The sequence below is a fragment of the Streptomyces sp. NPDC058335 genome, from assembly GCF_042723915.1.
Taxonomy (GTDB): Bacteria; Actinomycetota; Actinomycetes; order Streptomycetales; family Streptomycetaceae; genus Streptomyces.
This window is the reverse complement of the sequence record NZ_JBHXHX010000007.1, coordinates 122,586-235,675: the sequence shown is the minus strand read 5'-3', so window position 1 is coordinate 235,675 and position 113,090 is coordinate 122,586. Positions and strand designations below refer to the sequence as shown.

96 protein-coding genes, 1 tRNA gene and 3 pseudogenes (1 of these 100 only partly in view) are annotated in these 113,090 nt (G+C 71.4%); 46 read left to right on the top strand and 54 right to left on the bottom strand.

Annotation, left to right across the window (positions count from 1 at the left end; translation table 11 throughout):
* Positions 1 to 776: the 3' portion of a cellulose binding domain-containing protein gene (locus ACFWJX_RS15850; RefSeq protein WP_383242492.1), read on the top strand. It extends 676 nt beyond the left edge of the window; the window shows 776 of its 1,452 coding nt (coding positions 677-1,452); the start codon falls outside the window, past its left edge; it ends in the stop codon at positions 774 to 776.
* 105 nt (positions 777 to 881) lie between these two features.
* Here ACFWJX_RS15850 and ACFWJX_RS15845 read toward each other — a convergent pair whose 3' ends face one another.
* The 4 genes from ACFWJX_RS15845 to ACFWJX_RS15830 all read right to left on the bottom strand — a co-directional run bounded on the left by ACFWJX_RS15845 (position 882) and on the right by ACFWJX_RS15830 (position 6,093).
* Positions 882 to 2,318, bottom strand: coding sequence for a GH1 family beta-glucosidase (locus tag ACFWJX_RS15845; protein WP_383242489.1), 1,437 nt, complete (start codon positions 2,316 to 2,318; stop codon positions 882 to 884).
* A 505-nt stretch (positions 2,319 to 2,823) separates the two neighbouring features.
* Positions 2,824 to 3,726: a carbohydrate ABC transporter permease gene (locus tag ACFWJX_RS15840; protein WP_383242976.1), complete on the bottom strand. Its 903-nt coding sequence runs from the start codon at positions 3,724 to 3,726 to the stop codon at positions 2,824 to 2,826.
* Positions 3,727 to 3,754: 28 nt separating this feature from the next.
* Positions 3,755 to 4,759: a carbohydrate ABC transporter permease gene (locus tag ACFWJX_RS15835; protein WP_383242973.1), complete on the bottom strand. Its 1,005-nt coding sequence runs from the start codon at positions 4,757 to 4,759 to the stop codon at positions 3,755 to 3,757.
* Between the two features lie 5 nt (positions 4,760 to 4,764).
* Complete coding sequence (locus tag ACFWJX_RS15830; protein WP_383242487.1) at positions 4,765 to 6,093, bottom strand: extracellular solute-binding protein; 1,329 nt, start codon at positions 6,091 to 6,093, stop codon at positions 4,765 to 4,767.
* A gap of 337 nt (positions 6,094 to 6,430) precedes the next feature.
* Here ACFWJX_RS15830 and ACFWJX_RS15825 point away from each other — a divergent pair, with 337 nt between their 5' ends.
* Entirely contained in the window at positions 6,431 to 7,486 is a 1,056-nt protein-coding gene (locus ACFWJX_RS15825) for a LacI family DNA-binding transcriptional regulator (RefSeq protein ID WP_383242485.1), read from the top strand.
* 233 nt (positions 7,487 to 7,719) lie between these two features.
* Here the strand turns inward: ACFWJX_RS15825 and ACFWJX_RS15820 are convergent, their stop codons facing one another.
* From ACFWJX_RS15820 to ACFWJX_RS15800, 5 genes are all read right to left on the bottom strand, one after another.
* A complete protein-coding gene (locus ACFWJX_RS15820) occupies positions 7,720 to 8,220 on the bottom strand; it encodes a GNAT family N-acetyltransferase (protein WP_383242482.1) in 501 nt (166 codons plus the stop codon).
* A 71-nt stretch (positions 8,221 to 8,291) separates the two neighbouring features.
* Positions 8,292 to 8,364 (bottom strand) — tRNA-His (locus tag ACFWJX_RS15815).
* A gap of 82 nt (positions 8,365 to 8,446) precedes the next feature.
* Positions 8,447 to 9,049, bottom strand: a complete 603-nt coding sequence (gene orn / locus ACFWJX_RS15810; RefSeq protein WP_363088442.1) for an oligoribonuclease — start codon at positions 9,047 to 9,049, stop codon at positions 8,447 to 8,449.
* 265 nt (positions 9,050 to 9,314) lie between these two features.
* A complete protein-coding gene (locus ACFWJX_RS15805) occupies positions 9,315 to 10,559 on the bottom strand; it encodes a helix-turn-helix domain-containing protein (RefSeq protein WP_383242477.1) in 1,245 nt (414 codons plus the stop codon).
* Between the two features lie 377 nt (positions 10,560 to 10,936).
* Entirely contained in the window at positions 10,937 to 11,266 is a 330-nt protein-coding gene (locus ACFWJX_RS15800) for a hypothetical protein (protein WP_383242474.1), read from the bottom strand.
* A 307-nt stretch (positions 11,267 to 11,573) separates the two neighbouring features.
* On the opposite strand from ACFWJX_RS15800, the gene ACFWJX_RS15795 reads away from it, so the two are divergent.
* Both ACFWJX_RS15795 and ACFWJX_RS15790 read left to right on the top strand, forming a co-directional pair.
* Positions 11,574 to 12,101 (top strand): universal stress protein, encoded by a 528-nt coding sequence (locus tag ACFWJX_RS15795; RefSeq protein ID WP_383242471.1) that lies wholly within the window; start codon positions 11,574 to 11,576, stop codon positions 12,099 to 12,101.
* 151 nt (positions 12,102 to 12,252) lie between these two features.
* Complete coding sequence (locus tag ACFWJX_RS15790) at positions 12,253 to 12,816, top strand: GPR1/FUN34/YaaH family transporter (protein WP_383242468.1); 564 nt, start codon at positions 12,253 to 12,255, stop codon at positions 12,814 to 12,816.
* 100 nt (positions 12,817 to 12,916) lie between these two features.
* Here the strand turns inward: ACFWJX_RS15790 and glmS are convergent, their stop codons facing one another.
* Together glmS and ACFWJX_RS15780 are read right to left on the bottom strand one after the other, a co-directional pair.
* Entirely contained in the window at positions 12,917 to 14,734 is a 1,818-nt protein-coding gene (gene glmS, locus ACFWJX_RS15785; protein WP_252554772.1) for a glutamine--fructose-6-phosphate transaminase (isomerizing), read from the bottom strand.
* A gap of 47 nt (positions 14,735 to 14,781) precedes the next feature.
* The gene (locus ACFWJX_RS15780) at positions 14,782 to 15,039 is read right to left on the bottom strand and encodes a hypothetical protein (RefSeq protein WP_383242464.1); all 258 of its coding nucleotides are present in this window, start codon (positions 15,037 to 15,039) and stop codon (positions 14,782 to 14,784) included.
* Positions 15,040 to 15,225: 186 nt separating this feature from the next.
* Between ACFWJX_RS15780 and ACFWJX_RS15775 the strand changes: the two genes are divergently transcribed.
* Positions 15,226 to 16,791 (top strand): purple acid phosphatase family protein, encoded by a 1,566-nt coding sequence (locus tag ACFWJX_RS15775; RefSeq protein ID WP_383242461.1) that lies wholly within the window; start codon positions 15,226 to 15,228, stop codon positions 16,789 to 16,791.
* A gap of 32 nt (positions 16,792 to 16,823) precedes the next feature.
* Here the strand turns inward: ACFWJX_RS15775 and ACFWJX_RS15770 are convergent, their stop codons facing one another.
* The 7 genes from ACFWJX_RS15770 to ACFWJX_RS15740 all read right to left on the bottom strand — a co-directional run bounded on the left by ACFWJX_RS15770 (position 16,824) and on the right by ACFWJX_RS15740 (position 24,989).
* Positions 16,824 to 17,744, bottom strand: a complete 921-nt coding sequence (locus tag ACFWJX_RS15770; protein WP_383242458.1) for a DUF4429 domain-containing protein — start codon at positions 17,742 to 17,744, stop codon at positions 16,824 to 16,826.
* 91 nt (positions 17,745 to 17,835) lie between these two features.
* The gene (locus ACFWJX_RS15765) at positions 17,836 to 19,605 is read right to left on the bottom strand and encodes an IucA/IucC family protein (protein WP_383242456.1); all 1,770 of its coding nucleotides are present in this window, start codon (positions 19,603 to 19,605) and stop codon (positions 17,836 to 17,838) included.
* Positions 19,602 to 20,156 (bottom strand): GNAT family N-acetyltransferase, encoded by a 555-nt coding sequence (locus ACFWJX_RS15760; RefSeq protein ID WP_383242453.1) that lies wholly within the window; start codon positions 20,154 to 20,156, stop codon positions 19,602 to 19,604. Before ACFWJX_RS15760 ends, ACFWJX_RS15765 begins: the two co-directional genes overlap by 4 nt.
* Positions 20,153 to 21,436 (bottom strand): lysine N(6)-hydroxylase/L-ornithine N(5)-oxygenase family protein, encoded by a 1,284-nt coding sequence (locus ACFWJX_RS15755; RefSeq protein ID WP_383242450.1) that lies wholly within the window; start codon positions 21,434 to 21,436, stop codon positions 20,153 to 20,155. Before ACFWJX_RS15755 ends, ACFWJX_RS15760 begins: the two co-directional genes overlap by 4 nt.
* Complete coding sequence (gene desA / locus ACFWJX_RS15750) at positions 21,420 to 22,862, bottom strand: lysine decarboxylase DesA (RefSeq protein ID WP_383242446.1); 1,443 nt, start codon at positions 22,860 to 22,862, stop codon at positions 21,420 to 21,422. The genes ACFWJX_RS15755 and desA overlap by 17 nt, the downstream gene beginning before the upstream one ends.
* Positions 22,863 to 23,035: 173 nt before the next feature.
* A complete protein-coding gene (locus tag ACFWJX_RS15745; protein WP_383242443.1) occupies positions 23,036 to 23,845 on the bottom strand; it encodes a siderophore-interacting protein in 810 nt (269 codons plus the stop codon).
* Between the two features lie 94 nt (positions 23,846 to 23,939).
* Positions 23,940 to 24,989 (bottom strand): ABC transporter substrate-binding protein, encoded by a 1,050-nt coding sequence (locus ACFWJX_RS15740; RefSeq protein ID WP_383242440.1) that lies wholly within the window; start codon positions 24,987 to 24,989, stop codon positions 23,940 to 23,942.
* 324 nt (positions 24,990 to 25,313) lie between these two features.
* Here ACFWJX_RS15740 and ACFWJX_RS15735 point away from each other — a divergent pair, with 324 nt between their 5' ends.
* Together ACFWJX_RS15735 and ACFWJX_RS15730 are read left to right on the top strand one after the other, a co-directional pair.
* A complete protein-coding gene (locus tag ACFWJX_RS15735; protein WP_383242437.1) occupies positions 25,314 to 25,826 on the top strand; it encodes a DUF6232 family protein in 513 nt (170 codons plus the stop codon).
* Complete coding sequence (locus tag ACFWJX_RS15730) at positions 25,823 to 26,128, top strand: hypothetical protein (RefSeq protein WP_383242434.1); 306 nt, start codon at positions 25,823 to 25,825, stop codon at positions 26,126 to 26,128. The genes ACFWJX_RS15735 and ACFWJX_RS15730 overlap by 4 nt, the downstream gene beginning before the upstream one ends.
* 75 nt (positions 26,129 to 26,203) lie before the next feature.
* Here ACFWJX_RS15730 and ACFWJX_RS15725 read toward each other — a convergent pair whose 3' ends face one another.
* The 4 genes from ACFWJX_RS15725 to ACFWJX_RS15710 are packed head-to-tail and all read right to left on the bottom strand — an operon-like array spanning position 26,204 to position 31,924.
* Positions 26,204 to 27,364: an acyl-CoA dehydrogenase family protein gene (locus tag ACFWJX_RS15725; RefSeq protein ID WP_383242431.1), complete on the bottom strand. Its 1,161-nt coding sequence runs from the start codon at positions 27,362 to 27,364 to the stop codon at positions 26,204 to 26,206.
* Between the two features lie 5 nt (positions 27,365 to 27,369).
* A complete protein-coding gene (locus ACFWJX_RS15720; RefSeq protein WP_383242428.1) occupies positions 27,370 to 28,347 on the bottom strand; it encodes a hydroxymethylglutaryl-CoA lyase in 978 nt (325 codons plus the stop codon).
* Entirely contained in the window at positions 28,344 to 30,293 is a 1,950-nt protein-coding gene (locus ACFWJX_RS15715) for an acetyl/propionyl/methylcrotonyl-CoA carboxylase subunit alpha (protein WP_383242425.1), read from the bottom strand. The genes ACFWJX_RS15720 and ACFWJX_RS15715 overlap by 4 nt, the downstream gene beginning before the upstream one ends.
* Positions 30,294 to 30,307: 14 nt before the next feature.
* Positions 30,308 to 31,924, bottom strand: coding sequence for a carboxyl transferase domain-containing protein (locus tag ACFWJX_RS15710; protein WP_383242423.1), 1,617 nt, complete (start codon positions 31,922 to 31,924; stop codon positions 30,308 to 30,310).
* Between the two features lie 99 nt (positions 31,925 to 32,023).
* Between ACFWJX_RS15710 and ACFWJX_RS15705 the strand changes: the two genes are divergently transcribed.
* Positions 32,024 to 32,626 carry a TetR/AcrR family transcriptional regulator gene (locus ACFWJX_RS15705; protein WP_383242420.1) on the top strand — a complete coding sequence of 201 codons (603 nt, stop codon included), beginning with the start codon at positions 32,024 to 32,026 and terminating at the stop codon, positions 32,624 to 32,626.
* Between the two features lie 4 nt (positions 32,627 to 32,630).
* Here the strand turns inward: ACFWJX_RS15705 and ACFWJX_RS15700 are convergent, their stop codons facing one another.
* Entirely contained in the window at positions 32,631 to 33,269 is a 639-nt protein-coding gene (locus tag ACFWJX_RS15700; RefSeq protein WP_383242417.1) for a TetR/AcrR family transcriptional regulator, read from the bottom strand.
* Positions 33,270 to 33,968: 699 nt separating this feature from the next.
* Here ACFWJX_RS15700 and ACFWJX_RS15695 point away from each other — a divergent pair.
* The 3 genes from ACFWJX_RS15695 to ACFWJX_RS15685 are packed head-to-tail and all read left to right on the top strand — an operon-like array spanning position 33,969 to position 37,008.
* Complete coding sequence (locus ACFWJX_RS15695) at positions 33,969 to 35,126, top strand: acyl-CoA dehydrogenase family protein (protein ID WP_383242414.1); 1,158 nt, start codon at positions 33,969 to 33,971, stop codon at positions 35,124 to 35,126.
* Between the two features lie 35 nt (positions 35,127 to 35,161).
* Positions 35,162 to 36,034: an acyl-CoA thioesterase gene (locus ACFWJX_RS15690; protein WP_383242413.1), complete on the top strand. Its 873-nt coding sequence runs from the start codon at positions 35,162 to 35,164 to the stop codon at positions 36,032 to 36,034.
* Between the two features lie 5 nt (positions 36,035 to 36,039).
* The gene (locus ACFWJX_RS15685; protein ID WP_383242410.1) at positions 36,040 to 37,008 is read left to right on the top strand and encodes a cation diffusion facilitator family transporter; all 969 of its coding nucleotides are present in this window, start codon (positions 36,040 to 36,042) and stop codon (positions 37,006 to 37,008) included.
* Between the two features lie 15 nt (positions 37,009 to 37,023).
* Here ACFWJX_RS15685 and ACFWJX_RS15680 read toward each other — a convergent pair whose 3' ends face one another.
* Together ACFWJX_RS15680 and ACFWJX_RS15675 are read right to left on the bottom strand one after the other, a co-directional pair.
* Positions 37,024 to 37,812: a phosphatase gene (locus ACFWJX_RS15680; protein WP_383242407.1), complete on the bottom strand. Its 789-nt coding sequence runs from the start codon at positions 37,810 to 37,812 to the stop codon at positions 37,024 to 37,026.
* Between the two features lie 103 nt (positions 37,813 to 37,915).
* Positions 37,916 to 39,373, bottom strand: a complete 1,458-nt coding sequence (locus ACFWJX_RS15675) for a PucR family transcriptional regulator ligand-binding domain-containing protein (protein ID WP_383242404.1) — start codon at positions 39,371 to 39,373, stop codon at positions 37,916 to 37,918.
* A gap of 194 nt (positions 39,374 to 39,567) precedes the next feature.
* Between ACFWJX_RS15675 and speB the strand changes: the two genes are divergently transcribed.
* Positions 39,568 to 40,536: an agmatinase gene (speB, locus tag ACFWJX_RS15670; protein WP_073498523.1), complete on the top strand. Its 969-nt coding sequence runs from the start codon at positions 39,568 to 39,570 to the stop codon at positions 40,534 to 40,536.
* Entirely contained in the window at positions 40,533 to 42,218 is a 1,686-nt protein-coding gene (locus tag ACFWJX_RS15665) for a thiamine pyrophosphate-binding protein (protein ID WP_383242401.1), read from the top strand. The genes speB and ACFWJX_RS15665 overlap by 4 nt, the downstream gene beginning before the upstream one ends.
* Before the next feature lie 67 nt (positions 42,219 to 42,285).
* On the opposite strand, the gene ACFWJX_RS15660 is transcribed toward ACFWJX_RS15665, so the two are convergent.
* The 3 genes from ACFWJX_RS15660 to ACFWJX_RS15650 form a co-directional block, all read right to left on the bottom strand.
* A complete protein-coding gene (locus ACFWJX_RS15660) occupies positions 42,286 to 43,089 on the bottom strand; it encodes an endonuclease I family protein (protein WP_383242398.1) in 804 nt (267 codons plus the stop codon).
* A gap of 244 nt (positions 43,090 to 43,333) precedes the next feature.
* Positions 43,334 to 45,583, bottom strand: coding sequence for an ArnT family glycosyltransferase (locus tag ACFWJX_RS15655; protein WP_383242395.1), 2,250 nt, complete (start codon positions 45,581 to 45,583; stop codon positions 43,334 to 43,336).
* Between the two features lie 101 nt (positions 45,584 to 45,684).
* Positions 45,685 to 46,629: a LysR family transcriptional regulator gene (locus tag ACFWJX_RS15650; protein WP_383242392.1), complete on the bottom strand. Its 945-nt coding sequence runs from the start codon at positions 46,627 to 46,629 to the stop codon at positions 45,685 to 45,687.
* Positions 46,630 to 46,766: 137 nt separating this feature from the next.
* On the opposite strand from ACFWJX_RS15650, the gene ACFWJX_RS15645 reads away from it, so the two are divergent.
* Both ACFWJX_RS15645 and ACFWJX_RS15640 read left to right on the top strand, forming a co-directional pair.
* On the top strand, positions 46,767 to 48,062 hold the full coding sequence (locus tag ACFWJX_RS15645) for an MFS transporter (protein ID WP_383242389.1): 1,296 nt from the start codon (positions 46,767 to 46,769) through the stop codon (positions 48,060 to 48,062).
* 41 nt (positions 48,063 to 48,103) lie between these two features.
* A complete protein-coding gene (locus ACFWJX_RS15640) occupies positions 48,104 to 48,718 on the top strand; it encodes a cysteine hydrolase (RefSeq protein WP_383242386.1) in 615 nt (204 codons plus the stop codon).
* 50 nt (positions 48,719 to 48,768) lie between these two features.
* Here the strand turns inward: ACFWJX_RS15640 and ACFWJX_RS15635 are convergent, their stop codons facing one another.
* Positions 48,769 to 49,134 (bottom strand): hypothetical protein, encoded by a 366-nt coding sequence (locus ACFWJX_RS15635; protein ID WP_383242382.1) that lies wholly within the window; start codon positions 49,132 to 49,134, stop codon positions 48,769 to 48,771.
* A 91-nt stretch (positions 49,135 to 49,225) separates the two neighbouring features.
* Between ACFWJX_RS15635 and ACFWJX_RS15630 the strand changes: the two genes are divergently transcribed.
* From ACFWJX_RS15630 to ACFWJX_RS15610, 5 genes are all read left to right on the top strand, one after another.
* On the top strand, positions 49,226 to 50,080 hold the full coding sequence (locus ACFWJX_RS15630) for a serine hydrolase (RefSeq protein ID WP_383242380.1): 855 nt from the start codon (positions 49,226 to 49,228) through the stop codon (positions 50,078 to 50,080).
* Between the two features lie 92 nt (positions 50,081 to 50,172).
* Positions 50,173 to 51,216 (top strand): esterase-like activity of phytase family protein, encoded by a 1,044-nt coding sequence (locus tag ACFWJX_RS15625; RefSeq protein WP_383242377.1) that lies wholly within the window; start codon positions 50,173 to 50,175, stop codon positions 51,214 to 51,216.
* A 101-nt stretch (positions 51,217 to 51,317) separates the two neighbouring features.
* Positions 51,318 to 55,049, top strand: coding sequence for an ABC transporter ATP-binding protein (locus ACFWJX_RS15620; protein WP_383242374.1), 3,732 nt, complete (start codon positions 51,318 to 51,320; stop codon positions 55,047 to 55,049).
* 98 nt (positions 55,050 to 55,147) lie between these two features.
* Positions 55,148 to 55,537, top strand: coding sequence for a hypothetical protein (locus tag ACFWJX_RS15615; protein WP_383242371.1), 390 nt, complete (start codon positions 55,148 to 55,150; stop codon positions 55,535 to 55,537).
* Between the two features lie 135 nt (positions 55,538 to 55,672).
* On the top strand, positions 55,673 to 57,097 hold the full coding sequence (locus tag ACFWJX_RS15610; RefSeq protein WP_383242368.1) for a S28 family serine protease: 1,425 nt from the start codon (positions 55,673 to 55,675) through the stop codon (positions 57,095 to 57,097).
* A gap of 77 nt (positions 57,098 to 57,174) precedes the next feature.
* Here ACFWJX_RS15610 and ACFWJX_RS15605 read toward each other — a convergent pair whose 3' ends face one another.
* Both ACFWJX_RS15605 and sigJ read right to left on the bottom strand, forming a co-directional pair.
* Complete coding sequence (locus ACFWJX_RS15605; RefSeq protein ID WP_383242365.1) at positions 57,175 to 58,974, bottom strand: glycoside hydrolase family 3 protein; 1,800 nt, start codon at positions 58,972 to 58,974, stop codon at positions 57,175 to 57,177.
* Positions 58,975 to 59,390: 416 nt separating this feature from the next.
* Positions 59,391 to 60,317: an RNA polymerase sigma factor SigJ gene (gene sigJ / locus ACFWJX_RS15600; RefSeq protein ID WP_383242361.1), complete on the bottom strand. Its 927-nt coding sequence runs from the start codon at positions 60,315 to 60,317 to the stop codon at positions 59,391 to 59,393.
* 100 nt (positions 60,318 to 60,417) lie between these two features.
* Here sigJ and ACFWJX_RS15595 point away from each other — a divergent pair, with 100 nt between their 5' ends.
* Entirely contained in the window at positions 60,418 to 60,798 is a 381-nt protein-coding gene (locus ACFWJX_RS15595) for a hypothetical protein (RefSeq protein ID WP_383242358.1), read from the top strand.
* A 45-nt stretch (positions 60,799 to 60,843) separates the two neighbouring features.
* On the opposite strand, the pseudogene ACFWJX_RS15590 reads toward ACFWJX_RS15595, so the two are convergent.
* A pseudogene (locus tag ACFWJX_RS15590) lies at positions 60,844 to 61,116 on the bottom strand (LysR substrate-binding domain-containing protein); the annotation flags it as partial.
* 184 nt (positions 61,117 to 61,300) lie between these two features.
* On the opposite strand from ACFWJX_RS15590, the gene aroA reads away from it, so the two are divergent.
* Together aroA and ACFWJX_RS15580 are read left to right on the top strand one after the other, a co-directional pair.
* Positions 61,301 to 62,542, top strand: a complete 1,242-nt coding sequence (aroA, locus tag ACFWJX_RS15585; RefSeq protein ID WP_383242355.1) for a 3-phosphoshikimate 1-carboxyvinyltransferase — start codon at positions 61,301 to 61,303, stop codon at positions 62,540 to 62,542.
* Positions 62,539 to 63,171 carry a GNAT family N-acetyltransferase gene (locus tag ACFWJX_RS15580; RefSeq protein ID WP_383242352.1) on the top strand — a complete coding sequence of 211 codons (633 nt, stop codon included), beginning with the start codon at positions 62,539 to 62,541 and terminating at the stop codon, positions 63,169 to 63,171. The genes aroA and ACFWJX_RS15580 overlap by 4 nt, the downstream gene beginning before the upstream one ends.
* On the opposite strand, the gene ACFWJX_RS15575 is transcribed toward ACFWJX_RS15580, so the two are convergent.
* Positions 63,150 to 64,127: a LysR family transcriptional regulator gene (locus tag ACFWJX_RS15575; RefSeq protein WP_383242350.1), complete on the bottom strand. Its 978-nt coding sequence runs from the start codon at positions 64,125 to 64,127 to the stop codon at positions 63,150 to 63,152. The two genes, ACFWJX_RS15580 and ACFWJX_RS15575, sit on opposite strands and share 22 nt — an antisense overlap.
* A 50-nt stretch (positions 64,128 to 64,177) precedes the next feature.
* On the opposite strand from ACFWJX_RS15575, the gene ACFWJX_RS15570 reads away from it, so the two are divergent.
* The gene (locus ACFWJX_RS15570; protein WP_383242347.1) at positions 64,178 to 64,810 is read left to right on the top strand and encodes an RBBP9/YdeN family alpha/beta hydrolase; all 633 of its coding nucleotides are present in this window, start codon (positions 64,178 to 64,180) and stop codon (positions 64,808 to 64,810) included.
* Here the strand turns inward: ACFWJX_RS15570 and ACFWJX_RS15565 are convergent.
* The 3 genes from ACFWJX_RS15565 to ACFWJX_RS15555 all read right to left on the bottom strand — a co-directional run bounded on the left by ACFWJX_RS15565 (position 64,782) and on the right by ACFWJX_RS15555 (position 68,440).
* Positions 64,782 to 66,098 (bottom strand): MFS transporter, encoded by a 1,317-nt coding sequence (locus tag ACFWJX_RS15565; RefSeq protein ID WP_383242344.1) that lies wholly within the window; start codon positions 66,096 to 66,098, stop codon positions 64,782 to 64,784. The genes ACFWJX_RS15570 and ACFWJX_RS15565 overlap by 29 nt on opposite strands.
* 131 nt (positions 66,099 to 66,229) lie before the next feature.
* Complete coding sequence (locus ACFWJX_RS15560; protein ID WP_383242342.1) at positions 66,230 to 67,030, bottom strand: sugar phosphate isomerase/epimerase family protein; 801 nt, start codon at positions 67,028 to 67,030, stop codon at positions 66,230 to 66,232.
* 357 nt (positions 67,031 to 67,387) lie between these two features.
* Positions 67,388 to 68,440 carry a LacI family DNA-binding transcriptional regulator gene (locus ACFWJX_RS15555; RefSeq protein ID WP_383242339.1) on the bottom strand — a complete coding sequence of 351 codons (1,053 nt, stop codon included), beginning with the start codon at positions 68,438 to 68,440 and terminating at the stop codon, positions 67,388 to 67,390.
* Positions 68,441 to 68,763: 323 nt separating this feature from the next.
* On the opposite strand from ACFWJX_RS15555, the gene ACFWJX_RS15550 reads away from it, so the two are divergent.
* The 3 genes from ACFWJX_RS15550 to ACFWJX_RS15540 are packed head-to-tail and all read left to right on the top strand — an operon-like array spanning position 68,764 to position 71,896.
* Entirely contained in the window at positions 68,764 to 69,915 is a 1,152-nt protein-coding gene (locus tag ACFWJX_RS15550) for a Gfo/Idh/MocA family protein (RefSeq protein WP_383242337.1), read from the top strand.
* Entirely contained in the window at positions 69,912 to 71,066 is a 1,155-nt protein-coding gene (locus ACFWJX_RS15545) for a dihydrodipicolinate synthase family protein (protein ID WP_383242334.1), read from the top strand. The genes ACFWJX_RS15550 and ACFWJX_RS15545 overlap by 4 nt, the downstream gene beginning before the upstream one ends.
* A complete protein-coding gene (locus ACFWJX_RS15540; RefSeq protein WP_383242331.1) occupies positions 71,063 to 71,896 on the top strand; it encodes a sugar phosphate isomerase/epimerase family protein in 834 nt (277 codons plus the stop codon). Before ACFWJX_RS15545 ends, ACFWJX_RS15540 begins: the two co-directional genes overlap by 4 nt.
* A gap of 61 nt (positions 71,897 to 71,957) precedes the next feature.
* On the opposite strand, the gene ACFWJX_RS15535 is transcribed toward ACFWJX_RS15540, so the two are convergent.
* Positions 71,958 to 72,218, bottom strand: a complete 261-nt coding sequence (locus ACFWJX_RS15535) for a hypothetical protein (protein ID WP_383242328.1) — start codon at positions 72,216 to 72,218, stop codon at positions 71,958 to 71,960.
* Positions 72,215 to 72,475: a hypothetical protein gene (locus tag ACFWJX_RS15530; protein ID WP_383242325.1), complete on the bottom strand. Its 261-nt coding sequence runs from the start codon at positions 72,473 to 72,475 to the stop codon at positions 72,215 to 72,217. Before ACFWJX_RS15530 ends, ACFWJX_RS15535 begins: the two co-directional genes overlap by 4 nt.
* 78 nt (positions 72,476 to 72,553) lie before the next feature.
* Here ACFWJX_RS15530 and ACFWJX_RS15525 point away from each other — a divergent pair, with 78 nt between their 5' ends.
* Positions 72,554 to 72,811: a GntR family transcriptional regulator gene (locus ACFWJX_RS15525; protein WP_383242322.1), complete on the top strand. Its 258-nt coding sequence runs from the start codon at positions 72,554 to 72,556 to the stop codon at positions 72,809 to 72,811.
* 70 nt (positions 72,812 to 72,881) lie between these two features.
* Here the strand turns inward: ACFWJX_RS15525 and ACFWJX_RS15520 are convergent, their stop codons facing one another.
* From ACFWJX_RS15520 to ACFWJX_RS15495, 6 genes are all read right to left on the bottom strand, one after another.
* Positions 72,882 to 74,090, bottom strand: coding sequence for a hypothetical protein (locus ACFWJX_RS15520; protein WP_383242319.1), 1,209 nt, complete (start codon positions 74,088 to 74,090; stop codon positions 72,882 to 72,884).
* A gap of 364 nt (positions 74,091 to 74,454) precedes the next feature.
* Positions 74,455 to 74,844, bottom strand: coding sequence for a D-ribose pyranase (gene rbsD / locus ACFWJX_RS15515; protein ID WP_383242316.1), 390 nt, complete (start codon positions 74,842 to 74,844; stop codon positions 74,455 to 74,457).
* Positions 74,841 to 75,743 (bottom strand): ribokinase, encoded by a 903-nt coding sequence (locus ACFWJX_RS15510; protein ID WP_383242314.1) that lies wholly within the window; start codon positions 75,741 to 75,743, stop codon positions 74,841 to 74,843. Before ACFWJX_RS15510 ends, rbsD begins: the two co-directional genes overlap by 4 nt.
* A 112-nt stretch (positions 75,744 to 75,855) precedes the next feature.
* Positions 75,856 to 77,811 carry a substrate-binding domain-containing protein gene (locus ACFWJX_RS15505; protein WP_383242311.1) on the bottom strand — a complete coding sequence of 652 codons (1,956 nt, stop codon included), beginning with the start codon at positions 77,809 to 77,811 and terminating at the stop codon, positions 75,856 to 75,858.
* Entirely contained in the window at positions 77,801 to 79,360 is a 1,560-nt protein-coding gene (locus ACFWJX_RS15500) for a sugar ABC transporter ATP-binding protein (protein WP_383242308.1), read from the bottom strand. The genes ACFWJX_RS15505 and ACFWJX_RS15500 overlap by 11 nt, the downstream gene beginning before the upstream one ends.
* Positions 79,357 to 80,427: a LacI family DNA-binding transcriptional regulator gene (locus tag ACFWJX_RS15495; RefSeq protein ID WP_383242305.1), complete on the bottom strand. Its 1,071-nt coding sequence runs from the start codon at positions 80,425 to 80,427 to the stop codon at positions 79,357 to 79,359. The genes ACFWJX_RS15500 and ACFWJX_RS15495 overlap by 4 nt, the downstream gene beginning before the upstream one ends.
* Positions 80,428 to 80,649: 222 nt before the next feature.
* On the opposite strand from ACFWJX_RS15495, the gene ACFWJX_RS15490 reads away from it, so the two are divergent.
* The 3 genes from ACFWJX_RS15490 (at position 80,650) to ACFWJX_RS15480 (ending at position 84,803) form a co-directional block, all read left to right on the top strand.
* A complete protein-coding gene (locus ACFWJX_RS15490) occupies positions 80,650 to 81,015 on the top strand; it encodes a hypothetical protein (protein WP_383242302.1) in 366 nt (121 codons plus the stop codon).
* 42 nt (positions 81,016 to 81,057) lie between these two features.
* Positions 81,058 to 83,316, top strand: coding sequence for an ATP-dependent RecD-like DNA helicase (locus ACFWJX_RS15485; RefSeq protein ID WP_383242300.1), 2,259 nt, complete (start codon positions 81,058 to 81,060; stop codon positions 83,314 to 83,316).
* Positions 83,317 to 83,513: 197 nt separating this feature from the next.
* Complete coding sequence (locus ACFWJX_RS15480) at positions 83,514 to 84,803, top strand: citrate synthase (RefSeq protein ID WP_383242297.1); 1,290 nt, start codon at positions 83,514 to 83,516, stop codon at positions 84,801 to 84,803.
* Positions 84,804 to 85,706: 903 nt separating this feature from the next.
* Here the strand turns inward: ACFWJX_RS15480 and ACFWJX_RS15475 are convergent.
* The 3 genes and pseudogenes from ACFWJX_RS15475 to ACFWJX_RS15465 all read right to left on the bottom strand — a co-directional run.
* Positions 85,707 to 87,962 carry a heavy metal translocating P-type ATPase gene (locus ACFWJX_RS15475; protein WP_383242295.1) on the bottom strand — a complete coding sequence of 752 codons (2,256 nt, stop codon included), beginning with the start codon at positions 87,960 to 87,962 and terminating at the stop codon, positions 85,707 to 85,709.
* A 93-nt stretch (positions 87,963 to 88,055) separates the two neighbouring features.
* The gene (locus ACFWJX_RS15470; RefSeq protein WP_383242292.1) at positions 88,056 to 88,295 is read right to left on the bottom strand and encodes a heavy-metal-associated domain-containing protein; all 240 of its coding nucleotides are present in this window, start codon (positions 88,293 to 88,295) and stop codon (positions 88,056 to 88,058) included.
* A 100-nt stretch (positions 88,296 to 88,395) separates the two neighbouring features.
* Positions 88,396 to 88,633, bottom strand: a pseudogene (locus tag ACFWJX_RS15465) (TetR/AcrR family transcriptional regulator); the annotation flags it as partial.
* On the opposite strand from ACFWJX_RS15465, the pseudogene ACFWJX_RS15460 reads away from it, so the two are divergent.
* Positions 88,625 to 88,825: pseudogene (locus ACFWJX_RS15460) on the top strand (MMPL family transporter); the annotation flags it as partial. The pseudogenes ACFWJX_RS15465 and ACFWJX_RS15460 sit on opposite strands and share 9 nt — an antisense overlap.
* A 91-nt stretch (positions 88,826 to 88,916) precedes the next feature.
* Positions 88,917 to 89,960, top strand: a complete 1,044-nt coding sequence (locus ACFWJX_RS15455) for a zinc-dependent alcohol dehydrogenase family protein (RefSeq protein ID WP_383242289.1) — start codon at positions 88,917 to 88,919, stop codon at positions 89,958 to 89,960.
* On the opposite strand, the gene ACFWJX_RS15450 is transcribed toward ACFWJX_RS15455, so the two are convergent.
* From ACFWJX_RS15450 to ACFWJX_RS15440, 3 genes are all read right to left on the bottom strand, one after another.
* Entirely contained in the window at positions 89,941 to 90,513 is a 573-nt protein-coding gene (locus ACFWJX_RS15450; protein ID WP_383242287.1) for a GNAT family N-acetyltransferase, read from the bottom strand. The genes ACFWJX_RS15455 and ACFWJX_RS15450 overlap by 20 nt on opposite strands.
* A 58-nt stretch (positions 90,514 to 90,571) precedes the next feature.
* Positions 90,572 to 90,772: a helix-turn-helix transcriptional regulator gene (locus ACFWJX_RS15445; RefSeq protein ID WP_383242285.1), complete on the bottom strand. Its 201-nt coding sequence runs from the start codon at positions 90,770 to 90,772 to the stop codon at positions 90,572 to 90,574.
* Positions 90,773 to 91,010: 238 nt separating this feature from the next.
* Positions 91,011 to 91,928 carry a sugar phosphate isomerase/epimerase family protein gene (locus tag ACFWJX_RS15440; protein WP_383242282.1) on the bottom strand — a complete coding sequence of 306 codons (918 nt, stop codon included), beginning with the start codon at positions 91,926 to 91,928 and terminating at the stop codon, positions 91,011 to 91,013.
* Between the two features lie 125 nt (positions 91,929 to 92,053).
* On the opposite strand from ACFWJX_RS15440, the gene iolC reads away from it, so the two are divergent.
* From iolC to mmsA, 5 genes are all read left to right on the top strand, one after another.
* On the top strand, positions 92,054 to 93,004 hold the full coding sequence (gene iolC / locus ACFWJX_RS15435) for a 5-dehydro-2-deoxygluconokinase (protein WP_383242279.1): 951 nt from the start codon (positions 92,054 to 92,056) through the stop codon (positions 93,002 to 93,004).
* 11 nt (positions 93,005 to 93,015) lie between these two features.
* Positions 93,016 to 93,960 (top strand): deoxyribose-phosphate aldolase, encoded by a 945-nt coding sequence (locus ACFWJX_RS15430; protein WP_383242276.1) that lies wholly within the window; start codon positions 93,016 to 93,018, stop codon positions 93,958 to 93,960.
* A gap of 97 nt (positions 93,961 to 94,057) precedes the next feature.
* Positions 94,058 to 94,879 (top strand): 5-deoxy-glucuronate isomerase, encoded by an 822-nt coding sequence (gene iolB, locus ACFWJX_RS15425; protein WP_383242274.1) that lies wholly within the window; start codon positions 94,058 to 94,060, stop codon positions 94,877 to 94,879.
* On the top strand, positions 94,876 to 96,753 hold the full coding sequence (gene iolD / locus ACFWJX_RS15420; RefSeq protein WP_383242271.1) for a 3D-(3,5/4)-trihydroxycyclohexane-1,2-dione acylhydrolase (decyclizing): 1,878 nt from the start codon (positions 94,876 to 94,878) through the stop codon (positions 96,751 to 96,753). The genes iolB and iolD overlap by 4 nt, the downstream gene beginning before the upstream one ends.
* Positions 96,754 to 96,767: 14 nt before the next feature.
* Entirely contained in the window at positions 96,768 to 98,270 is a 1,503-nt protein-coding gene (gene mmsA, locus ACFWJX_RS15415) for a CoA-acylating methylmalonate-semialdehyde dehydrogenase (protein WP_383242268.1), read from the top strand.
* Between the two features lie 59 nt (positions 98,271 to 98,329).
* Here the strand turns inward: mmsA and ACFWJX_RS15410 are convergent, their stop codons facing one another.
* Positions 98,330 to 99,181: a hypothetical protein gene (locus ACFWJX_RS15410; RefSeq protein ID WP_383242265.1), complete on the bottom strand. Its 852-nt coding sequence runs from the start codon at positions 99,179 to 99,181 to the stop codon at positions 98,330 to 98,332.
* A 334-nt stretch (positions 99,182 to 99,515) separates the two neighbouring features.
* On the opposite strand from ACFWJX_RS15410, the gene ACFWJX_RS15405 reads away from it, so the two are divergent.
* From ACFWJX_RS15405 to ACFWJX_RS15390, 4 genes are all read left to right on the top strand, one after another.
* On the top strand, positions 99,516 to 100,928 hold the full coding sequence (locus ACFWJX_RS15405) for an APC family permease (protein ID WP_383242262.1): 1,413 nt from the start codon (positions 99,516 to 99,518) through the stop codon (positions 100,926 to 100,928).
* Positions 100,929 to 101,039: 111 nt separating this feature from the next.
* Complete coding sequence (locus tag ACFWJX_RS15400; RefSeq protein WP_383242259.1) at positions 101,040 to 103,670, top strand: alpha/beta fold hydrolase; 2,631 nt, start codon at positions 101,040 to 101,042, stop codon at positions 103,668 to 103,670.
* Complete coding sequence (locus tag ACFWJX_RS15395; protein ID WP_383242256.1) at positions 103,667 to 104,560, top strand: ABC transporter permease; 894 nt, start codon at positions 103,667 to 103,669, stop codon at positions 104,558 to 104,560. The genes ACFWJX_RS15400 and ACFWJX_RS15395 overlap by 4 nt, the downstream gene beginning before the upstream one ends.
* A gap of 147 nt (positions 104,561 to 104,707) precedes the next feature.
* A complete protein-coding gene (locus ACFWJX_RS15390; protein WP_383242253.1) occupies positions 104,708 to 106,237 on the top strand; it encodes a von Willebrand factor type A domain-containing protein in 1,530 nt (509 codons plus the stop codon).
* Positions 106,238 to 106,348: 111 nt separating this feature from the next.
* Here ACFWJX_RS15390 and ACFWJX_RS15385 read toward each other — a convergent pair whose 3' ends face one another.
* Positions 106,349 to 106,741 (bottom strand): rodlin, encoded by a 393-nt coding sequence (locus ACFWJX_RS15385; RefSeq protein ID WP_383242251.1) that lies wholly within the window; start codon positions 106,739 to 106,741, stop codon positions 106,349 to 106,351.
* Between the two features lie 232 nt (positions 106,742 to 106,973).
* On the opposite strand from ACFWJX_RS15385, the gene ACFWJX_RS15380 reads away from it, so the two are divergent.
* From ACFWJX_RS15380 to ACFWJX_RS15370, 3 genes are all read left to right on the top strand, one after another.
* Positions 106,974 to 107,363, top strand: a complete 390-nt coding sequence (locus tag ACFWJX_RS15380) for a rodlin (RefSeq protein WP_355908432.1) — start codon at positions 106,974 to 106,976, stop codon at positions 107,361 to 107,363.
* A 281-nt stretch (positions 107,364 to 107,644) separates the two neighbouring features.
* Entirely contained in the window at positions 107,645 to 107,872 is a 228-nt protein-coding gene (locus tag ACFWJX_RS15375; protein ID WP_383242248.1) for a chaplin, read from the top strand.
* A 130-nt stretch (positions 107,873 to 108,002) separates the two neighbouring features.
* Complete coding sequence (locus ACFWJX_RS15370) at positions 108,003 to 108,854, top strand: chaplin (RefSeq protein WP_383242970.1); 852 nt, start codon at positions 108,003 to 108,005, stop codon at positions 108,852 to 108,854.
* A 50-nt stretch (positions 108,855 to 108,904) separates the two neighbouring features.
* Here the strand turns inward: ACFWJX_RS15370 and ACFWJX_RS15365 are convergent, their stop codons facing one another.
* Together ACFWJX_RS15365 and ACFWJX_RS15360 are read right to left on the bottom strand one after the other, a co-directional pair.
* Positions 108,905 to 110,161: an NAD(P)-binding domain-containing protein gene (locus ACFWJX_RS15365; protein WP_383242245.1), complete on the bottom strand. Its 1,257-nt coding sequence runs from the start codon at positions 110,159 to 110,161 to the stop codon at positions 108,905 to 108,907.
* Positions 110,161 to 111,483, bottom strand: a complete 1,323-nt coding sequence (locus ACFWJX_RS15360) for an ATP-grasp domain-containing protein (RefSeq protein WP_383242243.1) — start codon at positions 111,481 to 111,483, stop codon at positions 110,161 to 110,163. The genes ACFWJX_RS15365 and ACFWJX_RS15360 overlap by 1 nt, the downstream gene beginning before the upstream one ends.
* Before the next feature lie 160 nt (positions 111,484 to 111,643).
* Between ACFWJX_RS15360 and ACFWJX_RS15355 the strand changes: the two genes are divergently transcribed.
* Entirely contained in the window at positions 111,644 to 112,963 is a 1,320-nt protein-coding gene (locus ACFWJX_RS15355) for a glycoside hydrolase family 26 protein (RefSeq protein ID WP_383242241.1), read from the top strand.
* Positions 112,964 to 113,090 lie beyond the last annotated feature (127 nt).

The following is a 113,090-nucleotide window of genomic DNA, read 5'->3' as shown; positions in this document are numbered from 1 at the left end:
GAGGCGGCTGCACACCCAAGTGGGGCGGCGTCACCGACCTCGCGAGCGACGGCGTGGCCGCCCAGATCGGCGCCCTGCGCGCCCAGGGCGGTGACGTCCGCGTCTCCTTCGGCGGCGCGGCCGGCTCCGAACTCGGCACCACCTGCGCCTCGGCCGACGCGCTGGCCGCCGCCTACGGCAAGGTCGTGGACGCCTACCGGCTCACCAAGGTCGACTTCGACGTCGAGGGCGGCGCACTGCCGAACACGGCCGCCAACACCCGCCGCGCCCAGGCCATCGCCACGCTCCAGCGGCAGCACCCCGGCCTCGACGTCTCCTTCACCCTCCCCGTCATGCCCGAGGGCCTCACCCAGGACGGCGTGAACCTGCTCGCCGACGCCAAGGCCAACGGAGTGCGGATCACCACCGTGAACATCATGGCGATGGACTACGGCCCCGCGTACAGCGGCGACATGGGCACCTACGCCGAGCAGGCGGCCACCGCCACCCAGGCCCAGGTCAAGAGCGTGCTGGGGCTCTCCGACACCGCCGCATGGAAGACCGTCGCCGTCACCCCGATGATCGGCGTGAACGACGTCGCCTCCGAGATCTTCAAGGTCGAGGACGCCACCCAGCTGGCCGCCTTCGCCGAGGCCAAGGGACTCGGCTGGCTCTCCATGTGGTCCGCGACCCGCGACAAGCAGTGCCCGTCCCCGAAGAACACCGCGGACGCGACGTGCAGCTCGATCACCCAGGCCCCGAACGCCTTCACGAAGGCGTTCGCCGCCGGCCGCTGACCACCGCCTCCCCCCACAGGCGGGGCGCGGCACGCCCCCACGGCGTGCCGCGCCCCTTCCCCTGTTCCCCCGTTCTCCCGGGATCCCCACCCCGGGGGTCTTCGGTCAGGCGGTCTCGAGCGCCGGGAGGGTTCCCGTGCGGGCCGCCCGGCTGTACCAGAGGGCGCTCGACTTCGGGGTGCGCGCGAGGGTCGCGTAGTCCACGTACACCGCGCCGAACCGCTTCTCGTAGCCGTACGCCCACTCGAAGTTGTCCAACAGCGACCACAGGTAGTAGCCGCGGACGTCCGCGCCCTCCGCGATGGCGCGGCGCACGGCCCGGAGGTGGCCGTGCAGGTAGGCGATCCGCTCCGGGTCGTGGACGCGGCCGTCCGAGTCGGGCTTGTCGTCGTAGGCCGCGCCGTTCTCCGTGATGTACAGCGGCAGGCCCGGGGCCTCCTTCGTGTACCGCATGATCAGGTCGTGCAGGCCCGTCGGGTCGATCGTCCAGCCCATCTCGGTGCGCTCGCCCGGCGTCTGGTGGAAGGCGACGTCCTCCGCGCCCGGCCAGGGGGAGTGGTCGCTGCTGCCGTGGCCGTCCGCCCGCGGCGCCGACGGGTCGGCGTCCGCCGCCGAGACCAGCGTGGGCGTGTAGTAGTTCAGGCCCAGCGCGTCCAACGGCTGGTGGATGGCGCGCAGATCGCCGTCGAGGACGTACGACCAGTCGGTGACCTTCGAGGTCGCGGTGAGGAGCGTCTCGGGGTACGCGCCGCGCAGGATCGGGCCGTGGAAGACGCCGTTCGCCAGGTCGTCGATCTTGCGGACCGCCGCGAGGTCCCCCGGGGTCTGTGAAAGCGGCCTGACCACCGAGGAGTTGAGGCTGATCGCCACCGAGTTGCGGGTCGGCATCACCGACCGCAGGGCCGTGGTGCCCAGGCCGTGCGCCAGGTTGAGGTGGTGCGCGGCCTTCAGCGACGCGGCCGGGTCGGTGCGGCCGGGGGCGTGCACTCCGGAGCTGTACCCCAGGAAGGCGCTGCACCACGGCTCGTTGAGCGTGATCCACTGCTCCACGCGGTCGCCGAGGGCCTCGCCGACGATCTGCGCGTACTCGGCGAACCGGTAAGCGGTGTCCCGCTCCGGCCAGCCGCCCGCGTCCTCCAGCTCCTGCGGGAGGTCCCAGTGGTAGAGGGTGACGGCAGGCTTGATGCCCTTCGCCAGCAGCTCGTCGACCAGCCGGCGGTAGAAGTCCAGGCCCACCTGGACCGCCGGGCCGCGGCCGGTCGGCTGGACCCGCGACCAGGAGATGGAGAAGCGGTACGCGGTCAGGCCCAGCTCGGCCATCAGCGCGACGTCGTCGCGGTAGCGGTGGTAGTGGTCGACAGCGATGTCACCGGTCTCACCACCGGCGGTCTTGCCGGGCGTATGGCTGAAGGTGTCCCAGATGGAGGGGGTACGGCCGTCCTCCCGCACCGCCCCCTCGATCTGGTACGCGGATGTCGCCGCGCCCCAGAGGAAGGCGGGAGGAAAGGTCACAGGGTTGGCCGACTGTGCGGACTCAGGCATGGAAGCGCTCCCATGAGTGGTCGTCGAGGTCGTCGAGACCGACGAAGGATGGGGGGAAGAAATGCGGAGGAACCGGGGCGGCGGTGACCCGGCCCTCGTCGGACGCGGTATCGGCGGGGGTGTCACCCCCGCACGGACACTGAGCCGGACGGGGTTGTCAGCCCTGCGCGGACGCCGGGCCGGGGGGGTGTCGCTCCCGCGGATCGTGGACCCACGGGGTCTCAGCCCCGCCCGGAGGTGGTGACCGGCGGGGTGTGGGTCCCGCGCGGAGGTGGTGACCGGCGGGGTGTGGGTCCCGCACGGAGGTTGCGGCTGGCGGGGTTGTCGGTCCCGCACGGACGTCGAGGCCGACGGAGGTCTCAGCCCCGCGCGGACCTGCGACCGGCGAGGGTCTCAGCCCCGCGCGGACCTGCGACCGGCGAGGGTCTCACCCCCGCGCGGCCGCCGACCGGCGAAGGTCTCGCAAAGCCGACACCCCCGCCCGTCACCTCTGCCAAGGGCCGCATCAGCCCTTCACCGCGCCCTGCATGATGCCGCCCACGATCTGCTTGCCGAAGATCGCGAAGACCAGCAGCAGCGGCAGTGTGCCCAGCAGGGCGCCCGCCATGATCAGGGACTGGTCGGGGGTGTACCCGCGGCCGAGGCCCGCGACCGCGACCTGCACGGTCGGGTTGCCGGTCTGGCTGAGCACCAGGAACGGCCACAGGAAGTCGTTCCACGTCTGCACGAACATCAGCATGCCGAGCACCGCCATCGCGGGGCGCGCCGCGGGGAACACCACGTGCCACACCACGCGCCAACTGCTCGCGCCGTCCACCCGTGCCGCCTCGATGATCTCGTCCGGCAGCGCCTGGATCAGGTACTGCCGCATGAAGAACACACCGAACGCGCTGACCAGCGAGGGCAGGATCACCGCCTGCAGCTGGTCGGTCCACTCCAGCTTGGCGACCATCATGTACAGCGGGATCACGCTGAGCTGCGGCGGCACCATCATCGTGCCGATCACGATCAGCATCATCGCGCCCCGGCCACGGAACTTCAGCTTGGCGAAGGCGAACCCGGCGATCGTCGACAGGAACACCACGGTCGCCGCCGAGGTGCCCGCCACGATCGTCGTGTTGAAGAAGGCCTCGCCGAGGTTGGCGTCGTTCCAGGCGATGTCCAGGTTGTCCAGAAGGTTCCCGCCGAACCAGAACGGCGGCGGTGTCTGCGCCAGCCGGTTGTTGTCGCGGGAGGCGGCGATCGCCGTCCACACCAGCGGGAACAGCGAGCCGATGGTGAACAGGGCCAGGATCACGTACGCGATCGGCCCCGCGTGCATCTGCCCGCCGGCCCGCGCCGATTTGGGCCGCCGTATACGGCCGGACTTCTTCACGGTCGTATCCGGCGGAGATGAGGGCGGTGTCATGGAAGTCGTCGTCGTCACGGCCGTACTCCTAACTACTGGCGCGCAGCCGGCGCGAGATGACGTAGTTGACGATGCCGACCACGATCAGGATCAGGAACATGGTCCAGGCGATCGCGGAGGCACGGCCCAGGTGCTGGTTGACCCAGCCCTGCTCGTACAGGTACAGGCCCAGGGTCTGGAACTGGTGCTCGGAACCGCCCGACGCCCCCTTGTTGGCGTCGAACAGCAGCGGCTCGCCGAACACCTGGGTCGCGCCGATCGTCGAGACGACGACGGTGAACAGGATGGTCGGGCGCAGCGACGGCAGCGTCACGTGGATGAACTGCTTCCAGCGGCTCGCGCCGTCCAGCGCCGCGGACTCGTACAGGTCCTGCGGGATCGCCTGCATCGCCGCCAGATAGATCAGCGCGTTGTAGCCGGTCCAGCGCCAGATGACGATCGTGGAGACCGCGAACTGCGAGGGCCACTTGTCGCTCTGCCAGTCGACCGGACCGATCCCGACGAAGTCCAGCGCCCAGTTGATCATGCCGTAGTCGCGCCCGAACAGCAGCACGAAGACGAGCGAGGCGGCCGCGATGGACGTCGCGTAGGGGGCGAGCATCGCGACCCGGTAGAAGGTCGAGGCGCGCAGCTTGTAGTTGAGGATGTGGGCGAGGCCCATCGCCATCAGCAGCTGCGGCACCGTCGAGATGATGCCGATCGTCAGCGTGTTCTTCGCCGCGTTCCAGAAGAAGTCGTCGTCGAAGATCCGCGTGTAGTTGCGCAGCCCCACCCACTCCATGTCGGTGGGTGCGGTCATCTCCACCTGGTGCAGCGAGGCCCAGCCGGTGTAGATCAGCGGGAACAGACCGAACGCCAGGAACAGCAGGAAGAACGGTGAGACGAAGGCGTACGGGCTCCAGCGCATGTCCCGCTGCCAGCGGCGGGAGAGCCGGGCCCGACGCCGTTCCGCCCCCGTGGGGTCGGCGGGCGGTCGGCCCGGGGCCGCGCCCCCCTCCTTGGTGGGGGGCGCGGCGGTGTCGTGGGTGGCCATACGGGTCACTTGTCCAGGTTGTTGTCGATGGTCTTGGTCGCCGTGTTCCAGGCCTCCTCCGGCGACTTGCCCTTCGTCACCAGGATCACGCCGTTGTCCGTCAGACCCTGCTGGATGATCTGGTCCTTCGGGCCGATCACCTGGACCGGGGCGGCCTTGGCGGCCTCGGCGAAGATGGTGCCGATGTTGAGGTCACCGGTCATCTCGTTCTTGGCGCCGGTCACCTCGGGCATGGTGTACGCGCTCGGCGTGCTCGGGAAGGAGCCCTGCACCTTGAACAGCTTGGCCTGCTGCTCGGGCGCGGTCAGCCAGGCGACCAGCTTCTCGGCTTCCTTCACGTTCTTGCCGCTGGAGGGCACGGCCAGGAAGGAGCCGCCCCAGTTGCCGGACTTCGGAGCGACCGCGACGGCCCACTTGCCGAGGGACTCCGGCTTCGACTTGCCCTTGAGGGTGCCGAGCATCCACGGCGGGCAGGCCACCGTCGCGAACTTGCTGTTCGCGATCGTGGTGTCCCAGGCCGGCTGGAACTGCGTCTGCGCCTGTACGAGGCCCTGCTCGGCGGCCTTCGCGGTCAGGTCGAAAGCCGCCTTGACGGCCGGGTTCGACTTGTAGATGACCTCGCCTGAGGAGTCGTAGAACTTCTCCTCCTCACTGCTGAGGACGGCGTTCAGCAGGCCGCCGGGGGAGTCCATGAAGAAGGTGCCCTTGGGCGCCTTCTTCTTGTACTGCTCACCGACCGAGATGAACTTGTTCCAGTCGCCCGCCCACAGCTTGCCGACCTCCGTCGGGTCGGTCGGCAGACCGGCCTGCTGGAAGAGGTCCGTGCGGTAGCAGAGGGCCATCGGGCCGACGTCGGTGCCGAGACCGATGGTCTTGCTGTCCTTGGTCGTGGCCTGTGACCACTTCCAGTCCAGCCAGTTGCTCTTGTTCACGCCCGAAACCTTGGACATGTCCTGGAGCTTCGCGCTCTGGGTGGCGACGACCTCGGCGATGTTGGCGACCTCGACGGCCTGCACGTCCTGGAGACCACTGTTGGTGGTGAGGTGGTTGACGAGCGCGGGGTAGTAGTTCTCGTTGCGCTCGATCACGTTCTCGGCGATCTTGATGTTCGGGTTGAGCTTCTCGTACTCGGCGTAGAGACCGGCTTCCTTGAAGCCCATCGTGCCGAAAAGTCCCATGGTGATCGTGGTCTTGCCCTTGCCGCCGTCGGACGACGAACCGTCGGACGCCTTGTCACCGCCGTCGTCGGCACAGCCGGCCAGCAGCCCGGCGCCCATGGTGGCGACGGTCGCCAGGACTACCACCCGACGGGAGCTTCGGGTACGTGCTCGCATTACGTCCTCCTGTTGCCCTGACGTGCCGACCCCCCGGCCAACTGCGTTGTTGGGCCCGTTAGTTTCCAGCTGCGGCTCGGGCGGGGAACGTGCGGGTTGTGTATGTGTCAGGTACCGTGGGAGCGCTCCCACAGGTGATGAGTTGAAGAGTCGTCGGTTCGGGCGAGGGTGTCAAGGGCGGGGGCACGGAGAGATGCGTTCAGTTATCCGGCTGTTAGCTAACTCGCCGCGACGGCGCTTTTCGGCCGGGGGCGGCCACCCCTGGAGCGGTGGGGCGAGCGGTCAGGACTGTTAGATTCCAGGCCAGTGCGACGATGACGGCGGGAAGGCGGGGCCCATGGCAAGCCACGGTACGCGGGGACGGAGCGGTGGCCGGCCGACCCTCGAAGAGGTGGCGGCACGCGCCGGTGTGGGCCGGGGCACGGTCTCCCGCGTGATCAACGGTTCGCCCCGGGTCAGTGACGCCACCCGCGCCGCCGTCGAGGCCGCGGTCGCCGAGCTGGGCTACGTCCCGAACACCGCGGCCCGCGCCCTCGCCGCCAACCGCACGAACGCGATCGCCCTCGTGGTGCCCGAGCCGGAGACCCGCTTCTTCGCCGAGCCGTACTTCTCCGACATCCTGCGCGGAGTGGGCGCGGAACTCGCCGACACGGAGATGCAGCTGCTGCTGATCTTCGCGGGCAGCGACCGGGAGCGTCAGCGGCTCGCCCAGTACCTGGCCGCCCACCGCGTGGACGGCGTCCTCCTCGTCTCCGTGCACGCCGACGACCCGCTGCCCGACCTCATCGCCCAGCTGGAGATCCCGGCCGTGATCAGCGGCCCCCGCTCCGCCGCGGAGACGCTCCCGTCCGTCGACTCCGACAACTACGGCGGCGCCCGCTCGGCCGTCGAGCACCTGCTGGCTCGCGGCTGCCGGCGCATCGCCCACATCACCGGCCGCCTCGACGTGTACGGCGCCCAGCGGCGCGTCGACGGCTACCGCGACGCCCTGCTCGCCGCGGGCCACGAGGTGGACGAACTCCTCATCGTGCAGGGTGACTTCACCGAGGAGGGCGGTCAGCGGGCGATGCGTGAGCTGCTGGCCCGCAGCCCCGCCCTGGACGCGGTGTTCGCGGGCTCCGACGTCATGGCGGCCGGCGCCCGCCAGACGCTGCGCGACGCGGGCCGCCGCATCCCGGACGACGTGGCCCTGGTCGGCTACGACGACTCGGCGATAGCCCGCCACATGGACCCGCCGCTGACCAGCGTGCGCCAGCCCATCGAGGAGATGGGGCGCCGCATGCTCGACCTGCTCCTCACGGAGATCGCGGACAGCCGCCCGGCGGTGTCACGGGGCCTGGAGCGGCGCCAGGTGGTCCTGGCCACGGAACTGATGACACGGGCGTCGGCCTAGCCCTGTCGTCACATTCCCGTCCGCCTCGCGGCGCCATGCACGCGCATGCTCCCCCACTGACTCAGGGCGTGGGAGCTGCCCCATCCGCCGCACCGGGCACAGACCCACGTACAACCAGTACGAAGGCCTGAGCCCGGCACTCCCCCAGCGCCCGGCCGGGGGACCCCCGGAGCAAGCCCCTGACGCCGCGAGGCCCGCCCTCCGGGCGCACGGCGGGAATGTGACGACAGGCCCTAGCCGGTCACCAGCCGCCACCGCACCTCGCCGTCCTGCTGCTGCCCGGTCGGTGCGAGCCCCGCCGCGGCGGCGACCGCGGCCGAGGCGTGGTGCTCGGGGTGGATGTGCGCGACGACCGTACGGACGCCCTGCTCGCGCAGCCCCCCGACCAGCGTCCGGGCGGCCTCCGTGGCGAGGCCGCGCCCCTGCCACGGTGTCCCCACCACCCAGGCGATCTCCGCGAGACGGCCCTCCTCGGCGAGGGTGGCCTGGACGGTGCCGACGAGACGACCGGTCTCCCGCAGCCTCAGCACCCAGTTCCACCAGGTCCGGTCCGGTTCGGGGGAGCCGGCGACGAGCCGCTCGTAGCGTGCGCGCAGGGCTTCCGGAGTGCTGGGGGAGCCGCCGATGTAGGTGTGCAGGGCCGGGTCGGACAGGACGGCGGCCATCTCCCGCGCATGGTCCGCGCGGAGGGGGACGAGGCCGAGCCGGTCGGAGACGAGGGGCTCGGGCTGCACGGTCGACGCCCTCCTGGGAGGAAACGAATCAGCCGGTGACCTTCTGAGAAGGTCACCGGCTGATTACTCAGGGTGAGTGACGGGACTTGAACCCGCGGCATCCTGGACCACAACCAGGTGCTCTACCAGCTGAGCTACACCCACCATGCCCGGCAGTCGACTTTGTGGTCTCCCTACCGGCCGAGAAAAAGTGTACAGGGTCCGAAGGGGTGCTCGCGCACGCCTTTTATCCGGCGGGCAGGACGTGCTTCGCGGCGATCGCCTTCGCGGTGTCGGAGTCCGGTCCGGGCTGCGGTACGAAGACGGCCTCGCGGTAGTAGCGCAGCTCCGCGATGGACTCGCGGATGTCGGCGAGGGCGCGGTGGTTGCCGTTCTTCTCCGGGCTGTTGAAGTACGCCCGCGGGTACCAGCGCCGGGCCAGCTCCTTGACGGAGGACACGTCGACGATGCGGTAGTGGAGGTAGCTCTCCAGCGTCGGCATGTCCCGCACCAGGAAGCCGCGGTCGGTGCCGACGGAGTTCCCGCACAGCGGGGCCTTGCCGGGCTCCTTCACGTGCTCGCGGATGTAGGCGAGGACCCGCTCCTCGGCGTCGGCCAGGGTCGTGCCGCCCGCCAGTTCGTCGAGCAGCCCGGAGGCGGTGTGCATCTGACGCACCACTTCCGGCATCGTCTCCAGGGCCGCGTCCGGCGGCCGTACGACGATGTCCACACCGTCGCCGAGGATGTTCAGCTCGGAGTCGGTGACGAGGGCGGCAACCTCGATGAGCGCGTCGTCGGACAGCGAGAGGCCGGTCATCTCGCAGTCGATCCACACCATGCGATCGTTCATGCGACCACCCTAAGGGTGACGTGCCTTGATCCGTTCCCCCGCGGCATGGTGGAGGAGCTGAGGGCTGCGGCCCTCCAGCCCTCCCGGCCTGTGCCCACCCACCACCCGACTCCGTGGGAGAAAAGGCGACGGCCGGTTATCTCGGCCCGTCCGCCGATCCAGGACGAGGCCGTTCAGGCCGAAGCGGGCTCTGGGGGCGCAGTCCCCGGGGTCGGGACGGGAAGGGGCGGCGGGGCGAAGAACTCGCTCACCGCCGCCCCATTCCTCACATCCCGCCGCGCTGTCCCGGCAACCCGCCCCGAGACCCCGCATACGCGTCCATCACACTCGCAGGTGCCGAGGCGGAACTCACCGCCCCCGTCCCCGCGGTCCGCCGGATCTGCGGCGGCACCCCCGCGGCCTCGGAGTGCAAGGCGGCAGACGCCCCGCCGGCACCCCCCGCCGCGACGGCGGCAGCCGCCTCACTCTCCGCCGGAGGCACCCGTTCGCTCTGCGGCCGCCGCGCCCGGTAGGCCGCCCGGTAGGCGGCCGGTGAAGACCCGAGCTGTCGCCGGAAGTGCCCGCGCAGCGCGACGGGCGAGCGGAACCCGCACCGTCCCGCGACCTCGTCGACGGAGTAGTCCGACGTCTCCAGCAGCCGCTGTGCCTGAAGCACCCGCTGGGTGATCAGCCATTGCAGCGGCGCGCTGCCGGTCAGCGACCGGAATCGACGGTCGAACGTCCGCCGGCTCATGTAGGCGCGGGCGGCCAGCGTCTCCACGTCGAACTGTTCGTGGAGATGTTCCAGCGCCCAGGCGACGACCTCCGCGAGGGGGTCGGCGCCGATCTCCTCCGGTAAAGACCGGTCGAGGTAGCGCTCCTGGCCGCCTGTCCGGCGCGGTGGGACCACGAGTCGGCGGGCCAGCGCACCGGCCGCCTCGTTTCCGTGGTCCGTCCGCACGATGTGGAGACAGAGATCGATTCCGGCCGCTGTCCCGGCCGACGTCAGCACATCGCCGTCGTCGACGAACAGCTCGCGTGGATCGACGTGCACCGACGGATAGCGCTTGGCCAGCGTCGGTGCGTACATCCAGTGTGTCGTGGCCGGCCGGCCGTCCAGCAGACCTGCGGCGGCCAGCACGAACGCGCCGGTGCACAGGCCCACGATGCGGGCGCCCTCCTCGTGCGCTCGGCGCAGTGCGTCGAGCGCGTCCGCCGGTGGCGGGGAGGTGATCGAGCGCCAGGCCGGTACGACGACCGTGCCTGCCCTCGATATCGCCTCCAGGCCATGTGGCGCGGTGAGTTCCAGGCCCCCTGTGGTCCGCAGCGGGCCGTCCTCGCCCGCGCATACCAACAGTCGGTAGCGAGGCACGCCGGCGTCCTGGCGGTCAATCCCGAACACCGACAGCGGAATGGAACTCTCGAAGATGGGGCCGCCGCTGAACAGCAGCACCGCGACGATCTCCTTGCGGCGTCGCCCGGAAAGTTTCCGGGCCGCGGCTTCCGGCGCGGCAGTGGAGTCGTGGCTCATCCTGCTAAGCCCCCCTCGGTGGTCGCGGCTCCTCGGTTGTGTCGCTCCTGCACGTTTCCCCTCGGTCCTGCACGAGTCCCCCGCCGTAGACAGTCAAGATCGAATCTACTGTGTCGCGTGATGCCGGAGTGGCCAGTTCGTCACCCGGCACATTGTCGACATGGCAACTTGGCGTGAAGCATTCGATCACGAAGCGTTGCACTCGTGGGCCGTGCGGGGAAGTGCGCCTCGTCGCAGTGGCCAATCCACGTAGGGTGCGCAGCCCCCCTGAGGGCCTTTCCATGCAGGTCGAACGGGGGAAGGGGGGTGGTTGCGGCAAGGGATGCGCGGTATCCGGAAGTTGGCTGAAAAGATACGGGCGTGTGCGTGAAAACCGGTCAACCGACCGGTGTGCTTCGGTCATTGTGACGACCGCCACGGTGCGACCCCGTTCCGGTGCGGTGACGGCGTCCCCGGTGGGGCGTGTGCGGCGGGTGCTCCTCGTCGAGGAGCCGGGCCGCGCACTGCTCGGAGCGGCGCAGCAGTAGCCGGCAGGCGGCGGTGACGGCGGCCAGGCCGACGGCCGTGCCGGCGGTTCCGGCCAGGGAGGTGCCGTACCAGAGGAGAACCACCGGGACGAGGACACAGCTGAAGGCCGCCCAGCGGATCAGCTCCGTCGTCCTGTCGTCGCCTGCGTGGGCCTCGGGGGTCGGGCGGGATGAGGGCATGGGGGGCGGGCTCCTCCCTGGGGGGTGGTTCGGGGGGTTCAACGCCCGTTCGACCGGTCGGTCACTCATCGGATGAGGGGCGGGTAAGTGAATGCTGTGCGAACCGCCTGTACGGGGCAGCAACCATTGCGTTACCGGCGGCCCCTCGTGCATGCTCCCTGGAACCCCGACGGACCGTGGGCGGGACTGGGCCCTGGAGGCGTGGCGCCGTACCCTTGGGGGTATGGGGTTGGGAAGATGATTCCCGGACACGCTCCGCCGCTCACGCTCGTCCCACCCGTACAAGGATCGATACGCCGAGACAGCCATGGCCGGTCACGAATTCTTCGAACCAGCGGACCGCAAGCGGCCGGTCGCCGATCAGACGGCGGCCGACCCCCTGGCGGCGGAAGAGGCACGCCCCTCCTGTGATCCCGCTTTCAAGCACGGCGTCGTCGTCGGCTTCGACGGATCGACGTCCAGCGAGCGGGCCCTGGCGTACGCCGTCGGCATGGCTCACCGCTCCCGCGCGGGCCTGATCATCGTCCATGTGGCCAACCGGCTGCCCACCACGGTGTGGGCGGGCTGTGAGCCCCCGGTCTTCGTGGACGTGCCGGACCACCGCACCGAGGTGCTCGGTCTGGAGCTGGCCTGCGCCGAGTATCTGGCCGAGGTGCCCTGGATCCTGGTCGAGCGCGGCGGCGACATCTGCCACGAACTCGAAGAGGTGGGGCGGGAGTACGCGGCGGACGCGATCGTCGTCGGTTCGACGCACGGCCTCGTCGGGCGGATCTTCGGGTCGGTCGCGGGGCGGCTCGCCAAGCGGGCGAAGCGGCCCGTCGTCGTCATTCCGTAACTCGCCCTCCGCCCAGGTGGGATGAGTCCCGGGTGACCCCAACTCCCTTGTGCCCAGCGGGAAACTACTCGTGCGTACAGGTGGTTTGTGCCCTTGTGAAGGGAATAACCCCTGCAGCGCACAAGCGCGCACGCATGAAGGGAGCCCCGCCGTGGACAACGACGTCTCTGCGGGAAGCAGCACCACTGTCGTCGGCCGACTCGCCATCGGTGTCACCCTGTTGGCCGTCGGCCTCGGGTACACCGGCCTCATCGACGGCGTCACGGCGGCCGACGCCGTGCCGATCGCCCGGTACGTGGGCGGGGTCGCCCTCTTCCTCGCCGGTCTGATGGCCTTCCGTGACCGTGACACCGTCTCGGGTACGGCCTTCTCGGCGGTCGGCGCCCTCTGGTTCACCTGGGCCGTCTCGGCCGGCGCCCAGGTCTCCGCGAACGCCGCCGGCCTGTTCCTGCTGCTCTTCGCCCTGGTCGCGCTGACCCTCACGGTCACCGCCGCCGACCAGCTCGCCAAGGGCACCTACGGGCTGTTCCTCGTCTCCCTGGTCCTGCTCGCCGTAGCGGCCTTCGCCGAGAACGACGGTCTCGCCAAGGCCGGCGGCTGGTTCGCCGTCGCGGCGGGAGCGGTCGCCTGGTACGCCGCGACGGCCGCCCTCGCGCACTGGCCCACGGCGATTCCGCGACGGGCTGCCCGCCCCGGGGTGACGGCCACGGGCTGATTCGGCAGCCGCGCCGGGGAGTTGGGCGTCCCCGGCGAACAGAGCGGACCCCCCGGTGGATGGTGGCATCACCGGGGGGTCCGTTGTGTCGGGAGGGCGGCTACTCGACCGTCACCGACTTCGCCAGGTTCCGCGGCTTGTCGATGTCGCGGCCCAGGGACTTGGCCGTGTAGTAGGCGAGGAGCTGGAGGGGGATGCCCATGAGGATGGGGTCGAGTTCGTCCTCGTTCTTGGGGACGATGATCGTCTGGTCGGCCTTCTCCTGGTCCTGGTGGGCCACCGCGAGGATCCGGCCGCTGCGGGCCTTGATCTCCTCCAGGGCGGCGCGGTTCTTCTCCAGCAGGTCGTCGTCGGGGACGATCGCGACCGTCGGCAGGGCGGGCTCGATCAGGGCGAGCGGGCCGTGCTTCAGCTCGGACGCCGGGTAGGCCTCGGCGTGGATGTAGGAGACCTCCTTGAGCTTCAGGGAGGCCTCACGGGCGACCGGGTAGCCCCGGACGCGGCCGATGAAGAGCATGGAGCGGGCCTCGGCGAACTGCTCGGCCAGCTTCTTGATCTCCTCCTCGCCCTTCATGATCTCGGCGATCTGGGCGGGCAGCCGGCGCAGACCCTCGATGATCCGCTTGCCGTCGCGCACCGACAGGTCGCGGGTCCGGCCCAGGTGCAGCGCGAGCAGCGCGAAGGCGACCGTGGTGTTGGTGAAGCACTTGGTGGAGACGACGCAGACCTCCGGGCCGGCGTGCACGTAGATGCCGCCGTCGGCCTCGCGGGCGATGGCCGAGCCGACCACGTTGACGACGCCGAGGACCCGCGCGCCCTTGCGCTTCAGCTCCTGGACGGCGGCCAGCACGTCGTACGTCTCACCGGACTGGGAGACGGCGATGTACAGGGTGTCGGGGTCGACGACCGCGTTGCGGTAGCGGAACTCGGAGGCGGGCTCGGCGTCCGCGGGGATGCGGGCCAGCTCCTCGATCATCTGGGCGCCGATCATGCCCGCGTGGTACGAGGTGCCGCAGCCGAGGATCTTCACGCGGCGGATCTGGCGCGCCTCGCGGGCGTCCAGGTTGAGGCCGCCGAGGTGCACGGTGGAGAAGCGGTCGTCGATGCGGCCGCGCAGCACGCGGTCCACGGCGTCGGCCTGCTCGTGGATCTCCTTGTGCATATAGGTGTCGTGGCCGCCCATGTCGTAGGAGGCGGCCTCCCACTCCACGGTGGTGGGCTCGGCCGTGGTGCGGGTGCCCTCGGTGGTGTAGGTGCGGAAGTCGTCGGCCTTGAGGGTGGCCATCTCGCCGTCGTCGAGGGTGACGATCTGGCGGGTGTGGGTGACCAGGGCGGCGATGTCCGAGGCGACGAACATCTCCTTCTCGCCGATGCCGAGGACGACCGGGGAGCCGTTGCGGGCGACGACGATCCGGTCGTTGAAGTCGGCGTGCATGACGGCGATGCCGTAGGTGCCCTCGATGACGCGGAGCGCCTCGCGGACCTTGTCCTCGAGCTTCTCGGCCTGGGAGCGGGCGACGAGGTGGACGAGGACCTCGGTGTCGGTCTCGGAGAGGAACTCGACGCCGTCCGCCTCCAGCTTGCGGCGCAGGTCGGAGGCGTTGTCGATGATGCCGTTGTGCACGACGGCGACCTTGAGGTCGGCCGACATGTGCGGGTGGGCGTTCACGTCGGAGGGGGCGCCGTGGGTGGCCCAGCGGGTGTGGGCGATACCGGTCGTGCCCTTGAAGCGGGCCGGGACCTTGGCCTCCAGGTCGCGGACGCGACCCTTGGCCTTGACCATCCGCAGGCCGGCCGTCTTCGGGGAGGTGACGACGATGCCCGCGGAGTCGTAGCCGCGGTACTCCAGGCGCTGGAGGCCCTCCAGGAGCAGGGGCGCGACGTCACGCTTCCCGATGTATCCGACGATTCCGCACATATGTAGGCAATCCCTCTGTAGTTCTCGGCTGGTCCGGGGCCGGTCGCTCAGCCGTAGACCATGCGGCGCAGCTGACGGAGCGTCGGCTCCGGCGGTGCCACCGCCCGGTATTTCAGGTCCGCCGCGATCCGTTCGAAGATCTCCGCGTTGACCAGGCCCTGGGCCTGGAGCTCGCGGTGGCGGCGACGGACGTACTCCTCGGTCGTCTCGTCGAAGTAGGCGAGAACGTCCTGGATCACCCGGAGGGCTTCACCCCGGTTGAGGGGGGTGGAGCGCGTCAGATGATCAACGAGTTCGTCGTGCACCCGGTAGATCCTGGGGTACCGGCGAGAGTTTCGCAAGAATCTTGCCCGATTCCGGGCAGGGGCCTGTTAGGGATCTTTGGGGGAACGTTGAACCTCTCATGAGTGCCTGTTCGTGAAACGTCCATGCCGCCGCCCGCGGTTCGTCGCCCGGGGGGACGAGTTTCAGGCGCCATGGACATTCCTCGCATGGGCGTACCCGAGCAGCTGGCCGAGCGCATGAGCATGGCCGAGCAGCACGAGTACCTGCGCACCAAGTTCTCCCGCCGCACGATGATCAGAGGCGGCGCAGTCACCCTCGGCGCCGTCACCGGCGGCGCCTTCGTCACCGGCCCCACCGCACAGGCCGCGCCCCGCGCCCGGCAGACGGCCCCCCGCGCCGAGAAGGTCGACGGCGCCCTCGTCGCGCCCTTCGGCCGCCACCTCGCCTACGGCACCGACGCCCGCACCGAGATGACCATCTCCTGGCAGGTCCCGGTCGCCGTGGACGAGCCGTTCGTCCGCATCGGCGTCCACCCCTGGGACCTCTCCCACAAGATCCGGGCCGAGGTCCGTACGCTCCACACCCCCGCCGGGATCGGCGCGAGCGGCGACCACACCCAGTACTACGTCCACGCCCAGCTGGCCCGTCTCAAGCCCGGCCGTACGTACTACTACGGCGTCGGGCACGCCGGTTTCGACCCGGCCGCCCCGCATCTGCTCGGCACCCTCGGCACCTTCACGACCGCCCCCGCGAAGAAGGAGCCGTTCACCTTCACCGCCTTCGGCGACCAGGGCGTCAGCTACCACGGTCTCGCCAACGACGCCCTGATCCTCGGCCAGAACCCGGCCTTCCACCTGCACGCGGGCGACATCGCCTACGCCGACCCGTCCGGCGCCGGAAAGACCGCCGACACCGGTTTCGACGCCCGTACCTGGGACCAGTTCCTCGTCCAGACCGAGTCGGTCGCCAAGCAGGTCCCGTGGATGGTGTCGTACGGCAACCACGACATGGAGGCCTGGTACTCGCCCAACGGCTACGGCGGCGAGGAGGCCCGCTGGGTCCTCCCGGACAACGGCCCCGACGCCGGTCACCTCCCCGGCGTCTACTCCTTCGTGCACGGCAACACGGCCGTCATCTCGCTCGACGCCAACGACGTCTCCTTCGAGATCCCGGCCAACCTCGGCATCTCCGGCGGCACCCAGACCAGGTGGCTGGAGGGCCGGCTGAAGGAGTACCGGGCCGACCAGGACATCGACTTCGTCGTGGTGTTCTTCCACCACTGCGCCTACTGCACCTCCACCGCCCACGCCTCCGAGGGCGGCGTACGCCAGGAGTGGGTGCCGCTGTTCGAGAAGTACACCGTCGACCTGGTGATCAACGGCCACAACCACGTCTACGAGCGCACCGACGTCCTCAAGGGCGACCGGGTCGCCAAGAAGCTGCCGATCGGCGGCACCGCCTACCCCGAGACCGACGGCGTCGTCTACGTCACCGCGGGCGCGGCCGGGCGCAGCCTGTACGCCTTCTCGGCCGACCAGTCCTACGAGGGCCACGAGAAGGACCTCGAGTCCGTCCCCTCCTACGTCGTCCGGAAGGACGGCAAGCAGAACGAGACGGTCGCCTGGTCGCGCGTGCGCTACCTCGACTACTCCTTCCTGCGCGTGGACGTCACCCCCGCCGCCAGGGGCCGGTACGCCACGCTGACCGTGCGCGGCATCGCCGAGACCGGCGAGCGGATCGACCACTTCACGGTGGCGCGCCGGGCCAAGTAGCTCCCCCCGGCGGGCGGTCCTCGCCGCGCTTCTCACAAGCGCTTGAGGACCGCCTGCTTGGCCAGCGCGAACTCCTCCTCCGTGAGCACCCCGTCGCGGCGCAGCTCGCCCAGCTCCCGCAGCCGCCGCAGCAGCGCGTCATGGCTGTCCTCGGCGGGCGCGGCGGACGTGGCGGGCGCGGGGGAGCCGTCGGGCGCGGCGGCGACCGCCCGTGGCGCGTCCGCGGGCGGCCGTACGGCGTCCTCGGGGGCCGCGGCCGGGTGCGGGAGCCTGGCCTGTACGGCGGCCGCGACCAGGGCCATCAGCGGGTCCTTCTTGAAGCCCCACAGCTCCACGGCGTTCGGGTCGTACTTCGCCGGGGTCTTCACCGGCACGCCCCGGACGGTGAAGCGCAGATGGCCGTTCTCCAGACCGGCCGACGGATACCACTCCGCGGCGGTGATCTCGCCCAGGGGCAGTGTGCGGGCGCCGCCGGCGGCCTTGGCGTCCTCCGTCTTCCAGTTCCACTCCAGGCGCACCCGCTCGCCGTCGAAGTTCGCGGTGCCGTCCCCGGCGGACACCGACAGGGGCACGGACGGGCCCGGCAGCAGATAGGCGTCCACCGGGCCGGCGGGGACCTGGTCCAGCAGCAGCGCGTTGCGCACCTCGTCGACGACGTACTCGGCGACGCCGTAGCGGTCGGGCTCCACCACCAGTTGGTAGGGGTCGTGGGGTTCGGTGAGCCGGCCGCCGGTGGCGTGCAGCAGGGGGCAGGCGCCGTCCCGCAGGCGCAGTCTGAGCCGCCCCGACTTCTTGCCCTGCTCGAACGAGACGCCCGCCAACGCCCGTAGCGGCACGACGAGTTCACCCAGGGTCCTGCGGAGCAGACCGACGTTCTTGTCCCGTCCCGGCGTCAGCCGCAGGGCATCCCCGTCGAAGACCCAGGTGCCGTCCTTCTGGATGATTTCCGCCATGGGGGGATTGTTCCATCACCTGTTCGCCCCGGGCGGGGGGTGACGACGGACGCCCCCGAGGACCGTACTCGGGGGCGTCCGCCTGTCGGGGTCAGAACCCGGCGAGGGGGTTCTTCAGGGTGCCGATCAGCTGGAGGGCGCCGGACGGGTCCGACAGGTCCACCATCTGCTTGTTGTTGCGCAGCTGGAGCCGGTTGAGGCAGGACAGCGCGAACTCGGGGGCGAACATGTCGTACTGCCGGAACTTGTCGGCGAGTTCGGGGTTCGCCTCCTGGTACTCGCGGGTGACCTCGGCGACGGTGCGCCAGAAGCCGTCCTCCTCCAGGATCCCCTCCGCGGCCAGGTCGGCGGCGAGGAAGCGGAAGAAGCAGTCGAAGACGTCCGTGAAGATCGACAGGAGCTTCTTGTCCTCGGGGACCTCGACCCGGATGCGCCGGACCTCGGGCGGCAGCACCGCGTCCGGGTCCATGACGGCGATCTCCTCGGCGATGTCCTTGTACACCGCCCGCTGCACGACGCCGTCCTTCAGCACCAGGACGGTGTTCTCGCCGTGCGGCATGAAGACCAGGTCGTAGGCGTAGAAGGTGTGCAGCAGCGGGGTGTAGTACGCCCGCAGGTAGTGCCGCAGCCACTCGGTGGGGGCCAGACCCGACCGCTCGATCAGCGCGCCGGCCACCGACCTGCCCTCGTGGTCCACGTGCACCAGGGCGGCCATCGTGGCGAGGGACTCGCCGTCCTGGAGGGAGGGGACGGGGCTCTCCCGCCACAGTGCGGCCAGCATCTTGCGGTACGGCGAGTAGCGGTCGGTCGCCGCCTCGTACTCCAGGTGCCGGTAGCCCACGGCCGCCCGCTCCCGGATGATCGACAGTCCCGTCGACTTGAGCACCGGGTCGTTGTCGATCAGCTGGGCCAGCCAGTCGTTGATCGCCGGGGTGGCCTCCATGTACGCCGCCGACAGACCGCGCATGAAGCCCATGTTGAGGACGGACAGGGCCGTCTTCACATAGTGCTTCTCGGGGGCTGACCTGTTGAAGAACGTCCGGATGGACTGCTGCGCCAGGTACTCGTCGTCGCCCTCGCCCAGGCACACCAGGTTCCCGCGGGCGACCTCGGCGGCGAAGGTGACGGTGAGCTTGTTCCACCACTGCCAGGGGTGGACGGGGATGAGGAGGTAGTCGGCCGGGTCGAGGCCTCGCTCGCGCAGTACGCCGTCGAAGCGGTCGACGGTCTCCTCGCCCAGCTCCTGCCGGACGAACGACTCGTAGTCGATGCCGACGCCCGCCGTGAACGCGGCCCGCGACCGGTGGGCGGCCAGCCACACCAGGCGGACCGGGCTCGCGGTCTCCGGCGCGTACGACAGGTACTCGTGGACGCCGAAGCCGAGCCGTCCGTTGTTGGCGACGAAGCAGGGGTGGCCCTCGGTCATCCCGGTCTCGATGGCCTGGAAGCCGCTTTCTACCAGTTCCGCGGCGGGCACCTGCGGCTTGGTGAGCTTGTAGCAGGTGCCGGAGAGGGTGGAGGAGATCTCCTCCAGGTAGACCGGCAGGATCTCGTCGCTCAGTCCGAGCGTGCGCTTCAGCTCGATGAAGAAGTCCATGGCGGCGAGCGGGAGTTCGGCGCCGTCGCGGGTCCGGGTGATCGAGTCGGCGTCGACCTGCCAGTGGTCGAGGGCGCGGCGCACGGCGGTGAAGCGGTAGTACGTCAGGCCGTCGTCGCTGCGGACGACGTACCGGTCGTCGGTGAGTTCGGGTGTGATCAGCCGCTCGTGCGCGAACTCCGCGAGGGCTTTGCGGACCAGCAGGCGGTTGGCCTTCTCCCAGCGCTCGGGGGAGAGGTGGGCCACGGCGTCGGCGAGGCTCATGCGCCCACCCCCGTGGCCGCGACGAAGCGTTCCCGCGTGCAGAAGCTGAGCAGTGCCGGCTTCTCCGGCTTCTGGATCTCGCGCTCCGGCACGAAGCCGACGGCCTCGTTCAGGGCGTGCACGGCCGTGTTGGAGACGTCGGGCTCGACGACGACCCGCTCGGTGGCCGGGTCGGCGAAGAGGTGTGCCATGACGGCGGTGATGACCGCGCGGGTGAAGCCGTGCACGGGCCGGTCGGTGGGGGCGACCAGGAAGTGCATGCCGACATCGCCGGGCCGCGGCTCGTACAGACCGACCAGCTCGCGGTGGCGTGGGTCGTAGTACTCCATCAGGAAGGCGGGTACGCCGTCGTGCAGCCCGAGCAGGGCGTGGTGGTGCTCGTCGGCCGCGATCTCCATGTAGGCGCGCTCGACGTCCACCAGTTTGGCGTCCTGCATCATCCAGAAGGCCGCCTTGGGGTGCGTCACCCAGGAGTGCAGCAGCTCGGCGTCCTTCAGGGGGTCGAGGGGGCGGAGGGTGAGGCGGCCGACGGCCGCGGAGGTGGTGCTCATGCGCTGAACTCCTGGAACGCGATGGTCTTCTCGACCGGGTAGTACTCGCTGCCGAGCAGCTCGCGGATGATGTAGCTGTTGCGGTAGGCGCCCATGCCGAGGTCCGGGCTGGTGATGCTGTGCGTGTGCACGCCCGCGTTCTGCAGGAACACACCGCGGCCCGTGGTGTCGATGGCGTAGTTGCGGGCGACGTCGAAGTTGCCCTGCGAGTCGTAGCGCAGTCTGTCGCGGACCGGCTTCAGGAACTCGGGCTCGGCGTACTTGTAGCCGGTGGCCAGGACCAGGCCCTGCGAGGCCAGCTCGAAGTCCTTGCCCTGCTCCTCCTGGCGGAAGGACAGGGTGTACGTGCCGTTCTCGTACCGCGCGTCGCGCAGCGCCGAGTTGGTGAGCAGGCGGGTGGGCACCGGGCCGCCGAGGTTCTTCTGGTAGAGCAGGTCGAAGATCTCGTTGATGAGATCCCCGTCGATGCCCTTGAAGAGGCTCTTCTGCTCGGCCGTGAGCCGGTAGCGGGTGGGCTCCGGCAGCTCGCGGAAGTAGTCGACGTACTCGGGGGACGTCATCTCCAGCGTCAGCTTGGTGTATTCGAGGGGGAAGAAGCGCGGCGAGCGCGTCACCCAGTTCAGCTGGTAGCCGTGGACGTCTATCTCGCTGAGCAGGTCGTGGTAGATCTCGGCGGCCGACTGGCCTGAGCCGACCAGCGTGATCGACTCCTTCTTCTGCAGCTCCGCCTTGTGCTGTAGGTAGCGGGAGTTGTGCAGGAAGTCGCCGCCCAGGTCCGCGCAGGCCTCCGGGACGTGCGGCGGGGTGCCGGTGCCGAGGACCAGGTGACGGGCGCGGAACTCCTCGCCGGCCGTGGTGCTCACGACGTACAGCCCGGCGCTCTCGTCGTACGTCACCTCGGCGACCGTCGTCGAGAAGCGCACGCTGGTCAGTTTGTTCGCGGCCCAGCGGCAGTAGTCGTCGTACTCGACGCGCAGCGGGTAGAAGTTCTCGCGGATGTAGAAGGAGTACAGCCGGCCCTTCTCCTTCAGGTAGTTGAGGAAGGAGTACGGCGAGGTCGGGTCGGCGAGGGTCACCAGGTCCGACATGAACGGCGTCTGCAGGTGCGCGCCTTCGAGGAACATGCCCGCGTGCCACTCGAAGTCGGGCTTCGACTCCAGGAAGACGCCGTCGAGTTCCTCGATGGGCTCGGTCAGACAGGCCAGGCCGAGGTTGAAGGGGCCGAGTCCGATCCCGACGAAGTCGTGGGTGGCGGCGGGGTTTTCAGGACGCGCGGTCAAGGGACTCTCCCAGGTACTGCTCGGCATGGCCGGCGATCAGGTCCAGTACGGCGGCCATGTCGTCGACCGTCGTCTCGGGGTTGAGCAGGGTGAACTTCAGGTAGTGGCGGCCGCTCACCTTGGTGCCCGCGACCACCGCGTCGCCGGAGGCGAACAGGGCCTTGCGGGCGTACAGGTTGGCGCGGTCGATCTCGGCCGGGTCGGCCACGGCCGCCGGGATGTAGCGGAAGACCAGGGTGGACAGCGACGGCTCGACGACGACGTCGAAGCGCGGGTCGGCGGCCAGCAGTTTCCAGCCCTCCACCGCGAGGTCGCAGACCTCGTCGAAGAGCTGGCCGATGCCGTCGGCACCCATCGTGCGCAGCGTCATCCACAGCTTGAGCGCGTCGAAGCGGCGGGTCGTCTGGAGGGACTTGTCGACCTGGTTGGGGATACGTTCCTGCACCATGCGGCGCGGGTTCAGGTACTCGGCGTGGTAGGTGGCGTGGCGCAGCGTGGCCGCGTCCTTGACCAGCACGGCCGAGGAACTCACCGGCTGGAAGAAGGACTTGTGGTAGTCCACGGTGACGGAGTCGGCGTGCTCGATGCCGTCGATCCGGCCGCGGTACTTCACCGAGGCGAGCAGGCCGCAGCCGTAGGCGGCGTCGACGTGCATCCAGGTGCCGTACTGCTCGCACAGTTCGGCTATCTCGGGCAGCGGGTCGATGGAGCCGAAGTCGGTGGTGCCGGCGGTGGCGACGACGGCCATGGGGACGAGGCCGTCCTGCGCGCAGCGCTCCAGTTCGCGGGCGAGGGCGACGGTCTGCATGCGCTTGTCGTGGCCGACGGGGACGGTGACCACGGCGTCCCGGCCCAGGCCCAGCAGTTGGGCCGACTTCTTCACGCTGAAGTGACTGACCTCGGAGGCGAAGATGCGCAGTTTCTCCAGGGAGTCGGTCTTGGACTCATCGCGGGCGAGGAGGAGCGCCTGGAGGTTGGACTGGCTGCCGCCGGAGGTGAACACGCCGTCGGCGGCGGGGCCGAGGCCGATGCGGGCGGCCGTCCAGTCGACCAGCTTCCGCTCGATGAGGGTGCCGCCGGCCGACTGGTCCCAGGTGTCCAGGGAGGAGTTGACTGCGGACAGGACCGCCTCGCCGAGCACGGCCGGGATGACGACCGGGCAGTTGAGGTGGGCGAGGTAGCGGGGGTGGTGGAAGTAGACCGCGTCGCGGAGGTAGACCTCCTCCAGCTCGTCCAGTACCGCCGCGGTGTCGCCCAGGGGCCGGTCGAGGTCGATGCTCTCGATGCGGGGAGCGAGGGCGTCGGCCGTGATGCCGGTGAACGGACGGTCGGTGGCGGCGAGTTTGGCTGCCACCCGCTCGACTCCTTCGGTCACGGTGCGGCGGTACCGCTCCGCGTTCGTGTCATTGAGCAGGTGCGAGCGCATCGTGGGGGTCCTCCGGGATGGGGACGGGTCCGCCGGGGGACGGACGCGGGGTGGAATCTCCGATTCAACTTAGGTTAGCCTAACCTAAGTAAGTCGATCAGGTCGCAGGCTTCGCCGTGACGGTGATCACGTCGCTGCCCACCGGTCAGCCACCCCGGCGGGCCACGTGGTTGCTACTCGGCGGCGCGCAGCTCCTCCTCGGTCATGCCCTGGCGCCAGTACCCGACGAAGGTGACCCGGCGCCGGTCGATGCCCCGCTCCCGCACGAGGTGCCGGCGCAGCGCCTTCACCGAGCCGGACTCGCCGGCGATCCAGACGTACGGCCGCTCGGTCGGCGGGAGTTCGGCCTCGCGCAGGGCGTCGAGGGAGGTCCCGTCGGTCAGCCAGGTGATCTCGGCGTCCGCCGCGGTCACCAGGTTCCGTGCGCTTGCGGGGTCATGCACCTCCAGCCACGCCCGGACGCGCTGTCCGGCGGGCAGCGACTCCAGGATCGACGCGATCGCCGGGAGGGCCGTCTCGTCGCCCCACAGCAGCACCAGGTCGGTGTCCTGCGGCGGCCGGAACCGGATCGCCCGGTTGTCGGCGACGGCGGGCCCGAGCAGGAACACCCGGTCACCGGCGCGCGCCCGGTCGGCCCACGCCGAGGCGTGCCCGGCCGGGGTGTGCAGCACGAAGTCGATGTCGACCTCGTCGGGATCCCGGCGCAGCTCCCGGAGCGTGTACGAACGCATCACCGCCCGTACGTCGTCCGGCAGTTCACGCCAGCCCTGCCACCAGCCGTCCCCCAGCTCGACGGGAACGGCCGGCGCGTCCTGCCCCGGATGCGGCAGGAACAGCGACAGCGACTGGTCGTAGCCGTCGGAGAAGAAGTGCCGGAGGTCCTCCCCGGTGAAACTCACCCGGACCAGGGACGGGCCGAGCCGCCTCGTCCGCACGACGTGGAGTGAGAAGAAACGGAACGGGGCGGCAACGGCCGTGGTCATGCGGGCTCCTGACGTGTGGGGAGGGGCAGCCGGCATTCTCGGGGGCGTGCGGCTGGGCCGAAGTGCGGCTCACCCACGCCCCCGGTCACCCTTGTCAGGCGACCTTCTTCGCCTTCTCGAGCGCCTCGGCGAGGTTCTCCAGCAGCGGCACGCACTTGTCGTACGACAGGATCGGCTCGGGCGAGCGGGAGATGACCTGGCCGGCCTTCACGGCGGGGAGCTGCTTCCAGGTGGGCTTGGCGATGTCGGCCGGCTGGATCGTCGAGGAACGGTCGTCCATCATGATGATGTCGGCCTGGTACTTGTCGACGTTCTCCCAGCTCAGCGACTCGTACCAGCCGCCGCCCTCGGCCTTGGCGCTCTCCGGCGGCTCGATGAAGTTCACACCGAGGGCCTTGAAGTACTCCAGGTCGATGGAGAGGTTGGTGCCGGAGACGTAGAACAGCTGGTCGCTCGCGGAACCGGCCATGACCTTGATGTCGGGCTTGGCCTTGGCGGCGGCGCGCAGCCGGGTGGCGGCCGTCTCGAAGCGCTTCTTGGCGTCGGTCACCTCGGCGGCGGCCATGTCCGCGCCCAGCGACTCGGCCAGCTCCCACATGCGCTCCAGCGGAGCGGTGATCTGCCGGTCGTAGACGGAGACCGCGACGCTCGGGGCGAGCTTGGCGATCTTGTCCTTGGAGGCCTCGGGGACGTACCAGAGGGTGCCGGCGCTGTCGAAGGTCGTGGAGATGAGCACGTCGGGCGCGAGGGCCGCGTACTTCTCGACGTTGAACTCGTCCCAGACGTTGCCGATGACCTCGACCTTGGTGATGTCCATGTCGCCGGCCTGGACATCGGCCTTGCCGTCGGTCGTCCTGGTCGGCCCGAAGACGCCCTTGACCTGGACGCCGTAGTCGTAGAGGGCGGCCGCGACGCCGGTGAACGCGACGATGTTCGCCGGGACCTTGTCGAGCTTCACGGTGGTACCGCGGTCGTCCTTGAACGTCCAGGGGCCGGACTTGGCGGCGGCACTCTCCGTCGACTTCGAGCCACCGCTCTCCGAATCGTCGTCCCCGCAGGCTGCGAGCACGGCGCCGAGACCGAGGGCGCCACCAGCGGCGAGGATGCCGCGACGGGTGAGGTGAGGGGCTCTGGCGTTGGACATGAAGGTGGCTGCTTTCGAACGGGGCGGATCACCGCCGGACAATTCGAAGGTAGGTTAGCCTAACCTCAGATCTTGTCCAGGGGGCGGGGCCCGTCGACCCCGGTCATGCAAGGCCTCCACGCCCGTCAGATTCGGTCAAGCGGCCGAAGAAAAGGGCGAGTTGACTGTAAATCGCCTCTTGCTGAGACATCTTCGATTGCTTAATGGTCCCCACCAGCTCACATGTGCACATGCTGACGGGGGGACTTGGAGACTCAGGGAACACTCGGGGCGTCGGTGCCCGTACCACCGCCTCCGGGGAACGGGCGCACCGTCGAGCTGAAGGTGAGCAGACGGCTGCTGTGGGTCGGGGAGGCGGCCTATCCGCTGCACAACGTCGCTCGCGTCCACACCTTCGTCCTCAAGCCCAAGCGGATGGAAGCGCTCAACGACTTCCTGAAGTGGTCGGGCATCACGGTCATGGTGTTCGTCGTGGTCCAGGCGGTCGACGCGAACTCCTCGTCCTCCAGCTCCCAGGACGACAGCGCGCAGGTGGTGTGGGTGCTCGGCCTGGCCGTGGTGCTCGGGCTGCTCTTCCACCTGCTGAAGGTGTGGAACACCCCGAACGAACACGTCCTGGCCGTCGAGACCTCCAGCGGATCCACCGCCCTGGTGACCCTGCCCGACCCGACCCAGCTGCGCCAGCTCGTCCTCTACATCGTCCACGCCATCGAGAACCCCGAGGCCGAGTTCCAGGTCCGGGTGGAGAGCCTCCAGGTCAACCCCAAGAACTACCAGTTCGGGGACACGGTCAACATGTACGGCGGTCTCAACAACACGGGGATGGTGAAGAGGTGAGCGGCGACACCTTCAACAGCTACGGCGGCGGCGATCAGGTGGCCATGAACGGCGGCACGGGCAACATCGGCATCGTCAAGGGTGGCCAGCCGCTCTCCACGCAGGAGGCGGTCGAGGCACTGCGGCGGGAACTCGAGCGACTGCGCGGCACCCTCGCCCCGGACGCCGCCCGGACCGTCGACGACAACCTGCCGGTCGTCGCCGACGGCGCACGCCCCGCCGCCCAGCGGCGCGCGGCCTCGTGGCCATCACCGGCGCCGTCGCGGCACTCGGCGCGGCGGCGGCACCGGTACGGGACCTGATCGAGGGCCTACGCGGCCTGCTGGGCGGCTGACGCCCCGCCGAACGTCCCGGAAGGAGGGCGGCCGACGCGCCGGTCAGCCCACCAGCCCCAACTCCCTCGCGATCAGCATCCGCTGGACCTCGCTCGTGCCCTCGCCGATCTCCAGGATCTTGGAGTCGCGCCACATGCGGGCGACCGGGTACTCGTTCATGAAGCCGTAGCCGCCGTGGACCTGGGTGGCGTCGCGGGCGTTGTCGACGGCGATCGTCGAGGAGTACAGCTTCGCCAGGGCCGCCTCCTTCTTGAAGGGTTCACCGGACACCAGACGGGATGCCGCGTCGCGCCAGGCGAGGCGGGCCGTGTGGGCCTTCATCTCCATGTCGGCGATCTTGAACTGGATCGCCTGGTTGGCGCCGATCGGCCGGCCGAAGGCGTGCCGCTCCTTCGCGTACTTCACCGACTCGTCCACACAGCCCTGCGCGAGGCCCGTCGCCAGCGCCGCGATGGCGACGCGGCCCTCGTCCAGGATGCGCAGGAACTGGGCGTAGCCGCGCCCCTTCTCGCCCAGCAGGTTGGCGGCGGGCACCCGGACGTCCGTGAAGGACAGTTCGCGGGTGTCCGAGGCGTTCCAGCCGACCTTGGAGTAGGGCGCGGCCACCGTGAAGCCGGGGGTGCCGGACGGGACGACGATCGCGGAGATCAGCGGCCTGCCGTCCGGCTTGCGGCCCGTCACCGCGGTGACCGTGACCAGTCCCGTGATGTCCGTGCCCGAGTTGGTGATGAAGCACTTCGTGCCGTTGATCACCCACTCGTCGGTGTCCGGGTCCAGCCGGGCCGTCGTACGCGTCGCGCCCGCGTCGCTGCCGCCGTCCGGCTCGGTCAGGCCGAACGCGCCCAGGATCTCGCCGGAACAGAGCCGGGGGAGCCACTCGCGCTTCTGCTCCTCGGTGCCGAAGAGGTGGATCGGCATCGCGCCCAGCGACACCCCCGCCTCCAGGGTGATCGCCACCGAGGAGTCGACGCGGGCCAGTTCCTCCAGCGCGATGCCCAGCGCCAGGTAGTCGCCGCCCATGCCGCCGTACTCCTCGGGGAACGGCAGCCCGAACAGGCCCATGCGGCCCATCTCGCGGACGATCTCGTACGGGAACTCGTGCCGCTCGTAGAAGTCGCCGATCTTCGGCGCGACGACGTCGTGCGCGAACTGCTCGACGGTGCGCCGGAGTTCTTCCAGTTCGGGGGAGAGTCGGTGGTCCATGGCGGTCACTGCTCCTTGTGGGCCTCGCGGCCCTCTTGGCCCTCTGCGTCCTCGTGGGACAGGGCGCGGACGGTGCGGGACGGGCTGGGCCGGCCCAGCCGGCCGGCCATCCAGACGCTGGTGGCGACGAGACGGCCGAGGTCGACCCCGGTGTCGATGCCGAGGCCGGTCAGCATCCACACGAGGTCCTCGGTGGCGAGATTGCCGGTGGCGGACTTCGCGAACGGGCAGCCGCCCAGGCCGCCCGCCGAGGCGTCGACGGTGGTGACGCCGTGCCGCAGCGCGGCCAGCGTGTTGGCGAGGGCCTGGCCGTAGGTGTCGTGGAAGTGCACGCCCAGCGCGGAGACGGGGATGCCCTCCTCGCCGAGCGCGGTCAGCAGTTCCTCGACATGGCCGGGGGTCGCGACCCCGATGGTGTCGCCGAGGCTCAGCTCGTCGCAGCCCATGTCGATCAGGGCCCGGCACACCCGGACGACCTGGGGGACCGGGACCGCACCCTCCCACGGGTCGCCGAAGCACATGGAGAGATAGCCGCGCACATGCACCCCGTCGGCCTTGGCCCGCTCCACCACCGGGCGGAACATGGCCAGCGACTCGTCCACCGTGCGGTTGAGGTTGGCCTTGGCGAAGGACTCGGTGGCGCTGGCGAACACCGCGACGCGGGTCGCTCCCAGGGCGACGGCCCGGTCCAGCCCCCGTTCGTTCGGCACCAGCACCGGCAGCTCCACCGGCAGGCCGGACAGCAGAGGGAACAGCTGCTCCGCGTCGGCGAGCTGGGGCACCCACTCGGGGTGGACGAAGCTGGTCGCCTCGATCGTGGTCAGCCCGGCCTCGGCGAGCCGGTGCACGAACTCGGCCTTCACCTCCGTCGGCACGGTCGTCTTCTCGTTCTGCAGGCCGTCGCGCGCTCCGACCTCGTGGATCCTGACCCGCGTGGGCAGGCCGGGCGCGGGCACGGTCATCGGAAGTCCTCGCACGGTCATCCCTCCTCCGCATACGGCGCGATCACGGCCAGCACCTGGTCCATGGCCACGGTCGTGCCCGCGGTGACGTCCAGTTCGGCGACCGTGCCGGCGTGCGGGGCGGAGATGACGTGCTCCATCTTCATCGCCTCCACCACCAGCAGGCTCTGCCCCGCCGTCACCTCGTCGCCGACGGCGACCTTCACCACCGTCACCGTGCCCGGCATGGGCGCGGTCAGCGAGTCGGCGCCCGCGTGCGCGGCCCCGGTCAGGGCCGCGGCCACCGGGTCGTGGTCGCGCACCTGCCAGGCGTCACCGTCGCGGCCCAGCCAGTCACCGGCCCGCTGGAAGGTGTGCCGGACGCCGTCGAGAGCGACGCTGACCAGGTCGTCGGTGACGGCGTACGTGCCGCGGACTTCACGAGTGACGGGTTCGAGTCCCGGCACCCGCAGGGGGAACGCCACCGGCCGGTGCTCCCCGCCCAGCCGCCACCCGCTCGGCTCCGAGAAGGGATCCGTCCACCCCGGCCCGGACGGCCTCAGCCCCTCCAGCCGCACGGCCGCGGCGGCCTCGTAGACCTCCTCCGGTACGTCGGTGGGGACCAGGTCGTCCATGACCCGCTCGACCAGGCCGGTGTCCAGCTCGCCCGACACGACCGCCGGATGGGCGAGCAGCCGGCGCAGGAACCCGGCGTTGGTCGGCACGCCCAGCGTGACCGTGTCCGCGAGGGCGGCCCGGAGCTTGCGCAGCGCGGTGGCCCGGTCGGGTCCGTACGCGATCACCTTGGACAGCATCGGGTCGTACAGGCTGCCGACCTCGGTGCCCTCGGTCAGCCCCGAGTCGGTGCGCACGCCCTCGCCCTGCGGCTCCCGCAGCCTCAGCACGGTGCCGCCGGACGGCAGGAACCCGCGCGCGCCTTCTCGGACGGACACGGTCTCGGCGCACACCCGTGCCTCGACGGCGTGCCCGGTGAGCCGGATGTCGTCCTGCGTGTACGGCAGCTGCTCGCCGGCCGCCACCCGCAGCTGCCACTCCACCAGGTCGATCCCGGTGACCAGCTCGGTGACGGGGTGCTCCACCTGGAGACGGGTGTTCATCTCCATGAAGTAGTACGCCTTCGGGTCCCCGCCGGGGACGATGAACTCCACGGTGCCCGCGCCCCGGTAGCCGCAGGACAGGGCCGCCTGGACCGCCGCCTCGCCCATGCCCGCGCGGGTGGCCTCGTCGAGGAGCACGCTGGGCGCCTCCTCGATGACCTTCTGGTGCCGGCGCTGGAGGGAGCACTCGCGTTCGCCCAGGTGGATCACCCGGCCGTGGCCGTCCGCCAGGACCTGGATCTCGATGTGCCGGGGCCGGTCGATCCACCGCTCGACGAGGAGCGTGTCGTCCCCGAAGGAGGCGCGGGCCTCACGGCGGGCGCCGGCGATCTCGTCCAGGAGGCGGTCCGCCTCCCGCACCAGCCGCATGCCCTTGCCGCCACCGCCCGCGGACGGCTTCAGCAGCACGGGCATGCCGATCTCCCGCGCCGCGGCGGCCAGTTCGGCGTCGCCGAGCCCGCTGCCGCTCGATCCCGGCACCACCGGGACGCCCGCCGCCTGCACGGTCTCCTTGGCGCGGATCTTGTCGCCCATGAGGGAGATCGCCTCGGCCGGCGGTCCGATGAAGACGAGCCCGGCGTCGGCGCACGCGCGCGCGAAGCCGGCGTTCTCCGCGAGGAAGCCGTAGCCGGGGTGGACGGCCTGGGCGCCGGTGCGGGCGGCGGCCTCCAGCAGCCGCTCCACCGACAGATAGCTCTCGGCGGCCGGCGCCGGACCGATCCGTACGGCCGTGTCGGCCTCGCGGACGTGCCGGGCGTCGGCGTCCGCGTCGGAGAAGACGGCCACCGAGCGCACGCCCAGCGCCCGCAGGGTGCGGATGACCCGGACGGCGATCTCGCCGCGGTTGGCCACGAGGACTGTGTCGAACATGGTCGTGAAGCCCCTCACATCCGGAAGACGCCGAACTGGGGCTCACCCAGGGGCGCGTTGGCACAGGCGGTCAGGGCCAGACCCAGCACCTGGCGGGTGTCCAGCGGGTCGATGACCCCGTCGTCCCAGAGCCGGGCGGTCGCGTAGTAGGCGTTGCCCTGGCGCTCGTACTGCTCCCGGATCGGGTCCTTGAACGCCTCCTCCTCCGGGGCCGGCCACTCCTGGCCGCGCGCCTCCATCTGGTCGCGCTTGACGGTGGCGAGGACGGAGGCGGCCTGCTCACCGCCCATCACGGAGATCTTGGCGTTCGGCCACATCCACAGGAAGCGCGGGGAGTACGCCCGGCCGCACATCGAGTAGTTCCCGGCGCCGTACGACCCGCCGACCACGACCGTCAGCTTGGGCACGCGCGTGCAGGCGACCGCGGTGACCATCTTGGCGCCGTGCTTGGCGATGCCACCGGCCTCGTAGTCCCGGCCGACCATGAAGCCGGAGATGTTCTGGAGGAACAGCAGCGGGATGCCGCGCTGGTCGCACAGCTCGATGAAGTGGGCGCCCTTCTGGGCGGACTCGGAGAACAGGATGCCGTTGTTGGCGACGATGCCGACCGGGTGCCCGTGGATGCGGGCGAAGCCGGTGATCAGGGTCTGCCCGAACTCGGACTTGAACTCGGCGAACCGCGAACCGTCGGCGATCCGGGCGATGATCTCCCGTGCGTCGTAGGGGGTACGGGAGTCGACCGGGACCGCGCCGTACAGCCCGAAGGGGTCGACCTTCGGCTCGACCGCGGGCCGCACCTCCCAGGGGAGCGGACTGCGGGCCGGGAGGGTCGAGACGATGGTCCGCACGATGCGCAGGGCGTGCGCGTCGTCCTCCGCGAGGTGGTCGGTGACGCCCGACACGCGCGCGTGGACCTCGCCGCCGCCCAGCTCCTCCGCGGTGACGACCTCGCCGGTGGCGGCCTTCACCAGCGGGGGACCGCCGAGGAAGATCGTGCCCTGGCCGCGCACGATGACGGCCTCGTCGCTCATCGCGGGGACATACGCCCCACCGGCCGTGCACGAGCCGAGCACGGCCGCGATCTGCGGAATGCCGGCGCCGGACATCCGGGCCTGGTTGTAGAAGATCCGCCCGAAGTGCTCGCGGTCCGGGAACACCTCGTCCTGCATGGGCAGGAAGGCGCCGCCCGAATCCACCAGGTACAGGCACGGCAGGCGGTTCTCGAGAGCGACCTCCTGGGCCCGCAGATGCTTCTTCACCGTCATCGGGTAGTACGTCCCGCCCTTGACGGTGGCGTCGTTGGCCACGATCACGCACTCACGGCCGCTGACCCGGCCGATCCCGGCGATCACGCCCGCGGCCGGGGCCTGCCCGTCGTAGAGCCCGTCGGCGGCGAGGGGGGCCAGCTCCAGGAACGGCGAGCCGGGGTCGAGGAGGGTGTCCACCCGGTCCCTCGGCAACAGCTTCCCGCGCGCGGTGTGCCGGGCCCGCGCCTTCTCACCCCCGCCGAGCCGGGCGGCGGCGAGCTTGCCGCGCAGCTCCTCGACGAGTGCGAGGTGGGCCCTCTCATTGGCCCGCCAGGCCTCCGACGCGGGGTCTGCCGCGCTGGTCAGCTCCGGTGCCTGCTCCATACCTTGCGGTCCCCTCACGGCCAGTGGTCGACTGTTAATGAGCGTTAACCATTTCCATCAGGTTAACGAGCGCTAACCTCGATGTCTAGAATTGTTTTCATGGCCACCAGAACCGACGCCCCCACCCGCCGCGAGCAGATCCTCAAGGAGGCCGCGCGGCTGTTCGCCGAACGCGGGTTCCACGGCGTCGGCGTGGACGAGATAGGAGCCGCGGTCGGCATCAGCGGACCCGGCCTCTACCGGCACTTCCCCGGCAAGGACGCGATGCTCGCGGAGTTGCTGGTCGGGATCAGCGGCCAGCTGCTGACCGGCGCGCGGCGCCGGATGCAGGAGGCCGACGGGGGCGGGGGCGAGGCGGTCCTCGACTCGCTCATCGAGGGGCACATCGACTTCGCGCTCGACGACCGTCCCCTCATCACCCTGCACGACCGCGAGCTGGACCGCCTCCGCGACAGCGACCGCAAGCTGGTACGGCAGTTGCAGCGGCAGTACGTCGAGCTGTGGGTGGAGGTCGTCCGCGGGGTGTACCCGGCGCTGACCGAACCGGCGGCCCGGTCCGCCGTGCACTCGGTGTTCGGACTCCTGAACTCCACCCCGCACCTGGGCAGGGCGGGCTCCCTCCCCGGCCGGGGAGCCACGGCGGACCTCCTCCACCGCATGGCGAGAGGCGCCTTCGGCTCGGCGGCGGAGGCGGAGGCGTAGGGGGTCAGTCGCTGAGACTCTCCAGCTCGGCGGCGAAGAGCAGCGCGGGATCGAAGCCCATCCCGGTGAAGTGGCCGGCCAGCTCCAGGGACAGCGCGCCGTGCAGCCGGGTCCAGAAGGCCAGCGCCCGGCGCGGGGCCGGGGACGGGGCGGGGTGGCCGTCCGCCCACTCCCGGTGCTCGGCGAGATGTGCGTCGAACGGCGTCTGCGCGTCGCCGCCGGGCAGCTCGGCGAAGGCGTCGAGCAGGCGGGCCATGATCTCGGACGCGATGGCGGTGATGTCGTCGGGCGCGTGATAGCCCGGCACGGGCGTGCCGTAGACCAGGAAGTACCGGTGCGGATCCGCCAGCGCCCACGCGCGCAGGGCGTAGGCCAGCGAGGCGACATCGCCGTCGGCGGCGCGGACTGCGTCGGCCAGGCTGCGGTACGCGTCCCTGATCAACTCGGTGATCAGCTCGTCCCGGCTGCCGAAGTACCGGTACAGCGCGGGCCCGCTCATCCCCATCTGCCGGGCGATCGCATTGAGCGACAAGGCGGAGGCCCCGGCCGCCGCGATCTGCTTCCAGGCCCGCTCCTTCACCTCGGCCCGCACCTGAGCGCGGTACCGCTCGCGGGGGCTCTCGGCGCTGGTGGTTCCGGCCATGCGTGGGGCCCCTTCCGTGGGTGGTCGGCTATAGCTACACGGGTTTGTTAGAGGCTATCACGGTGCCTGAGGGTGCGGTGGTTACCGGGGCTCCGGGGCTTGGATGGCGGTTGGATGGCCCGGTGCAGGGATCCCGGGCTTCGGGGGGGGCGGGCCGTGGAGTCGCGACCCGAGGTTCCCGGATGTCGCGCGGGTCGGGGGTCCGTCCCAAGGTCGCGCGGTGGGGCGTGAGGGTCGGGGTCCGAGGTCGCGCGGTGGGGCGTGAGGGTCCGGGATCCCAGGGTCGCGCGGTGGGGCGCGAGGATCCGGCGGCGCTGGGGGTGCGGGGTGCGTGGGGGTGCGGGTGCGTGGGGGTGCAGGGGGCGGAGCCCCCGCGGGGTCCGGGGCGGAGCCCCGGGAGGGCTCACCTCTCGGGCGACCGAGTCGGGTAGGTCGGGTGGGTCGGGTGGGAGACTTCCGGGGGTGCAGGGGGCGGAGCCCCCGCCGGGGTCCGGGGCCGAGCCCCGGAGCGAGTCGGGCCTCTCGGCCGACCGAGTCGGGTGGGTCGGGTGGGAAGGGTTCCGGGGTCTGGGGCGGGGCCCCAGGGGGCGGTGGGCGTGACGAGCGTTACCCCGTACCCACCCTGGACGCACCCCGTACTCGCCGGTACGGTGAATGAGCAAGCGCTTAGACAGGGCCGAGGTACGTGGAGGTGGCGGCGTGCGCCGTACGGTGTTCAACGAGGATCACGAGGCATTCCGGGAGACCCTTCGCGCCTTCATCGAGGCCGAGGTCGTACCCGTCTACGACGAGTGGTTCGCCGCCGGCCAGGCCCCGCGGGAGTTCTACTACAAGCTCGGCGAGCTGGGCATCTTCGGGATCAACGTCCCCGAGGAGTTCGGCGGCGCGGGTCTGGACAGCCACAAGTTCGAGGCCGTCCTCTACGAGGAGACCGCCCGCGCCGGCGTCCAGTTCGGCGGCTCCGGCGTGCACGTCCTGCTCGCCCTGCCGTACATCAAGATGCTCGCCACCGACGAGCAGAAGAAGCGTTTCCTGCCGAAGTTCGTCTCCGGCGAGGAGATGTGGGCCATCGCGATGACGGAGCCGGGCACCGGTTCCGACCTCGCGGGCATGAAGACCACGGCCAGGCTGAGCGAGGACGGCACGCACTACGTCCTCAACGGCTCGAAGACCTTCATCACGGGCGGCGTCCACGCCGACAAGGTGATCGTCTGCGCCCGCACCTCCGCCCCGACCGCCGAGGACCGCCGCTTCGGCATCTCCCTCTTCGCGGTGGACACCAAGTCCGAGGGCTACTCCATCGGCCGCAAGCTGGACAAGCTGGGCCTGCGCACCTCCGACACGGCCGAGCTGGCCTTCGTCGACGTCAAGGTGCCGGTCGAGGACCTGCTCGGCGAGGAGAACAAGGGCTTCTCCTACCTCGGTCACAACCTCGCCTCGGAGCGCTGGGGCATCGCCTTCGGCGCCTATGCCCAGGCGAAGGCGGCCGTCCGGTTCGCCACGGAGTACGTGCGCGAGCGCACCGTCTTCGGCAAGCCGGTCGCCCACTTCCAGAACACCAAGTTCGAGCTGGCCGCCTGCCAGGCCGAGGTGGACGCGGCCGAGGCCGTCGCCGACCGCGCCACGGAGGCCCTGGACGCCGGTGAGCTGACCCCCGCCGAGGCCGCCAGCGCCAAGCTGTTCTGCACCGAGGTCGCCCACCGCGTCATCGACCGCTGCCTCCAGCTGCACGGCGGCTACGGCTACATGAACGAGTACCCGATCGCCCGCCTGTACGCGGACAACCGCGTCAACCGCATCTACGGCGGCACCAGCGAGATCATGAAGTCGATCATCGCCAAGGACATGGGTCTGTAAGCCGGCCGCAATTACTGCCCGGTACAACAGTTCTCATGAGCCAGGCACTACAGGATCTCCTCGATCTGCTCGACCTCGAGCAGATCGAGGAGAACATCTTCCGTGGCCGCTCCCGGTCCGCCGTCGTCCCCCGCGTCTTCGGCGGTCAGGTGGCGGCCCAGGCGCTGGTCGCCGCCGGGCGTACGGTCCCCGCCGACCGGCACGCCCACTCCCTGCACGCGTACTTCCTCCGCATGGGCGATCCGGGAGCGCCCATCGTCTACACCGTCGAGCGCATCCGCGACGGCCGCTCCTTCACCACCCGCCGCGCGGTCGCGGTCCAGCACGGCCGGCCGATCTTCACCCTCTCGGCGTCCTTCCAGACGTACGAGGAGGGCCTCGACCACCAGACCCCGATGCCCGCCTCCCCGGATCCGGCGACCCTGCCGACCTCCGAGGAACGCCTGCGGGGCTACGACCATCTCCCGCGGGACGTGGTCGAGCGGTTCCTGGAGGCCCGGCAGGCCATCGACCTGCGGTACGTCGAGGAGCCGCCGTACGGGAGGTTCGGTGAGCCGCGCGAGCCGCACAGCCAGGTCTGGTTCCGCACCAACGGCAAGCTCGCGGACGACCCGCTGCTGCACGTCGTCCTCGCCACCTACGTCTCCGACATGACCCTCCTGGACTCCGTGCTCCTCGCGCACGGCCGCGGCGGCTGGGCCGTCGGGGACGTGGTGGGGGCGTCGCTGGACCACGCGATGTGGTTCCACCGGCCGTTCCGCGCCGACGAGTGGCTGCTGTACGACCAGGAGTCGCCGTCGGCGCACGGCGGCCGCGGCCTCGGCCAGGCCCGTATCTACACGCAGGACGGGCAGCTCGCCGTGTCGGTGATCCAGGAAGGTGTGGTGCGCGTCCCTCGGGAAGACTGAGGGGCATGGCCACAGCAGAGGAACAGGGCGGCGGCGAGAGCACCTTCACGGTGATCGTCGCCGCCGTCGCCAATCTCGGGATCGCGCTCGCCAAGGCGGTCGCCGGTGTGATCAGCGGATCCAGCGCGATGCTGTCGGAGGCGGCGCATTCGGTCGCCGACACGGTTACCGAGATCATGCTGCTGACCGCCCTCAGACGCAGCGGGAAACCGGCCGACGAGGACCACCCCCTCGGCCACGGCCCCGAGCGGTACATCTGGGCCCTGCTCGCCGCCGTCGCCACCTTCGTCGGCGGCGCGGTCTTCTCCCTCTACGACGGCGTCCACACCCTCGTCGAGGGCGAGGACCTCGGCGATCCGCTCGTCTCGTACATCGTCCTCGGCGTCGCCTTCCTGCTGGAGGGCTACTCGCTGCGGACGGGACTGCGGCAGGCCCGAGGCGAGGCGGCCCGGCTCAGGGCGCCCTTCCGGCTGTACCTCCGGCACACCCCCGACACCGCCGTGAAGGCCGTCGTCCTGGAGGACTCCGCCGCCCTCGCCGGCCTCGTCCTCGCCGCGGGCGGCCTGCTCGGCGGGCAGCTCACCGGCTCCGGCGCCTGGGACGGCGCCGCCTCCCTGTGCATCGGCGTCCTGCTGCTGTACGTCGCCTGGGTGCTGGGCCGCTCCAACGCCGAACTCCTCATCGGCCGCCCGCTGCCGAAGCCGATGCGGGAGCGCATCCGCGCGGAGCTGCTGGAGTCCGCGCACATCGAGGCCGTACTCGAACTGACCACCCTGGTCCAGGGACCCCGCGAGGCCCTGGTCGCGGCGAAGGTCGACTTCCGGGACGTGTCCACCGCCGCCCAGATCGAGTGGGCCTGCGAGCAGGCCGAGGCCCGGCTGCGGGAGGTCTTCCCCGCGGTCACCCGCGTGTACCTCGACCCGACGCCGGGGTACGCCCAGCGCCGGAGGGAGGGGCTCAACCCCTGGTCGTGAGGGCCGGCCGCCGTCCTAGGCGAGACCGGCCTCCGCCAACAGGAACGCCGTCATCGGGTCGTAGTGGCGGGGGCTGAGGACGTGGTCGTCGAGGGGGACCGCCACCTGGACGGTGCCCTCCGACTCGGCGAGGAACAGCGCCGGGTCGTTGCAGTCGGCGTACCCGACGGAGTCCACGCCGTGCTGTCCGGCGTAGCCCGCCCAGCCGTGGTCGGCGACGACCAGGTCCGGCAGCGGGCGCCCCTCGCGCTCCAGGGCGGTCAGGATCGCCTTCATCGGTTCGCCCGAATGGGTGTGCCACAGGGTGGCGCCGTGCTCCAGGACCGCGACCTGCGCGAACTGCATGACGTAACCCTCGTCCGTCTGGAGTCCGTCCGGGATGACGACGATCTCGCAGCCCGCCCCGCGCAGCGCGTCCGCGGTGGCCCGGTGCACGTCCAGCAGACCGCCCGGGTGACCGGTGGCGAACAGCACCCGCTGCCGGTCCTCGGCCGCCTTGCGCAGTCGCCCGGCGAGCCGTTCCAGGCCGTCGACCGTCAGCTGGGGGTCGATGGTGTCCTGGCCGTAGCGGTACTCGGGGTCGTCGTTGACGCCGACCCGCTCCGCCATCACCGCGAGCACGTCCTGCTCGTCGGTCCAGCGGTCGCCGAGCTCCAGTCCGAGCCAGAAGTTGCGGACGCCGTTGGCCAACTGGCGGTAGTGGGAGAGGTTGTTCTCGCGCGGGGTGGCGACGTCACCCGCGATACGGGTCTTCACAAGGTGCTCGACGAGCTCGGCGCGGCTGGGTGTCCCGGGTATCGGCATGGTCTCCATTGTGAGGCAGCGGCCGGTGGGAGTCTCCGGTGTCCCGGACGCTGGGACGTGGGTCACTCGCCCTGGCCACGCGCTTTCCCGTCCTTCGTCGAACTCACCGCTGCCGCAGGGCGAACCACAGTTCCATCCGTACGTCCGGGTCGTCCAGGTCCGTCCTCAGCAGGGCGGCGCAGCGCGCGATCCGCTGCCGCACGGTGTTGCGGTGCACGCCCAGCGCCACCGCCGTACGGTCCCAACTGCCGTGCAGGGACAGCCAGCTGCGCAGGGTGTCGGCGAGGGTCTCGCCGAGGGGAGCGAGCAGCGTACGGGCGTGCGCCTCGGCCTCGTCCGGCGGCACCAGGTCGGCGAGCGCCGGGCGGGCGCCGTGCCGGACCAGGGGCGCGCGGGTGGCGCGGGCGCGGGCCAGGGCACGCCCCGCGCGGGTGTCGGCGGCCGGCCAGTCGGCGGGGGCCGCGGCGTCACCGACCCCCAGCGTCCACCCCGGCTGCGCGACCGGCTCCCGCTCGCCCGGCACCAGTACCCGTACGATCCCGTCCCCGAGGTCGACCAGCGGCGACCCGAGCGCGGCGCCCAGCGCGGAGGCGGCCACCGCGTCCGGGTCCTGCCCCTCGGGCCGCCCGTGCACCACCTGCCACCGCTCCCCGCCCAGCAGCGGGGCCACGGATTCCGGCGGGGCCCCGAGCAGCAGCCGTACGAGGGCCGAGGAGCGGGCCGCCTCCGTGCCGCTCCGGTGCTCACCGGTGAGCAGCGAGAGCAGGACGGCGGCGACGGAGGCGATGGTGTGATCACCGGGTTCGCGGCGGGCAACGGCGACCCCGAGCACGAAGCCCCGGCCGGCTCCGAGGGCGTAGGCGGCGAGATGGGTGCCGCCGGTGGTGTCGGTGGCGGAGGCGGGGGCGGGGCGGCTGCCCGGCCGGACCACCCGCGCCAGCTCGGCCAGCGCCGGTCCCACCTCGCTGCCCGGCTCCCTCCCCGCCGCCGCGATCTCCGTGCCCTCCGGCCCGTACAGCACCGCCCGTCCGCCCACCCGCCGGGCCAGTTGCCGCAGCACCGACGGCACCGGGTCCGGGCGGGAGGCGGCGGAGGCGAGGCTCTGCTGGGCCTCGGTGACCCGGCGCAGCTCGGCGTGCCGGGCCTGGGCCATGAGCTGCCAGACCGCGCGGGCCACGCCGGAGAAGGTGGTCTGCGGCGGCACCTCCAGGAGCGGCAGCTCATAGGCGTCGCAGGCGGCGACCAGGGCGCGCGGCACGGTGTCGTGCACCGGCGCCAGGCCGAACCCGAGCGCCGCGCCGCCCGCCGCCACGATCCGCGAGACGTAGTCGTCGAAGTACGTGCCCGACCCCGCCGCCTCCGGAATGTGCACGCCGGCCGTCAGCAGCAGCTCACCGCCCAGCAGATACGGGTACGGGTCGGCCATCTCCGAGGTGTGCGCCCAGTGGACGGCCAGGCCCGGATGGCGGGGCCCGGCGATCTGTCGCAGGGCCAGGTCCTCGCGGGCCAGCAGGGACGCGAGGGGCACGGGCGGAGTGGGCGGAACCGTGGGATCCGGCATGGTGTGCGTTTCCTCTGTCCAGCGCGACCTCAATGGAGGAAACGTACACTTCGCAGTCGCCGTCCGGCCCTCTAGGGTCGTCCCGACCGGGACGCCGAACTCGTGTCCGAACCCCGTCCCGCGTCCCCAGTACAGTCGTATCGAGCGGTACAGAGCGGTACATACGCGACGACGCGTAGGAAAGAAGGCAGCAGATGAGCAGCAACGAGACGCCCCGCGGCCCGGTCGACTCCTCCCGCGTCCCGCGGTACGCCGGACCCGCGACCTTCGCCCGGCTGCCCCGCCTCGACGAGGTCGGCCGCGCCGACGTCGCCGTCGTGGGCGTGCCGTTCGACTCCGGCGTCTCGTACCGGCCGGGCGCCCGCTTCGGCGGCAACGCGATCCGCGAGGCCTCCCGGCTGCTGCGGCCCTACAACCCGGCCCAGGATGCCTCCCCCTTCGCCCTCGCCCAGGTCGCGGACGGCGGCGACATCGCCGTGAACCCGTTCAACATCAACGAGGCCGTCGAGACCGTCGAGGCGGCGGCCGACGACCTGCTGGGCACCGGCGCCCGCCTGATGACCCTCGGCGGCGACCACACCATCGCCCTCCCGCTGCTCAGGTCGGTCGCCAAGAAGCACGGCCCGGTCGCCCTGCTCCACTTCGACGCCCACCTCGACACCTGGGACACCTACTTCGGCGCCGAGTACACGCACGGCACGCCGTTCCGCCGGGCCGTCGAGGAGGGCATCCTCGACACCTCCGCCCTCTCGCACGTCGGCACCCGCGGCCCCCTCTACGGCAAGCAGGACCTCACCGACGACGAGAAGATGGGCTTCGGCATCGTCACCTCCGCGGACGTGATGCGGCGCGGCGTCGACGAGATCGCCGACCAGCTGCGCCAGCGCATCGGCGACCGCCCCCTCTACATCTCCATCGACATCGACTGCCTCGACCCGGCCCACGCGCCCGGCACCGGCACGCCCGAGGCTGGCGGCATGACCTCCCGCGAACTGCTGGAGATCCTGCGTGGTCTGGCCTCCTGCCACCTCGTCTCGGCGGACGTCGTCGAGGTGGCGCCCGCGTACGATCACGCGGAGATCACGTCGGTGGCGGCATCGCACACGGCGTACGAACTGACCACGATCATGTCCCGCCAGATTGCAGAGGCCCGCGCGAAGTGACTCACGACCACGACCTGGTGCTCCGTCCGACGCCGGCCCAGACGGAGGCCGCGCTGAACCCGCCGCCCGGCCGCAACGGCGGAGACCTGGTCGTGGAGACGCTGGCCGGGCTCGGCGCGACCACCGTCTTCGGGCTGCCCGGCCAGCACGCGCTCGGCATGTTCGACGCGCTGAGCCGCTCCGACCTGCGCTACATCGGCCTGCGGGTGGAGAACAACGCGGGCTTCGCGGCGGACGCGTACGGCCGCATCACCGGTGAGGCGGCGCCGCTGCTGCTGTCGACGGGGCCCGGCGCGCTGACCTCGCTCGCCGCTCTCCAGGAGGCGGCGGCGGCCTCCGCCCCCGTCCTGGCGATCAGCAGCCAGATCCCCACGCGCGGCCTCGGCGGCGGCCGCCACGGCTACCTCCACGAACTCCCCGACCAGGCGGCCTCGTTCCGGGGCGTGGTGAAGTCGGTCCACACGGTCCGCACCCAGTCCCAGATCCCGTCCGCGCTGGAGGCGGCCTGGAAGTCGGCGCTGACGGCCCCGCACGGACCGGTGTGGGTGGAGATCCCGCAGGACGTACTGCTGGCAGAGACGGCGATCCCCGTGGTCACGGTCGGCGACGCCTTCCCCGAGGAACTCCCCCCGCGCCCCGAACTGACCGCGGTCGCCGCCGACCTGCTGTCGAAGGCCGACCGCCCGGCGATCATCGCCGGCGGCGGAGTGGTCCGCGCGGACGCCTCCGGCAAGCTCCGCAAGCTCGCCGAACGTCTCGACGCCCCCGTCGTCACCACCTTCGGCGGCAAGGGCGCCTTCCCGTGGACCCACCCCCTGTCCCTCCAGTCCTGGCTCGAGGACCGGCACACCACGGACTTCCTGGAGGACGCGGACGTCCTGCTGGTGATCGGCTCGGGCCTCGGCGAACTCTCCTCGAACTACCACACGTTCAAGCCGCGCGGCCGCGTCATCCAGATCGAGGCCGACCTCGGCAAACTGGAGGCCAACCACCCGGCCCTCGGCATCCACGCGGATGCCCGCCTCGCGATCCAGGCCCTCCTGGAAACGGCCCCGGAACGCCGCGACCCGACGGCACCGGAACGCGTACGCACGGTCCTCTCCCGCGTCTCGGAACGCATCGCGTCCCAGGAACTGACGCTGGAGAAGCAACTGTTGGCGTCCGTCCGCAAGGCGCTCCCCGCCGACTCCCCGTCCTTCTGGGACATGACGATCCTGGCGTACTGGGCCTGGTCGGCCTTCGACCCCAAGGGCTCGAACCACATGCACTCCGCCCAGGGCGCGGGCGGCCTCGGCTACGGCTTCCCGGCGGCCCTCGGCGCGGCGGCCGCCGACCCGACCCGCCCGGTGCTGGCGGTGTCCGGCGACGGCGGCGCCCTCTACTCGATCGCCGAGCTGGCCACGGCCAAGCAGTACGGCCTGAACGTCACCTGGCTGATCGTCGACGACGGCGGCTACGGCATCCTCCGCGAGTACATGACGGACGCCTTCGGCCGGGCCACCGTCACGGAACTGAACGGCCCCGACCACGTCGCCCTCGCCGAGTCCTTCGGTGTCCCGGCCCTGCGTACCACCCCGGAATCCCTGGAAACGGACCTGGCGAAGGCCTTGGCGTCGCCGGGCCCGTCGGTGCTGGTCCTGTCGGCGGTACTGCGCATGTTCGCCCCTACCCACGTGGACTGACGACAGCGGCCGGCCGCGAGGGGCGATTCCCTCATGGCCGGCCGGGTCGTGTTCCGGGTCCGTTCGCCTACCAGATCGCCTCGACCCACTCCGGGTGGTCGATGAACGGGTTGCGGTTGTGCTGGTAGGTGTCGTAGATGGCCTGGTTGCGGCGCTCCTCGAAGGCGTCCGGCGGGTCCTCGTCGTTCCACGCCTTCAGGACGGAGAGGCGGCCGTGGTAGGGCACGCTGCCGTTGGTGACGAGGTCGTTGGGCTCCAGGTTGGGCCAGCCGTCGTCGCCCTCGTAGCGGACGGCCATGTAGAGGATCATGCGGGCCACGTCGCCCTTGACGGCGTCACGCGGCTCGAAGGAGTTCGAGTCGGTGAGGCTGCCGCCGGAGTTGGTGAAGCTGCTGCCGCCGTTGTCGAAGTCCTTGTTGCCGCGGACGGCGTTGACCGTCACGTCCTCGGGGCGGATGTGGTGCAGGTCGGTGCCGGGACCCGCCGAGGTGCCGAAGTCGCCGTGCGACTGGGCCCACACGTGCTCGCGGTTCCAGTTGCCGCTGTTGCCGCCGTTGAGCGACTTGCTGCGGGAGATGCCCGAGTACAGCAGCTTCACGTTGGAGCTGTTGTTCGGGTCCTGGTCGGTGACCTTCAGCGCTTCCCACAGAGCCGAGTAGGACAGCTTCGTCTGGGGCGTGATGATCGTGTGCAGCGAGGACTTCAGGCTCGTACCCGTCTTGCCGACCGCGTTCTTGTAGTACGTCGAGTCGTACGCGGTCGTGGTCGCCGCGGCGGGGGTCGCGGTGAGCGCGGGCGCGGTGAGGCCGACCAGTACGGCAGTGGTGGCAAGGGCCACCGACTTCCATCGGCGTATGCGTGTCGCCAGCATGTGGGGTGTCCGATCTACGCGTGTGGATTGGAGGCGGCAATCGGGAGAGTGACATGCACATGCGGTCAAGGCAATGAATCTGACGTGTCGATCAGATGACGGGAACCGGCAAACTGCCCCTTGTCCACGCGAGTTGATGGCGTGAAACGGCCCCTGACGGGAGAGTCAGGGGCCGTTGCCGCTGTGCGGGCCGGTGTGGCGGCCGACGCGCGGTCAGTTGGAGTCAGTCCGCGTCAGTCCGTGGTCAGGTCACGTCCGAGGCGTCCAGGCGGTAGACCGTCGACTCGGAGGTCGAGGTCGACTCGGAGGCCGCGGACGAATCGGACGTCGTGCTCGGAGTCGCGCTGTAGTCGCTCTCCTCCACCGCCGTCCCGTTCTTCTGCACCCACTCCGTCACCTCGGAGTTGGCCGTGGAGCCGCCGCCCATACCGCCGCCTCCCATGCCGCCGCCTCCCATGCCGCCGCCGAGCTGGATGTAGTGCAGCTCGCCCTTCTTCACCAGTTCCTTCAGCCTGGCCAGCGTCATCGCGTTGTCGGAGCCGGACCAGCCCCACATGGAGATCACCGGCTCACCGCTGCTGAGGATGAGCTGCGCGGCGGACTGTGAACTCGACACCGCGAGCAGCCACTTGGCGCCGTCCTGGTTCTTCTTCAGGTACGAGAGCAGCTCGGTGCTCGCGCCGCCCCCGCCCATGCCGCCGCCTCCCGTGCCGGTACCGCCGGGCCCGTCGCCCGCACCGGTGCCGCCTTCGGCCGCGGTGCCACCCGGGGCCGTACCGCCTTCACCCGCCGCGCCGCCGGGAGGCGTACCGCCCGCCTGGCCGCCTGGCTGTCCCTCGGCCTGCGTGCCCTGCGCGTCCTGTTCGCCGCCGGTGCCAGGGAAACCGCCACGGTCACCGCCGCCCCCGGGACGGCCGCCGCCGAAGCCGCCGCTCCCGGTCGTGGGTCCGGCCGTCGGATTCGTACCGCCCATCGCGCCGCCCGAACCGGACGGCACCGACCAGGCGTACGCCGCCGGACCGGCCACCGAGGCGACGACCGCCGCGGCCACCGAAGCCGCCAGCAGGCGGGCCCGGTTGCCCGAGCGGAAGACGAGCAGCCCCACGATCGCCAGCGCCATGACGACGCCGACGGCCGGCCACAGCCAGGTGTTCCAGCCGGAGGCGCGGCGCAGCAGCACGATCGCCCAGCCGGCCGTGACCGCGAGGGCGAGCGGCAGCACCCACGCCCACCGCCTGTCGGCGCGGAAGGCGCGGAGCAGCATCAGGCCGCCGCCCCCGCACAGCGCCGCGATGCCCGGGGCGAGGGCGGTCGTGTAGTACGGGTGCATGGTGCCCTCGGCCATGGCGAAGGTCAGGTAGTGCAGGGCGGTCCAGCCGCCCCACATCACCAGCGCGGCGCGGGTGAGGTCCGTACGCGGGGCGCGCCCGCACAGGACGAGGCCGCCGACGAACGCGATGGCCGCGAAGGGGATCAGCCAGGAGATCTGGCCGCCGAGGATGTCGTTGAACATCCGGCCGATGCCGGCGGTACCGGAGAAGCCGCCGCCTCCGCCCCCGCCTCCGCCGCCGTTGCCCTCGCCGCCGAGGACCCGGCCGAGGCCGTTGTAGCCCATGATCAGGTTCCAGGCCGTGCCGTCGGTCGAGCCGCCGATGTAGGGCCGCTCGTCGGCCGGGACCAGGGAGACGGCCGCCGCCCACCAGAAGCTGGAGACCGCGAGGACCACGGCCGCGGCGGCCAGGTTGAGCAGCCGCTTCACCAGCTTGGGCTTCGCCGCGTACAGGTAGACCGCGAAGACCGCGGGCAGCGCGATGTAGCCCTGGAGCATCTTGGTGTTGAAGGCGAGGCCGAAGCAGGCGGCCGAGCCGAGCAGCGGCAGCAGCCTGCCGTTGTGCACGGCCCGCAGGGCCAGTGCCGCGCCGCCCACCATCAGGAACACCAGCAGGGTGTCGGGGTTGTTGTCGCGGTTGATGGCCACGGTGATCGGGGTCAACGCGAGGACCAGCGCGGCGACCGTCGCCGCGCCGTGGCCCCACACCCGCTTCACGGAGGAGTGCAGGATCCAGATCGTGCCGAGGGCGGTCAGGATCAGTGGCAGCATCATCTGCCAGGTCCCGAAGCCGAACACGCGGCAGGACAGGCCCATCACCATCAGGGCGAACGGTGGCTTGTCGACGGTGAGGAAGTTCCCCGCGTCCAACGAGCCGAAGAACCAGGCCTTCCAGCTCTGGGTGCCGCTCAGTACGGCGGCGCTGTAGAAGCTGTTGAGCCCGGAGCCGGAGAGGTTCCAGCCGTAGAGCACCGCCGCCAGGACCAGGATCGCGAGCAGCGCGGGGAGCGACCAGCGCGGCGCCCTGTCCGGCGGGGGCGCCGCCGGGACCGGTGGCGGGGCCGACGTCGGGGTCGACCCAGGGCTCGCCGTCGGAGGCGCCGTGGGCCGCAGCGGGTCCGTGGACACGGTCGGGTGGGGGAGGGGATCGGTGGCAGAGGTCACCACTGCACGGTGCAGACGGCCGATGAGCGCGGGCTGTGCTCAGCCTGGGTCCGGCCTGTGAGTGGGCGGGAGAGCGTTTCCGATGGCTGACGCCGTGCTGCTTACCGCTGTGTCCACGCCGGCGTCCAGGAGGGCGTCCAAACCGCGCTGCCGGGCCGGTCGGGCTGTGCGGAGCCGAGGTGGTCGCGGAGTGTGGCGAGTGCGGGATGCGGGTTGTCGCGGCGCCAGATCAGCGAGTGCGGGTAGACGGGCGTCGGGTCGGTCACCGGGATGCGCCTCAGGTCGTGGCCGGCGGGCCAGACGAGGCGGGTCTGCTCGCCCATGAAGGTGGCCAGGGCCGGGGTGTCGGCCACGGTGTCCAGGAGCGCGTCGGAGCCGAAGTTGGGACCGGTCGCCTCGATGGTGAGGCCGAACTCGGCGACGAGGTCGTCGTAGTAGGCGGCCCACTCGGTACCGGGGACGATGCCGGGCATCCAGATCCGGTGCCCGGCGAGTTGGGCGACGGTCACCGAGCGGGCGCCCGCCAGCGCGTGGGCGGGGCCGGTGAGGAGCTGGAGCGGCTCGTCGAGCACCCGGACGGACTCGATGTCCTCGGGAAGGGGCCTGCCGGGCACGGCGACGGCACGGAAGGACGCGTCGATCGCACCGGACCGGATGGCGGCGACGGCCGTCTCGATGTCGAACAGCCACACCACGTCCAACTCGATCCCGGGGTGCGCGCGGTGGAAGCCGCGCATCAGGCCCGACGCCGCGCTGCGCGAGGCGAGCACGTCGACGCGCAGCGGACGGCTGCCGGTGCGTACGGACGCGACCGCGCGCTCGGCGACGCGCAGCAGTTCGCGCGCGTGGGGCAGGAACGCCTGCCCGTCGATGGTGAGTTCGGCACCACGCGCGGTGCGGGTGAACAGCCGCACGCCCAGCTCGCGCTCCAGCGCGGCGATGCGCTTGGAGACTGCCTGCTGGGTGACCGCCAGCTCGGCGGCGGCTTCCTGGAACTGTCCCGCGTCGGCGGCGGCGACGAAGGTCCGGGCGGTGTCGAGGTCCACGCCGACGCACCTTAGTGCACAACGTGGGGTTGTGGCTCCCCGGCGCCTTGGTTGTTTGACCTGCTGCTGTGCTGCCAGCTTTGCTCTCACCGGTCAACGTCGGCTTGTTCGGGTGGACATCAAGGGGTGCGCTGAGCGTGGTGGCCAGGAGACGGCTGGGCCGGCGGTTCGGGTGGCTGTGGGCGGCGTACGCGGTCAGCACGTTCGGCACGCGGCTCGCGTTCGACGCGTTCGCCCTGATCGCGATCCTCGTGCTGCACGCCGGGCCGACCGAGGTGTCGCTGCTGGCCGCGACAGGGCTGGCGGTGGGGGCCGTGGTGGCGGTGCCGCTCGGCCCGTGGGTGGAGTTCCGCCGCAAGCGGCCGGTGATGGTCGCGATGGATCTGACCCGGTTCGTGGCACTGATGAGTGTCCCCGTCGCGTACGCACTCGGCCTGCTCGGCTTCGTCCAGCTCCTGGTGGTGTCCGTCGTCGTCGGTGCGGCCGACATCGCCTTCAACGCGGCCAGCGGCGCGTATCTGAAGGCGCTCGTGCGGCCGGAGGACCTGCTCGTCGCGAGCGGGCGATTCGAGTCCACGAACTGGACCGCCACCGTGCTCGGACCGCCGGTCGGCACCGCCGCCATCGGGTTCTTCGGCCCGGTGCTGACCGTGGCGACCGACGCGGTCAGCTATCTGCTCTCGGCCGCGGGGATCCGTGCGATCGGAGGGAGCGAGCCGCGCCCTGTGCGGACCGGTACGAGTGTGATCGGGGGGAGCGAGCCGCACGCCGTGCGGACCGGTACGAAGGGGGCGCCGTTCCGGTTCGGTGAGCTGTTCGAAGGGTGGCGGTACATCCTGGCCCACCCGGCCCTGCGCCCGCTGTTCTTCAACACGGTCCTGGTCAGCGGCCTGATCATGGCGACTTCACCGCTGCTCGCCGTTCTCATGCTGGGCGACCTCGGGTTCGCCCCCTGGCAGTACGGCCTCGCGTTCGGCCTGCCCTGCGTCGGCGGCATCATCGGGTCACGGCTGGCCCCCCGGCTCGTCGCACGGTTCGGCCGGCACAAGGTCATGCTCACCGCCGGGACCCTGCGCGCGTGCTGGTCGATCGGGCTGGCCTTCATCCGCCCCGGCGTGGCCGGGCTCGTGCTCGTCATCGCGGTCGAGTTCGCGCTGATCACCAGCATGGGCGTGTTCAACCCGGTGTTCGCCGCCTACCGGCTCGACCGGACGGCCACGGACCGGGTCGCCCGCACCCTGTCGGCGTGGTCGGTCACCAGCAAGGCGACCGTCGCGGCCATGACCGGGCTGTGGGGCCTGCTGGCCGGCGTCACCGGCCCCCGCGTGGCGATCGCCGTCGCCGGTCTTCTCATGCTGATCACCCCCTTTCTGCTCCCCCGGCACGACCGCACGCCGCACCCCGGGCGAGATCTGGCCCGGAGCCCGAGGTGACACCCCCAGCCGCAGCGATCACCCGCAAGGAGAACACCCGCATGAGCACCGTCCCCGCGTGCACGGTCCCCGCCCTCGACCCCGCCCGCACCGCCCTTCTCGTCATGGACTGCCAGCCCGCGATCCTGGCCCTGCTGCCCGAGGGCGGGGACCGCGAAGCCCTGCCGGCCCGCCTGGAAGGTGCCGTCGCAGCCGTTCGTGCCGGCGGCGGCACCGTCGCCTACGTCCGTGTCGGCTTCACCGAGGCCGACTGGGACGCGATCCCGGCCGCCAACAAGTCCTTCGCCCCGCTGGCCCGGCACCGCCTCATGCACCACGAGGACCCTGTCACCGCCGTCCACGAGCGCCTGGCGCCCCAGGACGGCGACATCGTGGTGCGCAAGGTCCGCCACGGCGGCCTGTCCACCACCGACCTCGACGAGCGGCTGCGCGAGCGCGAGATCACCACGCTGGTCGTCTCCGGCCTCAGCACCAGCGGCGCCGTGCTGTCCACCGTCGTCGACGCGGCCGACCGCGACTACCTCCTGTACGTCCTGTCCGACGGCGTCGCCGACCCCGACCCCGAAGTCCACGACCTCCTGCTGCACCGCGTCTTCCCCTCACGGGCCCACGTCATCGACACCGCCCGGTTGCACACCCTGCTCGGGGCCGACTGAATCGAACCGCGAACCGCCGGCCCACCCCTTCAGCGGCCGCGCGCTTCCGGTCACCCCAGAAGCGCCCCGAACTTCTCCCGGTATGCGGCCAGTTGCTTCTCGTACCCGGCGATGAAGGCGATCTGTTCACCGGACCCCATCGTGGTTGCGGGCAACTCCGCCTGAAGGAAGTCCGGTATCTCGTGGAACACCTCGACGGCCGCCTTCCAGCGGTCCCCTCCCTGGCGCCTCGCGAGCTGGAAGTTCCTCATCAGGGACCCCAGGCCGGCGGCCAGGAGCTTGGTGGGCACCTTCTTCCCGCGGAACGCGTCCCCTTCGGGCGGCTGTCCCTCGGACGTGGCGAGGCGGTGCATCACCCACAGAGCGGCGCGCAACTGCCCGGCCGCGAAATGCCCGTTCGGTGTCTCGGTCGGCATGCTGCATCCGTACCCGCCGTTCCGGTGTGTTACGGATCCGGTCCATGGAACGTGAGTACAACTATCGGCCGGGTGTGCGAGTCAACGTGGCATGACTCACAGGACTTTCAGACGGACGAGAGGTCTCGTCGCCACCACCCTCGGCGCCGGCATCCTCATCACCGGCGTGGCCGCCGCGACGCCCGCCGCGGCCGCCACCCCGACGGTCAGCTGTACGTCGGCCAAGGCCGGTCTCGCCGCCAAGCTGAAGAAGGACATCACCGCGGCGCTCGCGACCCGCAAGGGCACCGTGGCCGTCGGTCTCTACGACCGGAGCACCAGCACCACCTGCACGCTGCGCGCCTCCACCGCCTACGACTCGGCCAGCGTCGTCAAGGTCACCGTCCTCTCCGCGCTGCTGTGGGACGCCCAGAAGCACCGCAGGGCGCTGACCACGCGGGAGAAGTCCCTCGCCACGGCGATGATCACCAAGTCGGACAACGCCTCCACCTCCACCCTGTGGAAGCAGCTCGGCGTGACGAAGATCAGGGCCTTCCTCACGGCGGCCAAGATGACGCAGACCAAGCCGGGCGCAAACGGTTACTGGGGGCTGACCCAGATCACCGTCACCGACCAGCAGAAACTGCTCAAGCTCCTCACGGCCAAGAACGCCGTCCTCACCGACACCTCACGCGCCTACGTCAACAAGCTGATGGCGGGGGTCGTCTCCTCGCAGCGCTGGGGCACCCCGTACGGGCGGCCCGCAGGGGTCAGCTGGCACGTCAAGAACGGCTGGCTGTCGCGCGCCACCCACGGCTGGCGGGTGCACAGCGTCGGCACGTTCAAGGGCGGCGGGCACGACTACGCCATCACCGTCCTCACCCACGGCAACAGCACGATGAGCTACGGCGTCAACACCATCCAGGGCGTCGCCAAGGTCATCCACCGAGACCTCGCCGCGTCCTGAGGGGGCAGGGACCGGGGATCCTTAACGGCGTGTCCCACCGGCCGTCACCCGCCCGCCCCACGGTGACACCCGCCCGCTCTACCGTGACCCCCATGCGCCTGCGAACCGTACTCGCCACCTTCACCGCCGGCCTGGTGGCGGCCACCTGCCTGGCCGCCGCCGGACCCGCGAACGCCCAGCAGGACAGAGCGGACAAGGCGGACGGCGCGAACAGCGCCTGTTCCCCCTCGGTCTCCCTCGACCGCTTCTCCGACGCGCTCGACAAGACGACGTACGACGGCACCTTCGTCGGCAACTTCTCCGCGCTCGCCGAAGACCGGGACGGTTCCCTCGCGGCCGTCTCCGACCGCTCCTCCCTGTTCCGCCTCGACCCGCGGACCCTGCGGCCTACCGGGGTCGTCGCCCTCGCCGACGAGAACGGCGCCGCGCTGGACTCCGAGGGCCTGGTCGTGGACCGGGACGGCACTCTCCTGGTCACCTCCGAGACCGAGCCGTCCGTACGCCGCTACAGCCCGTCCGGCGCGATCCTCGGCCGTCTCCCCGTCCCGGACCCCCTACGGGTCGCCCCGGCCGGCCGCGCGGTCCCCAACGGCACCTTCGAGGGCCTGACCCTGCTGCCCGGCGGCCGTACCCTGCTCGCGTCGATGGAGTACGCCCTGTCCGGCGACTCGGCCGGCACGGTCCGTTTCCAGACCTGGACGCGGCGGGGCGGCGCCTTCGTGCTCGGCGCCCAGTACGCCTACCGGGCCGACGCCGGGCTCGGCGTCCCCGAGGTCCAGGCGACCCCGGACGGCCGCCTCCTCGTCCTGGAGCGCGGCTTCACCGCGGGCGTCGGCAACACGGTCCGCCTCTACCTCGCCGACCCGCGCCGGGCCACGGACACCAGCGGCGTCGAGAACCTGACGGGCCAGGACGGCGTACGCCCGGTCGGCAAGACCCTCCTCGCCGACCTCGTGACCTGCCCGTCACTGGGAGCGACGGCGAAGCAGCCCCAGCCGAACCCGCTCCTCGACAACATCGAGGGCATGGTGATCACGGGCCGGAGCAAGGGCGCGCTGAAGATCCTGCTGGTCAGCGACGACAACCAGAACGCGGTGCAGACGACCCGGTTCTACTTCCTGCGCATACGCGTCTGACCCACCTGATCCACCGCCCCCGATTTGTTGCGGAGGGATGAAATCCGGTTCATGTCACGTTGGTGCCTTCTGGAAGATCAGGTCTAACGGGAGGCACCGGCGTGGCTGCGCAACGGGGATGGGCACGGCGACTGGCGAGCTACGCGTGGCGCCATCCGACGGACGTCGTCCTCGCCCTCGGCTCCTCCCTCGGCGGCATGGCCGTCATGGCGCTGGCCCCGCTGATCACCAAGGTGATCATCGACGACGTGGTCGTCGGCCACACCCGTGACATGGCCCCCTGGGCGGGCGCCCTGATCGGCGCGGCCCTGATCGTCTACGTCCTCACCTACGTCCGCCGCTACTACGGCGGCCGTCTCGCCCTCGACGTCCAGCACGACCTGCGGACCGAGATGTACGGGACGATCACCCGGCTCGACGGCCGCCGGCAGGACGAGCTGTCCACCGGTCAGGTCGTCGGCCGGGCCACCAGCGACCTCCAGCTCATCCAGGGCCTGCTCTTCATGCTCCCGATGACCATCGGGAACATCCTGCTCTTCCTGATCTCCCTGGGGATCATGGCCTGGCTGTCGCCGCCGCTCACCCTGGTCGCGCTGGCCGTGGCCCCCGCCCTGTGGGTGATCGCGAAGCGCAGCCGCAGCAAGCTGCACCCCGCCACCTGGTACGCCCAGGCGCAGGCCGCCGCCGTCGCGGGTGTGGTCGACGGCGCCGTCAGCGGCGTACGCGTGGTGAAGGGGTTCGGGCAGGAGGACCAGGAGACCGGAAAGCTGCGCGCGGTCGGCCGCCGCCTCTTCGCGGGCCGGCTGCGCACGATCCGCTTCAACTCGCGGTACACCCCGGCCCTCCAGTCGGTCCCCGCGCTCGGCCAGGTCGCGATGCTCGCGCTGGGTGGCTGGCTCGCCGTGCACGGGCACATCACCCTCGGCACCTTCGTCGCCTTCTCCACCTACCTGGCGCAGCTCGTCGGCCCGGTCCGCATGCTCGCCATGGTCCTCACGGTCGCCCAGCAGGCCCGAGCCGGCACCGAACGCGTCCTGGAGCTGATCGACACCGAGCCGTCGATCAAGGACGGCACCAAGGAACTGCCGGCCGACGCGCCCGCGTCCGTCGAGTTCGACGACGTCTCCTTCGGTTACGAAGGCGCCTCCGGAAAGTACAGCCCGGTCCTCGACGGGCTGAGCTTCGAGATCCGCCCCGGCGAGACCCTCGCCGTCGTCGGCTCCTCCGGCTCCGGCAAGTCCACGGTCTCCCTCCTGCTGCCCCGCTTCTACGACGTCACCCGCGGCGCCGTCCTCATCGGCGGCCACGACGTGCGCGAGCTGACCCAGGACTCGCTGCGGGCCGCGATCGGCCTGGTTCCGGAGGACTCCTTCCTTTTCTCCGACACGGTCCGCAGCAACATCGCGTACGGCCGTCCCGACGCCACCGACGAGGAGATCGAGGCCGCCGCCCGCGTGGCCCAGGCCGACCGGTTCATCGCCGAGCTGCCCGAGGGGTACGCCACCAAGGTCGGCGAGCACGGCCTCACCCTCTCCGGCGGCCAGCGCCAGCGGGTGGCCCTCGCCCGCGCGATCCTCACCGACCCGCGGCTGCTGGTCCTCGACGACGCCACCTCGGCCGTGGACGCGCGCGTCGAGCACGAGATCCACGAGGCCCTCAAGCAGGTCATGGAGGGCCGCACCACCCTCCTCATCGCGCACCGCCGCTCCACCCTCAACCTCGCCGACCGCATCGCCGTCCTCGACGCCGGCCGGCTCGCCGACCTCGGCACCCACGAGGAACTCCAGGAGCGCTCGGCCCTGTACCGCCGCCTGCTCACCGACCCGGACGAGCTGGGCGGCGTCTCGCCCGGCCACACCCGCCCCGAGGAGCCCTGCGAGGACACCTCCGTACGCGATGAGCTGGACGCCGAGTTCGACGCCGAGCGCGGGGTCACGCCACGGCTGTGGACCGGCGACCGCGAGCCGAAGGACACCGCCCTCGCCGGTACGCCCGCCACGCCCGAGCTGCTCGCGCAGGTGGAGGCGCTGCCCCCGGCGACCGACGTCCCGGACGTCGACGAGGCTCGGGCGGTCGCCGCCGAGGAGTCCTACGGCCTGCGCCGGCTGCTGCGCGGCTTCGGGGCGCCGCTGCTGATCAGCCTCGGCCTCGTCGCCGTGGACGCCGGCATGGGCCTGCTGCTGCCGGTGATGATCCGGCACGGCATCGACGACGGCGTCACCCGGATGGCCGTCGGCGCCGTGTGGACCGCGTCCCTGCTCGCGCTGCTCGCCGTCGCCGTCCAGTGGGTGGCGCAGACCGGCGAGATCCGGATGACCGGCCGTACCGGCGAGCGGGTCCTGTACGCGCTGCGTCTGAAGATCTTCGCGCAGCTCCAGCGGCTCGGCCTCGACTACTACGAGCGGGAGCTGACCGGCCGGATCATGACGCGGATGACGACGGACGTCGACGCCCTGTCGACGTTCCTCCAGACCGGCCTGGTCACCGCGTTCGTCTCGGTCGTCACCTTCTTCGGCATCATGGCCGCCCTGCTGGTGCTCGACGTGCAGCTGGCCCTGGTCGTCTTCGCCACCCTGCCGCCGCTGATCATCGCCACCTTCTTCTTCCGCCGGGCCAGCGTGAAGGCGTACGAACTCGCCCGTGAGCGGGTGTCGGCGGTCAACGCCGACCTCCAGGAGTCGGTGGCCGGACTGCGGATCGTGCAGGCCTTCCGGCGCGAGCGGGACGGCGGGGAGCGGTTCGCGGAGCACAGCGACAGCTACCGGCAGGCCCGCATCCGCGGCCAGTGGCTGATCTCGATCTACTTCCCCTTCGTCCAGCTGCTGTCCTCGGCCGCCGCCGCGGCCGTCCTGGTCGCGGGCGCGGGCCGGGTGGACGACGCGACGCTGACGACCGGCGCGCTGGTCGCGTACCTGCTGTACATCGACCTGTTCTTCGCACCCGTCCAGCAGCTCTCCCAGGTCTTCGACGGCTACCAGCAGGCCACGGTCTCGCTGGGCCGCATCCAGGAACTCCTCCAGGAACCCACCTCCACGAAGACCGCCGCCGAACCCCTCGACGTCCCCTCGCTGCGCGGCGAGATCACCTTCGAGGACGTGCACTTCACCTACGGCGAGGACGAAGAGGCCCTCACCGGCATCGAGTTGAGCATCCCGGCCGGCCAGACCGTCGCGTTCGTCGGCGAGACCGGCGCGGGCAAGTCGACCCTGGTGAAGCTGGTGGCCCGGTTCTACGACCCCACCGGCGGCCGGGTGCTGGTCGACGGCACGGATCTGCGCACCCTCGACCTCACGTCGTACCGCCACCGGCTGGGCGTCGTCCCGCAGGAGGCGTACCTCTTCCCCGGCACCGTCCGCGACGCCATCGCCTACGGCCGTCCCGACGCCAGCGACGCCGAGGTGGAGGCGGCGGCGCGGGCGGTCGGCGCGCACGAGATGATCGCCACGCTGGACGGCGGCTATCTCCACGAGGTCGCCGAGCGCGGCCGTAACCTCTCCGCCGGGCAGCGCCAGCTGATCGCGCTGGCCCGCGCCGAACTGGTCGACCCCGACGTCCTGCTCCTCGACGAGGCGACGGCCGCCCTGGACCTGGCCACGGAGGCCCTGGTCAACCAGGCCACCGACCGCATCGCGGGCCGCCGTACCACCCTGGTGGTCGCCCACCGGCTGACCACCGCGGCCCGCGCGGACCGGGTCGTCGTCATGGACCGCGGCCGGGTCGCCGAGGACGGCACGCACGACGAACTGCTCGCCCGCGGCGGGCGCTACGCCGAGCTGTGGCGGGCGTTCGTCGGGGCGGCCGAGCCGGAGGAGCCGGTCGGCGCGTCCCGCTGACGGTCGTCGCAACCATCCGACACATGCCGTGCGTCCGTACAGCTGTACTGCCATTCGTACGGCCATGCGTACGGCACATGGGGGAGGGGTCGAAGACCGTGGACAGTGGTGCGATACGCCGACGGCTGGGGGTGGGGCTGGCCGTGCTGACCGCGTCCGTACTGCTCGCGGTGGCGGCACCGGGCAGCGCCCAGGCCGCCCCCTCCTCCTGCACGGGCCGCCAGGTGCGGATGCTGCCCTTCTCCACCGGCTCCGTCTTCGTGTACAAGAACGGCGGCCGGGTGTGCGCCGTGACCGTTCAGAAGCACCCCGGCACGAAGCGTGTGGTGTCGGTCAGCGTGCAGGCGCGCGGCCATGTGGCCGTGCGCAAGTCGCGCAAGCACGTCCGCAGTTCGCTGCCGGTGGAGGTCTACGCCGGCCACCGCTGCGTGCGGGTGTCGGGCTCGGTGGGGAGCGGGAAGTACACCTCCGGCTGGATCCTGTGCTGACCCGCCCCGGCTGACGTGCTCCAACGGCACTGATCGGCCGGACATTTGGCCCCAATTGCCAACCTCCTCTGGTGTCACGGGTGTTGCTCCGATAGCTTCCGGCGCACATCTGTCTCACAGGGAGGGTGCACGCGCATGCGCAAGGCGCTCAGATGGCTGCTGGCGTTCACCGTGCTCATCGGCACGCTGACCACGGCCGGAGCGGCCACCGCCGCCCAGCCGGAAGCCACGGACATCAAAGACCGGCTCCTCTCCGTTCCCGGCATGAGCCTGGTCCAGGAGAAGCCGTACCCCGGCTACCGCTACTTCGTCCTGAACTACACCCAGCCGGTGGACCACCGGCACCCCTCCAAGGGCACGTTCGAGCAGCGGATCACCGTGCTGCACAAGGACGTCAGCCGCCCGACGGTCTTCTACACCGGCGGCTACAACGTCTCCACCAACCCCAGCCGCCGCGAGCCCACCCAGATCGTCGACGGCAACCAGGTCTCCATGGAGTACCGCTTCTTCACGCCGTCCCGTCCCGACCCCGCCGACTGGTCCAAGCTGGACATCTGGCAGGCCGCGAGCGACCAGCACCGCATCTTCACGGCACTGAAGGCGGTCTACCCCGAGAACTGGATCTCCACGGGCGGCTCCAAGGGCGGCATGACGGCCACCTACTACGAGCGTTTCTACCCGCGTGACATGGACGGCGTCGTCGCCTACGTCGCCCCCAACGACGTGGTGAACAACGAGGATTCGGCCTACGACCGCTTCTTCGCCACCGTCGGCACCAAGGAGTGCCGCGACCGCCTGAACGCCGTGCAGCGCGAGGCGCTGGTGCGCCGCGAGCCGCTGGAGAAGAAGTACGAGGCGTACGCCGCCGAGAACGGTTACACCTTCACCACCGTCGGCAGCCTGGACCGCGCCTACGAGGCCGTCGTCCTCGACTACGTCTGGGGCTTCTGGCAGTACAGCCTGGTGTCCGACTGCGACTCGATCCCCGCCGACGCGAAGAACGCGACCGACGACGAGATCTGGACCTCGATCGACACGATCTCCGGGTTCTCCTTCTACACCGACCAGGGCCTGTCCCCGTACACCCCGTACTACTACCAGGCGGGCACCCAGCTCGGCGCGCCCACCATCCACTTCCCGCACATCGAGAAGAAGTACGTCCGCTACGGCTACCAGCCCCCGCGCAACTTCGTCCCCCGGGACATCTCCATGAAGTTCCAGCCGTGGGCGATGCGTGACGTCGACACCTGGGTGAAGCACAACGCCCGCCACATGCTGTTCGTCTACGGCCAGAACGACCCGTGGGGCGCCGAGCCGTTCCGCCTCGGCAAGGGCGCCAAGGACTCCTACGTCTTCACCGCGCCCGGCCTGAACCACGGTGCCAACGTCGCCGGCCTCGTCGCCGACGAGAAGGCCCTCGCCACGGCCCGCATCCTGGACTGGGCGGGCGTCGCCCCGGCCGCCGTCCAGGAGAACGCCGCCGTGGCGAAGCCGCTGGCGAAGTTCGACGCGAAGCTGGACGTCCGGGACGTGGAGCGCGAGCCCGCGCTGCGCCCGTAACCCCCGCTCACCCCGCCCACGACGGCCGGCCGGCTCGCTGCCGGCCGGCCGTCGTGCCGTGTGGTCCGGGCACGGCCTCAGTAGGTGAGGCCGTGCCCGATCGGGTACAGCACGCTCGCCGGATCGTCCGGGTGCTGCACCGGCACGGGCAGTCTGCCCTGCGGCTCCACGACACCCGCGATCACCCGGGCGGCGGCCCGCAGTTCGACGTCGGTCCATGAGTAGGACGCCAGGTACGCCTTGACGGACGGCAGCTGGGCCACGTCGTACGGATTGCGGACCGCCACCGCGACCACCGGCCGGCCCGTCGCCAGCAGTTGCTCGACGAGGGTCTTCTGCGGGCTCGTCGCGGTGACGTTGTACGTCCCCACCACCACCGCGTCCGCCTCGCCCGCCGCCGTCACCGCACGGGCGATCGTCGCCGCGGACGGGGCCGTACCCGTGGACAGGGCCGTCGCCGTGAACCCCAGCCCGGTGAGCGCGGCGGCCAGGACCCCGGTGGGCGGACCCGTGGTACCCGAGGGGGAGGCCGGGTCGGCGCCCACCACCAGCAGCCGCCGGTGCGTCCGCGGGGACAGCGGCAGCAGGGCGCCCTCGTTGACCAGCAGGGTCGTCGTCCGCTCGGCGATCCGGTCGGCCGTCGCGAGGTGCGCCTTCGTGCCGACCGTCCGCCCGACCCGGTCCCGGCTGACGTACGGGTCGGCGAGCAGCCCCAGCCGGTCCTTCAGCCGCAGGATCCGCAGGACCGACTCCTCCAGCCGCGCCTCCGTCAGCTCACCCTCCCGCACGGCCCGCAGTACGGCGTTCCAGGCGATGTCCAGCTTCGGCGGGTTGAGGAGCTGATCGACGCCCGCCTTCAGCGCGAGCACCGGCACCCGGTCGTCGCCGTACTTCGTCCGCACGCCCGCCATGTCGAGCGCGTCGGTGACCACCACCCCGTCGTAGCCGAGGCGTTCGCGCAGCAGGCCGGTGACGACGGTCCGGGACAGGGTGGCCGGGTCACCGGAGTCGTCGAGGGCCGGGACCAGGATGTGCGCGGTCATGATCGAGTCGACGCCGGCCGCGATCGCCGCCCGGAACGGCACCGCGTCCAGCTCCTCCCACACCTCGCGCGTGTGCGTGATGACGGGGAAGCCGTAATGGCTGTCGACGGCCGTGTCGCCGTGACCGGGGAAGTGCTTGGCGGTCGCCGCCACCCCGGCCGCCCGGTAGCCGCGGATCTCCGCCGCGGCCAGCTCCGCCACCGCCTGCGGGTCCGCGCCGAACGAGCGGACGCCGATGACCGGGTTGGCCGGGTTGACGTTCACGTCGGCGACGGGGGAGTAGTCCTGCCGGACGCCCATCGCCCGCAGCTCCCCGCCCGCGACCCGGCCGAGGGTACGGGCGTCGGCCCGGGACCCCCCGGCGCCGATCGCCATCGCGCCCGGGAACAGTGTGGCCGGCTCGCCGACGCGCGCGACGATGCCGTGCTCCTGGTCGGTGGAGACCAGCACCGGCAGCCCGCGCGGCTGTCCGAGCGAGGCCCGCTGGAGCCCGTTGGAGAGGTCGGCGATCTGGAGCGGGTCGCGGGTGTTGTGCGCCCACGTGAAGTAGATGATCCCGCCCACCCGGTAACGGGCGATCAGCTCGGCGGCCGTACGCACACCGAGTTCGGCGAGGTTCGCGTCGACGTCGGCCTGTTCGGGGGCGGTCGCCGAATGGCCGTAGACCCGCGTGACGAAGACCTGGCCCACCTTCTCTTCCAGCGTCATGCGTGAGATCAGCGCCCGCAGGCGGCGGTCGGTGTCGGCGTGGGCGGTGCCGCCGAGGGTGAACGCGGTGGCGAGGGCGGTGGTGAGGCCGGCACCGGCGGCGAGGACGGTACGTCTGGAGGGCACGTGCGCTCCTTCCGGAGGAGTTCCGGGGGTGATCGAGTGATCCAGTGGTCCAGTGATCCGCTGAAGGAAACTTCCGTCGCGACAGCAGTAATCGGGAAGTTTCCGCCAGTCAAGGGAACGCGCACGGTACCGGGGGAGGGGCCGCCATCGGCGCAATGGAGGGGGGCGCGCCGATGACGGCAGGCTGCCGGCCGCGGTGCGGCGGAGAGGGTGGGTCAGCGATCGCAGCCAGCAGCGAGGGCCGACACCGCACCGAGGTGACTCGTCCGACAGCTGCGGCTTGGACGAGCGGGGGGCGAGGGGGGTTCCCCTCGCCCTCGAATTGACGCAAGTGGGGGTGGACGGGGGCCGTGGGGCGGTTGGGTGGGGGCAGGGCGCGCCCGACGCCGGAGACGCGTCTCGGCACAGTCCCCTCTCTAGGCCTCCCGCGTCCACGGCCGCAGCTTCTCCGGGTTGCGGATCACCCAGATCCGGCTGACGCGCCCGTCGGAGACGTCGAACGCGGCCACGGTCATGACGACGCCCGCCCGCTGGGCCACCAGGCCCGCCACACCGTTGACCGACCGCTCCAGGAGTTCGAGCCCAGGAGCCCGGTCGGCGATGGCGACCATGTACGCGGCGATGCGCGCGCCGCCCTCGACCGGGCGCAGGACGGTGCCGACCATGCCGCCGCCGTCGGCGGTCATCACAGCCGCCGGGTCGAGGAGACCGACGAGGGCCGCGATGTCCTTGCTCTCCCACGCTTCCTTGACGTGCCTCACCACCTCGGCCCGGCCGGTCGCCGTCACCGGAGCGCCCGCGGGGCTCACCCGCCGCCGCGCGGAGGCCGCCAGCTGCTTGCAGGCCGCGGGGGTCCGGCCGAGCACGTCGGCGATCTCGGCGAACGGGTACCGGAAGACGTCGTGCAGGACGAACGCCACCCGCTCGGCGGGCGTCATCGACTCCAGGACGACGAGGAAGGCCATGGCCACCGACTCGTCCAGGACGATCTGGTCGGCGGGGTCCGCGAGGCTGGTGGATCCGGTGGGGCGGGCGCCGCGCGCTCGGTCCCACTCGGTGCGGTCGGGCAGGGGCTCCGGCAGCCACGCGCCGACATAGCGTTCACGGCGGACCCGCGCCGAGCCGAGCAGGTCCAGACAGATGCGGCCGGTCACCGTCGTCAGCCAGGCGCCGGGGGACCGGATCTCGTCCCGCCGGCTCCGGGGCAGCCCGTACCAGCGTGCGTAGGCGTCCTGTACGGCGTCCTCGGCCTCGGTCACCGAACCGAGCAACCGGTAGGCGACATTGATCAGTTGGCGTCGCTCGCCGGCTGTCTCGTCCGTGCCGCCCCCGACAGTCCCCATGCTTACGGCCGCCCCCCGCCTTACCTTTCGCAGCCCCGCGTCGTCGGGCTGGTGAGACCTTATCGATCTGCTGCCCGAGGGCGGAAAAGGGGACTGCGACATGGCCACTCAGGTGACGGCGACGGCGACGGCGAACACACAGCGCGGCTCCTCGTTCCTGCGGATCGCGATCGCCCTGCAGACCCTGACCATCTTTCTCCAGGCGGTCTCCGCCGGACTCCTGCTCACCTCCTCCTACGGCGCGACGCTGCACGATGTCGGCGCCCGTGTGATGTACGGGGCGTCGATGCTGTACCTGCTGGCGGCCGTGCTGGCCTGGAAGCCGGGCGGCGGCTCACCCCGGCCCGTCTGGCACGCGTCAGGTTTCCTCGTCCTCGCCTCGGTCCAGGTCGTGCTCGGCATCGCGCACGTCCCGTCGGTCCACCTCCCCCTCGGTGTCCTGATGTTCGGCCTGAGCGTGCTGGCGCTGGCCCGACGCTGAGGTCCGAACGGGGATCCGCCGGGTCCGGCTCTCGCGGTGGATCGTCGCCACCCCCGGCCAGTGCTCCCGTAGTACCCGTACCGTTTCCGCGATGGCCGGGCGGCGGGCCGCGCCCGTGCGCCAGAGGGCGTACAGGCGGCGTACCGGCATCGGGTCGAGGGGTACCTCGACGACGCCCGGCGGGAGGGGGCCCCGGCCGAGGCGGGGGATGAGGGCGACGCCGAGGCCTGCGGCCACCAGGGCGACGAGGGTCGGGTTCTCCTCGGCCTGGTGGACGAGGTCCGGCTCGTGCCCGGCCGCGCGCAGGGTGCGGGCCAGCAGGGGAACTGCGCGACCAGCCCCCACGCACCCGCACCCAGCACCCGCACCCAGCACCCGCACCCACGCACCCGGCCCCCCAACCCCGCACCGCGCATGCGCGAACCCGCCCACCGGGTGGACACCCCGTCCACCAGATGGACCCCCCTACCCCCCGCCAACCCCCGGAGGGATCATGCGGGGCATGCCCCTTGTCGACATTCCCGGTTCCAAGTCCCTCACCGCCCGCGCCCTGTTCCTCGCCGCGGCCGCCGACGGGGTCACCACCCTCCGACGGCCCCTGAGGTCCGACGACACCGAGGGATTCGCCGAGGGGCTCGTCCGGCTCGGATACCGCGTCGGCCGTACCCCGGACGCCTGGCAGGTCGACGGACGCCCGCAGGGCCCCGCGGTCCGCGAGGCCGACGTGTACTGCCGTGACGGCGCCACCACCGCCCGCTTCCTGCCCGCCCTGGCCGCCGCCGGCCACGGCACCTACCGTTTCGACGCCTCCCCCCAGATGCGCCGCAGGCCCCTGCTGCCGCTGACCCGGGCCCTGCGCGACCTCGGCGTGGACCTGCGGCACGAGGAGGCGGAGGGCCACCACCCGCTGACCGTCGCGGCGGCGGGCGTGGAGGGCGGGGACGTCGTCCTGGACGCCGGCCAGTCCTCCCAGTACCTGACGGCCCTCCTCCTGCTCGGCCCGCTGACCCGCACCGGCCTGCGCATCACGGTCACCGACCTGGTCTCGGCGCCGTACGTGGAGATCACGCTCGCGATGATGCGGGCGTTCGGCGTGGAGGTGGGCCGCGAGGGCGACACCTACGTCGTCCCGCCGGGCGGCTACCGGGCGACGACGTACGCGATCGAGCCCGACGCCTCCACCGCCAGCTACTTCTTCGCGGCGGCCGCGGTCACGCCCGGCGCCGAGGTGACCGTGCCGGGCCTCGGCGAGGGCGCGCTCCAGGGCGACCTGGGTTTCGTGGACGTACTGCGCAGGATGGGCGCGCGGGTGACGGTCGAGGCGGACCGTACGACCGTGCGCGGCACCGGCGGACTCCGGGGCCTCACCGTGAACATGCGGGACGTCTCCGACACCATGCCGACCCTCGCCGCGATCGCCCCGTACGCCTCCGGCCCGGTCCGCATCGAGGACGTCGCCAACACGCGCGTGAAGGAGTGCGACCGCCTGGAGGCGTGCGCGCGGAACCTCCGCCGGCTGGGCGTGGACGTGGCGACGGGCCCCGACTGGATCGAGATCCGCCCCGGCGCCGCCCCCAAGGGCGCCGAGATCACGACGTACGGCGACCACCGCATCGTCATGTCCTTCGCGGTGACCGGCCTGCGCACGCCCGGAATATCGTTCGACGACCCCGGCTGCGTCCGCAAGACTTTCCCCGGTTTCCACGAGGCGTTCGCGGAGTTGCGGAAGGACATCGTCGGGTGAGTTTCACCATGGAGGGGCCGGTCCTCGAGGGCGCGCTGGTACGCCTGGAGCCGCTGGAGCACCGGCACGCGGCCGACCTGGCGGAGGCGGCGGAGGAGCACCGGGGGACGTACGCGTACACGTGGGTGCCGAGGAAGGACGAGGTCGGCGACTACATCGACGCCCAACTCGCCCGCGCCGCCACCGGCATGCTCGCCCCCTACGCGCAGGTGTCCCTGGCCACCGGCCGGGCGATCGGCGCCACCGCCTACTGGGAGCCGCGCTCCTGGCGGTCCGACGACACGCTCGACGCCGTCGAGGTCGGCTTCACCTGGCTGGCGCGTTCGGCCCAGGGCACGGGCATCAACGCCGAGGCCAAACTGCTGCTCTTCCGGCACGCCTTCGAGGTGTGGGGCGTGTCCCGCGTGGACCTGAAGACGGACGCCCGCAACAGCCGCTCCCGCGCGGCCATCGCGAGCGTGGGCGCCAGTCTGGAGGGCGTCCTGCGCAACTGGTCCCGCTCCTGGGCCCCGGGCGAGGAGGGCTGCCTCCGCGACTCCGCGATCTTCTCGATCACGGCGGACGAATGGCCCGAGCGGCGCGAACGGCTGGAGAAGCGGGTGGCGGGCTACCTGTCCCGCACGACCTGACGCCCACGCGGTCCCCCACGGGCTGCGGCGACTACGGCCGCACTCCGAGACAACTCCTCCCGCACCGCCGCCAGCACCGGATCGCCCTCCGCCCCGGCCCGTACGGCGACGAAGACGTTGCGCGACGGCGGCTCGCCCTCGGCCGGGCGCAGGGCGAGGGCGCGGTGGGCGTACAGGGAGCGGACCAGGCGGGGCACCAGGGCGACCCCCTGGCCCGCCTCGACCAGACCGGCCAGCGCGGCCCAGTCGTTGACGGCGTGCCGGATCTCCGGGGTGAAACCGGCCGCCGCGCACACGGAGCGGGTCACCGCCCCGCAGCAGCTCGAACCGCTGCCGACGATCCACGGGTCCAGGGCCAGCTCCCGCAACGGCACCTCGGCCCGGCCCGCGAGCGGATGCTCGGACGGCAGGGCGACGTCCAGGACGTCGGTGAGCAGGTCCGTCCGGCTGTAGCGGGGGTCGGTGTGCGGGGGCGCCGCCGCGAAGTCGACGGCCACGGCAAGGTCGACCTGCCCGCCGTCGAGGGCGGTGAACAGGTCCGGCGGCTCGGCCTCCACGACGTCCACGCGCAGCCGAGGGAGGCGTGCGCGCAGCGCCCGCAGCGCGGTGGGCAGCAGCCCCAGGATGCCGCTGGAGAAACAGCCGACGGTCACCGATCCCCGCCCGCCCTCCCCATACGCCGCGAGGTCGGCGCGGGCCCGCTCCAACTGGGCGGCGATGACGTCGGCGTGCGCGAGCAGCACCCGGGCCTGCCCGGTGAGGCGTACGCCCCTGCCGTCGCGTTCGGTGAGGGGGACGCCCAGGTCACGGGCGAGGGCGGCGAGCTGCTGGGAGACGGCGGACGGCGTCAGATGCAGGGCCTCGGCGGTCCGCGCGAGGCTGCCGCGACGCTGGAGTTCACGCAGGACGGTGAGCCGGCGAAGGTCGATGGTAAAGGCAGGGCTTAACGGTTCCACGCCAAAAGATTAACTGGACCTGGTACCCGACTCCCGAAATGATCGAAAACATGACCACGACCACGACCACGACCACGACAACGACCACGCCCGGCGCCTTCCTCATCCTTCACGGCTGGCAGAACCACCGCCCCGCCGGCCACTGGCAGCACTGGCTCGCCGACCGCCTGAGCGAGCGCGGCCACGCCGTCACCTACCCCCAACTGCCCGACCCCGACGACCCCGCGCTGGAGGTGTGGCTCGGGGAACTCTCCCGCCACCTCGATGCCCTCGACGCCCGGCGCGAGCGGGTGGTGATCGCGCACAGCCTCTCCGTCGTGCTCTGGCTGCACGCCGCCGCCCGCGGCCTGCCCGGCCCGGACACCGTCGACCGGGTCCTGCTGGTGGCACCCCCGTCCGGCCCGGTCCTCGCCGGCTACCCCGAGGTCGCGGAGTTCGTCCTCCCCTCCCTCGACGGCCTGACCCTGCCCTCCCCGACCCGCCTGGTCGCGGGCGACGACGACCCGTACTGCCCGGAAGGCGTCCAGTCCGCGTACGGCACCCCCCTTGGGCTGAAGGCCGAACTCCTTCCCGGAGCAGCCCACTTGGACCTGGACGCGGGCTACGGCTCCTGGCCGTCGGCACTCGAGTGGTGCGAGACGGGCGACGCGGGCTTCACGGCCCGCCCGGGGCAGCGGCCGTAGAACCGCCGCCCTCCACGGCCCCCACGGACGGGGACCCGGCCCCGGCGTCAGGGTGTGACTCCGGGTCCCCCGCCCCGCCCCGCAGCTCCGGAGTCGTGGCAGCCACAGCCGTCACCGCCAACAGGCACATCACACCGCCCGTGACGAGGGCGGTGGCGCCCGAGGACCAGCCGGCGGCGAGGCCTCCGCGCAGGTTGCCGAGATGCGGGCCGGCCTGCCCGACGATCGCCTCGGCCGCCGTGACCCGGCCCAGTAGTGCGTCGGGGGTACGGGTCTGGACGATGGTCGTACGGGACAGGACGGCCACCGCGTCCGCCGCACCGGCCAGGACGAGCGCCCCGATCCCCGCCCAGGCGCTGGTCGTCAGGCCGAACACGGCGAGGGACACACCCCACAGGGCGGACGCGCACAGCATGACGGGCCCCGGCCGCGCCAGCCGGGTCACCGGCCCGGAGAACGCGGTCGCGGTGACACCGCCCACGGCGAGGGCGGACAGGAACAGGCCCAGCGTGCGCGGATCCCCGCCGAAGCGCTCCTCGTTGACCAGGGGGAAGAGGCTGACCGGCATCGCCAGCACGGTCGCGGCCAGGTCGGTCAGCAGGGCGCCGCGGACGACCCGGTGGCCGGTGAGGAACCGCAGCCCGTCCAGGACGCCGTTCAGTCCGGGCCGGGACTTCTCGCCCTCGGGCGGCAGCGGGGGCAGGCCGAAGGCGCCGTAGAAGGCCAGCCCGAAGGTGAGGGCGTCCAGGAGGTAGCAGACGCCGATGCCCCACCAGCCGAGCACCAGGCCGGCGACGGCCGGGCCGATCAGCATCATCGACTGACCGGTCGCCTGGTTCAGGGCGAGCCCCGCGGCCACCTGGTCCTTGGGCAGCAGCCGGGGCACGAACACGCCGGCCGCGGGACCCCCGACCGCCCCGAAGGAGGCCTGCGCCGCGACCAGCGCGAGGACGAGCGGCACGGGCACGCCCCCGGTGAAGCCCTGCACGGCGAGCAACAGCGAGCAGACCGCCTGGCCGACGGTGGCGAGAAGGTAGACGCGGCGCCGGTCGGCCCGGTCGACCCAGGCACCGGCGAACAGCCCGACCCCGACCATCGGCAGCGCCTGCGCCAGCCCGACCGCGCCGCTCCACACCGAGCTGTGGGTCATGTCCCACACCTGGTACATGACGGTGACCATGGTCATGAAGCCACCGAGCGTGGACACGGTGCGCCCGATCAGCAGCCGCCGGTAGACAGGAGAGGTACGAAGGGGGCGAACATCGAGAAAGGTCCGGCCGAGACTCATGAGGCCGGAGGAACGAGGGGCTGCGCGACGGCTCGATACACGGCGCGGAGGCTAACCCGCACCCACGCTGACCCGCCAGTCAATTAGTGGCCGCCTCCATCAGGGAGCGCCTCCATCAGGGAGCGCCCCCTTCACGCCGACTCGTTGAGCAGCCTCCCCAGGTGCTCCCGCCCGGCCCCCAGCAGCCCGGCCAACGGCTCGGCGTCGTCGTACCACCGCTTCTCGTACTCCCAGCACAGCCAGCCGTCCCACCCGTGCCGGGAGAGGACCTCCACGCACTCGGCGATCGGCAGCACCCCGGCGCCCAGTGCGACCGGCGTGGTGTCCTCGGCCGAGGCGATGTCCTTGACCTGCACATATCCGAGATACGGCGAGAGCGCGGCGTAACTGTCCTGCGGCTGCTCGCCGCCCAGCCAGGTGTGCATCACGTCCCACAGCGCACCCACCTGCCGGTGCCCGACCAGCCCGAGGACACGCGTCGCGGCGGCGCCGGTCCGGTGGGAGTCGTGGGTCTCCAGCAGGATGCGTACGCCGAGGTCGGCGCCGTACTCGGCGGCGGTCCCCAGCCGCCGGGCCGCGACGGCGTCCGCCTCGGCCGGTTCCTGCCCGTCGGCACCGCCGGGGAACACCCGAACGTACGGCGCGCCGAGATCGCGGGCGAGTTCGACGAGTGCGCGGATCTCACCGAGCACGACCTCGTCGTCCCCCGGCGCGGCCACGCGCGCGTACCCCGCGACCCCGAGCACCTCGACCCCGGCCGCCTTGAACTCGGCGGCCACATCGGCACGTTCGTCCGAGCCGAGGCCGGGATGCACCGGCTCCTCGGGATGGGCGCGCAGCTCGACACCGTGGTACCCGTGCGTGGTCGCGAGCCGCAGCACGCCGGAGATCGGAAGACCGGGAACACCAAGGGTGGAGAAGGCCAGCTTCATACCTTCGGACCCTACTAGCCACCCGCCCACCCGACGACTGCACAACCAGTTACCCCACACCCCGAACCCCACCGACGAGGCGCCCCCACATCCCGCACCCGAACCACGACGAGGGGGGCGGGAGACAACGCACCGGGAGCGGGCCGTGGCGGTGCGTCGAAAGCCCGTCGCGTAGCCCGTCTCTGCCCCGTCGAACCATGAAAGGGACGGCAGTACGCCCAACTGGCGACGGGCTCGACGCACCGCCACGGCCCCGACGCCGCGCCACTCGCCGCCCCGCGCCACTCAACGCCCCGCCCCACTCAACGCCCCGCCCCACTCACCGCCCCGCACCCGCCGGCGCGGCGCGCCGCACCCTCACTCTCCACCCCGAGGCACCCCCGAAGACCCCCGCACCATCAACTCCCCCCGAACCATGGCGATCCCCCCCGGCGGAGGCTCCTCCCGCCCCATGGCGATCCGCCCGGCCCGAGCCCCCGCCTCGGCCAACGGCAGCCGCACAGTGGTCAGCGCGGGCACAGCGTCGATGCTGAAGGGCAGGTCGTCGAAACCGGCTACAGAAACATCGTCCGGAATGCGCAGCCCGGACTCCCGCAGAGCCGCGCAGGCCCCCAGGGCGACGGAGTCGTTGGCGGCGACCACGGCGGTCAGCGCCGGATCCCGCCGCAGCAGCTCCAGCGTGGCCTCGTACCCCGCCCGCCGGTCGTACCGCCCGTGGACGGTCCAGCGAGGATCCTCCTCGATGCCGGCCGCGACCAGCGCCGCCCGGTGGCCCTCCAGCCGGTGCCGGGTGGTGGTGCGCTCCTCGGGTCCGGCGATGTAACCGAGCCGCCGGTGACCGAGCCCGATGAGGTGCTCGGTCAGCTCCCGCCCGCCGCCGCGGTTGTCGAAGGTGAGCGCGATCGCCCCGGTGTCGGGCGCGGGCGGCCGCCCGCACAGCACGACCCGGGTGCCCGCGTCCGCCAGCCGGCGCAGCTTCGCCGCCACAGCGGTCGCGTGCGCCTTGTCCTCCATGGCCCCACCGGTCAGCACCACGGCCGCGGCCCGCTGCCGCTGCAACAGGGTGAGATAGGTCAGCTCGCGCTCGGGCGAGCCACCGGTGTTGCACACCACCGCCAGCCGCTCACCCCCGGCGCGCCCGCCGGGGCCCCCGATCTCCGCCTGGATCGCGCTCGCCATGATCCCGAAGAAGGGGTCGGCGATGTCGTTGACCAGGATGCCCACCAGGTCGGAGGTGGCCGCGGCCAGTGCGCTGGCGGGACCGTTGAGCACGTAGTCCAGCTCGTCCACGGCCCGCAGTACCCGCTCCCGGGTCGACGCGGCCACGGGGTAGTTCCCGTTCAGTACGCGCGACACCGTCGCGGGCGAGACCTGCGCGCGGGCCGCCACGTCCGCCAGGGTCACCGTCATCTCGTCGTCCTCCGGTCACGCATCTCGTCGTACGTCGTCGTACGCCCTGGTAGACAGCAGGCTCACCTGCCTGGTTCCGGGCGTGTCGAGCAGACCTTACGGCCCCGCACCCGACTTGTTCGCCCCCTCGAACAACTTGGGGTGGACGCGGTCTTGTCCGGACCGCCGGTCAGAGGCTAGCTTCTCCCTGTATAGAAAGCGCTTGCTGTGACGCTGATCAGTGCCAAGGCGTACGCGGCGCGCACATCCGCGTACGAGACGCGCGCGACGCTGCGGGCACCGCCGCGCACGACGCCGCGTACAACGCCTAAGAAGGGACCGACGTGACACGCAAGACGGTGCGTATCGCCATGAACGGCGTGACTGGGCGCATGGGTTACCGCCAGCATCTGGTCCGCTCCATCCTGGCCCTGCGCGAACAGGGCGGCCTCGACCTCGGCGACGGCACCGTGCTGTGGCCGGAGCCGATCCTGGTCGGCCGCCGGGAACACGCGCTGAAGGCGCTTGCTGAAAAGCACGGTCTGGAGCATGTCTCGACGGACGTGGACGAGGTCCTCGCCGACCCCACCGTCGACATCTACTTCGACGCCCAGGTCACCTCCGCCCGCGAGGAGTCCATCAGGAAGGCGATCGCGGCCGGCAAGCACATCTACACCGAGAAGCCGACCGCCACCGGACTGGAGGGCGCCCTGGAGCTGGCCCGGCTCGCCGACGCGAAGGGCATCAAGCACGGTGTCGTCCAGGACAAGCTGTTCCTGCCGGGCCTGCTGAAGCTGAAGCGTCTCATCGACGGCGGCTTCTTCGGCCGCATCCTCTCCATCCGCGGCGAGTTCGGCTACTGGGTCTTCGAGGGCGACTGGCAGGCGGCCCAGCGCCCGTCGTGGAACTACCGCGCCGAGGACGGCGGCGGCATCGTCGTCGACATGTTCCCGCACTGGGAGTACGTCCTGCACGAGCTGTTCGGCCGCGTGAAGACCGTCCAGGCCATCGCCACCACCCACGTCCCGCAGCGCTGGGACGAGAACGGCAAGCCCTACGACGCGACGGCCGACGACTCCGCCTACGGCATCTTCGAACTCGACGGCGGCGCCATCGCCCAGATCAACTCCTCCTGGACGGTCCGCGTCAACCGCGACGAACTGGTCGAGTTCCAGGTCGACGGCACCGAGGGCTCGGCCGTGGCCGGTCTGCGCAACTGCCGCGTCCAGCACCGCTCCGCCACCCCGAAGCCGGTCTGGAACCCGGACATCCCCGCCACCGAGGTCTTCCGCGACCAGTGGCAGGAGGTCCCCGACAACGGCGACTTCGACAACGGTTTCAAGGCCCAGTGGGAACTGTTCCTCAGGCACGTCTACGCCGACGCCCCGTACCACTGGAACCTCCTGGCCGGCGCCCGCGGCGTCCAGCTCGCCGAGCTGGGCCTGAAGTCCTCCGCGGAGGGCCGCCGCCTCGACGTCCCGGAGATCGCGCTGTGACCATCCGACTCCCGGACTCCAGCGGGACCCTGCGGACCTACGACCCCCGCACGGAACCCCTCACCGCCACCACCGGAAGCGCTTTCACCTCCCGTACGGTCTTCTCCGCGGCGCACGTCGTCGCGGACCCGTACGCCGACGTGTCGCCCGACTCACCGGCCGCCGTCGACTGGGACGCCACCCTCGCCTTCCGCCGCCACCTGTGGTCCCACGGGCTCGGCGTCGCCGAGGCGATGGACACCGCCCAGCGCGGCATGGGCCTGGACTGGGCGGGCGCCGCCGAGCTGATCCGCCGCTCGGCGGCCGAGGCCAAAGCGGTGGGCGGCCTGATCGCCTGCGGGGTCGGCACCGACCAGCTCACCGGCCCGGCGTCCCTCGCCGAGGTCCGCGCGGCCTACGAGGAGCAGCTCGCTCTCGTCGAGGCCTCCGGCGCCCAGGCCATCCTGATGGCGTCCCGCGCCCTGGCCGCGGCCGCCAAGGGCCCCGAGGACTACCTCGACATCTACGGCCACCTCCTGCGCCAGTCCGCGGAGCCGGTGATCCTGCACTGGCTGGGCCCGATGTTCGACCCGGCGCTGGAGGGCTACTGGGGCACGTCCGACCTGGACGCGGCGACGGAGGTCTTCCTCCAGGTCATCGCCGCCCACCCGGACAAGGTCGACGGCATCAAGGTCTCCCTGCTGGACGCCAGGCGCGAGGTGGACCTGCGCCGCCGCCTGCCGGACGGGGTCCGCTGCTACACCGGCGACGACTTCAACTACCCCGAGCTGATCGCCGGCGACGAGAAGGGCTTCAGCCACGCCCTGCTCGGCATCTTCGACCCGCTGGGCCCGCTGGCGGCGGAGGCGGTCCGCGTCCTGGACACGGGCGACGTAACCGGTTTCCGGCAGTTGCTGGACCCCACGGTCGACCTCTCCCGTCACCTCTTCCAGACCCCGACCCGTTTCTACAAGACGGGCGTGGTCTTCCTGGCCTGGCTGGCCGGCCACCAGTCGCACTTCACGATGGTCGGCGGCCTCCAGTCGGCCCGCTCCCTCCCGCACCTGGCCCGCGCCTACGAACTCGCCGACGGCCTGGGCCTGTTCCCCGACCCGAAGCTGGCCGAGGAACGGATGAAGAACCTGCTCGCCCTGTACGGAGTGAACCAGTGACCGGTCTCGAGCGTTTCAGCATCAACCAGATGACGGTGAAGCAGTTGTCGATGCCCGAACTGGTGGCGGCCTGCCGCGACCTGGGCATCGGCAACGTCGGCCTCTGGCGTGACCCGGTCCAGACGTACGGCGTCGAGGAGACGGCGAAGCTGGTCCGCGACGCGGGCCTGACGGTGACAACGTTGTGCCGCGGCGGCTTCTTCACCGCCATCGACCCGGACGAGCGCACGGCGGCCCTGGCCGACAACCGCCGGGCGATCGACGAGGCGGCGACCCTGGGCACCGAGGTCCTGGTCCTCGTCTCCGGTGGCCTCCCGCCGGGCTCGAAGGACCTGCACGGAGCCCGCGAACGCATCGCGGACGCGCTGGCGGAACTCGGCCCCTACGCCGAGGACCACGGGGTGAAGCTGGCCATCGAGCCCCTGCACCCCATGTACGCCTCGGACCGCTGCGTGGTCTCGACCCTCACCCAGGCCCTGGACATCGCGGAACGCTTCCCGGCCCACCAGGTGGGCGTCACGGTCGACACGTACCACATCTGGTGGGACGACCAGGCCCCCGCCCAGATCGCCCGAGCGGGCGCGTCCGGCCGCATCCACACCTTCCAACTGGCCGACTGGACCACCCCGTTGCCCGAGGGCGTCCTGAACGGCCGGGGCCAGATCGGCGACGGCGCGATCGACATGCGCGAATGGCAGACCTACGTGGAAACGGCCGGCTACACGGGCGCGATCGAGGTCGAACTGTTCAACGACGCGTTGTGGGCGCGCGACGGCAGGGAAGTACTCGCCGAGACGGCACAGAGGTTCGCGGAGAACCTGACCCTCTGAGCGGCGGCCAGTGCCAGGGCCGCGGGCGCCGGAGCCACTCCGGCGCCCGTGGCCCTCTACGTCACCGCTCCCTGTCCGCCGCCATGATGCCCACGCATTCCTCCAGCGCCGCGTGCAGGGACGGTACGAAAGCGGCGAGTTCGGTGTCCGACGACCTGCCTCCCTCCAGTACGGCGCCGACGACCGTCACCAGGACGGCGGCGGCCTTCAGGGCGTGCGCGTCGGCCAGTTCCTCGAGCACACCGCCGGGGCGCGAGACCACGAACGCCTCCTTGCCGGTGGCGGGGTCGACACCGAGGCTGCGGAACCTCCCCGCGCTCATGCGGCGGCCCCCGACGGGACGTAGTCCTGACCCAGGGTCGCGAGGACGGCCGCACGGCGCCGCTCCCGCTGGAGGTGCCTGCGGTCCCGTGCGTCACGCTCGCGTTCCCAGACGGCGAGGTAGGGCCGGACCAGGGGCAGGCCGTCGGCGGGGATCACGTCCGCGGGCCGCTGCGTGGAGGCGGCCGGGAGGGGGAAGCGGAGCGGGAACGGGTCGAGGGCGCGGTGCGCTCCGCGAGGCGGCAGGAAGAGGCTCACGTTGTTAGTAGTGCTAGGTAGTAGTTGGTAGTAGTACTAAGTAATGCGTGGTTGATGGTGGCGTCATACGGTCGACGGGTGGACAAGATCAGCCCCGATTCGCCGCAGTACGTCTATGAACAGCTCGCCGCGATCATCGAACGGAAGATTCGTTCCGGCGAGTATCCGCCGGGCACGCGGCTGCCGGGCGAACTGACCATGACGCACGAGCACAAAGTCGGTCCGGGCACGGTCCGCCGCGCTCTGGACATCCTTCGGGACAGGGGGCTGGTGGTGACCGTACGCGCCAGAGGGTCCTTCGTCTCCGACCCCCTGCCCCCCGCCCCCCAGGCGTGACCCAAGGGCCGCCCTCCGCAGGATGTGAGCGGACGGACGGCCCCCGGTGATGCCTGGCGTGGGCGCCGGGTCAGTCGGGCAGGCGGTCCATCAGCCAGGTGCAGAGTTCCGCGGTGATCGCCGTGTGCGCGGTGGTCGTGGGCGAGCAGAAGTATTCGTCCAACTCGCTCTCCTCCGGCGAGAGTCCGTTGACCGGCGTGTACAGGTCCTCCTGTGTCTCGATGTCGCGGACGGCCACCGCGCTCACCGACGGGACGAAGCAGACCTCCTCGTGCCGCAGATCCACCGTGCCGCCGAGCTTCCGCATCGCGTCGGCGAGGATCCTGTACGTGTGCAGCGTGCCGCCGGGCGCCCCGTCCACCTCCGGGAAGTCGCTGGTCGTGACGGTCTCTTCGGCCTTGGGGAACCGCCGGTTCAGGTAGGCGGCCGTGACGTCGTCGCCCTGGGCCTGGATGTAGAAAGTGGTGCCGGGATAGATCCGGTCGATCCGCAGCGCGACCTCACCGGGCGTCACGTCGGGCAGGCCGATCCCGTCGGCGCGGCCGTTGGCGACGGCGATCTTCACCGGGATCTGCGGCCAGCCGCCGAGCCGGTTCAGGGCGTCCAGGAACTCGGTGCGCTCCGGGGCGACCCCGATCTTCTTGGTGTCCTTGTCGTAGTGCCGCCACAGCATCTGGCGGGCGGCCGGGCTGTCCATCTGCTTGGCGAAGTCGTTCGCGAACGGGATGAAGTACGAGAACGCCTGCACACCGACGGGGATGGAAGCGCCGCGGTGCGGGCTGTCGTAGGAGAAGTACAGCGCGGTCTGGTGGTCCATCCGCTTCCTCTCCATATCGGCCAGCGCGTAGCGGGTGACGATGCCGCCCATGCTGAACCCGCCGACGACCAGCGGGGCGTTGCCCCGCCGGTGGTCGATGGCCTCCCTGATGGCGGCTTCGGCCGCCCGCGCGTTGTCGAGGATGGACGCGCTGCGCTCCTCGAAGCCGAGGAGGATCACGTCTCTGCCGCGCCGGTGCAGCTCGCTGATGAACCCGTAGCCGCTTTCCAGCCCCTGGTAGGTCTTGTCCAGTTCGCTGCGGCCGAGGTTGAAGCCGTCGGCCATGATCACGGGTCGGACGACATCGCCGGTGGTGTTGCCGTCCGCGGGGAAGACCCAGGCGAAGCCGTTCGGCAGCGGCCACTCGGCGTGGTCCGGTACCTCGACCGGTTCGGCGGGGGCGGTGGTCAGCGGGGCGGCGAGGGTGAACGTACCGACGTTGGGCTCGGTCGTTTCTGACATGGTCGTACTCCTCGGGAGGAGGGTGGGGGAGACCTCGTCATCATGGTGGGCTTTTCGGGAGGATTACCGCCCTGAGCTGCGGCTTCATCACAACAGGTGGATTCCTCGGCGCGTATGTTTGGTGCGTCCGGCATGTGCCACCGGCCAGATTTCTTCGCTCGCCTGTTCCGCCGTCCGTTCGGCTTCGGGATTTCCTCGACCGCCGTGCAACCGTTCCGCCGTCACGCGGGTCATACACGGTGTCAGGACTTCTGGAGGGGGGATCCGGGGGGATCGCGGGGGTTCTGACGACGGAGGGGGCGAGCAAGAGGGGCCCGGTCGACGGACCGGGCCCCTCGAAGCATTCGCGGGGGTCATCGCGCCGTCAGAAGAACACCCCGCACCGCAGCAGCACATTCGCGTACGGCCGCGCCTCCCCGGTCCGCACCACCAGCCGCGCCCCCGCCGACCGCCTTTTCAGCTCCTCGTGCGGGACCAGGGCCAGCCCGGGGAAGTGCCCGTCCAGCAGCGCGGCCGCCGCCGGGTTCGCCTCCCGTACCTCGCGGGCCGCCGTCGCGCCCTCCACGACCAGCTCGGCCAGCAGGCCCTCCAGGACCTCGGCGAACGACGGCACGCCCGCCCGGAAGGCGAGGTCCACGACCCGCGGGCCCTCGGGTATCGGCATGCCCGCGTCGCACACCAGCACCTCGTGCCCGTGCCCCAACTCGGCGAGGGCGCCCGCGAGATGACGGTTGAGTATCCCGCCCTTCCTCACCGGGCCTCGACCTCCGCCGCCGTGGGGAACGACTCCTGCGCGCCCCGCCGGGTCACGGCCACCGCCCCCACCCGCGCCGCGTATCCCGCGGCCTCGGCGAGCGAGGAACCCGCGCCCAGCTTCCACGCCAGCGCCGCCGTGAAGGAGTCGCCCGCCCCGGTCGTGTCCACGGCGTCCACCTTCACCGCCGCCACCCGCTCCGCACCCTCCGCCGACGCCACCAGCGCGCCCTGCGAACCCAGCGTCACCACCACCGACTTCGGCCCCTTCGCCAGCAGCACCCGCGCCCAGTCCTCGGGCCGGTCACCGGCGGCCGTGTCACCGAGGATCACCTTCGCCTCGTGCTCGTTGACGATCAGCGGATCGCAGGCCGCGAGCACCTCGGCGGGCATCGGGCGCGGCGGCGACGGGTTCAGCACGAAGCGGCTGCCGGGCACCAGACTCCGTACGACCTCCACGACCGTCTCCAGCGGGATCTCCAGCTGCGCCGACACCACGCGGGAGGTGTGGAACAGCCCGGCGGCGGCACGCACGTCCTCCGGTGTCAGGCGGCCGTTCGCGCCCGGGGACACCACGATGCTGTTGTCGCCCGACGGGTCCACCGTGATCAGCGCGATCCCGGTCGGCGCCCCGCCCACCAGTACGCCCACGGTGTCGACCCCGGCCGCCCGCTGCGAGTCGAGCAGCAGCCTGCCGTACGCGTCGTCGCCGATCCGGGCCAGCAGCGCCGTACGGGCGCCGAGGCGGGCGGCCGCGACCGCCTGGTTGGCGCCCTTGCCGCCCGGATGGACGGCCAGGTCGGAGCCGAGGACGGTCTCGCCCGCCGCCGGGCGCCGTTCGACGCCGATCACCAGGTCGGCGTTGGCCGACCCTACGACCAGAAGGTCGTAGTCGTACATGAGAACTCCCCTACGTACGTCGCACGTGACGTGAGGCGGGCGGTCCCCCGACCGCCCGCCCGCTTGCCGTAATCGCTTGCTGCAACCGTTTGTTGTAACCGCTTGCCGAATGTCAGCCCGTGAAGCCGGCCACGTTCTCCTTCGTGACCACCTTCACCGGCACCTTCACCGTCTCCGCGACCTTCTTGCCCTGGAACGCCTTCAGTGCGTTGTCCACGGCGATCCTGCCCAGCTCCGAGGGCTGCTGCGCCACGGACGCGTACAGCGTGCCGTTCGTGACCGCGGTCAGGCCGTCCGGGGTGCCGTCGAAGCCGACGACCTGCACGGACTTGCCGGCCTTGGAGCCGAGCGCCTTGATCGCGCCGAGCGCCATCTCGTCGTTGGCGGCGATGACGCCCTGGACGTCCGGGTGCGCCTGGAGCAGGTTCGACATCACGTCGAGGCCCTTGGTGCGGTCGAAGTCGGCCGGCTGCTGGGCCAGCACCTGGATGCCGGGGAAGGCCTTCAGGCCCTTCGCGAAGCCCGCGGCGCGCTCCCGCGCCGCGGACGTGCCCGCCTGCCCCTGGAGGATCACGATCTTGCCGGTGCCGCCGAGCTTCTCGGCGACCGTCTTGGCGGCGAGTTCACCGCCGGCCACGTTGTCGGAGGCCACGAGGGTGTCCGTGGTCGCCTTGTTGACGCCGCGGTCGACCGCGACGACCGGGATCTTCGCCTTGTCGGCGGCCCGTACGGCCGGACCGGCCGCGTCCGAGTCCACCGGGTTGACGATGATCGCGTCGTAGCCGGAACTGGTGAAGTTCTGGAGCTGGTTGGCCTGCTGCGAGGCGTCGTTCTGCGCGTCGGTGACGGTCAGGTCGAGGCCGAGCTTCTTCGCCTCGGCCTTCGCGCCCGACTGGATCTGCACGAAGAACGGGTTGTTGAGGGTGGACAGCGCCAGACCGACCTTCGGGTTCGACGTCGACGAGGAACCGCTGTGCAGGAAGGAGGTCGCGCCGACCACCGCCACGGTGACGACCGCGGCGAGCCCGTACGTCATCGCCTGCCGGCCCTTGCCGCCGCTGCCGCCGGTCCCGGCGGCCACCGGGGTCGCCCCGGCCTTGCGGCGCACGGTGTCCAGCAGCACGGCCAGCGCGATGACGACACCGATGACGACCTGCTGCCAGAACGCCGACACGGAGAGGAGGTTGAGGCCGTTGCGGAGCACCGCCAGGATCAGCGCGCCGATCAGGGTGCCGGACGCCTTACCCGTACCCCCCGCGAGGGAGGCGCCGCCGATGACGACGGCGGCGATGGCGTCCAGCTCGTAGCCGTCGGCGGCCTGCGGCTGCGCGGAGGACAGCCGGGAGGCGAGCACGATGCCCGCGGCGGCGGCGAAAACGCCGGACAGCGCGTAGATCGCGAGCTTCTGCTTCTTCACCCGCAGCCCGGACAGGCGCGCGGCCTCCTCGTTGCCGCCGATGGCGTACATCGAGCGGCCGATGTAGGTGCGCCCGAGGACGAACGCCGCGATCAGGCCCATGACGACCATGACCAGCACGGGCACCGGCAGCCAGCCGCCGAGCGTGTCCCCGAGGTGCGAGACGGAGTCGGGGAACGCGATCGGGGAGCCCTCGGAGATCACCAGCGACAGACCGCGGGCCACCGACAGCATGGCGAGCGTCGCGATGAACGGCGGCAACTTGCCGTAAGCGATGAGGAAACCGTTCACGAGACCGGCCGCGATGCCGGTGGCGACGGCCAGGACGACCGCCAGGACGACCGGCACGCCGTGCGAGGTGGCGCTCCAGGCGAGGACGGTGGCCGAGAGCGCCGCGACCGAGCCGACCGACAGGTCGATGCCCGCGGAGACGATCACGAAGGTCACGCCGAAGGCGAGGATGGCGGTCACGGCCGCCTGGACACCCACGTTGAGCAGGTTGTCCGTGGTCAGGAAGTCTCCCGACAGCGCCGACATGGCGATGACGAGGACGATGAGCGCGGTGAGCGCCCCGTTGTCGAGCAGCAGGCGGCGCACCGCCGCGGCGCCGCCACCGGCGCCCGTCGTGCTCTTGAGCGTGTCAGCGGCCACGGCCGGTCTCCACTTCGGAAGTAGCAGGGGTGGTAGGGGTGGTGGGGGTACCGGGGGTGGTGGGAGTGCTCACGGCGAGTGCCATCACCGCGTCCTGCGTGGCCTCGTCCGCGGCGAGTTCGCCGGCGATCCGGCCCTGGGCCATCACCAGCACCCGGTCGCTCATGCCGAGCACCTCGGGCAGATCGCTGGAGATCATCAGGACGGCGGCCCCGGCGGCCGTCAGCTCGTTGATCAGCTGGTAGATCTCGACCTTGGCGCCGACGTCGATACCGCGCGTCGGCTCGTCGAGGATCAGCACCTTGGTGTCCGCCAGCAACCACTTGCCGATGACGACCTTCTGCTGGTTGCCGCCGGACAGCGTCCGCACCTGCTGACCGAGCCCGGCCATGCGCACCCCGAGCTGCGCGGCGATGCGGCCCGCGGCCTCGTGCTGTCCCCTGAGGTCGACGAGCCCGGCACGGGTGGCCGAACGCAGGGTGACCAGGCCGAGGTTCTCCTCGACGGAGGCGTCCAGCACCAGCCCCTGGCCCTTGCGGTCCTCCGGCACGAGCCCGATCCCGGCGGCCATCGCCGCGGTCACGTCGTGGCGGCGCAGCCGCGCGCCCGCCACCCGCACGGCTCCGTGGTCGTACGGGTCCGCCCCGAACACGGCCCGTACGACCTCGGTACGACCCGCGCCGACCAGTCCGGCCACCCCGACGACCTCGCCGGCCCGCACCTCGAAGCTGACGTCGTGGAAGACGCCGTCCCGCGTCAGGCCTTCGACGGACAGCAGGGCGGCTCCGGTGTCGGCGCGCTCGCGCGGGTACTGCTGCTCGATGGAACGGCCCACCATCAGCCGTACGAGTTCGTCCTCGGGCGTGGACGCCGGGACCTGCCCGACGCTCCTGCCGTCCCGGATGACCGTGACCCGGTCGCCCAGGGCCGCGATCTCCTCCAGGTGGTGGGTGATGAACACGATGCCCACGCCGTCCTCGCGCAGCCTGCGCACGATCGCGAACAGCTTCTCGACCTCCTCGGAGGTGAGCACGGCGGTCGGCTCGTCCATGATCAGCACGCGCGCGTCCAGGCTCAGCGCCTTGGCGATCTCGACCATCTGGAGGCGCGCGATGCCCAGTTCACGCACCCGCGCGCGGGGCGACACGGGCACGCCGACCCGCTCCAGCAGGACGGCGGCGTCGGCCTCCATCCGCTTGCGGTCGATCATCCCGAACCGGCGCGGCTGGCGCCCCAGGAAGATGTTCTCGGCGACCGTCAGGTCCGGTACGAGGTTGAACTCCTGGTAGATGGTCGCGATCCCGAGACGCTCGGAATCCTGCGCCCCGTGGATGCGCACCTCCTCGCCGCCGGCCAGGATCCGCCCGGCGTCGGGTGTGTAGGCGCCGGAGAGCATCTTGATGAGGGTGCTCTTGCCCGCGCCGTTCTCACCGAGCAGCACATGCACCTCGCCCCGCCGCAGGTCGAAGTCGACGCTGTCGAGCGCGACCACCCCGGGGAAGGTCTTGCGTATGCCTTCGATGCGCAGCAACTCGTCCGCGTTGCTCACGACTGGCTCCTGTTCCTTGCTGAGTTCTCGCCGTTCTGGCCGCTCTGCGGCTTCTGGCCGCCCTCGCCGCCCTCGCCGCCCTCGCCGCACGAGCGGCGCACGACGAGACGGGCGGGGAGGGTGACGGACCGGGGGGCCCGCCCCTCGATCCGGTCGACCAGCGCGCGTACGGCCGCGCGCCCCAGCTCGCCCGTCGGCTGGGCGATGGCGGTGATCGGGGGATCGGTGTGCACGAACCACGGGATGTCGTCGAACGCGGCGAGCGCGAGGTCGTCGGGAACGCGCAGCCCACGCGCGCGTACGGCGTCCAGCGCGCCGAGCGCCATCAGGTTGTCGGCGGCGAACACGACCTCGGGCGGCTCGGGCAGGTCGAGGAAGCCCTCGGTGACCCGCCGTCCGCTCTCGGCCTGGAAGTCGCCCTGCCCGATGTAGACGTCCGGGAGATCGATGCCGCAGGCGCCGAGGGCCTCCCGGAAGGCCTCGACGCGCTCGCTGCCGGTGGTGGTGGCGGCCGGGCCCGCGATGATCGCGAGCCGACGGTGCCCCAGCCGGTGCAGGTGCGCCACCAGGTCCCGTACGGCGGCCCGTCCGTCCGCCCGGACGACCGGCACGTCCACGCCGGGGATCCACCGGTCGACGAACACCATCGGGGTCCCCCCGCGCGCGGCGTCCAGCATCAGCGGCGAGCCGCCGTCGGTGGGCGAGACGAGCAGACCGTCGATACGGCGGTCCAGCAGGGTCCGTACGTGGTGGTCCTGGAGGTCGGGCCGCTCGTCGGCGTTACCGATGATGACGCTGTAGCCGAGCGCGCGGGCCGCCTCCTCGACGGAGCGTGCCAGCTCGGTGAAGTAGGGGTTCATCACGTCGCTGATGACCAGGCCCAGGGTGCGGGTCTGATCGGTGCGCAGCGACCGGGCGACGGCGTTCGGGCGGTAGCCCAGCGCCTCGACGGCGGCCAGCACACGCGTGCGCGCGTCCGCGCTGACCGACGGATGGTCGTTCAGGACCCGCGACACCGTGGCGACGGAAACGCCCGCCTCGGCAGCGACGTCCTTGATGCTCGCCATCGCCGCTCCACCTCCTCGTGGAATCGATTACAACGCCGTACGGGAAGGATTGGAATCGATTACACAGAGGTAAATCAAGACCCTGGCGAGCCCGAGACCGAACCGTGATGACCCGCGCCCGTCCGTGCTCCGGTCGCAGGCCGGGCGCGGGAGGCACAGCCTGGAAACACGCAGGGACGTCTGCGAGGCCCGTCGGCCCGGCGGACCGGAGACGGAGGAGTCATGACGTCGGTGACGAGGAACGACGTTCCCGTCGTGCTCGAAGGCAACGGGGTCGAACTGCGCGTCCAGCCGATCGGCGGCGGCCTGTCCGTCGGCTACGTCACCCTCCCGCAGGGCACCGACATGGGCCCCGCGCTGAAGGGCCTGCCCGACGACGCCTGCCAGGCCCCGCACTGGGGCTACATGCTCAAGGGCCGGTTGCGGATGCTCACGGCCGAGGGCGAGCGGGTCTACGAGGAGGGACAGGCCTACTACTGGGCGCCCGGCCACATCCCCATGGCCCTGGAGGACTGTGTATTCGTCGAGTTCTCCCCGACCGAGGAGTTCCAGAAGGTGATCGACCACGTGGTGGCCCAGGCCGGATGAGCCGACGGCCGGATTGTCGGTGCCGGGCGGTACCGTCGGATCATGGAGCGACCGACGGCGAGCGGGGACCGGCAACTTGCCGTCCTGGAAGGCGTACTGGAGCGCATCACGTACGCGAACGAGGAAACCGGCTACACAGTCGCCCGCGTCGACACCGGCCGCGGCGCCGGCGACCTCCTGACGGTCGTCGGCGCGCTGCTCGGCGCCCAGGCCGGCGAGTCCCTGCGCATGGAGGGCCGCTGGGGCTCCCACCCGCAGTACGGCAAGCAGTTCACCGTCGAGAACTACACGACACTCCTCCCCGCCACCATCCAGGGCATCCGCCGCTACCTCGGATCAGGGCTGGTCAAGGGCATCGGACCGGTCTTCGCCGACCGCATCACCCAGCACTTCGGCATGGACACCCTGAAGATCATCGAGGAGGAGCCGAAGCGCCTCGTCGAGGTGCCCGGCCTCGGCCCGAAGCGCACCAGGAAGATCGCCGAGGCCTGGGAGGAACAGAAGGCGATCAAGGAGGTCATGCTCTTCCTGCAGACCGTCGAGGTGTCGACGTCGATCGCGGTCCGCATCTACAAGAAGTACGGTGACGCCTCGATCGCGGTCGTGAAGAACCAGCCGTACCGCCTGGCGTCCGACGTCTGGGGCATCGGCTTCCTCACCGCCGACAAGATCGCCCAGTCCGTCGGCATCCCGCACGACAGTCCGGAGCGCGTCAAGGCGGGCCTCCAGTACGCGCTGTCCCAGTCCAGCGACCAGGGCCACTGCTACCTCCCGGAGGAGCGCCTGATCGCCGACGCGGTCAAGCTGTTGCAGGTCGACACCGGCCTCGTCATCGAGTGCCTCGCCGAACTCGCCGCGCCCCCCGAGGAGGGCGAGGACCCCGGTGTCGTACGGGAGAAGGTGCCGGGCCCGGACGGCGGCGCGGAACCCGTCACGGCCGTCTACCTGGTCCCCTTCCACCGGGCCGAACTCTCCCTCTCCGCCCAGCTGTTGCGCCTCCTGCGCACCGGCGAGGACCGCATGCCGGGCTTCCGTGACGTGGCCTGGGACAAGGCGCTGGCCTGGCTGCGGACCCGTACCGGCGCCGACCTCGCCCCCGAGCAGGAGGCCGCCGTCAAGCTCGCGTTGACCGAGAAGGTCGCCGTGCTGACCGGCGGCCCCGGCTGCGGCAAGTCCTTCACGGTCCGCTCGATCGTGGAACTGGCCCGCGCCAGGAAGGCCAAGGTGGTCCTCGCCGCCCCCACCGGCCGTGCCGCCAAGCGCCTCGCCGAACTGACCGGAGCCGAGGCCTCCACCGTGCACCGGCTCCTCGAACTGAAGCCCGGCGGCGACGCGGCGTACGACCGCGACCGCCCGCTGGACGCCGATCTGGTGGTCGTCGACGAGGCCTCGATGCTGGACCTGTTGCTCGCCAACAAGCTGGTGAAGGCGATCCCGCCGGGCGCCCATCTCCTCTTCGTCGGCGACGTGGACCAGCTCCCCAGCGTCGGCGCCGGCGAGGTGCTGCGTGACATGCTCGCCGACGGCGGCCCGATCCCCGCCGTGCGCCTCCTACGTGTGTTCCGCCAGGCCCAGCAGTCCGGCGTGGTGACCAACGCGCACCGGATCAACGCCGGGCAGCATCCGCTCACCGACGGCATGAAGGACTTCTTCCTCTTCGTCGAGGACGACACGGAGGAGGCGGGCCGGCTCACGGTGGACGTGGCCGCCCGTCGGATTCCGGCCAAGTTCGGCCTCGACCCCCGCCGGGACGTCCAGGTCCTCGCGCCCATGCACCGCGGCCCGGCCGGCGCCGGCGCCCTCAACGGACTGCTCCAGCAGGCCATCACCCCCGGCCGCCCCGACGTACCCGAGAAGCGGTTCGGCGGCCGGGTCTTCCGCGTCGGCGACAAGGTCACCCAGATCCGCAACAACTACGACAAGGGGGAGAACGGCGTCTTCAACGGCACCGTGGGCGTGGTCACCTCGCTCGATCCGGTCGACCAGCGCCTCACCGTGCTGACCGACGAGGACGAGGAGGTTCCCTACGAGTTCGACGAGCTGGACGAACTCGCCCACGCGTACGCGGTGACGATCCACCGTTCACAGGGGAGTGAATACCCCGCAGTGGTGATCCCCGTCACCACCGGAGCATGGATGATGCTTCAGCGGAACCTTTTGTATACGGCCGTCACCCGCGCCAAGAGGCTGGTCGTCCTCGTCGGCTCCCGCAAGGCCATCGGCCAGGCGGTGCGTACCGTGTCGGCGGGCCGCCGTTGCACGGCTCTGGACCACCGGCTCTCCGGGCAGCACAAAAAATGATCGATCAAATGAGTCACGAAGGTCACAGAGCACTTCCGCAAGCGTGACGAAGGCGGCAGGATGAGCAGTTGGCGGCACTGAGTGCCGTGGATAAGCCCAATGGCCGACCCCGAGTGCACTCTCCTGCGCCAAATGGGGGATGGTAGAGACAGTCAGGGCAACCTCGAAGAAGAGGCACAACGTCGGTGAGGGATGACGTGAGCGACAACTCTGTAGTACTGCGGTACGGCGACGGCGAGTACACCTACCCGGTGATCGACAGCACCGTCGGCGACAAGGGCTTCGACATCGGGAAGCTCCGCGCCCAGACCGGTCTCGTGACCCTGGACAGCGGTTACGGAAACACCGCCGCCTATAAATCCGCCATCACCTACCTTGACGGCGAACAGGGCATCCTCCGGTACCGCGGCTACCCGATCGAGCAGCTGGCCGAGCGGTCGACCTTCCTCGAGGTCGCCTACCTGCTGATCAACGGCGAGCTGCCCACGGTCGACGAGCTCACCGTCTTCAAGAACGACATCACGCAGCACACCCTGCTGCACGAGGACGTCAAGAACTTCTACCGCGGCTTCCCGCGCGACGCCCACCCGATGGCGATGCTGTCGTCGGTCGTCTCGGCGCTGTCGACGTTCTACCAGGACAGCCACAACCCGTTCGACGAGAAGCAGCGCAACCTCTCGACGATCCGGCTGCTCGCCAAGCTCCCCACGATCGCGGCGTACGCGTACAAGAAGTCGATCGGTCACCCGTTCGTCTACCCGCGCAACGACCTCGGCTACGTCGAGAACTTCCTCCGCATGACCTTCTCGGTCCCCGCGCAGGAGTACGACCTGGACCCGGTCGTCGTCTCCGCGCTCGACAAGCTGCTGATCCTGCACGCGGACCACGAGCAGAACTGTTCGACGTCCACGGTGCGCCTGGTCGGCTCCTCGCAGGCCAACATGTTCGCGTCGATCTCGGCCGGCATCAACGCCCTGTGGGGCCCGCTGCACGGCGGCGCCAACCAGTCCGTCCTGGAGATGCTCGAGGGCATCCAGGCCAACGGCGGCGACGTCGACTCCTTCATCCGCAAGGTGAAGAACAAGGAGGACGGCGTCCGCCTGATGGGCTTCGGCCACCGGGTGTACAAGTCCTTCGACCCCCGCGCGAAGATCATCAAGGCGGCGGCGCACGACGTCCTCTCGGCCCTCGGCAAGTCCGACGAGCTGCTGGACATCGCGCTGAAGCTGGAGGAGCACGCGCTCTCCGACGACTACTTCGTCTCGCGCAACCTCTACCCGAACGTCGACTTCTACACCGGCCTGATCTACCGGGCCATGGGCTTCCCGACCGAGATGTTCACGGTCCTGTTCGCCCTCGGCCGCCTGCCGGGCTGGATCGCCCAGTGGCACGAGATGATCAAGGAGCCGGGCTCCCGCATCGGCCGCCCGCGCCAGATCTACACGGGCGTCGTCGAGCGCGACTTCGTCCCGGTCGAGGAGCGCTGACCCCTGCTGTTGCGGGCGCCTTTGACCGGGCGCCCGCTGTCCGGCGTCGGTCGGCGGGGGCGGTTCGGAGCAGGGTCGGTCGGTTGCCGGTCTGCGGCCGGGGGGCCGGGGATTGTCCCCCGGGGCGGCACGGCCACGGTCGAGCGCGACTTCGTCCCGGTCGAGGAACGCTGATCTCTGCCGACGGGCGCGCCCGCCGGCCGGGCCGTTGGGCGCGTGAAGGAGGGGCTGTCCGGAAGGGCAGCCCCGCAGTCACCTCGTACCGCACTCCCCTCGTACCGCAGACGCCTCGCAGCGCGTGAGCGACGCGGGAAGCGTCAGATGGGCATGAAGAAGGCGCCCTGGTGCGTCGGTCCCCCCACGGGCCGACGACCAGGGCGCCTTCCCATGTCCCGGTGCGGATTCCCCCCACGGGATCCGGCCGGGCGTCTGGAGGACACAGCGCCTGAATTCGCTGATGCCATATGTGATTGTTCCTCGGCGGGAGTTGAGCAGAACGAGCAGAACTCGCCGTACCCCCGCCGTGTGTGCGATCTGCCGGGACAGTGCACGCTGGGAGGGCCGCTCAAAGCTTCCCGGTGTGCCTGCCCCGGCAACGCATCTCTGGAGAAGTCCCCCAAGACATCTCCAGATGCCAGTCGGCGCCCCCCAAGACGCTTCCTGACATCGTCAACTTAGACCGTCGGACCCCTTTGATGGTTACGTTCACATCACTGTGATCTGTGTCTCTTGCATATGTCCCGTTACATACGCAAGGGCCCGGATACGGCGATCGGGGCCCAAGCGTAAGGATGATGCGCGAGCCTTGTGAAGAGCTTATGTGAGGCTCGCGCCGGACTCCAGGGGGGCTGTTGTTTCGACTTGGCCCTAACCGCCGGTAACTTCCGGGTACTTCGCCTCACGTCAGCGGAATGTCCGTAGCCGCAAACTGTTCGTCAGCACGAAAACGGACGAGAAGGCCATCGCCGCCCCGGCGAGCATCGGGTTGAGCAGTCCGCCCGCGGCCAGCGGCAGCGCGGCCACGTTGTAGCCGAAGGCCCACACCAGGTTGCCCTTGATCGTTGCCAGGGTCCGCCGGGACAGCCGGATCGCGTCCGCCGCGACCCGCAGGTCCCCGCGCACCAGCGTCAGATCGCCCGCCTCGATCGCCGCGTCCGTGCCCGTGCCCATCGCCAGGCCCAGGTCGGCGGTGGCCAGCGCGGCGGCGTCGTTGACCCCGTCGCCGACCATGGCGACGACCCGCCCCTCGTCCTGGAGCCGCTTCACGACGGCGACCTTGTCCTCGGGCAGCACCTCGGCGACCACCTCGTCGATGCCGACCTCCGCCGCCACCGCCTCGGCCACCGCCCGGTTGTCCCCGGTCAGCAGCACCGGCGTGAGACCGAGCGCGCGCAGCTCCCGTACGGCCTCGGCACTGGTCTCCTTGACCGCGTCGGCGACCACGAGCACCCCGCGCACCGCCCCGTCCCACCCGACGACGACCGCCGTACGACCACGGCGCTCGGCCTCGTCCCTGGCGCGCGCCAGGTCCGGCGGGAGGTCGTCGAAGAGTCGGCCCACGACCACCTCGTGGCCCTCCACGCGCCCGCGTACGCCCCGCCCGGGGACGTTCTCGAAGTGCTCGGCCGGCGGCAGTTCCCCGGCCCGTTCCTCGGCGCCCGCGGCGACCGCTCGGGCGACCGGGTGCTCGGAGGCGTGCTCCAGGGCGCCCGCGAGCCTCAGCAGCTCCTTCTCGTCGGTGCCCTCGGCGGCGTACACCTCCTGGAGGGTCATCCGGCCGGTGGTGACGGTGCCGGTCTTGTCGAGGACCACGGTGTCGACCCGGCGGGTGTTCTCCAGGACCTCCGGGCCCTTGATGAGGATGCCGAGCTGGGCGCCCCGGCCGGTGCCGACCAGGAGGGCGGTGGGCGTCGCGAGGCCCAGGGCGCACGGGCAGGCGATGATCAGGACGGCGACGGCCGCCGTGAACGCGGCGACGGTGTCGCCGGTCAGACCGAGCCAGGCGCCGAAGGTGGCGGTGGCGATCAGCAGGACGACGGGGACGAAGACCGCGGCGACCCGGTCGGCCAGCCGCTGCACCTCGGCCTTGCCGCTCTGCGCGTCCTCGACGAGCCGGGCCATGCGGGCGATCCGGGTGTCCGCACCGATCCGGGTCGCCTCGACGACGAGCCGGCCGCCGGCGTTCACGGTGGCGCCGGTGACGGTGTCGCCGGGACCGACGTCCGACGGCACCGACTCGCCGGTCAGCATGGAGACGTCGACGGCGGAGACGCCCTCGGCGACGGTGCCGTCGGTGGCGATCTTCTCGCCGGGCCGGACGACGAACCGGTCCCCGACCGCCAGCCGTTCCACGGGGATCCGGGTCTCCCGCCCGTCCCGCAGGACGGCCACGTCCTTGGCGCCCAGCTCCATCAGCGCCCTGAGCGCGGCTCCGGCGCGCCGCTTGGACCGGACCTCCAGGTAGCGGCCGAGGAGGATGAAGGCGGTGACGCCGGCGGCGACCTCCAGATAGATCGTGGAGGCGCCGTCGGCGCGCGAGACGGTCAGCTCGAAGGGGTGCCGCATGCCGGGCATGCCCGCCTCGCCGAGGAACAGCGCCCACAGTGACCAGCCGAACGCGGCCAGGGTGCCGACGGAGACGAGCGTGTCCATGGTGGAGGCGCCGTGCCGCAGATTCGTCCAGGCCGCCCGGTGGAAGGGCAGTCCGCCCCAGACGACGACGGGCGCGGCCAGCGTCAGCGACAGCCACTGCCAGTTGTCGAACTGGAGGGCCGGGACCATGGCCAGCAGGACGACGGGTGCGGCGAGCAGGCCGGAGACGAGGAGGCGGTGGCGCAGGGCCGACAGTTCGGGGTCCCCGGACGACTCGGCCGGTGTCTCCTCGGAGGTCGGGGCCTCGGCCGGGGGCGCGGGCTCCTCGGCGGTGTAGCCGGTCTTCACGACGGTCGCGATCAGGTCGGCGACCTCCACCCCGGCGGGGTAGCTGATCCGCGCCTTCTCGGTGGCGTAGTTGACCGTCGCGGTGACGCCGTCCATGCGGTTGAGCTTCTTCTCCACGCGGGCCGCGCAGGAGGCGCAGGTCATCCCGCCGATGAGCAGCTCGACCTCGGAGCCCTCGCAGGGCTCGGCGGTCGTCGGGGCCGTGGTGGTGCTGGACATGTCCGTGACTCCAGGGAGCGGAACGGGCCGTGTCCGACCAGTGTCCACCGGTCGGCACGGCCCGCATCCAAGAGGGGCTGACTCGGGCGCGGCTCAGGCGCGGCCGACCAGCTCGAAGCCGGCCTCGTCGACGGCGGCGCGCACGGCCTCGTCGTCCAGCGTCACGGCGGAGACGACGGTGACCTCGCCGGTGGAGGCGACGGCCTTCACCGACGTGACGCCGGAGATCCCGGAGATCTCGCCGGAGACGGCCCCCTCGCAGTGGCCGCAGCTCATGCCGCTCACCTTGTAGACGGCGGTGACGGTTCCGGGAGTGTCGGTGTGGGCGGTCATCTCGTTACTCCTCGTCGAGGCGTGTGGGCTGGGGGGCGGTCGAAGGGGTTTGGCCGGAAGGGACCCGCCAAAGGCCCTGAGAGCCTCCACTACACCCACATTATACCCCTAGGGGGTACTTCGAAGACGCCTCGGCGCGGCCGGGTCGCTCACCGACCAGCGGTTCCGGATAGGGCACGAGGACGTTTCTTCAGCTCCTGGACGTACGCCTCCTGCTCGGCGCCCTCGCGGCCGAGGAACAGCTCCAGGCCCGCCTTGTACAGGCCGAGACACATCTGGGCGGTGCGGGAGAGGTCGGCGGGGGAGGCGTCGGGCAGCAGCGAGGAGAGCTCGGCCTCGCGGTCCTGATGGACGCGATGGTCGTCCGCAGCCTGCTGGTCCCGGCCGTCATGCGCCTCACCGGCAAGGCCACCTGGTGGGCACCCGGTCCTCTGCGCCGCTTCCCCCAGCGCTTCGGCCTGAGCGAGGGCGAACCGGCCCCGGCCGCCCAGCCGCACCCCGAGCGGGACACGGTGGGGGCCCGCGGTTAGGGAGAGGCCCAGGGCAGGGCTCTAGCATTCGCGGTGATCTCCCCGGCCGGGGACGGTCGGTGAGGGCGGGGACGGGCAGAAGGAGTCGCGCATGCGGGCTGTGGTGTTCGAGCGGTACGGGGAGCCGGCCGAGGTCCGGGAGGTGCCCGACCCGCGCCCCGCGGAGCACGGTGTGGTGGTCCGCGTCGAGGCCACCGGCCTGTGCCGCAGCGACTGGCACGGCTGGGTGGGCCACGACCCGGACATCACCCTGCCGCACGTACCGGGCCACGAACTCGCCGGAGTCGTCGAGGAGGTGGGCGCCCGGGTCACCCGGTGGAGCCCCGGCGACCGGGTGACCGTGCCCTTCGTGTGCGGCTGCGGCAGCTGCCCGTCCTGCGCGGCGGGCGACCACCAGGTCTGCGAGCGCCAGACCCAGCCCGGCTTCACACACTGGGGCTCCTTCGCCCAGTACGTGGCGCTGGACCACGCGGACGTGAACCTGGTCGCGATCCCCGGCGACCTCTCCTACTCCACCGCCGCCGCCCTCGGCTGCCGGTTCGCCACCGCGTTCCGGGCGGTCGTGCAGCAGGGCCGGGTCGCGGCGGGGGAGTGGGTGGCCGTGCACGGCTGCGGCGGGGTGGGCCTGTCCGCGGTGATGATCGCGGCCGCCTCGGGGGCTCGGGTGATCGCCGTGGACGTCTCCCCGAAGGCCCTGGACCTGGCACGGTCGTTCGGTGCCGCCGAGTGCGTGGACGCGCGGGACACCCCGGACACCGCGGCGGCGGTGCGGGAGCTGACCGGCGGCGGGGCGCACCTCTCCCTCGACGCCCTCGGCTCGCCCGCCACCTGCGCCGCCTCGGTGAACGGCCTGCGCCGCCGCGGCCGGCACCTCCAGGTCGGCCTGCTGCCCTCCCCGGACGGCACGACACCCGTCCCCCTGGCCCGCGCCATCGCCCTGGAGCTGGAACTGCTGGGCAGCCACGGCATGGCCGCCCACACCTACCCCCCGATGCTGGAGCTGGTCCGGGCGGGAGTGCTCCGGCCCGACCTGCTCGTCACCTCGACGATCACACTGGACGCCGTACCGGACGCGCTCGCGGCGATGGGGACGGCGCCCGGCGCCGGGGCCGTCGTCATCGAGCCGTGGCGGTGAGGGCGGCCCACTCCCGGTCCAGGAGCGCCATCAGGACCTCGTCCACCCAGCCCTCCTCCCGCGGCGCGGCTTCCCGGCGCACGCCCTCCACCACGAAGCCGACCTTCTCGTAGACGCGCCGGGCCCGAGGATTGTCGCCGTACAGCTCCAACTGGATGCGGTGCAGGCCCAGTTGCTCGAAACCGTGGCCGACGATCAGCCGGGTCGCCTCGGTGCCCAGGCCGCGACCGCGGCCCCGGGGACCGATCAGGGTGCGGAAGGTGCAGGTGCGGGTGTAGGGGTCGTACTCGTGCAGGACCACCTCGCCGACGAGTTCGCCGGTGGCCCGGTCGGTGACGGCGAGGTCGAGGCGGTCGGGCTGCGCGGAGCGGGTGGCGTACCAGGACCGCAGCCGGTCCAGGGTGAGTTCACCGTCCGGCGGGAAGGTGAAGCGGATCACCTCGGGGTCCCCGATGATCTCCCACATGACCTCGGCGTCCGCCTCGGTGAAGGGCCGCAGCACCGTTCTCTCGCCGGTGAGGTGGGGTTTGACGGAGAAGTCGCACAGGTCCATGGACAGCACTGTGCCCCACCCGAGGGCGGGGCACAGAACGGTTTTTCCGGTGGGGTCCTCAGTCCGCCCGGCGGCCCCGGTTGCCGGGCCGGGAGGCGACCCAGGCGCGGACGGTGTCGGCGTACCAGTAGGGCTTTCCGCCCTCCACATGGTCGGGCGGGGGGAGCAGTCCGTGCTTGCGGTAGGACCGTACGGTGTCCGTCTGCACCCGGATGTGTGCCGCGATCTCCTTGTAGGACCAGAGCCCTCGGTCGGTCATGAGTCGCACCTCCCTGCGCGTGCGGGGGCGGCGGCCGGGAGGCCGCCGGGGGGAGCCCGGCGCTGCGCTGGCGATCACCAGGCCTGTGCCCGTTCAACGACGCACGGTGACAGTCCGGAAGCGGCTGTTGACAGCGTGCGACACATCACCCGCGTACGCGTGACATCGGTGACGGAACGTCAATCTTTGTGACGCACGTGACACAGGCGACTCAAAGGGTGGCTCCGCCCCCGGAGGGCTACGCCCCGCAGGACCGCAGAAACGCCCGAGTCCGCTGAGCGATGGGCAGCGGCTTGTCCGGAGCGCACGGATACATGTCCTGCTCCACGATCGCGAACAGATCGACGTCCAGCTTCTGCGCGGCCTCCAGCACGGGCCCCAGCGCCGGCACCCCCGAGGGCGGCTCGCACATCACCCCGCGGGCGACGGCCGGCCCGAAGGGAACCTCCTGCGCCCGCACCTCCGCGAGGATCTCGGGGTCGACCTGCTTGAGGTGGAGGTACCCGATCCGCTCCCCGTACGTCTCGATCAGCTTGACGCTGTCGCCGCCGCAGTACGCGTAGTGCCCGGTGTCGAGGCACAACGACACGAGGCCGGCGTCGGTGCCGTCCAGGAACCGGACGACGTTCTCCTCGCTGTCGATGTGGGTGTCGGCGTGGGGGTGGACGACGATCTCCAGCCCGTACCGCTCCCGCACCTGCTTGCCGAGCCGCTCGGTCAGCGAGGTCAGATTGCGCCACTGCTCGGGCGTGAGCGTGTCCGGCTCCAGAACCTCGCCGGTCTTGTCGTCCCGCCAGAAGGACGGGATGACCACGAGGTGCCGTGCTCCCATGGCCTGCGCGAGCGCCGCGTTGTCCGCGACGTGCGCCCAGGTCTTCTCCCACACGGCCTCGCCGTGGTGCAGCCCCGTGAACACCGTGCCGGCCGACACCTTCAGGCCGCGCCTGGCGGTCTCCTCGGTGAGGACGGCCGGATCGGTCGGCAGATACCCGTACGGGCCGAGTTCGATCCACTCGTAGCCGGAGAGCGCGACCTCGTCGAGGAAGCGCTGCCAGGGCACCTGCTGCGGGTCGTCCGGGAACCAGACGCCCCAGCTGTCGGGGGCCGAACCGACCCGGATGCGGGAAAGCGAGGGCTGAGGTGACAACGACGTCATGGCCGCCAGCGTGCTGTCTGGCCGCAGGGGGTGTCAAGAGCTGGTCCGAATGTCTGGACAAAACATTGACAGGGTCCGCCGTGCAGGGCTAGAAAGCCGTGGAGAGCCGATACGAAGGGAACTCGATGGCCTACGACCTGATCACCATGGGGCGGATCGGAGTGGACCTCTACCCGTTGCAGACGGGCGTGCCGCTGCCGCAGGTCACGTCCTTCGGGAAGTTCCTCGGCGGATCGGCGACCAACGTCGCGGTCGCCGCCGCCCGCCTGGGCCGGGACACGGCGGTGATCACCCGCACCGGCGACGACCCCTTCGGTACCTACCTCCACGAGGCCCTGCGCGAGTTCGGCGTCGACGACCGCTGGGTGACCCCGGTCGCCGGCCTGCCGACCCCCGTCACCTTCTGCGAGGTCTTCCCGCCGGACGACTTCCCGCTCTACTTCTACCGCCGGCCCAAGGCGCCCGACCTGGAGATCGACGCCCACGAACTCGATCTCGACGCCATCCGCGAGGCCCGCGTCTTCTGGGTCACCGGCACCGGCCTGAGCGAGGAGCCCAGCCGTACGGCGACGCTGGCGGCCCTCGCCCACCGCGCCAAGGCCGGTACCACCGTGTTCGACCTCGACTGGCGGCCCATGTTCTGGTCCGACCCGGACGCGGCCCGCCCCTTCTACGCCGAGGCCCTGAAACACACCACCGTCGCCGTGGGCAACCTGGACGAGGTGGAGGTCGCCACCGGAGTGCGCGACCCGCACGACGCCGCCCGCGCGCTCCTCGACGCCGGAGTCGAACTCGCCGTCGTCAAGCAGGGCCCCAAGGGCGTGCTGGCCGTCAACAGCGCGGGCGACTCCGCCGAGGTCCCCCCACTCCCCGTGAACGTCCTCAACGGCCTCGGGGCCGGCGACGCCTTCGGCGGCTCCCTCTGCCACGGCCTGCTCGCGGGCTGGGACCTGGAGAAGATCATGCGCCACGCCAACGCCGCCGGCGCCATCGTCGCCTCCCGCCTGGAGTGCTCCTCGGCCATGCCGACGCCCACCGAGATCGAAGAAGCCCTCGCCGCCGGAGCGGTGCTGTGAGGGCCGGCCGGGTGGGAGACACCCCGCGCCAGGACACCGGTGCCGCAAGCGCGTCCGCAGGCAGCCCCGCCCCCACCGGCGTCGACGTCTCCGAACTCGTCCGCCTCCGCACCCACCGCCCCGAGGCCATCGCCGAGGCCGCCGCCCGCCGCACCCGCCGCCCGCTGCTCGCCGAGGCCGGCCGGCTGATGATCGTCGCCGCCGACCACCCGGCCCGCGGCGCCCTCGGCGTCGGCGACCGCAAGCTGGCCATGGCCAACCGCGCCGACCTGCTGGAACGTCTCTGCCTGGCGCTGAGCAGACCGGGCGTGGACGGCGTCCTCGCCACCGCCGACATCCTCGACGACCTGCTTCTCCTCGGCGCCCTCGACGGCAAGGTCGTCATGGGCTCGATGAACCGCGGCGGCCTCCAGGGCGCCCGCTTCGAACTCGACGACCGCTTCACCGGCCACCGCGCCGAGGACATCGAGCGACTCGGTTTCGACGCGGGCAAGCTGCTCCTGCGGATCGACTACGACGACCCGGGCTCGCTCACCACCCTGGAGTCGACCGCCCGCGCGATCGACGACATGGCGGCCCGCAGGCTGCCCCTCTTCGTCGAGCCGTTCATCAGCCGGCGGACCCCGGAGGGAAAGCTGGGCAACGACCTCTCCGCCGAGGCCGTCACCAAGTCGATCGCCATCGCCTCCGGCCTGGGCGGCACCTCCGCCTACACCTGGCTGAAGGTCCCGGTCACCGACAACCCCGACGACATGGCCGAGGTCATGGCCACCTCCACACTCCCCGCCGTCCTGCTGGGCGGCGAGGTGGGCGACGACCAGGACGGGGCGTACGAGAAGTGGCGCGGCGCGCTGCAACTCCCCACCGTCCGTGGCCTGGTGGTCGGCCGTTCGCTGCTGTACCCGGCGGACGGCGATGTGACGGCCGCCGTGGACACCGCCGTAGGACTGCTGTGAGGGCCGCGTCGAAGGTGAGCGCCGCACGGAGCGTGAGCGCCGCATCGAACGTGAGCGCCGCAGGGAACGTGAGCGCCACAGGGAGTGTGAGGGCCGCATGAAGGACGATTTGTACATTCCGCGCGGCAGCACCGCGGACGCGGACCACGTGCTCGACATCGGCCCCGAGCGGGCCGGCTGGACGCACAGCAGTCTGCGGATCGTCGAGCTGGCGCCGGGCGGCACCCACAGCCTCACCACCGGTGACAGCGAGTGGATCGTGCTTCCGCTGGAGGGCGGATGTACCGTGCGAACGGCGGATGAAGAGTTCCAACTCCTGGGCAGGGAGAGCGTTTTCGCGTCGGTAACCGACTTCGCGTACGTTCCCCGCGACGCCCAGGCCCAGATCGCCTCCGGCGCGGGAGGCCGCTTCGCCCTGGCAGGAGCGAAGTGCGAGCGTCAACTCCCCGCCCGCTACGGCCCCGCGCCGGAGGTCCCCGTCGAGGAACGCGGCAGCGGCAACTGCGCCCGCCTGGTGCGCAACTTCGCCTCCGCCGACGCCTTCGACTGCGCCAAGCTGATCGCCGTCGAGGTCATCACCCCCGGCGGCAACTGGTCCTCGTACCCGCCGCACAAGCACGACGAGCACCGGCCGGGCGAGGAGTCGGAGCTGGAGGAGATCTACTACTTCGAGATCGACGGACCGGGCGGCTTCGGCTACCAGCGCGTGTCGCCTTCGCGCGAGGGCGGCTCCGACGTCCTCGCCGAGGTCCGCTCCGGTGACGCCGTCCTCGTCCCCGACGGCTGGCACGGCCCGTCGATCGCCCAGCCCGGCCACGCCATGTACTACCTGAACGTCATGGCCGGACCGGGCGAGACCCGGGAGTGGCGGATCTGCTTCCACCCGGAGCACACAGCGACCACAGGGGGTTACCGATGACCACCAGGCTTACCGTGGCCCAGGCACTGGTGCGGTTCCTCGCCGCCCAGTACACCGAGCGCGACGGCGTACGGCAGCGGCTGATCGGCGCGACCTGGGGCATCTTCGGCCACGGGAACGTCGCCGGCCTCGGCCAGGCGCTCGTCGAGTACGCCGACGAGATGCCGTACCACCAGGGACGCAACGAGCAGTCGATGGTGCACGCGGCCGTCGGGTACGCCCGCCAGTCCAACCGGCTCTCCACGCACGCGGTGACGACCTCCATCGGTCCCGGCGCGACCAACCTGGTCACCGGCGCCGCCCTCGCCACCATCAACCACCTCCCGGTCCTCCTCCTCCCCGGCGACACCTTCGCGACCCGCGTCGCCGACCCCGTCCTCCAGCAGCTCGAGGTCCCGTACGCGGGCGACGTGTCGGTCAACGACGCGCTGCGCCCGGTGTCGAGGTACTTCGACCGCGTCACCCGCCCCGAGGCCCTGATCCCGGCCGCCCTCCAGGCGATGCGGGTGCTGACGGACCCGGTGGAGACCGGTGCCGTCACCCTCGCGCTGCCCCAGGACGTCCAGGCCGAGGCCTACGACTGGCCCGACGCGTTCTTCGCCGAGCGCACCTGGGCCGTACGGCGTCCGGGCGCCGACCCCGCCGAACTCGCCGAGGCGGTCACGGCGATCCGCGCGGCGAAGCGCCCGCTGCTCATCGCGGGCGGCGGCGTCCACCACAGCCGTGCCGAGGAGGCCCTCGCCGAGTTCGCGGCGGCCACCGGCATCCCGGTCGCCTCCACCCAGGCCGGCAAGGGCTCCCTGCGCCATGACCACCCCCAGGACGTCGGCGGCGTCGGCCACACCGGCACGGCGACGGCGGACGAACTCGCCCGCACGGCCGACCTGGTGATCGGAGTCGGCACCCGCTACACCGACTTCACCACGGCCTCGCACACCCTCTTCGGCCACGACGACGTCCGCTTCCTCAACCTCAACATCGCGCCCTACGACGCCCACAAGCTGGCCGGACTGCCGCTCGTCGCGGACGCCCGCAGCGGCCTCCAGGAACTGACCCAGGCCCTCGGCATGCACGCCCACCGCGTCGCGGACGCGTACGTCGCCCAGTACGGCGAGGACAAGGAGCGCTGGGAGCAGCGCGTCGACGCCTGCTACGAGGCCGAGGAGCCCGACGTACGCCCGACGCAACCGCAGGTGCTCGGCGCGCTGGACGCGATCGTCGACGAGTCGGACATCATCATCAACGCGGCCGGTTCGCTCCCCGGCGACCTGCACAAGCTGTGGCGGGCCCGCTCCCGCGACCAGTACCACCTGGAGTACGGCTACTCCTGCATGGGCTACGAGATCCCGGCCGCGATCGGCGTCAAGCTCGCCGCGCCGGACCGGCCGGTGTGGGCGCTGGTCGGTGACGGCACCTATCTGATGATGCCGACGGAGATCGTCACGGCCGTGCAGGAGGGGATCGCGATCAAGATCCTGCTCGTGCAGAACCACGGCTACGCCTCCATCGGCGGCCTGTCGGAGGAGACCGGCGGCGAGCGCTACGGCACCGCCTACCGCTACCGGGCCGACGACGGGACGTTCACCGGCGCCCCGCTCCCCGTCGACCTCGCCGCCAACGTGGCCAGCCTCGGCATGCGCGTCCTGCGCGCGAAGACCGTCCGCGACCTGCGCGAGGCGCTCGCCGAGGCGCGCGCCGCCGACACTCCCACTTGTGTCTACGTCGAGACCCAAACGGCAGACACAGTGTCGGGCGCGCCCCCGGCGCAGGCCTGGTGGGATGTACCCGTGGCCGAGACCGCGACCCGAGCGTCCGCGGTGAAGGCCCGTGAGCTGTACGAACGGCACGTCTCTACCCGACGCCGCCATCTGTGAAGGAGCACTCGGTCATGACGAAGATCGTCAACCACTGGATCGGCGGCAAGTCCGTCGAAGGCGCGTCGGGTACGTACGGGCCGGTCACCGACCCGGCGACCGGCGCGGTCACCACCAAGGTCGCGTTCGCGACCGTCGACGAGGTGGACGCCGCGGTCGCCGCCGCCAAGGACGCCTACGCCACCTGGGGCCGGTCCTCGCTGGCCAAGCGGACGGAGATCCTCTTCCGCTTCCGTGCCCTGCTCGACGCCAACCGCGACGCGATCGCCGAGCTGATCACGGCCGAGCACGGCAAGGTCCACTCCGACGCGCTCGGCGAGGTCGCCCGCGGCCTGGAGATCGTCGACCTGGCCTGCGGCATCAACGTGCAGCTGAAGGGCGAGCTGTCCACGGAGGTCGCCGGCCGCGTCGACGTGGCCTCGATCCGGCAGCCGCTGGGTGTCGTCGCCGGCATCACGCCGTTCAACTTCCCGGCCATGGTGCCCATGTGGATGTTCCCCATGGCCATCGCGTGCGGCAACACCTTCGTGCTGAAGCCGAGCGAGAAGGACCCGTCGGCGTCCCTGAAGATCGCCGAGCTGCTGGCGGAGGCCGGTCTGCCGGACGGTGTCTTCAACGTCGTCCACGGCGACAAGGTGGCCGTCGACCGCCTCCTGGAGCACCCGGACGTCAAGGCCGTCTCCTTCGTCGGGTCGACCCCGATCGCCCGCCACATCCACACCACGGCCGCCGCGAACCACAAGCGCGTCCAGGCCCTGGGTGGCGCCAAGAACCACATGCTGGTCCTCCCGGACGCCGACCTCGACGCGGCGGCGGACGCGGCCGTCAGCGCGGCCTACGGCTCGGCCGGCGAGCGCTGCATGGCCATCTCGGCCGTCGTCGCGGTCGGCGCCATCGGCGACGAGCTGGTGGAGAAGATCCGCGAGCGCGCCGAGAAGATCAAGATCGGCCCCGGCAACGACCCGACCTCCGAGATGGGCCCGCTCATCACCAAGGCCCACCGCGACAAGGTGGCGTCGTACGTCGAGGGCGCGGCGGCCGAGGGCGCGGACGTCGTCCTGGACGGCACCGGTCACACGGTCGAGGGCTTCGAGGACGGCCACTGGATCGGCATCTCGCTGCTGGACAAGGTCCCCACCAGCGCCAAGGCCTACCAGGACGAGATCTTCGGCCCGGTCCTGTGCGTCCTGCGCGTGGACACCTACGACGAGGGCGTGGCGCTGATCAACGCGTCGCCCTTCGGCAACGGCACCGCGATCTTCACGCGTGACGGCGGCGCCGCCCGCCGCTTCCAGCTGGAGATCGAGGCCGGCATGGTCGGCGTGAACGTCCCGATCCCGGTCCCCGTCGGCTACCACAGCTTCGGCGGCTGGAAGGACTCCCTCTTCGGCGACCACCACATCTACGGCAACGACGGCACGCACTTCTACACCCGCGGCAAGGTCGTCACCACCCGCTGGCCGGACCCGGCCGACGCCCCGGCGGGCGTCGACCTGGGCTTCCCGCGCAACCACTGACCCGCTGACACGCGGCGGTACGGTGCCCTGCTCCCGCTCGGGGGCAGGGCACCGTCATGTCACTGCCCGAGCGACTTGTCGCGCTGCTCGGTGACCGCCTCGGAGAGGTCGCCCGTGTCGGAGGCGGGCGGCGCCGTGATCGGCTCGGTGACCCCGAACTTCAGGAAGTCGATGGTGACGGTCATGCCGGCACCGGCCTGCTTCATCCGCACCGGCAGGTCCTTGCCGTCGACCCAGATGTCGTAGGTCATCTGCCCGCCGCTGGCGTTCAGCGCGTCGAGGGCGGCCTTCTTCTCCGCGGGGGAGAACTTCGAGTCCTTGATCGCCTCCGCGCCGACGCTGCCCCGGTAGTGGGTGGTCTCCTTGCCGCTGACCGTCTCCTCGCCGAGGTCCTTCACGTCCGAGGAGGTGGCGATGTACCGCAGGCCCGCCGTCGGGTCGGAGTTGTCCGCGATGTTGTCCGCGCCCGCCTCGCCCGCGACGGCGGAGACGTCGATACGCATCCAGTGCTTGCCCTCGAGCGGACCGCTGGCCTGCGGGTCGATGCCGTAGTAGTAGGCGCCGTCGACCATCTTGACGTGGGTCGTGGGGTCGTCCTGGAGGGCTGTCAGCTGCGCGGCGGCCGTGTCCATCTCGACGTCCATGGCGGCCCCGTCACCCCAGGAGTACGTGCCGTCCATGGCGACGGGCGTGCCGGTGCCGATGTCGGTGGTCATCTTCACCTCGGCCGAGCCGAGCTGCTCGGTCCGGTCGGTCGCCCGCGTGAGCGCGGCCATGACCTTCTCGGAGCTGTCGGCCACCTCGGCCGCCTTCTGCGCGGTGTCCCGGACCGGGTCCGAGCTGCACCCCGTCGCCGCCGCCAACGCCGCCGCCGTGAACCCCACCCAGGCAGCGGTGTACTTGACCTTCATTCGTCCCCACCCCGTCCACTGTGAATCAGCTGTGCCACCAGACTCTAGCGGCCCCCACCGACACGTCCGGATAGCGGACGGCGGCACGTTTTTTCCCCGCGACGCCTACGGTTCCCGTACGGCCCACCGCGCCCCAGCCGCTTGCCCGTCACTGCGGAATACCTCTCCGCGAGTCGTTCCTCACAACGGATTCCGTAGATGAACACCTATTGACGTGGTGGTTTTCGTCGGGGTTCCATGCAGCGCCGGGAGCGGCCCGAACGAGTACCACCCAAGCCGCCGGAGGCGATAGCGCTCCCGACCGAACCTCGCCGCATCAGTCGATCGGAACTCCATGACCGACACGCTCCGCCCCGTCCAGGCCGCCGTCGACGGCAGCGCCGTCCCCGACGCCCAGGACGGTCCCCAGAAGCTCAAGCGCTCCATCGGAGTGGTCGGCGGCACCCTGCTGACCCTGTCCTGCGTGACCCCCGCGTCCACGCTGTTCGTCGTCGTCCCCGACCTGTTCGGCTCGCTCGGCACCGCGACCGCCCTCACGATCGCGATCGGCTCCCTCCTCTGCATCGCCGTCGCGTTCTGCTACTCCGAGCTGGGCACCCTCATCCCCAGCGCGGGCGGCGAGTACGCGATGGTCTCCACGATGGCCGGACGGCTGGCGGGCTGGCTGGTGTTCGTCCTCTCCCTCCTCGTCGTGATGATCGTCCCGCCGGTGATCGCGATGGGCACGGCCGACTACCTCGCCCCGGTCGTGCACCTCGACCCGTCGCTGGCCGGCGCCGCGGTGATGCTGCTCGCCACCCTCGCCGGCCTGCTCGACCTGCGCGCCAACGCCTGGATCACCGGCGTGTTCCTGGTGCTGGAGGTCATCGCGGCGGCCGTCGTGGCGGTGCTGGGCTTCGCCCACAGCGAGCGCGGCGCGGGCAGCCTGGTCTCCCTGGAGGTCGCGGGCACGGACGGCCACGCCGACACCGTGACGGCCATGCTGATCGTCTCCGGCCTCGCCATCGCCCTCTTCGTCACCCAGGGCTTCTCCACCGCCGTCTACCTCTCCGAGGAACTGGAGAACCCGCGCCGCAACGTCGCCCGCACGGTCCTGGCCACCCTCGCCATCTCCACCGTGATCATCCTGGTCCCGGTCGTCGGCATCACCCTCGGCGCCTCCGACCTCACCGAGCTGACCGGCGGCGACATCGGCGCCATGGTGACCGCCTGGTCCAACTCGGCCGTCGGCACCTTCGTCAGCCTCTGCGTGGCCCTGGCCATCGTCAACGCGGGCATCGTCATGGTCATCCAGAACTCCCGCGTCCTGTTCGCCTCCGCCCGCGACAAGGCCTGGCCGCAGCCGGTCAACACCGTCTTCTCCAAGCTCGGCCGCTTCGGCTCCCCGTGGGTGGCCACCCTCGCCGTCGGCGTCCCCGGCGCGCTGCTCTGCTTCGTCGACCTGGACACCCTGTACGGCGTCACCGGCGTCTCCGTGACCGGCATGTACCTGCTCGTCGCGGTCGCCGCCCTGCTCGCCCGCCGCGGCGCCCACCGCCACACGCACGCCTGGCGCATGCCCCTGTGGCCCGTCGTCCCGGCCGTGCTGATCGTGGTCCTCGCCTACATCCTGACCCAGCAGGAAACCGCCTACCTCCTGTGGACCGGAGGCATCACCGCGGCAGCCACCCTCTACTGGGCGTTCTACCTCCGCCCCCGCCGCGGCACCCGCTGGCTGGTGTCGATCCCGGAGGACGCGCGGGACTGACCCGTACCGCGCCTGGTGTACGCCGACACCTCGCCGTACGCCTGGGGGAGGTCGGGCAGTTCGGTCTCCGGTCGACAACTCCCCGACAGTTTCACCCCGTACCGTTGACGCATGGATCTTCGACTGCGCGGACTGCGGCGGCCGCGGCGGATCATCGCCGCCGTGGCCGCCGTCGTCGTGCTCGCCGGCGCCGGCACCTGGACGGCCGTGGCCTCGGACGACGCACCCCCGGTGCACCGCGCCGACCAGGTCATGGCCGTCAACGGCGTGCGCCTGGACACCTCCTACTTCACCGCCGGCGACTCCGGCCGCCGCCCCGCCGTCCTCCTCGGGCACGGCTTCGGCGGCACCAAGGAGGACGTCCGGGCGCAGGCGGAGGACTTGGCCGCCGACGGCTACGCGGTGCTGACCTGGTCGGCACGCGGCTTCGGCAGATCCACCGGCAAGATCGGGCTGAACGACCCGGAGGGTGAGGTCGCCGACGTCTCGAAGCTGATCGACTGGCTGGCGAAGCGGCCCCAGGTCCAGCTCGACAAGGCCGGCGACCCGCGCGTGGGCCTGGCCGGCGCCTCCTACGGCGGTGCGATCTCCCTGCTGGCCGCCGGACACGACGCCCGCGTCGACGCCGTCGCCCCCGCGATCACCTACTGGAACCTCGCCGACGCCCTGTTCCCCGACGGCGTGTTCAAGAAGCTGTGGACCGGCATCTTCTTCAACACCGGCGGCGGCTGCGCCAGGTTCGAGCCCGCGCTGTGCGCGATGTACGAGCGGGTCGCCGAGTCCGGCACCCCGGACGCGGCCGCCCGCGCCCTCCTCGAGGAGCGCTCCCCGTCCGCCGTCGGCGACCGCATCAAGGTGCCCACGCTGCTGCTCCAGGGCCAGACCGACTCCCTCTTCACCCTCGCCCAGTCCGACGCCGCCGAGAAGGCGATCCGCGCCAACGGCGCCCCCGTCGACGTCGACTGGATCGCGGGCGGCCATGACGGCGGCGACCCGGAGGCGAGCCGGGTCCAGGCCCGCGTCACCTCCTGGTTCGACCGCTACCTCAAGGACGACAAGGGCGCCGACACCGGCCCCGCCTTCCGGATCACCCGCACCGGAGGTGTCGACTCCACCGACGGCGCCGCCCTCCTGCGCGGCGCGAGCGACGACACCTACCCCGGCCTGACCGGCGGCGACCGCTCGATCGCCCTGACCGGCCGCGAGCAGTCCTTCGCCAACCCGCCCGGCGCCAGCCCGCCCGCCGTCTCCGCCCTGCCGGGACTCGGTGGCGGTGGCCTCTCCCAGCTGTCCTCCCTCGGCGTCGGCGTCTCCCTCGACTTCCCCGGCCAGTTCGCCGCGTTCACCTCCGCCCCCGTCACCACGGACCTGCGCGTCACCGGCTCCCCGACGGCCACGATCCACGTCAAGTCGACCAGCGAGGACGCCGTCCTGTTCGGCAAGGTCTACGACGTCGGCCCGGACGGCCGCCAACAGGTGCTGCCCGCCCAACTGGTCGCCCCGGTCCGCGTCGAGGGCGCCAAGGCCGGCAAGGACGTGACGCTCACCCTCCCGGCCGTCGACCACGAGGTCGACAAGGGACACCGGCTGCGCCTGGTCCTCGCCTCCACCGACCTCGGCTACGCCTCCCCGGCCGCCCCGGCGACGTACACCGTCTCCCTCAAGGGCGACCTCCAGGTGCCCACCGCCGCCGGCGTGAGCACGGCCGCCGCCCCGCTGCCGTCCTGGGTGTGGTGGCTGCCCCTCGCGGGCGTCGGCCTCGCCGTGGCCCTGCTGGTCACCGGCCGCCGCCGCACCGCGACGCCCGCCCCCGACCCGGAGCTGGCCGAGGTCCCGCTCCAGATCACCGACCTGAGCAAGAAGTACGCGGGCGGCGACCGCTACAGCGTCCGCGACCTCTCCTTCCGCGTCGAGAAGGGCCAGGTCCTCGGCCTGCTCGGCCCGAACGGCGCGGGCAAGACGACCACCCTGCGCATGCTGATGGGCCTGATCAAGCCGGACGGCGGCGAGATCCGCGTCTTCGGCCACGCCATCCGTCCCGGCGCCCCCGTCCTCTCCCGCGTCGGCGCCTTCGTCGAGGGCGCAGGCTTCCTCCCGCACCTGTCCGGGCGGCAGAACCTGGAGCTGTACTGGCAGGCCACCGGCCGCCCGGCCGAGGACGCCCACCTCGACGAGGCCCTGGAGATCGCCGGCCTCGGCGACGCCCTCGCCCGTGCGGTGCGCACCTACTCGCAGGGCATGCGTCAGCGCCTGGCCATCGCCCAGGCCATGCTCGGCCTGCCCGACCTGCTCATCCTCGACGAACCGACCAACGGCCTCGACCCGCCGCAGATCCGCGAGATGCGCGAGGTGATGATCCGGTACGCCGCCGCGGGCCGCACGGTGATCGTCTCCAGCCACCTGCTGGCGGAGGTCGAGCAGACCTGCACCCACCTCGTCGTCATGGACCGCGGCCGGCTCGTCCAGACGGGCCCGGTCGGCGTGATCGTCGGCTCCGGCGACACCCTCCTCGTCGGCACCGCCACCCCCGTGGAGGAGCCGCTCGCCGAGAAGGTGGCCGCGCTGCCCGGCGTCGCCTCGGCCGTCCGCACCGACGACGGACTCCTCGTCCGCCTCGACGCGGAGGGCAGCGCCCAGCGCCTGGTCGCCGAGCTGGTGCGGCTCGACGTGCCCGTCCAGTCGGTCGGCCCGCACCGCCGCCTGGAAGACGCCTTCCTCACCCTGATCGGAGGCTCCGCATGAGCACGCTGACCGAGCCGGCCCCGCACACCGAGCACCCCGTGCCCGTCGCCACGGCATCCGGCTACCGCGCCTCGCGCACCCTGCCCCTGCGCGTCGAACTGGCCCGCCAGCTCAGGCGCCGCCGCACGCTCGTCATGGGAGCCATCCTCGGCGCCCTGCCGTTCGTCCTGGCCATCGCCTTCGCGATCGGCGGCGAACCCGGCGGCGAGGGCGGCGACCGCATCAACCTGATGGACACGGCCACCGCGTCCGGCGCCAACTTCGCCGCGGTCAACCTGTTCGTCTCCGCGGGCTTCCTGCTGGTCGTCCCGGTCGCCCTGTTCTGCGGCGACACCGTGGCCTCGGAGGCCAACTGGGCCTCCCTGCGCTATCTCCTCGCCGCCCCCGTCCCGCGCGCCCGCCTGCTCTGGTCCAAGCTGGTCGTCGGACTCGGCCTGAGCCTGGCAGCGATGGTCCTGCTGCCCCTCGTCGCCCTCGCCGTCGGCACCGCCGCCTACGGCTGGGGCCCCCTGGAGATCCCCACCGGCGGCGCCCTCGACGCGGGCACCGCCGCGCAGCGGCTGGTCGTCATCGTGGGCTACGTCTTCGTGTCCCAACTGGTCACCGCCGGGCTCGCGTTCTGGCTGTCGACGAAGACCGACGCCCCCCTCGGCGCGGTCGGCGGCGCGGTCGGCCTGACCATCGTCGGCAACGTCCTCGACGCCGTCACCGCCCTCGGCGACTGGCGCGACTTCCTGCCCGCGCACTGGCAGTTCGCCTGGGCCGACGCCCTCCAGCCCACCCCCGAGTACTCCGGCATGATCCAGGGCACCGCCGTCTCGGTAACGTACGCCGTTGTCCTGTTCGCCCTGGCCTTCCGCGGTTTCGCCCACAAGGACGTCGTCTCCTAGGTCTCCGGAAGATCACCCACCGGTCTCGACGGGCCTGTGCCGTGCCCTCTTCGAGACCCATCCGCAACACCCCGTGCCGCACGTTCGGGCCCCCGGTGCCGTCACAGTCACGTACGTCGACGTCAACGACCACAGGGGGCACCACAGATGGAGACGACCCACCGCGTCCGAGGACTGCTGGCCGGCACGGCCACCGCACTGCTGCTGCTCACCGGCTGCGGCGCCGGCGGCTCGGACGGCAGCACCGACACCGCCGACCGCAGCGGCGGCTTCCCGGCCCCCGCGGACGGCGACGGCGGTTACCGGGACCAGGGCCAGGACGAGGACCAGGACCAGCGGCGGGAACCGGCGCAGGACCACCTCTCCACCTTCGCCCTGGACGTCGACACCGCCTCCTACGGCTACGCCCGCCGCGCCCTCGCGGAAGGCAACAGCCCCGACCCGTCGACGATCCGCCCCGAGGAGTTCGTCAACAGCTTCCGCCAGGACTACGAACGCCCCGACGGCAACGGCTTCTCGGTCACCGTCGACGGCGCCCGCACCGGCGAGGACTGGTCCCTGCTGCGCGTCGGCCTCGCCACCCGCACCGAGTCCCGGACCGGCGATCGCCCGCCCGCCGCCCTCACCTTCGTGGTCGACATCTCCGGCTCGATGGCCGAACCCGGCCGCCTCGACCTCGCCAAGGAGTCCCTCGGCACGATGACCGACCGGCTGCGCGACGACGACTCCGTCGCCCTCGTCACCTTCAGCGGCGAGGCCGAGACCGTCCTGCCGATGACCCGACTCGGCGACCGCCGCGGCCGCGTCCACGACGCCATCGACAGCCTGGAGCCGACCGACTCCACCAACCTCGGCGCCGGCGTCGAGACCGGCTACGCCACAGCCGTGGAGGGCCTGCGCGAGGGCGCCACCAACCGGGTCGTCCTCGTCTCCGACGCCCTCGCCAACACCGGTGACACCGACGCGGACACCATCCTCGAACGCGTCGCGGGCGCCCGCCGCGACCACGGCATCACCCTCTTCGGCGTCGGCGTCGGCAGCGACTACGGCGACGCCCTGATGGAACGCCTCGCCGACAAGGGCGACGGCCACACCACCTACGTCTCGAACGACGCCGACGCCGAGAAGGTGTTCTGCGAGGAACTCCCGCGGCACATCGACCTGACCGCCCGCGACGCCAAGGCCCAGGTCGCCTTCGACCCGCGCACGGTCGAGGAGTTCCGCCTCGTCGGCTACGACAACCGCCGCGTCGCCGACGACGACTTCCGCGACGACAGCGTCGACGGCGGCGAGGTCGGCCCCGGCCATACCGTCACCGCCCTGTACGCCGTCCGCACCAGGCCGGGCGCCGAGGGCCACCTCGCCACGGCCACCGTCCGCTGGCTCGACCCCGCCACCCGCACCCCGCACGAGACCTCGGGCCGGCTGGAGACGGACGCCGTGCACGAGGACCTGACGGGCGCCCCCGTCCGCTTCCAGGTCGCCGCCACCGCCGCCTACTTCGCCGACGCCCTGCGCGGCGGCGGCGGTGACGACGACTTCGCCACCCTGCCCGACGCCCCGTCCCTCACCGAACTGGCAAGGACCGCCCGGACCTTGGCGCAGCGGACCGAGGACCCGGAGGTCGGCCGCCTCGCCGACATGATCGGCATGGCCCGCCGGGACGGCGACCGGTAGGAAGCCGGTATCCCCATCGGCCGGCCGGAGCGGGAGCCGGCGGAGCGGAGGACCGACATGCGGAAGGGGCGGACACCGGTACGTCGGTGCCCACCCCTGGCCGCGTCGGCGTCAGTCCTCGCTGTTGGTGGACAGGATCGACACATCCTCCAGGAGGTGGGCCAGCGCACCGTCGCGCTTGGTCTGGGTGGAGTTCTCGGCGCACTGCTGCGTCAGGTCGTCCGACAGGATGGGGACGTTCTGGATCGGGACGACGTCGAGAACGGCGACGGGAATGTCGTTCACGGCGATGCACGGCTTGTTGAACGAGCCCTGGATGAGCGCCATCTGTGGGCTCATGTGGCCGTACGTCGCGGAGTTGCCGTAGCTCTGCATCGCGCCGTTGCCGTTCGACAGTGTGGGGCCGCTGTCGTCGCCGATCGCCAATGCCTGCGGAGCAGCGGCGGCGGAGGCTCCCATGACGGAAGCGGCGATTGCCGTGGTGGCAAGAACCTTCTTGATCACTGGCCTGTCCTTTCTGAGAAACCCCGTCCACCGGAGCCTCCTGGTCAACTCCGAACAGGCGAAGCAGTTTCTCCCGTTCACTCGATCGGCCCACGCCCCGGAAGACGGGCGGTCCGTCCCCGGTCGTTTCCCCGGCTTTGGGGCCAACTGGGTGAACGGCCGCAACCAATTCCCACGGGCTGGGTTGATGTCGCCGTAGGACAGTGCGTCGCTACGAGGAAAGGAACGCGAAGTGCTCAAGAAGGCAATGGTCGCTGCGGCGGCCGCCGCTTCTGTCATCGGTATGTCGGTTGCGGCCGCTCCCCAGGCTCTTGCCACGGGTGACGACTCGGGACCGTCCGTGGCCAACGGCAACGGAGGTTCGGCGGCGTTCGGCAACTCGTCCACCAAGGGCGACATGAGCCCGCAGCTCTCGCTGGTCGACGGCTCGCTCAACAAGCCCTGTGCGGCGCTCGAGGACATCAACGTCGCCGTCATCAACATCGTCCCGATCCAGGATGTCCCGATCCTGTCGGACGACCTGGCGCAGCAGTGCTCCGACAACTCCACCCAGAGCAAGCGCGATGGTGCCCTGTCGCACATCCTGGAGGACCTGTCGGTCCTGTCGGCGAACGGCGGCTGAAACCGAGTCGTCCTCCGCGCGGCCCGCTGATTTTCTTGCGGGCCGCGCGCTCACGTTCGACGGGAAGCGCGCCCGGTGAACGAATCGGCGTTATTGCTCCCATTGGGGGAGCGGCGCGCAATGTAGTGAGGCATTCGCATGAATTCGTCGTGCCGCGGGTTCCGTGGTCACTTCGGTCGTCAATTCCTCGTGTGCAGGCTGCGGTCATGGTGCGAGCCGTTCCTGTTGTGCTCGCTCGGTTCCGACCGTCATCTAGGCATGACCGTAGAGAAGGGAAAATCATGAAGAAGACCGCTGCTGTCGTCGCAGGTCTGGTTCTGGCCCTCGGAGGGGCCGCCCCGGCTTTCGCCGACGCCGGTGCCAACGGCGCGGCCATCGGCTCCCCTGGTGTCCTCTCCGGCAACCTCATTCAGGTTCCGATCCACGTTCCGATCAACATCTGCGGTAACACCGTCAACGTGATCGGTGCGCTGAACCCGGCGGCCGGCAACGTCTGCGTCAACGACTGACCGAAAGACGCACCAGTCGTCTGGCTGGATCGAGGCCGGCCCCGGACGCCGAGTTGTACGTCCAGGGCCGGCTTTTCCCACTTCTTCAAGCAGGAAGACCACGAGATTGCGACAGACCCTGAGCAAGGGAATGGTCGCGGCCGCCGCTGCGACGAGCATTCTGTCCCTGTACGGCGGTTCCGCTCTCGCCGACTCACAGGCGGACGGCACGGCCAGGAACTCGCCCGGTGCCGTGTCGGGCAACGACGTCGAGGTCCCGCTGACCGTCCCGGTGAACGCGTGCGGTGACTCGGTCGACGTCGCCGCCGCCCCGGAGCCGGCCTTCGGCAACTCCTGTGCGAACACCTCCGGGACGCACGGCAAGAACCGCTTCCACGAGGCAGCATCGTACGGCGAGGACGAGCCGGGTTACGGCGATTCCCCCTCCGGTGGTGACGAGCCGGGCTACGGAGACAGCCCCGAGGAGGACTGCGAGGGGTACGGCGACACTTGTGGCGGCGAGACGACGCCGCCTCCGGGTGGTCACACCTCGCCCCCTCCCGGTGGTCACACCTCGCCTCCGCCCGGTGGGCACTCGTCCCCGCCTCCCGGTGGGCACACGTCCCCGCCTCCCGGTGGTCACACCTCTCCTCCGCCCGGTGGGCACTCGTCCCCGCCTCCCGGTGGGCACTCGTCCCCGCCTCCCGGTGGGCACTCGTCCCCGCCTCCCGGTGGGCACTCGTCCCCGCCTCCCGGTGGTCACACCTCTCCTCCTCCCGGTGGGCACACGTCGCCCCCGCCCGGCGGTCACTCGTCCCCTCCTCCCGGTGGTCACACCTCCCCGCCGCACGGTGGTCACACCTCCCCGCCGCACGGAGGCGACCGGCCCGAGCTGCCGCACACCGGCAGCGGGGCGCTGCTCGCCGCCTCCGGGGTCAGCGCCGTGCTGATCACCGCGGGTGCCCTGCTGTACCGACGAGGCCGAGCCGCGTCCCGTCGATGACGGCGACGAGTGCCGGACGCCTCGCACGCGCCCGGCACTCGTGCCGGTCCTCAGGCCGGCAGGGCGCCCGACGCCTCCTGCCGTGACCGCCCGCCGGGTGCCGGAACCCTGTCGCCGCCCGGCACTCCCGCCCGCAGCCGGCGCCGTACCCCGCGCACGAGAGTCGCCGCGGTGAAGGTCGCGCCGTGCACGAAGCGCATCGCCGGGCCGAAGCCGGACGCCGTGACCAGGCCGGCCAGGAACAGGCCGGGGCACGACGACTCGAAGTCCCGTCCCACCTGGGGCGAACCGTCGCCCACCGCGGCCAGCGTCCCGCGCAGCTCGTCGGCGAGCAGCCCGAGCCGGTCGCGTGAGGCCCGGAACCCCGTGGCCGCGATGACGTGCTCGGTCTCCAGCGAGTCCGCGCCCCGCACCGTCAGCCGCACGCCGCCGGAAACCGCGCGGGCCGCCGTCACCTCCTGGCCGAGCCGCACCGGTACGGCGTTCTCGACCCGGTCGCGTACCCACCAGGCGCCGGCCGGTCCGAGTGCCGTCGACGCGATCCGGGCGCGGGTCGGTTCGGGCAGGCGCCGGTACAGGCCGGGCCGCTCCGCGTAGCACCAGTTCCGCCAGCCGCAGCCCAGGCCGCTGTGCGGGGCGCGGGCCGACCGCCACCAGGGGCGTTGCCAGGGCGGCGGCACGTCGTTCCAGCGCAGCCGGTCGGCGCGGGCCAGTACCCGTACCCGGGTGCCCTGTTCGGCGAGGAGGGCCGCCGTCTCCAGGGCCGCCTGGCCGCCGCCGATGACGGTGACGTCCCGGCCGCCGAACCGGGCCAGGTCGTTGTGGTGGCTGCTGTGGGTGACGAGGTCGCGGGGCAGTCCGCGCAGGGGCGACGGCATCTCGACGAAGGGCATGAGGCCGACGGCGAGGGCGACCGTACGGGCCACGACGACCTCCCCGTCCTCGGTGACCGCCTCGAAGCCGTCCGTCCGGGGCGCGATCCGGGTCACCGTGCGCTCGTCGGCCTCGGGGACGGCGTTGCGGGCGAACCACAGCCCGTACCCGGCGAACATCTCCACCGGGATCGGCTCGCCGTGACGGGCCCTCACCCCGTGGGTCGCGCAGTAGGCGTCGAGCCGCCAGCGCCGGCCGGGGTCGGAGAGGTTCGACGCCCACGGCTCGGACTTCAGGTACATCCCGGCGGGCATGTGGTCGCGCCAGGAGGCCATCGGCCGGCCGAAGACGCGCAGGCTGAGCCCGGCGGCCGCGGCATGGGACGCGATCGACAGGCCGTACGGGCCGGCACCGACCACCAGCAGGTCGTACATCAGCGGCTGCTCGCCTTCTCGTCGTCGGCCGGGTCGGCCGCGGACGGCATGTTCGGTCCGTCGGGGAGGCCGGTCAGGGACGACGGGGGCGGCGGGCCCTGGCGGACCACGCGGGGGAGGGAGCCGGTCGCGCCCGCCGCGCCGATCCGGCGCGGGCGGGCGAGCAGCCGACGGGTCACGTGGGCGGCCCACAGGCCCCACATGGCCCGGCCGGGAGCGGTGTCGTCCCCGGCGCTCCAGGCGAGTTCGCGGCCGTCCGGCGTGGCCCGGCGCAGAGCGGTCAGCGGCGCGTAGTTCTCCACGACGAAGGTCCGCCCGGGGCGCGCCCGACCGTCCGGCAGCGGACGGTGCGTCAGATCGAGGTGCTGGGCACGTACGACGTCCAGGTCCGCGGTGTCGGTGAAGAGGCGGAACTGGGCGCCGGGGCGCGGGTTGAAGTCGAGGAGGTGATAGCGGCCGGTCGTGCCGCAGCGGCGGAAGTCGAGGTCGAGGATGCCGCGGTAGCCGAGCTGGGCGATGAGGCGTTCGGCGAGGGTGCGCACCTTCGGGTTGGGGGCCCATTCGCCGACCGCCGTCAGGCCCGCGCCACGCGGCCAGGCGCACAGCTTGCGGCCGGGGCCGCCGCCGCGCAGCGCGCCCGAGCGGTCGGCGTACCCGTGGAAGAACCAGTCGCGGCCGGTGCCCGGCGGGAGGAACTCCTGGAGCAGCAGCGGGCTGCCGGCCTCCTCGCTGCGCAGGTACAGCTCGCGGGCCTCCTGCGGGGAGCGCACCACGACCGTGCTGCGCAGCCCGGACCCGGACGGCAGCAGCCACGGCCGGCTCCACTTCGCCACCACCGGCAGGCCGAGCCGCCAGGCGGCGGACGCGGCCTGCGCCGCGCTGTCCGGGACGACGGTGACCGGGTGCGGGACGTCCGCCGCCGCGCACAGCCCGGCCAGTTCGGCCTTGTCGGCGACGCGTTCGGGCAGGACGGCGGGTTGCTGCGGCAGCAGGTAGGCGGGGGCGAGTTCGGTGCGCAGGCGGCTCACCGCGACGGCGCCCGCGTCGTCCATCGGGATCAGGACGGCCGGCCGCTCGATGCGCGCGGCCACCCGCAGCAGCGCGGTGGCGATGTCACCGGGGGCGGCACCGGGCGGTGGCGGGGGATGCAGCCTGCGGACGAAACGGGATCTGCCCACGGGACTTCCCGTCACCTCGGCGACCAGATGGACATCGATTCCGGCCCTTCCGAGGGAGCGCACGGCACCCAGTGTTCCGTGGTGAAAGGGATTCCGGTCGATGCGCAGGAGAACGGCGGGGACGCGGGTGTCGAGCTGCGACACGGGCTTTTTCCTTCGGTTGTTTCACCGGTGCGGACGAGCAGGACACTCGAAAGCCGTAACGGCGGTGGCGGGATTCCTTTTCCTGTGACTTTCATATGACTGAGTGTCAGTAATGCGCTTGCGCATCGGTGACAGCACGAGAGTGGAGAAAGGAGCAGGCATGGCCCCACAGCAGCGACGCGCCCGGTCCCGGCGGCTGGCCGTTGTCGCGGCGGCGGTCGCGGTGTCGGCGGCGCTGGCGTCCGGCCCCGGATTCGCCGCGGGCGCGGGGGTGGCGCGGGTCGCCGGCCCTCCCGTTCCCACACCGACCGAGACCCATAGCGCGACTCCGGCCCCGACCCCGGTCCCGACTCCGACTGCGACCCCGACTCCCTCTCCGACCCCCTCTCCGACTTCGTCCCCGACCTCTGCGCCGACCGCGAAGTCGGGCCCCGCCTTCGGGGCCTACCTCGACTACGGCCCCCTCGGAGTGGCCCGGATGGCCCAGCTCAGCGACTGGCTGGACGGCGCCGAGCTGCGGGTCGGCCACACCTACCTGCCGGGTGACCGGTGGAGCAACATCGAGGGCAGGCCCGGCTTCCTCGACGTATGGGCCGACTGGCGGGCCGAGAAGGACGACCGGATGCTCGTCCTCAACGTCCCCATGCTGGAGCGCAACGAGGAGGGCGTGTCCGACGCCGAGGTGCGGCTGCTGCTGCGGCAGGGCGCGGCCGGCCAGTTCGATCACCACTTCCGCACGCTGGCCGAGCGGCTGGTGAGGGCCGGTGCGCCGGACACGGTGATCGTGCTCGGCTGGGAGATGAACGGCATCACGTACACCCATCGCTGCGGGCCGGACCCGGAGGCCTGGAAGACGTACTGGAAGCGGATCGTCACCACCATGCGGGCGGTGCCGGGCCAGGAATTCAAGTTCGACTTCACGCCGAGCCGTGGCCAGGACGCCGTTCCCTGGACCCAGTGCTATCCGGGGGACGACACCGTCGACATCGTCGGAATGGACTCCTACGACCAGCCGAGCGGAGTTTCCTTCGACGAGCAGGTGACAGAGCCCTACGGACTCCAGGAACATGTGGACTTCGCGAAAAGTCACGGCAAGCCCATTTCCTATCCCGAATGGGGACTCTTCCGCAACGGTGACAACGCCGAGTACATGCGGCGCATGCTCGCCTGGATGGACGAGCACAAACCGCTGTACAACACGGTGACCGACTACTGCCCGCACGGTGTGTGGCAGTGCTCGGGGAACCCCAAGGCGTCGGAGGTCTACCGGGCGGTGCTCTCCGGCCGCACGGACGAACCGGCGACACCCACCACACCGACCACACCCACCACTCCGGTGCCGGCGCCTCCCGGTCCCACGACCGTGCCGACCCCGCTGCCCACGGTGAACTGCTCACCGCTGAACCTCGGCGACTGGGTCGAGTACTGGATCGGCGGCAAGCTGTGCATGCGGCTGGACTGGTGGTCGCGCAACCGCTGAGCTGCCCTCGCAGTGCGCGTCCGGTGGCGGGGGGGGCGCCGGTGGGGGCGCCCCCCCCCCCCCCCGGCGAGCGAGAGACCACAGGCCCCCGCCCGGGCCCCCCCCCCCCCCCCGCGGAGAGCACCCC

Bases quoted from the DNA above. Each gene is read 5' to 3' on its own strand.
- ACFWJX_RS15845 (WP_383242489.1), bottom strand. From the start codon at position 2,318: ATGCCTGAGTCCGCACAGTCGGCCAACCCTGTGACCTTTCCTCCCGCC.
- ACFWJX_RS15840 (WP_383242976.1), bottom strand. From the start codon at position 3,726: ATGACACCGCCCTCATCTCCGCCGGATACGACCGTGAAGAAGTCCGGC.
- ACFWJX_RS15835 (WP_383242973.1), bottom strand. From the start codon at position 4,759: ATGGCCACCCACGACACCGCCGCGCCCCCCACCAAGGAGGGGGGCGCG.
- ACFWJX_RS15830 (WP_383242487.1), bottom strand. From the start codon at position 6,093: ATGCGAGCACGTACCCGAAGCTCCCGTCGGGTGGTAGTCCTGGCGACC.
- ACFWJX_RS15825 (WP_383242485.1), top strand. From the start codon at position 6,431: ATGGCAAGCCACGGTACGCGGGGACGGAGCGGTGGCCGGCCGACCCTC.
- orn (WP_363088442.1), bottom strand. From the start codon at position 9,049: ATGAACGATCGCATGGTGTGGATCGACTGCGAGATGACCGGCCTCTCG.
- ACFWJX_RS15805 (WP_383242477.1), bottom strand. From the start codon at position 10,559: ATGAGCCACGACTCCACTGCCGCGCCGGAAGCCGCGGCCCGGAAACTT.
- ACFWJX_RS15800 (WP_383242474.1), bottom strand. From the start codon at position 11,266: ATGCCCTCATCCCGCCCGACCCCCGAGGCCCACGCAGGCGACGACAGG.
- ACFWJX_RS15795 (WP_383242471.1), top strand. From the start codon at position 11,574: ATGGCCGGTCACGAATTCTTCGAACCAGCGGACCGCAAGCGGCCGGTC.
- glmS (WP_252554772.1), bottom strand. From the start codon at position 14,734: ATGTGCGGAATCGTCGGATACATCGGGAAGCGTGACGTCGCGCCCCTG.
- ACFWJX_RS15775 (WP_383242461.1), top strand. From the start codon at position 15,226: ATGGGCGTACCCGAGCAGCTGGCCGAGCGCATGAGCATGGCCGAGCAG.
- ACFWJX_RS15770 (WP_383242458.1), bottom strand. From the start codon at position 17,744: ATGGCGGAAATCATCCAGAAGGACGGCACCTGGGTCTTCGACGGGGAT.
- ACFWJX_RS15765 (WP_383242456.1), bottom strand. From the start codon at position 19,605: ATGAGCCTCGCCGACGCCGTGGCCCACCTCTCCCCCGAGCGCTGGGAG.
- ACFWJX_RS15760 (WP_383242453.1), bottom strand. From the start codon at position 20,156: ATGAGCACCACCTCCGCGGCCGTCGGCCGCCTCACCCTCCGCCCCCTC.
- desA (WP_383242446.1), bottom strand. From the start codon at position 22,862: ATGCGCTCGCACCTGCTCAATGACACGAACGCGGAGCGGTACCGCCGC.
- ACFWJX_RS15745 (WP_383242443.1), bottom strand. From the start codon at position 23,845: ATGACCACGGCCGTTGCCGCCCCGTTCCGTTTCTTCTCACTCCACGTC.
- ACFWJX_RS15740 (WP_383242440.1), bottom strand. From the start codon at position 24,989: ATGTCCAACGCCAGAGCCCCTCACCTCACCCGTCGCGGCATCCTCGCC.
- ACFWJX_RS15725 (WP_383242431.1), bottom strand. From the start codon at position 27,364: ATGGACCACCGACTCTCCCCCGAACTGGAAGAACTCCGGCGCACCGTC.
- ACFWJX_RS15720 (WP_383242428.1), bottom strand. From the start codon at position 28,347: ATGACCGTGCGAGGACTTCCGATGACCGTGCCCGCGCCCGGCCTGCCC.
- ACFWJX_RS15715 (WP_383242425.1), bottom strand. From the start codon at position 30,293: ATGTTCGACACAGTCCTCGTGGCCAACCGCGGCGAGATCGCCGTCCGG.
- ACFWJX_RS15710 (WP_383242423.1), bottom strand. From the start codon at position 31,924: ATGGAGCAGGCACCGGAGCTGACCAGCGCGGCAGACCCCGCGTCGGAG.
- ACFWJX_RS15705 (WP_383242420.1), top strand. From the start codon at position 32,024: ATGGCCACCAGAACCGACGCCCCCACCCGCCGCGAGCAGATCCTCAAG.
- ACFWJX_RS15700 (WP_383242417.1), bottom strand. From the start codon at position 33,269: ATGGCCGGAACCACCAGCGCCGAGAGCCCCCGCGAGCGGTACCGCGCT.
- ACFWJX_RS15690 (WP_383242413.1), top strand. From the start codon at position 35,162: ATGAGCCAGGCACTACAGGATCTCCTCGATCTGCTCGACCTCGAGCAG.
- ACFWJX_RS15685 (WP_383242410.1), top strand. From the start codon at position 36,040: ATGGCCACAGCAGAGGAACAGGGCGGCGGCGAGAGCACCTTCACGGTG.
- ACFWJX_RS15680 (WP_383242407.1), bottom strand. From the start codon at position 37,812: ATGCCGATACCCGGGACACCCAGCCGCGCCGAGCTCGTCGAGCACCTT.
- ACFWJX_RS15675 (WP_383242404.1), bottom strand. From the start codon at position 39,373: ATGCCGGATCCCACGGTTCCGCCCACTCCGCCCGTGCCCCTCGCGTCC.
- speB (WP_073498523.1), top strand. From the start codon at position 39,568: ATGAGCAGCAACGAGACGCCCCGCGGCCCGGTCGACTCCTCCCGCGTC.
- ACFWJX_RS15660 (WP_383242398.1), bottom strand. From the start codon at position 43,089: ATGCTGGCGACACGCATACGCCGATGGAAGTCGGTGGCCCTTGCCACC.
- ACFWJX_RS15640 (WP_383242386.1), top strand. From the start codon at position 48,104: ATGAGCACCGTCCCCGCGTGCACGGTCCCCGCCCTCGACCCCGCCCGC.
- ACFWJX_RS15635 (WP_383242382.1), bottom strand. From the start codon at position 49,134: ATGCCGACCGAGACACCGAACGGGCATTTCGCGGCCGGGCAGTTGCGC.
- ACFWJX_RS15630 (WP_383242380.1), top strand. From the start codon at position 49,226: ATGACTCACAGGACTTTCAGACGGACGAGAGGTCTCGTCGCCACCACC.
- ACFWJX_RS15625 (WP_383242377.1), top strand. From the start codon at position 50,173: ATGCGCCTGCGAACCGTACTCGCCACCTTCACCGCCGGCCTGGTGGCG.
- ACFWJX_RS15610 (WP_383242368.1), top strand. From the start codon at position 55,673: ATGCGCAAGGCGCTCAGATGGCTGCTGGCGTTCACCGTGCTCATCGGC.
- sigJ (WP_383242361.1), bottom strand. From the start codon at position 60,317: ATGGGGACTGTCGGGGGCGGCACGGACGAGACAGCCGGCGAGCGACGC.
- ACFWJX_RS15595 (WP_383242358.1), top strand. From the start codon at position 60,418: ATGGCCACTCAGGTGACGGCGACGGCGACGGCGAACACACAGCGCGGC.
- aroA (WP_383242355.1), top strand. From the start codon at position 61,301: ATGCCCCTTGTCGACATTCCCGGTTCCAAGTCCCTCACCGCCCGCGCC.
- ACFWJX_RS15570 (WP_383242347.1), top strand. From the start codon at position 64,178: ATGACCACGACCACGACCACGACCACGACAACGACCACGCCCGGCGCC.
- ACFWJX_RS15565 (WP_383242344.1), bottom strand. From the start codon at position 66,098: ATGAGTCTCGGCCGGACCTTTCTCGATGTTCGCCCCCTTCGTACCTCT.
- ACFWJX_RS15560 (WP_383242342.1), bottom strand. From the start codon at position 67,030: ATGAAGCTGGCCTTCTCCACCCTTGGTGTTCCCGGTCTTCCGATCTCC.
- ACFWJX_RS15555 (WP_383242339.1), bottom strand. From the start codon at position 68,440: ATGACGGTGACCCTGGCGGACGTGGCGGCCCGCGCGCAGGTCTCGCCC.
- ACFWJX_RS15535 (WP_383242328.1), bottom strand. From the start codon at position 72,218: ATGAGCGCGGGGAGGTTCCGCAGCCTCGGTGTCGACCCCGCCACCGGC.
- ACFWJX_RS15520 (WP_383242319.1), bottom strand. From the start codon at position 74,090: ATGTCAGAAACGACCGAGCCCAACGTCGGTACGTTCACCCTCGCCGCC.
- ACFWJX_RS15510 (WP_383242314.1), bottom strand. From the start codon at position 75,743: ATGTACGACTACGACCTTCTGGTCGTAGGGTCGGCCAACGCCGACCTG.
- ACFWJX_RS15495 (WP_383242305.1), bottom strand. From the start codon at position 80,427: ATGGCGAGCATCAAGGACGTCGCTGCCGAGGCGGGCGTTTCCGTCGCC.
- ACFWJX_RS15490 (WP_383242302.1), top strand. From the start codon at position 80,650: ATGACGTCGGTGACGAGGAACGACGTTCCCGTCGTGCTCGAAGGCAAC.
- ACFWJX_RS15485 (WP_383242300.1), top strand. From the start codon at position 81,058: ATGGAGCGACCGACGGCGAGCGGGGACCGGCAACTTGCCGTCCTGGAA.
- ACFWJX_RS15475 (WP_383242295.1), bottom strand. From the start codon at position 87,962: ATGTCCAGCACCACCACGGCCCCGACGACCGCCGAGCCCTGCGAGGGC.
- ACFWJX_RS15470 (WP_383242292.1), bottom strand. From the start codon at position 88,295: ATGACCGCCCACACCGACACTCCCGGAACCGTCACCGCCGTCTACAAG.
- ACFWJX_RS15455 (WP_383242289.1), top strand. From the start codon at position 88,917: ATGCGGGCTGTGGTGTTCGAGCGGTACGGGGAGCCGGCCGAGGTCCGG.
- ACFWJX_RS15450 (WP_383242287.1), bottom strand. From the start codon at position 90,513: ATGGACCTGTGCGACTTCTCCGTCAAACCCCACCTCACCGGCGAGAGA.
- ACFWJX_RS15445 (WP_383242285.1), bottom strand. From the start codon at position 90,772: ATGACCGACCGAGGGCTCTGGTCCTACAAGGAGATCGCGGCACACATC.
- ACFWJX_RS15440 (WP_383242282.1), bottom strand. From the start codon at position 91,928: ATGACGTCGTTGTCACCTCAGCCCTCGCTTTCCCGCATCCGGGTCGGT.
- iolC (WP_383242279.1), top strand. From the start codon at position 92,054: ATGGCCTACGACCTGATCACCATGGGGCGGATCGGAGTGGACCTCTAC.
- iolB (WP_383242274.1), top strand. From the start codon at position 94,058: ATGAAGGACGATTTGTACATTCCGCGCGGCAGCACCGCGGACGCGGAC.
- iolD (WP_383242271.1), top strand. From the start codon at position 94,876: ATGACCACCAGGCTTACCGTGGCCCAGGCACTGGTGCGGTTCCTCGCC.
- mmsA (WP_383242268.1), top strand. From the start codon at position 96,768: ATGACGAAGATCGTCAACCACTGGATCGGCGGCAAGTCCGTCGAAGGC.
- ACFWJX_RS15410 (WP_383242265.1), bottom strand. From the start codon at position 99,181: ATGAAGGTCAAGTACACCGCTGCCTGGGTGGGGTTCACGGCGGCGGCG.
- ACFWJX_RS15405 (WP_383242262.1), top strand. From the start codon at position 99,516: ATGACCGACACGCTCCGCCCCGTCCAGGCCGCCGTCGACGGCAGCGCC.
- ACFWJX_RS15400 (WP_383242259.1), top strand. From the start codon at position 101,040: ATGGATCTTCGACTGCGCGGACTGCGGCGGCCGCGGCGGATCATCGCC.
- ACFWJX_RS15395 (WP_383242256.1), top strand. From the start codon at position 103,667: ATGAGCACGCTGACCGAGCCGGCCCCGCACACCGAGCACCCCGTGCCC.
- ACFWJX_RS15390 (WP_383242253.1), top strand. From the start codon at position 104,708: ATGGAGACGACCCACCGCGTCCGAGGACTGCTGGCCGGCACGGCCACC.
- ACFWJX_RS15375 (WP_383242248.1), top strand. From the start codon at position 107,645: ATGAAGAAGACCGCTGCTGTCGTCGCAGGTCTGGTTCTGGCCCTCGGA.
- ACFWJX_RS15370 (WP_383242970.1), top strand. From the start codon at position 108,003: ATGGTCGCGGCCGCCGCTGCGACGAGCATTCTGTCCCTGTACGGCGGT.
- ACFWJX_RS15365 (WP_383242245.1), bottom strand. From the start codon at position 110,161: ATGTACGACCTGCTGGTGGTCGGTGCCGGCCCGTACGGCCTGTCGATC.
- ACFWJX_RS15355 (WP_383242241.1), top strand. From the start codon at position 111,644: ATGGCCCCACAGCAGCGACGCGCCCGGTCCCGGCGGCTGGCCGTTGTC.